This is a genomic window from Parvibaculum sp. (genome assembly GCF_030651915.1).
Classification (GTDB): domain Bacteria; phylum Pseudomonadota; class Alphaproteobacteria; order Parvibaculales; family Parvibaculaceae; genus Parvibaculum.
The window spans coordinates 230,687-345,711 of sequence record NZ_JAUSBV010000005.1; the positions used below are offsets into that span (position 1 = coordinate 230,687).

The 115,025-nt window shown below is 61.1% G+C and carries 99 protein-coding genes, 1 tRNA gene, 1 pseudogene and 1 riboswitch (2 of these 102 running past the window's edge); of the genes and pseudogenes, 28 read left to right on the forward strand and 73 right to left on the reverse strand.

Features of this window, described 5'->3' with window-relative positions:
• Positions 1–1,141: the 5' portion of an NAD-dependent succinate-semialdehyde dehydrogenase gene (locus Q7V31_RS05470; RefSeq protein ID WP_304732900.1), read on the reverse strand. 320 nt of this gene lie to the left of the window's left edge; 1,141 of the gene's 1,461 nt are visible here — the first part of the coding sequence; its start codon is at positions 1,139–1,141; its stop codon lies beyond the left edge, outside the window.
• Between the two features lie 96 nt (positions 1,142–1,237).
• Between Q7V31_RS05470 and Q7V31_RS05475 the strand changes: the two genes are divergently transcribed.
• Positions 1,238–2,380 (forward strand): M14 family metallopeptidase, encoded by a 1,143-nt coding sequence (locus Q7V31_RS05475; protein ID WP_304732902.1) that lies wholly within the window; start codon positions 1,238–1,240, stop codon positions 2,378–2,380.
• Between the two features lies 1 nt (position 2,381).
• On the opposite strand, the gene Q7V31_RS05480 is transcribed toward Q7V31_RS05475, so the two are convergent.
• Entirely contained in the window at positions 2,382–2,873 is a 492-nt protein-coding gene (locus Q7V31_RS05480) for a GNAT family N-acetyltransferase (protein WP_304732903.1), read from the reverse strand.
• A 105-nt stretch (positions 2,874–2,978) separates the two neighbouring features.
• Between Q7V31_RS05480 and Q7V31_RS05485 the strand changes: the two genes are divergently transcribed.
• From Q7V31_RS05485 to Q7V31_RS05500, 4 genes are all read left to right on the forward strand, one after another.
• Positions 2,979–3,572, forward strand: coding sequence for a GNAT family N-acetyltransferase (locus tag Q7V31_RS05485; RefSeq protein WP_304732905.1), 594 nt, complete (start codon positions 2,979–2,981; stop codon positions 3,570–3,572).
• Positions 3,573–3,615: 43 nt separating this feature from the next.
• The gene (locus tag Q7V31_RS05490) at positions 3,616–4,302 is read left to right on the forward strand and encodes an HAD-IA family hydrolase (protein ID WP_304732906.1); all 687 of its coding nucleotides are present in this window, start codon (positions 3,616–3,618) and stop codon (positions 4,300–4,302) included.
• A 37-nt stretch (positions 4,303–4,339) separates the two neighbouring features.
• Positions 4,340–4,415: transfer RNA gene (locus Q7V31_RS05495), tRNA-Val, on the forward strand.
• A 320-nt stretch (positions 4,416–4,735) separates the two neighbouring features.
• Positions 4,736–7,246 (forward strand): patatin-like protein, encoded by a 2,511-nt coding sequence (locus Q7V31_RS05500; protein ID WP_304732908.1) that lies wholly within the window; start codon positions 4,736–4,738, stop codon positions 7,244–7,246.
• Positions 7,247–7,249: 3 nt separating this feature from the next.
• On the opposite strand, the gene Q7V31_RS05505 is transcribed toward Q7V31_RS05500, so the two are convergent.
• The 6 genes from Q7V31_RS05505 to Q7V31_RS05530 form a co-directional block, all read right to left on the reverse strand.
• Entirely contained in the window at positions 7,250–7,474 is a 225-nt protein-coding gene (locus Q7V31_RS05505; RefSeq protein ID WP_370690644.1) for an Hsp20/alpha crystallin family protein, read from the reverse strand.
• Entirely contained in the window at positions 7,471–7,614 is a 144-nt protein-coding gene (locus Q7V31_RS05510) for a hypothetical protein (protein WP_304732909.1), read from the reverse strand. The genes Q7V31_RS05505 and Q7V31_RS05510 overlap by 4 nt, the downstream gene beginning before the upstream one ends.
• 132 nt (positions 7,615–7,746) lie before the next feature.
• Positions 7,747–8,742: an alpha/beta hydrolase gene (locus Q7V31_RS05515; RefSeq protein WP_304732911.1), complete on the reverse strand. Its 996-nt coding sequence runs from the start codon at positions 8,740–8,742 to the stop codon at positions 7,747–7,749.
• 82 nt (positions 8,743–8,824) lie between these two features.
• Positions 8,825–10,873: a TonB-dependent receptor domain-containing protein gene (locus tag Q7V31_RS05520; protein WP_304732912.1), complete on the reverse strand. Its 2,049-nt coding sequence runs from the start codon at positions 10,871–10,873 to the stop codon at positions 8,825–8,827.
• Positions 10,874–10,980: 107 nt separating this feature from the next.
• Positions 10,981–11,433 (reverse strand): hypothetical protein, encoded by a 453-nt coding sequence (locus Q7V31_RS05525; protein WP_304732914.1) that lies wholly within the window; start codon positions 11,431–11,433, stop codon positions 10,981–10,983.
• 100 nt (positions 11,434–11,533) lie between these two features.
• Entirely contained in the window at positions 11,534–12,262 is a 729-nt protein-coding gene (locus Q7V31_RS05530; RefSeq protein ID WP_304732915.1) for a CPBP family intramembrane glutamic endopeptidase, read from the reverse strand.
• Between the two features lie 117 nt (positions 12,263–12,379).
• Between Q7V31_RS05530 and Q7V31_RS05535 the strand changes: the two genes are divergently transcribed.
• Positions 12,380–13,027 (forward strand): TetR/AcrR family transcriptional regulator, encoded by a 648-nt coding sequence (locus Q7V31_RS05535; protein WP_304732917.1) that lies wholly within the window; start codon positions 12,380–12,382, stop codon positions 13,025–13,027.
• Here the strand turns inward: Q7V31_RS05535 and Q7V31_RS05540 are convergent.
• Both Q7V31_RS05540 and Q7V31_RS05545 read right to left on the reverse strand, forming a co-directional pair.
• Positions 12,993–14,144 (reverse strand): acyl-CoA dehydrogenase family protein, encoded by a 1,152-nt coding sequence (locus tag Q7V31_RS05540; RefSeq protein WP_304732919.1) that lies wholly within the window; start codon positions 14,142–14,144, stop codon positions 12,993–12,995. The two genes, Q7V31_RS05535 and Q7V31_RS05540, sit on opposite strands and share 35 nt — an antisense overlap.
• 75 nt (positions 14,145–14,219) lie before the next feature.
• Entirely contained in the window at positions 14,220–14,732 is a 513-nt protein-coding gene (locus Q7V31_RS05545; protein ID WP_304732921.1) for a PAS domain-containing protein, read from the reverse strand.
• 78 nt (positions 14,733–14,810) lie between these two features.
• Between Q7V31_RS05545 and Q7V31_RS05550 the strand changes: the two genes are divergently transcribed.
• Positions 14,811–15,362: a PaaI family thioesterase gene (locus Q7V31_RS05550; protein ID WP_304732923.1), complete on the forward strand. Its 552-nt coding sequence runs from the start codon at positions 14,811–14,813 to the stop codon at positions 15,360–15,362.
• Positions 15,363–15,369: 7 nt separating this feature from the next.
• Here Q7V31_RS05550 and Q7V31_RS05555 read toward each other — a convergent pair whose 3' ends face one another.
• On the reverse strand, positions 15,370–15,987 hold the full coding sequence (locus Q7V31_RS05555) for a PAS domain-containing protein (protein WP_304732925.1): 618 nt from the start codon (positions 15,985–15,987) through the stop codon (positions 15,370–15,372).
• A gap of 157 nt (positions 15,988–16,144) precedes the next feature.
• Here Q7V31_RS05555 and Q7V31_RS05560 point away from each other — a divergent pair, with 157 nt between their 5' ends.
• The gene (locus tag Q7V31_RS05560) at positions 16,145–17,176 is read left to right on the forward strand and encodes an LLM class flavin-dependent oxidoreductase (protein WP_304732928.1); all 1,032 of its coding nucleotides are present in this window, start codon (positions 16,145–16,147) and stop codon (positions 17,174–17,176) included.
• 46 nt (positions 17,177–17,222) lie between these two features.
• On the opposite strand, the gene Q7V31_RS05565 is transcribed toward Q7V31_RS05560, so the two are convergent.
• Positions 17,223–18,611, reverse strand: coding sequence for a dicarboxylate/amino acid:cation symporter (locus Q7V31_RS05565; protein WP_304732930.1), 1,389 nt, complete (start codon positions 18,609–18,611; stop codon positions 17,223–17,225).
• A gap of 141 nt (positions 18,612–18,752) precedes the next feature.
• On the opposite strand from Q7V31_RS05565, the gene Q7V31_RS05570 reads away from it, so the two are divergent.
• From Q7V31_RS05570 to Q7V31_RS05580, 3 genes are all read left to right on the forward strand, one after another.
• Positions 18,753–20,141, forward strand: a complete 1,389-nt coding sequence (locus Q7V31_RS05570) for a mechanosensitive ion channel family protein (protein ID WP_304732931.1) — start codon at positions 18,753–18,755, stop codon at positions 20,139–20,141.
• 102 nt (positions 20,142–20,243) lie between these two features.
• Entirely contained in the window at positions 20,244–22,472 is a 2,229-nt protein-coding gene (locus Q7V31_RS05575) for an acyl-CoA dehydrogenase (RefSeq protein ID WP_304732933.1), read from the forward strand.
• Between the two features lie 48 nt (positions 22,473–22,520).
• The gene (locus Q7V31_RS05580; protein WP_304732935.1) at positions 22,521–24,395 is read left to right on the forward strand and encodes an SLC13 family permease; all 1,875 of its coding nucleotides are present in this window, start codon (positions 22,521–22,523) and stop codon (positions 24,393–24,395) included.
• Between the two features lie 4 nt (positions 24,396–24,399).
• On the opposite strand, the gene Q7V31_RS05585 is transcribed toward Q7V31_RS05580, so the two are convergent.
• From Q7V31_RS05585 to Q7V31_RS05635, 11 genes are all read right to left on the reverse strand, one after another.
• Positions 24,400–25,161: an ABC transporter permease gene (locus Q7V31_RS05585; protein WP_304732936.1), complete on the reverse strand. Its 762-nt coding sequence runs from the start codon at positions 25,159–25,161 to the stop codon at positions 24,400–24,402.
• On the reverse strand, positions 25,158–26,084 hold the full coding sequence (locus Q7V31_RS05590; RefSeq protein ID WP_304732939.1) for an ABC transporter ATP-binding protein: 927 nt from the start codon (positions 26,082–26,084) through the stop codon (positions 25,158–25,160). Before Q7V31_RS05590 ends, Q7V31_RS05585 begins: the two co-directional genes overlap by 4 nt.
• Before the next feature lie 113 nt (positions 26,085–26,197).
• Entirely contained in the window at positions 26,198–26,692 is a 495-nt protein-coding gene (locus tag Q7V31_RS05595) for a VOC family protein (protein WP_304732941.1), read from the reverse strand.
• A 45-nt stretch (positions 26,693–26,737) separates the two neighbouring features.
• On the reverse strand, positions 26,738–27,469 hold the full coding sequence (locus tag Q7V31_RS05600; RefSeq protein WP_304732942.1) for a thioredoxin family protein: 732 nt from the start codon (positions 27,467–27,469) through the stop codon (positions 26,738–26,740).
• A gap of 25 nt (positions 27,470–27,494) precedes the next feature.
• Positions 27,495–27,845, reverse strand: coding sequence for a DUF1428 domain-containing protein (locus Q7V31_RS05605; RefSeq protein ID WP_304732944.1), 351 nt, complete (start codon positions 27,843–27,845; stop codon positions 27,495–27,497).
• Positions 27,846–27,892: 47 nt separating this feature from the next.
• Positions 27,893–28,234: an SRPBCC domain-containing protein gene (locus Q7V31_RS05610; RefSeq protein WP_370690630.1), complete on the reverse strand. Its 342-nt coding sequence runs from the start codon at positions 28,232–28,234 to the stop codon at positions 27,893–27,895.
• On the reverse strand, positions 28,231–28,686 hold the full coding sequence (locus Q7V31_RS05615; protein ID WP_305325832.1) for a helix-turn-helix transcriptional regulator: 456 nt from the start codon (positions 28,684–28,686) through the stop codon (positions 28,231–28,233). The genes Q7V31_RS05610 and Q7V31_RS05615 overlap by 4 nt, the downstream gene beginning before the upstream one ends.
• A gap of 121 nt (positions 28,687–28,807) precedes the next feature.
• Positions 28,808–30,295: an NAD(P)/FAD-dependent oxidoreductase gene (locus tag Q7V31_RS05620; protein ID WP_304732947.1), complete on the reverse strand. Its 1,488-nt coding sequence runs from the start codon at positions 30,293–30,295 to the stop codon at positions 28,808–28,810.
• Between the two features lie 92 nt (positions 30,296–30,387).
• Positions 30,388–31,815: an MFS transporter gene (locus Q7V31_RS05625; RefSeq protein ID WP_304732949.1), complete on the reverse strand. Its 1,428-nt coding sequence runs from the start codon at positions 31,813–31,815 to the stop codon at positions 30,388–30,390.
• A gap of 240 nt (positions 31,816–32,055) precedes the next feature.
• The gene (locus tag Q7V31_RS05630) at positions 32,056–32,667 is read right to left on the reverse strand and encodes a glutathione S-transferase family protein (protein ID WP_304732951.1); all 612 of its coding nucleotides are present in this window, start codon (positions 32,665–32,667) and stop codon (positions 32,056–32,058) included.
• Between the two features lie 35 nt (positions 32,668–32,702).
• Positions 32,703–33,971, reverse strand: coding sequence for a NupC/NupG family nucleoside CNT transporter (locus Q7V31_RS05635; RefSeq protein WP_304732953.1), 1,269 nt, complete (start codon positions 33,969–33,971; stop codon positions 32,703–32,705).
• Between the two features lie 245 nt (positions 33,972–34,216).
• On the opposite strand from Q7V31_RS05635, the gene Q7V31_RS05640 reads away from it, so the two are divergent.
• Positions 34,217–35,122 carry an SDR family oxidoreductase gene (locus Q7V31_RS05640; RefSeq protein WP_304732954.1) on the forward strand — a complete coding sequence of 302 codons (906 nt, stop codon included), beginning with the start codon at positions 34,217–34,219 and terminating at the stop codon, positions 35,120–35,122.
• A 58-nt stretch (positions 35,123–35,180) separates the two neighbouring features.
• On the opposite strand, the gene Q7V31_RS05645 is transcribed toward Q7V31_RS05640, so the two are convergent.
• The 4 genes from Q7V31_RS05645 to Q7V31_RS05660 form a co-directional block, all read right to left on the reverse strand.
• Complete coding sequence (locus tag Q7V31_RS05645; protein ID WP_304732957.1) at positions 35,181–35,645, reverse strand: GNAT family N-acetyltransferase; 465 nt, start codon at positions 35,643–35,645, stop codon at positions 35,181–35,183.
• A 20-nt stretch (positions 35,646–35,665) separates the two neighbouring features.
• Positions 35,666–36,874: an acyl-CoA dehydrogenase family protein gene (locus Q7V31_RS05650; protein WP_304732959.1), complete on the reverse strand. Its 1,209-nt coding sequence runs from the start codon at positions 36,872–36,874 to the stop codon at positions 35,666–35,668.
• Between the two features lie 12 nt (positions 36,875–36,886).
• A complete protein-coding gene (locus Q7V31_RS05655; protein ID WP_304732961.1) occupies positions 36,887–37,180 on the reverse strand; it encodes a putative quinol monooxygenase in 294 nt (97 codons plus the stop codon).
• Between the two features lie 130 nt (positions 37,181–37,310).
• Complete coding sequence (locus Q7V31_RS05660; RefSeq protein ID WP_304732963.1) at positions 37,311–38,111, reverse strand: crotonase/enoyl-CoA hydratase family protein; 801 nt, start codon at positions 38,109–38,111, stop codon at positions 37,311–37,313.
• Positions 38,112–38,380: 269 nt separating this feature from the next.
• Between Q7V31_RS05660 and Q7V31_RS05665 the strand changes: the two genes are divergently transcribed.
• On the forward strand, positions 38,381–39,898 hold the full coding sequence (locus tag Q7V31_RS05665) for a HAMP domain-containing sensor histidine kinase (RefSeq protein WP_304732965.1): 1,518 nt from the start codon (positions 38,381–38,383) through the stop codon (positions 39,896–39,898).
• Between the two features lie 65 nt (positions 39,899–39,963).
• Here Q7V31_RS05665 and Q7V31_RS05670 read toward each other — a convergent pair whose 3' ends face one another.
• From Q7V31_RS05670 to Q7V31_RS05680, 3 genes are all read right to left on the reverse strand, one after another.
• Entirely contained in the window at positions 39,964–41,094 is a 1,131-nt protein-coding gene (locus tag Q7V31_RS05670) for an acyl-CoA dehydrogenase family protein (protein ID WP_304732967.1), read from the reverse strand.
• A gap of 39 nt (positions 41,095–41,133) precedes the next feature.
• On the reverse strand, positions 41,134–42,327 hold the full coding sequence (locus Q7V31_RS05675; RefSeq protein WP_304732969.1) for an acyl-CoA dehydrogenase family protein: 1,194 nt from the start codon (positions 42,325–42,327) through the stop codon (positions 41,134–41,136).
• A 245-nt stretch (positions 42,328–42,572) separates the two neighbouring features.
• Positions 42,573–43,553 carry a nicotinate-nucleotide--dimethylbenzimidazole phosphoribosyltransferase gene (locus tag Q7V31_RS05680; RefSeq protein ID WP_304732971.1) on the reverse strand — a complete coding sequence of 327 codons (981 nt, stop codon included), beginning with the start codon at positions 43,551–43,553 and terminating at the stop codon, positions 42,573–42,575.
• A 77-nt stretch (positions 43,554–43,630) separates the two neighbouring features.
• Between Q7V31_RS05680 and Q7V31_RS05685 the strand changes: the two genes are divergently transcribed.
• The gene (locus Q7V31_RS05685; protein ID WP_304732973.1) at positions 43,631–43,870 is read left to right on the forward strand and encodes a DUF1289 domain-containing protein; all 240 of its coding nucleotides are present in this window, start codon (positions 43,631–43,633) and stop codon (positions 43,868–43,870) included.
• Positions 43,870–44,469, forward strand: coding sequence for a histidine phosphatase family protein (locus tag Q7V31_RS05690; protein ID WP_304732975.1), 600 nt, complete (start codon positions 43,870–43,872; stop codon positions 44,467–44,469). Before Q7V31_RS05685 ends, Q7V31_RS05690 begins: the two co-directional genes overlap by 1 nt.
• Here Q7V31_RS05690 and Q7V31_RS05695 read toward each other — a convergent pair.
• The 14 genes from Q7V31_RS05695 to Q7V31_RS05755 form a co-directional block, all read right to left on the reverse strand.
• A complete protein-coding gene (locus Q7V31_RS05695) occupies positions 44,441–44,656 on the reverse strand; it encodes an alkylphosphonate utilization protein (protein ID WP_304732977.1) in 216 nt (71 codons plus the stop codon). The genes Q7V31_RS05690 and Q7V31_RS05695 overlap by 29 nt on opposite strands.
• A 67-nt stretch (positions 44,657–44,723) precedes the next feature.
• On the reverse strand, positions 44,724–45,497 hold the full coding sequence (locus Q7V31_RS05700; RefSeq protein WP_304732979.1) for a DUF4239 domain-containing protein: 774 nt from the start codon (positions 45,495–45,497) through the stop codon (positions 44,724–44,726).
• A gap of 527 nt (positions 45,498–46,024) precedes the next feature.
• Positions 46,025–47,272: a hypothetical protein gene (locus Q7V31_RS05705; RefSeq protein ID WP_304732981.1), complete on the reverse strand. Its 1,248-nt coding sequence runs from the start codon at positions 47,270–47,272 to the stop codon at positions 46,025–46,027.
• A 60-nt stretch (positions 47,273–47,332) separates the two neighbouring features.
• The gene (gene cobA / locus Q7V31_RS05710; RefSeq protein ID WP_304733947.1) at positions 47,333–48,181 is read right to left on the reverse strand and encodes a uroporphyrinogen-III C-methyltransferase; all 849 of its coding nucleotides are present in this window, start codon (positions 48,179–48,181) and stop codon (positions 47,333–47,335) included.
• Between the two features lie 616 nt (positions 48,182–48,797).
• Positions 48,798–50,036: a hypothetical protein gene (locus tag Q7V31_RS05715; protein ID WP_304732983.1), complete on the reverse strand. Its 1,239-nt coding sequence runs from the start codon at positions 50,034–50,036 to the stop codon at positions 48,798–48,800.
• A gap of 411 nt (positions 50,037–50,447) precedes the next feature.
• Positions 50,448–51,086 carry a molybdenum cofactor guanylyltransferase gene (locus Q7V31_RS17335; protein WP_370690631.1) on the reverse strand — a complete coding sequence of 213 codons (639 nt, stop codon included), beginning with the start codon at positions 51,084–51,086 and terminating at the stop codon, positions 50,448–50,450.
• Positions 51,043–51,609 (reverse strand): carbonic anhydrase, encoded by a 567-nt coding sequence (locus Q7V31_RS05720; protein WP_304732985.1) that lies wholly within the window; start codon positions 51,607–51,609, stop codon positions 51,043–51,045. The genes Q7V31_RS17335 and Q7V31_RS05720 overlap by 44 nt, the downstream gene beginning before the upstream one ends.
• Positions 51,610–51,677: 68 nt before the next feature.
• On the reverse strand, positions 51,678–52,238 hold the full coding sequence (locus Q7V31_RS05725) for a hemerythrin domain-containing protein (RefSeq protein WP_304732987.1): 561 nt from the start codon (positions 52,236–52,238) through the stop codon (positions 51,678–51,680).
• Positions 52,239–52,255: 17 nt separating this feature from the next.
• Positions 52,256–53,389, reverse strand: coding sequence for a peptidylprolyl isomerase (locus Q7V31_RS05730; protein WP_304732989.1), 1,134 nt, complete (start codon positions 53,387–53,389; stop codon positions 52,256–52,258).
• On the reverse strand, positions 53,389–54,099 hold the full coding sequence (gene narI / locus Q7V31_RS05735; protein WP_304733948.1) for a respiratory nitrate reductase subunit gamma: 711 nt from the start codon (positions 54,097–54,099) through the stop codon (positions 53,389–53,391). The genes Q7V31_RS05730 and narI overlap by 1 nt, the downstream gene beginning before the upstream one ends.
• Before the next feature lie 128 nt (positions 54,100–54,227).
• A complete protein-coding gene (gene narJ / locus Q7V31_RS05740; RefSeq protein WP_304732991.1) occupies positions 54,228–54,905 on the reverse strand; it encodes a nitrate reductase molybdenum cofactor assembly chaperone in 678 nt (225 codons plus the stop codon).
• Between the two features lie 3 nt (positions 54,906–54,908).
• Positions 54,909–56,432: a nitrate reductase subunit beta gene (narH, locus tag Q7V31_RS05745; RefSeq protein WP_304732993.1), complete on the reverse strand. Its 1,524-nt coding sequence runs from the start codon at positions 56,430–56,432 to the stop codon at positions 54,909–54,911.
• Positions 56,429–60,163 carry a nitrate reductase subunit alpha gene (locus Q7V31_RS05750; RefSeq protein ID WP_304732995.1) on the reverse strand — a complete coding sequence of 1,245 codons (3,735 nt, stop codon included), beginning with the start codon at positions 60,161–60,163 and terminating at the stop codon, positions 56,429–56,431. Before Q7V31_RS05750 ends, narH begins: the two co-directional genes overlap by 4 nt.
• A gap of 13 nt (positions 60,164–60,176) precedes the next feature.
• Positions 60,177–62,915 carry an MFS transporter gene (locus Q7V31_RS05755; RefSeq protein WP_304732997.1) on the reverse strand — a complete coding sequence of 913 codons (2,739 nt, stop codon included), beginning with the start codon at positions 62,913–62,915 and terminating at the stop codon, positions 60,177–60,179.
• Between the two features lie 313 nt (positions 62,916–63,228).
• On the opposite strand from Q7V31_RS05755, the gene Q7V31_RS05760 reads away from it, so the two are divergent.
• On the forward strand, positions 63,229–64,005 hold the full coding sequence (locus Q7V31_RS05760; RefSeq protein ID WP_304732999.1) for a cyclic nucleotide-binding domain-containing protein: 777 nt from the start codon (positions 63,229–63,231) through the stop codon (positions 64,003–64,005).
• On the opposite strand, the gene moaA is transcribed toward Q7V31_RS05760, so the two are convergent.
• The 9 genes and pseudogenes from moaA to Q7V31_RS05795 all read right to left on the reverse strand — a co-directional run bounded on the left by moaA (position 64,002) and on the right by Q7V31_RS05795 (position 69,762).
• Complete coding sequence (gene moaA, locus Q7V31_RS05765) at positions 64,002–64,994, reverse strand: GTP 3',8-cyclase MoaA (protein WP_304733000.1); 993 nt, start codon at positions 64,992–64,994, stop codon at positions 64,002–64,004. The genes Q7V31_RS05760 and moaA overlap by 4 nt on opposite strands.
• Positions 64,986–65,113, reverse strand: a riboswitch (molybdenum cofactor riboswitch). Its footprint overlaps the gene before it by 9 nt.
• Before the next feature lie 81 nt (positions 65,114–65,194).
• Positions 65,195–66,436: an NnrS family protein gene (locus Q7V31_RS05770; RefSeq protein WP_304733949.1), complete on the reverse strand. Its 1,242-nt coding sequence runs from the start codon at positions 66,434–66,436 to the stop codon at positions 65,195–65,197.
• A 148-nt stretch (positions 66,437–66,584) separates the two neighbouring features.
• Positions 66,585–66,689, reverse strand: a pseudogene (locus Q7V31_RS17340) (limonene-1,2-epoxide hydrolase family protein); the annotation flags it as partial.
• Between the two features lie 127 nt (positions 66,690–66,816).
• Positions 66,817–68,001, reverse strand: a complete 1,185-nt coding sequence (locus Q7V31_RS05775; protein ID WP_304733002.1) for a molybdopterin molybdotransferase MoeA — start codon at positions 67,999–68,001, stop codon at positions 66,817–66,819.
• A complete protein-coding gene (locus tag Q7V31_RS05780) occupies positions 67,998–68,351 on the reverse strand; it encodes a cyclic pyranopterin monophosphate synthase MoaC (protein ID WP_304733004.1) in 354 nt (117 codons plus the stop codon). The genes Q7V31_RS05775 and Q7V31_RS05780 overlap by 4 nt, the downstream gene beginning before the upstream one ends.
• On the reverse strand, positions 68,348–68,893 hold the full coding sequence (gene moaB, locus Q7V31_RS05785; RefSeq protein ID WP_304733006.1) for a molybdenum cofactor biosynthesis protein B: 546 nt from the start codon (positions 68,891–68,893) through the stop codon (positions 68,348–68,350). Before moaB ends, Q7V31_RS05780 begins: the two co-directional genes overlap by 4 nt.
• Positions 68,890–69,165 (reverse strand): molybdenum cofactor biosynthesis protein MoaE, encoded by a 276-nt coding sequence (locus Q7V31_RS05790; protein WP_304733008.1) that lies wholly within the window; start codon positions 69,163–69,165, stop codon positions 68,890–68,892. Before Q7V31_RS05790 ends, moaB begins: the two co-directional genes overlap by 4 nt.
• A 245-nt stretch (positions 69,166–69,410) precedes the next feature.
• Complete coding sequence (locus tag Q7V31_RS17345; RefSeq protein WP_370690632.1) at positions 69,411–69,551, reverse strand: DDE-type integrase/transposase/recombinase; 141 nt, start codon at positions 69,549–69,551, stop codon at positions 69,411–69,413.
• Complete coding sequence (locus tag Q7V31_RS05795; protein ID WP_304733010.1) at positions 69,529–69,762, reverse strand: hypothetical protein; 234 nt, start codon at positions 69,760–69,762, stop codon at positions 69,529–69,531. Before Q7V31_RS05795 ends, Q7V31_RS17345 begins: the two co-directional genes overlap by 23 nt.
• Positions 69,763–69,922: 160 nt before the next feature.
• Here Q7V31_RS05795 and Q7V31_RS05800 point away from each other — a divergent pair, with 160 nt between their 5' ends.
• The 4 genes from Q7V31_RS05800 (at position 69,923) to Q7V31_RS05815 (ending at position 74,171) form a co-directional block, all read left to right on the forward strand.
• Positions 69,923–70,618 (forward strand): TIGR02281 family clan AA aspartic protease, encoded by a 696-nt coding sequence (locus Q7V31_RS05800; protein ID WP_304733012.1) that lies wholly within the window; start codon positions 69,923–69,925, stop codon positions 70,616–70,618.
• A 65-nt stretch (positions 70,619–70,683) separates the two neighbouring features.
• Positions 70,684–72,183, forward strand: coding sequence for a phosphomannomutase/phosphoglucomutase (locus Q7V31_RS05805; protein ID WP_304733014.1), 1,500 nt, complete (start codon positions 70,684–70,686; stop codon positions 72,181–72,183).
• 128 nt (positions 72,184–72,311) lie between these two features.
• Positions 72,312–72,947, forward strand: coding sequence for a hypothetical protein (locus tag Q7V31_RS05810; protein ID WP_304733015.1), 636 nt, complete (start codon positions 72,312–72,314; stop codon positions 72,945–72,947).
• Between the two features lie 126 nt (positions 72,948–73,073).
• Positions 73,074–74,171 (forward strand): phospholipase, encoded by a 1,098-nt coding sequence (locus tag Q7V31_RS05815; RefSeq protein WP_304733017.1) that lies wholly within the window; start codon positions 73,074–73,076, stop codon positions 74,169–74,171.
• Here the strand turns inward: Q7V31_RS05815 and Q7V31_RS05820 are convergent.
• Positions 74,168–75,001, reverse strand: coding sequence for a sulfite exporter TauE/SafE family protein (locus tag Q7V31_RS05820; RefSeq protein ID WP_304733019.1), 834 nt, complete (start codon positions 74,999–75,001; stop codon positions 74,168–74,170). The two genes, Q7V31_RS05815 and Q7V31_RS05820, sit on opposite strands and share 4 nt — an antisense overlap.
• Before the next feature lie 47 nt (positions 75,002–75,048).
• Positions 75,049–76,053 (reverse strand): tRNA dihydrouridine(20/20a) synthase DusA, encoded by a 1,005-nt coding sequence (gene dusA / locus Q7V31_RS05825; protein ID WP_304733021.1) that lies wholly within the window; start codon positions 76,051–76,053, stop codon positions 75,049–75,051.
• 455 nt (positions 76,054–76,508) lie between these two features.
• Between dusA and Q7V31_RS05830 the strand changes: the two genes are divergently transcribed.
• Both Q7V31_RS05830 and Q7V31_RS05835 read left to right on the forward strand, forming a co-directional pair.
• The gene (locus Q7V31_RS05830; RefSeq protein WP_304733023.1) at positions 76,509–83,945 is read left to right on the forward strand and encodes a type I polyketide synthase; all 7,437 of its coding nucleotides are present in this window, start codon (positions 76,509–76,511) and stop codon (positions 83,943–83,945) included.
• Positions 83,942–85,300, forward strand: coding sequence for an aminotransferase class I/II-fold pyridoxal phosphate-dependent enzyme (locus Q7V31_RS05835; protein WP_304733025.1), 1,359 nt, complete (start codon positions 83,942–83,944; stop codon positions 85,298–85,300). The genes Q7V31_RS05830 and Q7V31_RS05835 overlap by 4 nt, the downstream gene beginning before the upstream one ends.
• Before the next feature lie 3 nt (positions 85,301–85,303).
• On the opposite strand, the gene Q7V31_RS05840 is transcribed toward Q7V31_RS05835, so the two are convergent.
• The 11 genes from Q7V31_RS05840 to Q7V31_RS05890 all read right to left on the reverse strand — a co-directional run bounded on the left by Q7V31_RS05840 (position 85,304) and on the right by Q7V31_RS05890 (position 98,699).
• Positions 85,304–85,723, reverse strand: a complete 420-nt coding sequence (locus tag Q7V31_RS05840; protein ID WP_304733026.1) for a DVU3141 family protein — start codon at positions 85,721–85,723, stop codon at positions 85,304–85,306.
• The gene (locus Q7V31_RS05845) at positions 85,720–86,667 is read right to left on the reverse strand and encodes a hypothetical protein (protein ID WP_304733027.1); all 948 of its coding nucleotides are present in this window, start codon (positions 86,665–86,667) and stop codon (positions 85,720–85,722) included. The genes Q7V31_RS05840 and Q7V31_RS05845 overlap by 4 nt, the downstream gene beginning before the upstream one ends.
• Positions 86,668–86,804: 137 nt before the next feature.
• On the reverse strand, positions 86,805–88,541 hold the full coding sequence (locus Q7V31_RS05850) for a polysaccharide biosynthesis/export family protein (RefSeq protein WP_304733029.1): 1,737 nt from the start codon (positions 88,539–88,541) through the stop codon (positions 86,805–86,807).
• A 26-nt stretch (positions 88,542–88,567) separates the two neighbouring features.
• On the reverse strand, positions 88,568–89,797 hold the full coding sequence (locus Q7V31_RS05855; RefSeq protein ID WP_304733030.1) for a hypothetical protein: 1,230 nt from the start codon (positions 89,795–89,797) through the stop codon (positions 88,568–88,570).
• Positions 89,794–90,453, reverse strand: coding sequence for an ABC transporter ATP-binding protein (locus Q7V31_RS05860; protein WP_304733032.1), 660 nt, complete (start codon positions 90,451–90,453; stop codon positions 89,794–89,796). Before Q7V31_RS05860 ends, Q7V31_RS05855 begins: the two co-directional genes overlap by 4 nt.
• Positions 90,450–92,327, reverse strand: coding sequence for an ABC transporter permease (locus Q7V31_RS05865; RefSeq protein ID WP_304733034.1), 1,878 nt, complete (start codon positions 92,325–92,327; stop codon positions 90,450–90,452). Before Q7V31_RS05865 ends, Q7V31_RS05860 begins: the two co-directional genes overlap by 4 nt.
• A gap of 93 nt (positions 92,328–92,420) precedes the next feature.
• Complete coding sequence (locus Q7V31_RS05870) at positions 92,421–93,761, reverse strand: capsule biosynthesis protein (RefSeq protein ID WP_304733036.1); 1,341 nt, start codon at positions 93,759–93,761, stop codon at positions 92,421–92,423.
• Positions 93,758–95,119: an LTA synthase family protein gene (locus Q7V31_RS05875; RefSeq protein ID WP_304733037.1), complete on the reverse strand. Its 1,362-nt coding sequence runs from the start codon at positions 95,117–95,119 to the stop codon at positions 93,758–93,760. Before Q7V31_RS05875 ends, Q7V31_RS05870 begins: the two co-directional genes overlap by 4 nt.
• Before the next feature lie 306 nt (positions 95,120–95,425).
• Positions 95,426–96,223, reverse strand: coding sequence for an SDR family oxidoreductase (locus Q7V31_RS05880; protein ID WP_304733039.1), 798 nt, complete (start codon positions 96,221–96,223; stop codon positions 95,426–95,428).
• 21 nt (positions 96,224–96,244) lie between these two features.
• Positions 96,245–96,829 carry a GNAT family N-acetyltransferase gene (locus Q7V31_RS05885; RefSeq protein WP_304733040.1) on the reverse strand — a complete coding sequence of 195 codons (585 nt, stop codon included), beginning with the start codon at positions 96,827–96,829 and terminating at the stop codon, positions 96,245–96,247.
• A gap of 37 nt (positions 96,830–96,866) precedes the next feature.
• Positions 96,867–98,699 (reverse strand): glycosyltransferase family 2 protein, encoded by a 1,833-nt coding sequence (locus Q7V31_RS05890; RefSeq protein ID WP_304733042.1) that lies wholly within the window; start codon positions 98,697–98,699, stop codon positions 96,867–96,869.
• Positions 98,700–98,796: 97 nt separating this feature from the next.
• On the opposite strand from Q7V31_RS05890, the gene lpxC reads away from it, so the two are divergent.
• Complete coding sequence (lpxC, locus tag Q7V31_RS05895; RefSeq protein WP_304733044.1) at positions 98,797–99,687, forward strand: UDP-3-O-acyl-N-acetylglucosamine deacetylase; 891 nt, start codon at positions 98,797–98,799, stop codon at positions 99,685–99,687.
• On the opposite strand, the gene Q7V31_RS05900 is transcribed toward lpxC, so the two are convergent.
• The 6 genes from Q7V31_RS05900 to Q7V31_RS05925 all read right to left on the reverse strand — a co-directional run bounded on the left by Q7V31_RS05900 (position 99,684) and on the right by Q7V31_RS05925 (position 107,272).
• Positions 99,684–101,189 (reverse strand): NAD(P)/FAD-dependent oxidoreductase, encoded by a 1,506-nt coding sequence (locus Q7V31_RS05900; RefSeq protein WP_304733046.1) that lies wholly within the window; start codon positions 101,187–101,189, stop codon positions 99,684–99,686. The two genes, lpxC and Q7V31_RS05900, sit on opposite strands and share 4 nt — an antisense overlap.
• 197 nt (positions 101,190–101,386) lie before the next feature.
• The gene (locus Q7V31_RS05905) at positions 101,387–102,043 is read right to left on the reverse strand and encodes an OmpW family protein (protein WP_304733048.1); all 657 of its coding nucleotides are present in this window, start codon (positions 102,041–102,043) and stop codon (positions 101,387–101,389) included.
• Positions 102,044–102,194: 151 nt separating this feature from the next.
• Entirely contained in the window at positions 102,195–103,634 is a 1,440-nt protein-coding gene (gene mltF, locus Q7V31_RS05910) for a membrane-bound lytic murein transglycosylase MltF (RefSeq protein WP_304733050.1), read from the reverse strand.
• Between the two features lie 392 nt (positions 103,635–104,026).
• On the reverse strand, positions 104,027–104,419 hold the full coding sequence (locus Q7V31_RS05915; RefSeq protein ID WP_304733052.1) for a RidA family protein: 393 nt from the start codon (positions 104,417–104,419) through the stop codon (positions 104,027–104,029).
• A gap of 203 nt (positions 104,420–104,622) precedes the next feature.
• Positions 104,623–105,687, reverse strand: coding sequence for a UvrD-helicase domain-containing protein (locus tag Q7V31_RS05920; protein WP_304733054.1), 1,065 nt, complete (start codon positions 105,685–105,687; stop codon positions 104,623–104,625).
• Positions 105,680–107,272, reverse strand: a complete 1,593-nt coding sequence (locus Q7V31_RS05925) for an ATP-dependent endonuclease (protein ID WP_304733056.1) — start codon at positions 107,270–107,272, stop codon at positions 105,680–105,682. Before Q7V31_RS05925 ends, Q7V31_RS05920 begins: the two co-directional genes overlap by 8 nt.
• A 412-nt stretch (positions 107,273–107,684) precedes the next feature.
• Here Q7V31_RS05925 and Q7V31_RS05930 point away from each other — a divergent pair, with 412 nt between their 5' ends.
• From Q7V31_RS05930 to Q7V31_RS05950, 5 genes are all read left to right on the forward strand, one after another.
• Positions 107,685–109,169, forward strand: coding sequence for an AAA family ATPase (locus Q7V31_RS05930; protein WP_304733058.1), 1,485 nt, complete (start codon positions 107,685–107,687; stop codon positions 109,167–109,169).
• Positions 109,166–109,990, forward strand: a complete 825-nt coding sequence (locus Q7V31_RS05935; protein ID WP_304733060.1) for an HNH endonuclease — start codon at positions 109,166–109,168, stop codon at positions 109,988–109,990. Before Q7V31_RS05930 ends, Q7V31_RS05935 begins: the two co-directional genes overlap by 4 nt.
• Positions 109,991–110,295: 305 nt before the next feature.
• Complete coding sequence (locus tag Q7V31_RS05940) at positions 110,296–110,760, forward strand: Rrf2 family transcriptional regulator (protein WP_304733062.1); 465 nt, start codon at positions 110,296–110,298, stop codon at positions 110,758–110,760.
• 580 nt (positions 110,761–111,340) lie between these two features.
• On the forward strand, positions 111,341–112,351 hold the full coding sequence (locus tag Q7V31_RS05945; protein ID WP_304733063.1) for a carboxypeptidase-like regulatory domain-containing protein: 1,011 nt from the start codon (positions 111,341–111,343) through the stop codon (positions 112,349–112,351).
• Positions 112,352–112,502: 151 nt separating this feature from the next.
• On the forward strand, positions 112,503–113,648 hold the full coding sequence (locus Q7V31_RS05950; protein WP_304733065.1) for a YeiH family protein: 1,146 nt from the start codon (positions 112,503–112,505) through the stop codon (positions 113,646–113,648).
• A gap of 492 nt (positions 113,649–114,140) precedes the next feature.
• Here the strand turns inward: Q7V31_RS05950 and Q7V31_RS05955 are convergent, their stop codons facing one another.
• Positions 114,141–115,025 carry the 3' portion of an acyl-CoA dehydrogenase family protein gene (locus Q7V31_RS05955; RefSeq protein WP_304733066.1) on the reverse strand. The gene runs 345 nt beyond the window's last position, so 885 of the gene's 1,230 nt are visible here — the last part of the coding sequence; the start codon falls outside the window, past its right edge — the gene reads right to left on this strand; it ends in the stop codon at positions 114,141–114,143.

Consider the following 115,025-nt stretch of genomic DNA (forward strand, 5'->3'; position numbering starts at 1 on the left):
GCGTCATGCCGACAATGACTGTCGGCTCAAAAAAAGTGCCGCCCTTCGCATGACGATTGCCGCCGGTGACGATACGCCCGCCGCCCGCGACCGCGTCCGCCACATGCTCTTCGATCTTTTCGACCGCGGCCATGTCGATCAACGGGCCTTGCGCTACACCATCCTCGAAGCCCGAACCAACTTTCAAACCTGCGACCTTCGCGGCAAGCTTCTCGACAAAGGCATCATGCACCTTGTCCTGCACCAGAAAGCGGTTGGTGCAGATGCAGGTCTGGCCGGTGTTGCGGTATTTCGAAGCGACCGCCCCTTCGACCGCCGCGTCGATGTCGGCGTCGTCGAAAACGATGAAGGGTGCGTTGCCGCCAAGTTCCAGCGCGACCTTCTTGACCGTGGACGCTGCCTGTTTCATCAGCTCCTTGCCGATCTCGGTCGAACCGGTGAAAGTCAACTTGCGTACCAACGGGTTCGACGTCATCTCGCCGCCAATGGCGCCAGCCTTGCCGGTAACGACGCTGAGGAGACCCGCCGGCAGCCCTGCGCGATGTGCGAGTTCAGCCAATGCGAAGGCCGAGAGCGGCGTCGCGGTTGCCGGCTTCACGACCATGGCGCAGCCGGCGGCAAGCGCCGGTGCGGCCTTGCGCGTGATCATCGCGGCTGGAAAGTTCCACGGCGTGATGGCGGCGCAGACACCGATTGGCTGTTTCAGCACCACGATGCGACGATCGGATGTCGGCGCCGGCACGATGCTCCCGTAAACGCGCTTGGCTTCCTCGGCATAGAATTCGATAAAGGCGGCCGCATAGGCGATTTCGCCTTTTGCCTCGGCGAGCGGCTTGCCCTGCTCCGCCGTCAGGATTGCTCCCAAATCGTCCTGGTTTGCCATCATCAGATCAAACCAGCGCCGAAGGATCGCCGAACGTTCCTTGGCAGGCCGCGCGCCCCATTCCTTCTGCGCGCGCGCCGCCGCCCCAATTGCAGCGCGGGTCTCGGCCTGGCCCAGCGAAGGCACCGTCACGATCGTCTCGCCGGTCGCCGGATCTCTCACTTCGATCTGCGGCGCTTCGTCGCCCAGCCACCTGCCATCGATGTAGCAAAGGCTTTTCAGCAGGCTCTTGTCCTTGAGACGGGCTGCAAGCGTCATAAGAAGTCCTTTGGAATGATGAGCGCGACGATATATCCTTGTCCCTTGTTAGCACTCCGGATCCATGCCGGAAAGAGGCCGAAGAAAACCCCCAGCATGCAGGCCACCGCATTCTTTTCAGAAACCTATTTGCAGGCCCGCGCACGCTTTCTCGCGGCGGCGGATACGGCAGGCGCGCGTATCGCAAGCTACGAAAATTCACATGCCATGGGGCCCGGCGATACGCCACTTTTTACCGATACGGCGTGGTTCGGTCCGGCGGATGCCGGAACCGTGCTGCTCAATACATGCGGGACACATGGCGCGGAGGGCTATGGCGGGTCGGCGGCGCAGCTGGCCTGGATCAGCGAAGGCGGGCCCGCGCGACTGCCGCATGGCGTCGCCGTGCTGATGGTGCATGCGGTCAATCCGTTCGGTTTCGCATGGGGTCTGCGCGGCACTGAAAACAATGTCGATCTCAATCGCAACTTTCTCGATCACAGTGAGCCGCATCCCGACAATCCGCTTTACGATGAGCTTCATCCGCTGCTTTGTCCTGAACGGATTGACGATGCCGCGGTCCAGAAAATGCTGGCGGCGGGTGCTCGGTTCGTCGAACGCCATGGCCAATGGGCGCTCGAAGATGCGATTAGCCGCGGGCAGTACACGCATCCCGACGGTTATCATTTCGGCGGGCGGGCACCTGAATGGTCGAACCTCACAATACGGCGCATTGTGCGCGACGAGCTCGCCCTTGCCCATCGCGTCGGTTTCATCGACTGGCATTCCGGGCCGACGGGGAACGGCGAGCTGATCCATCTCTGTTTTTCCGATCCCAAGGCTCCAGGCTTTTCGCGGGCCGCCTCGTGGTGGGGGCGCGACACGCTCGACCCGAAAACGATCGATGCGATGTGGGGTTCCAAACGACCGACACGGTGCGGCATCATGTTCTGGGGACTTGAAGCGCAATTGGGCCCGCGGGCCGAACTGGCCGGTGCCGTTGTCGAATTTCGTTCGGCGCAGACGAAAGGCAATGCCGCGAAGGCGATGCGGGTACCGATGCTGGAGCGCTGGCTTCGATTCGTTGGCGGCTTCGATGCACCGGAGGCGCCCGGCTATTTCGAGGAAATCCGCGACGACTACGCGCCGCGCCGGCAATCGTGGCAGGAGAACGTCATCGCCAATGCGATGGGTTGTTACGAGGCGACGCTTGCGGGTCTTGGCCAGTGGGCGCGCGAAGGCCTGCGGGCGGCAGATTGAATCAATCCAGCGCGAAGTCGTAGCGAACTTCCATGATGTGCGGATAGCCGGTGAAGCCAACCGGCCGGCGGGCGACAAGACGGCCGCCCATGCGCTCATAAAAACGGCGGGCGTTTGTATTTTCCTCCAGTGCCCACAGAAAGGCCTCGCGGCGACCGAGACAGGTCACCTCGTCAAAGAGACGAAACAGGAGTTCGGCGCCGAGGCCCATACCCTGATCGGCGCGGCGCGCATAGAGTGTCGTCACCTCCGCGCCGTGGATGTGGCCAACGCCCACCGCCTCGCCCGATTGTTCCGCAATCCATGCAATTCCGTTCCGCAGGCTCTGGCGCCACTTCCCGGTTTCCCGATCGGCGTTGAGTCCATCGAGGAGGGGCTGGGGAAGAATGCCGGGATAGGCTTCGCGCCAACATGCAACGATCAACCGGCCAAGCTTGTGCTCGTCCCGTCCCGGCACTGCCATCCGCGTCTGGTATCGTGTCAGAACCGACATGCCCAGAGTATGACCTAGAACCGGACCCGCTCCGAAGGGTAAAATGGACCTATCCAAATTCCGGCCAGAGGCTTAACCCTCGCGGAAACGGACGGAGCCACAAAGATGACCGCCCCCGAAATCGTCGCCGTTCTGCTTACAGGCGCCGCCGTGCGGCTCGAACCGCTTGCCGAAACGCATCGGGCAGAGCTGGCGACCGCCGCCGACGCGGAGGAGATATGGCGCTATATGCCCTATGACGGGCGGGGGATGGGCTTCGACCAATGGTTCGACTGGTCGTTGAACCTCAACAGCGAAAACAAGGAAGCCGTCTGGGCCGTCCGGGACATGGCGGACGGAACCCTTGTCGGTTCGACGCGGTATCTCAACATCGCCGCGCGGGACCGGCGTGTCGAAATCGGCGGCACCTGGTATGCGCCCGTTGCGTGGGGCGGTCGCGTCAACCCGGCGTGCAAGTTCGCCCTGCTCTCGCACGGGTTCGAAACGCTCGGGCTCAACCGGATCGAGTTCAAGACCGACGCCCGCAATACCCGGTCGCAAGCCGCCATCGCCAAGCTCGGGGCGGCACGTGAAGGCGTGTTCCGCCGGCACATGGTGCTGCATGACGGGCATATTCGCGATACTGTCTATTTCTCGATCATCCGCGAGGAATGGCCGGGTGTGAAATCACGGCTCGAAGAGAGACTTGCCAGCGCCTGAAACGCATGCGAGACAAGCCGGATCACCCTTTGCCCGGATTATCATGTCCCGCCCCACCCTGCTCTTCGATCTCGACGGCACGCTGGCCGATACGGCGCTGGACCTGTGCGCGACGATGAACGTCATTCTCGAGATGCACGGACGCGACGGCGTACCCCAAGAACGGGTGCGACACCTGGTGGGTGGTGGCGCGCGGTTGTTGTTGGAGCGCGGTTTTCGCGAGACGGGCGCGCCCGCCGACGAGGCGCTTCTCGACCTGAGCTTCCGGCAGTTCATCGACTATTACAGCCGGCACATCGCCGACCACACGAAGCTGTGGCCGGGGGTGCGCAACCAGCTTGACCTCCTGGCGGAACGTAAGGCGCTGATGGCGGTCTGCACCAACAAGCCCGAGCGTCTTTCGCACCAGCTTCTCGCGATGCTGGGCATCGACCATTATTTTCCGGTGGTGATCGGCGGCGATACGCTACCGGTGAAGAAGCCCGATCCCGAACATCTCTTCGAGGCTATCCGGCGGCTCGGCGGCGATGCCGGTCATGCGGTGATGGTTGGCGACTCGGAGGCCGATATCGAGGCGGCAAAGAATGCACGTCTGCCGTCAATCTGTGTCAGCTTCGGCTATACGCGGGTGCCGGTGGCAGATCTCGGCGCCGATCTCGTGATCGACCATTTCGACGCGTTTCCGGAAGCGCTCAAGACGCTGATGCCGCTTCATTTCGGCCGGGCTTGACCGGAAAATGCTCCCGCCCTATAGACGGGCACCCTTGGGGCGGTTAGCTCAGTTGGTAGAGCACTGTGTTCACATCGCAGGGGTCACTGGTTCGAGTCCAGTACCGCCCACCATGATTTTCCCGGATTTCCAACGCATTTCGACCCCTCGGAGGATCACCCCGCTTCGGCCATGTCGTCGGCGGCTGTCGCATGTGTGCCCGGGAGATGGATCGCAGCGCCCTGCGCCAGGGGCGCTTGGCTGACGCCATTGCCGATGCCGCATGAACCGGCAACGGCGCGTCAATTCAACGATCCACAATTAATTTTTGTTAATAAGTGGACGGTATTGACCCGCAACAGCGTTAATTGGTCATGAGGACGTGTAACCCTAGACTGTCACTCAAGACCCCGCCGCCGTATTGGCGCCGGAATGTCCGACGGGCGGAAGGGCGATGAAGGAAAAGGAACTCAGGCTCGCGCTGGTTTGCTACGGCGGCGTTTCGCTGGCCGTCTACATGCATGGCGTGACCAAGGAAATCCTGAAGCTCGTGCGTGCTTCGCGCGTCTACCATCAGGACCTTGCCCGCTCGCACCGGCCTTCGGCGTCCTATAGCGACATCGATCACGGCGATGCGCGCGAAACCGACACCGAGGAACTCTATTTCGAACTGATCCAGGCGATCGGCGAGACGGTCGAGCTGCGCATTTTCGTCGATACGATCGCCGGCGCATCGGCCGGCGGCATCAACGGCGTGCTGCTGGCACGGGCGCTGGCGCACGACCTGCCGATGGACTCGCACCGCAAGATGTGGCTCGAACAGGCCGACATCGTGGCGCTGATGGACGAGGCGCATCTCGCCAAGCGCTGGGACAAGCTGTTCATGAAACCGCTCTTCTGGGGCTTCACCGACAGATGGCTCGCGCGCTTCGCGCCCGATGTCGAAATGCGCCAGAAGCTGCAACTCTTCACACGCTCGCGCTGGTTCCAGCCGCCTTTCTCCGGCGAAATCATGAGCGGCATGCTGCTCGACGCCTGCATGGCAATGGAGGAGAACACACCGTCGACAGGATCGCTGCTTCCGGGCGGGCACCGGCTCGACCTGATGACATCGGTCACGGATTTCCACGGTTACAGCCAGAACATCCCGTTGCACAGCCCCTCGTCGATCCGCGAACGCGAGCACCGGCACATACTGAAGTTCAGCTATTTCCGGCACCCGAGCGGGCTCGTCGAAAGCGACTTCGACCGCGACCACATTCCAGGGCTCGTTTTTGCGGCGCGCGCCACTTCGTCCTTCCCCGGAGCCTTCCCGCCCGTGCAGATCGGCGAAATCGACAAGGTGCTCGACTCCCGCGGCGCGGAATGGCCGACACGCGACCAGTTTCTGCGCGACAACTTCAAGCCGCTGATCGCTGCGGGCTCCGATCCGGCGAAGGCTTCGTTCATCGACGGCAGCGTGCTCAACAACAAGCCCTTTGCCGAAGCCATCGCCTCCATTCGCGGGCGCCCCGCCTATCGCGAGGTCGACAGGCGCGTGGTCTATATCGATCCCGATCCGAAAGGCGGCCATGTCGAGGCTGGCGGCGCCAAGCCGGGCTTTTTCCAGACCATTCGCGGCGCGCTGTCCGACATCCCGCGCAACCAGCCAGTGCGCGACGAACTTGAATCGCTGCACGACTTCTCCGAGCGGGTGCGGCGCTACCGGCAAATCGTTTCGGCGACGCGGCCGCATGTGACTGAACGTGTGCGGCAATTGTTCAACGGCGACGCCGAAGCGCCGCCGACACCGGCGCTGCTCGCCAAACTGCGCAACAAGGCCAATGCACAATCGGCGATCGAGGCCGGCTATGCTTATGACGCCTATATCCAGCTCAAGGTCAGCTCGGTGCTGGACCAGATCACCGATGTGATTGCCCGGCTTTCGGAAGCCGTGCACCATCCGAGCGACCGGCTGGCGCTGTCGCGCGCCGTCGAAGCATGGGCCAAGCAGCGCAATATCTTTCCGGTGCTGTGGTCGCAACATGCCGGTGAAGGCGCCGAGCCGAGCAAGCAGGATGCCTGGGTGCGGTTCCTGCGCGAATTCGACATCAATTTCCGAGTCCGGCGGCTGCGCTTCGTCATCCGCCGCCTCAACGAACTTTATGCCCGCAACGGCGAGCCCGATGGCGCGGAATGCGACCCCGACGCGCTCGACGATTTCAAGGCCAGCCTTTACATGAGCCTTGAACGCCTGCAATCGGAATCAGCAGCGCGGCTCCGCACACCGGATGTGCGCGCGATCTGCAAGGCGATTTACGAGGGGGGGCTGGCCGAGTCGCAGCAGATCGATCATTTCGCCAGCTATGTCGCCTCGCAACTCGATCTTGTCGGCCTCGACGGCGAGACCGACGAATCCTTTGCGCAGATGGCAAACGCCTGCCTGCCGCCCGCGGCGCGGACAGAGCTGGTGCAGGCCTATGTCGGATTTCCCTTCTTCGATGTGCTGACGCTGTCGCTCAACAAGTGGCAGGATCTCGACGATGTGGACACTGTACTGGTCGACCGCATCAGCCCTGAGGACGCCAAGGCACTGCGCGAAGGCGGCGCGCCGGCGACGCTGATGGGACGCGATCTCGGCTATTTTGCCGCGTTTTTCAGCCGCCGGGCGCGCGAGAACGACTATCTGTGGGGCCGGTTGCACGCCGCCGACCGGCTGGTCGATATTGTGGCAAGCTCCGCGCCTGCCGCCATCCATGCATCCGGTCTCGACCTCGACCAGCTCAAGGCGCGAATGTTCCGCTCGATCCTCAAGGCCGAACGGCCCTTTCTCGCGAACATTCCGGATCTCTTCGACGATCTCGAACGCGAGATCGGAATCCGCTTCGGCGAGACGACCAAAAAAACGGCGGCGCCGGACACCGAGGCGCGGGCGCCGGACGAAATCGACGACAATGGCCGTCCGGCCGTGCCGCAGCGCGCCTGAACATCAGCCCTTGCCGATCGAAATTCGGCGGCCGGGTGTTGCGGCGTCGGGATTTTTCGGCAGCGTCGCCTTCGACACGCCCTTGTCGAACTTCGCATCGATCCTTGCCACGTCGACTGCCGAGGGCAGGGTGAACGAGCGCTCCAAACGCCGGTAGTGGCGCTCAACCACCCGGGCATCCGCGTCGCCGCTTTCCTTTTCGTAACGCTTTTCGCCCTTCAGCGTCAGCGCACCATCATGGAGCTGAGGTCGATGTCCTTCTCGTCGATGCCCGGCAGGTCGGCCGCCAACGTCCAGGCCTTGTCAGTTTCGTGAAGATCGATCTGCCGGACGATTTGGTTGTCCCCGAGGAGGTCGAGCGCCGGCAAAAAGCAAGCTGCGGCCTCTGTCGTTCGATTTCGTGACTTGATTGGTCATTCTGTCCTCCCGGCTTCGACCAACAAAAAGAACGGACGGAACGGGCGGATATCAATCCCGCCCGCAACAGATTTGGGATGCTCTCAATCTTGTGCAAATGCGCCGCAGGGCCGCAGGTCGCGGCGGCTCGACGGAAGCTCCTCGCCCTCGATCCAGGCTGCGATATCGCCCCAGACCGTTTCGCGCTGCAGGTCGCGGAGAAGCATGTGCCAGCCGTCGGGATAGCAGAGCGCCGTGACAGGCACGCCACCACCGCGCATAGCGTCCAGGACTGCGGCTGTTGGCCCGGACGGCACCAACTCGTCGCGCACGCCATAGAGGAGCAGAACCGGCACCCCCAGATTGCCGGACGCCTCGTAGGCCCGGTCCATCAGGCCAACCAGCCCGTAGACCGCATCGATCCGCGTTTCCTTGATCACCTGCGGATCGTCGGCGAGCGCCCGGAGCATTTCGATGTTGTCCGACGGCCAGATGTCGAGCCCCCGTCCAGTGAGACGGCCGGATGGCACAGTGTGGGCCGCGACTCGGAGCACCGCCGCATAGAACGGGTTCATCGTCTGCCAGCCCCAGACCGCCGGTGCGGCCAGGATCAAGCCATCGACCGCCGGTGCTTCCGGCAGCGTCATGGCGCGCATTGCAACCGCGCCGCCCATGCTCTCGCCAAGCAGATAAACCGGCATACCCGAGTGCCGCTGGCGCACAAGCGATACGACCACGGCGAGGTCCTGTGCCATATGCTGGTCTCCAGCCCAGCGCCCGTGCCCCGGCGCGCGGCCAAAGCCGCGCTGGTCATAGGCATAAAATGCGACACCGCGCTCAGCAAACCAAGCGCCGGGGCCCGGCTCTGCAAAGGCATTGGCGTAATCGTTGAAGCCGTGCAGACCGATCATGACGGCGCGCGGATTCTCAGGCTCAAAAGACAGAACGGGAAGCCGCGCCCCATCGGTCATCACCGCTGCTGTCACAGACGAACCATGCTCCAGGCGCGGCGCGAACGCGGCGTCGCCCACCGTCATCTGGCGCGGGGCGCAGGCCGGGGCAGCAAGAATGAACAGGAATACCGCGAAGAACCGCAACATGCAGCGAGCCTATCGCAACAATGCGCCGCCATCGAGGCTGCGTAGCGGCGGGGAGACACTTCGCGCCTCCCCGCCCATCGCGTCAGAAGTCCAGACTTGCCTGGATGTAGAACGAACGACCAGGCTCGTTGACCTGAACCACAGCCGGGTCAAACCCGTTGGATCGGCTCAGATGGGACGCATAGGTTGCATCCAAGAGGTTGGCAACACCGCCGCGTAATTCCAAGGCCCCAAGAATCCTCCGGCTGGCAAACAGGTCGACGACCGCGTAGCCCGGCGTCTCGCGGACATCGAGCCCCGAACCCGCCAACGGATTCGTGTCGGCGCGTGTCTGCTTCACGGCCCAGCGTGTCCTTATGCCCGCACTCCATTCGGGCACTTCATAGGCGAGTTCAAAAGTACCCTCCAAAGGCGGTATCTGATAAAGCGGCCTTTCATCCGTCACGTTCCGCCCGTAGGTGTAGGTCGCGTCCCCGCCCAGCCGCCAGCCGGGCGCGAAGTTCCAGACGCTCTCCAGATCAAAGCCCGTCAGCTCCGCATCGACATTGCGGAAGATACTTGCACCATTTGCCAGGAGCACGCCTGGCTGACCGCGCGCCGTGTCGCGGCTGATGAAATCGGACACGTTATCGTGCCAGACACCTGCTGAAGCACTCCAGCGGGTGCGCCGCATCTCAATGCCGAGATCGATCTGATGATGCTTCTCAGGCTGCAATCCGGGATTGCCGACCCAGCTGTTCGCTCCCGAGGCGCGCGCGATGCCGCGTTCAGTTGCATCGGCGGTGCGTACCGCCCGACTAACGCCGAGCCAGCCGGCGAAGGATCCAAAGTCATGCGTTACGCGCAATAGGCCGCTGAGATTGGTCTCGTTTCGATCCGTATCGCTGACGCCATAATAGGCGGCATAGAGTTGTCGCGCCGTAAGCGCACCCATGCCGGCCGGCAAAAGGTCCGCTTTTCCCGCAGTGACTGCCACGAGGTCGACACGCGCACCGGCCGTCAATGCGATCCTCTCCGTGAGCGACGTCTCGCTTTCGGCAAAAATGCCGGTATCCCGAATTTCGACGTCCGGCCACGTATAGCCCGAAATCGATGTCGGCGGGATGACGCCCATCGACATGCGCGAGACAGCATCGCGATCGCTGGACCTGTGATCGACACCAAGTGTCAGCATCGTCGCAGAAAAGGAAAGCTCGCCGGCGAACCGGCCACCCATGGTATTCGACTCCGCATCTGTCCGCATGACCATAGCGGGTGGCGTGCGCAGCGAATAGTTGTCCATGACGTGATCGACGAACGAGCCATAGATGCTCGCCTTGATACGACGAAGCGCACCCTGCCCCTCGACGTTGTGATCTAGTGCCAGACGGTAGGTGTCGGTTGCCGTCCACGGCGAGTCCATGCCCGCACCTGCAAAAAGCGTATCCTCGATGCGATCCGTCTCTACGGAAGCGGACAACACCGACCCCGCGCCGTAGCGCCAGCCCGCCTCGGCTCCGCCACCATATTGTTCAAAGGCGGAACGCACTTCACGACCATCGCCGTCCTTGTAGTTCCCGGCCCGGCGTGCCGTCGCAAAGGCGCGCACATAGCCGTCTTCCGCCACGCCGCGCGCCTGCATGGTCGCGAAGCGCTGCGCACCGTTCGATTCGATTCCACTCTCGATTCGACCCGAGAACCCGGCGGCCATACTTGCCGGATCGGCGCGTTCCATACGGATGGTTCCCGCAGGCGCCGGCGGGCCGTCGAGCACCGACTGATAGCCGCGACGTATCGTTATACGATCGCCGGACATCAAGAGCATGGCCGAACTCGGCGGGTCCATGCGGTTCGGACACGCCCCAAACACATAGGCGCCGTCGCCGATGACGGCGATGCGGTCTTCGGATTGACCGCGAATGGAAATTTCCGAGCCGTGGCCGCCCATGCGTCCGGCAGAAACACCGCGCAACCGTGCAAGGAATTCACCTGCGTCGCGCGCCGGCGATGCGTTGATCATATCAGGCGTTACGACCTGTTGCGCGGGTTCGGGTTCGGCCGATGCCTCAACCAGAACTTCTGGCGCGTGAGGGATCGAATGCGTTTCGTTGTCAGCGCTGACCGGTGTCGAAATCGTGAAGGCGACGGCCAAGGCGGCCGATGCCGTGGTGGCACGCAGAAGAGCGCGCCGCCCCGCAAGGAAGCAATTGGGTGACATTGTATTTTCCTGTTTGACCTGAAAAGAGAGGGAAAGCAATTTCAGGAAAAGACAGGTGGCCCCCTTGGCGGCGACGGTGGGTGATCTGCGGTATACGACGAGAAAACTTCCACCGTCGGACAGGGCAGATCAGGCGCGCAGGGCCGCCGGAGCTGAACGAATAGATCGTCGCGAAACGCCGCCAGAGCCAGTGTTGCAAGGGGTGCGCAGAGACCCGGCGCAATATTGTAGGTGCCTTCATCGGAAGGATCGGCGGCGCCGTTCTCATCCAGTCGAATGACCTTCAGACCGCTGCCCGTACATATGACGATCCGGTCGCCGAATATGCCGGTCTCAAGTTGATGCGGCTGCTGAGCGACGAGGACACCGGACAGACCGGGCAGGAGAATTGAAACGGCGGCCAGCAGGATGATCAGACGGGCGGCGAGAGCGGGCCCGCCGGATTTCCGGAAAACCGTCGATCTTCGCTGCTGCGCCTGTTGCCGAGCTACCACCCGAAATCCCCTTTTCTCCGGTCAGTATCGGCACAGGGCTCGCCATGTCAAAGCAGGCGCCGCTTCCACATATGCGGCGCGGTGACGCATTGAGGCCGCGTCAGAGCATCGGCATGGATACAAGCAAGATCGCTGTACCATGCGTCAGCACCGCCGCCCAGATGCCGTAGCGCATGCGGACAAAACCACAGGCGATGCCCTCCACCACCGTGAAAGCGAGGATCGGCCAACCTGCATCGGTGACCGTGATCGCCAGATATGAGTGACAGGCGGCGAAAATGAGACCGCTCAGCAAAGCGGCGCGAACCGGCGTTACGTATGATTCGAGGCGGCCTTGCAGATAGCCGCGGAAGAGGACTTCCTCCAGCAGATTGCCGCCATAAACGAGGATGACGAGGCCGAGGATGAAGCCGGGCGGAAAATCCGGCAGCAGGGGCGAGAAGCCCGACAGCGAGATGGCGCCGAGACCGATGACGAGACCGGTACCGAGGCCGACGGCGGCGCCTTCGACGAGCGAGCCCTTTCGCCAGACGAGCAGCGGATGCATGTCGCGTTCGACAGCGACGATGCAGACAACGCCGAGGACCGAGCCTATGCCGAGCGTGGCGAGCAATGCCGGGCTGTTGAAGAATGAAATCCGGAGGTCGTCGAAACTCCACAGGCCGACGGGCGTCATCGCGTCTCGGACCAGAATGAAGATCGCGATATAGAGCGCAATGCGGATTCCGATGGCGGCGCGCGGCAGGAGCACCAGACAGAGCACGAAGGCGATGAGGCCCGGTGCCATGCGTAGGTTGTAGGTCCAGAGAATATCCATTCCTTCGAGCATGACTACCTTCCTCACGGATTCGGTGGCATTGACAGGCGAAAAGACCCACCGCCAAGATGACGAGAAGAATAGAAAAAGAACGCGGGTCGCCCTACTCGCGTTTAGCGGAGAAAGAACGTGGCGGCAGCTCCAGCGAAAAAACGCGTCAGAAAGCCCCTTCAACGCCGCTCCGAAGCGACCGTCGACACCATACTCGAAGCGGCAGCTCAGATTTTCCGGACGTATGGAGCGAAGGGCGCGACGACCAACCGGATCGCGGAGCGCGCGGGCGTCTCCATCGGTTCGATCTATCAATATTTTCCGAACAAGGAAGCGCTGCTCGTCGCGCTGATGGAGCGACATATCGGGAGTTCCATCGAACTGCTTGGCGCGGTGCTGCAGGCGAGCGAAGGTGCGGCGCCGAAAGAGCGCGTACGCGCCGCCGTCACTTGCGTGCTCGACATTCATATGGAAGATCCGGATCTCCACCGGGTGATCTTCGAGGAAGCACCGCGCCCGCCACATGTGAACCGGAAGCTCGAGGAAGGCGAAGTGCTGATGCGCACGGCGCTGGAGGAGCTACTCGAGGGCTTCCCGCGTGAGACCTGTATGGACCCGAAGCGCAGCGCCTATATGGCGCTGACGCTTGTCGAGAGCATGGTGCATCGCTACGTCGCGGCACGCAATCGGCCGATGGAGCCTCAAGCCTTCGCCGATCACCTGACGGAACTCGCGATGTGCGAGATGGCGCTCAGCTCACCGCCTTCAGCAGGTTCCGCGCGATGATGACCTGTTGCACCTGGCTGGTGCCTTCGTAGATGCGGAAGATGCGGACGTCGCGATAGAAACGCTCGATGCCGTAGTCGGCGACATAGCCGGCGCCGCCATGCACCTGCACCGCGCGGTCGGCGATGCGGCCGACAGCTTCGGAGCAGAAGAGCTTGCAGCAGGAGCTTTCGGTCGCGACATCCTCGCCGGCATCGCGGCGGCGGGCGGCGTCGATGACCATGCAGCGGCCGGCATAGGCTTCCATCTTCGAATCCGCCAACATCGCCTGCACAAGCTGCAGATTGCCGATCGGGGCGCCGAACTGCTTGCGTTCGGCGGCATATTTTACCGAATCCTCGACCAGCCGGTCGGCGACGCCGATGCAGACGGCCGAGATGTGCAGGCGTCCGCGCTCCAGCACCTGCATGGCGGTGACGAAGCCCTTGCCCTCCTCCTCGCCCAGCAGACAATCGGCCGGGATGCGCGCATCTTCGAAGACGACATCACAGATATGCGCGCCCTGCTGGCCCATCTTCTTTTCGGGCTTGCCGACATGGATGCCCGGAATGTCGCGCGGCACGACGAAGGCCGAGACGCCCTTCGCGCCCGGCATCTTCGGGTCGGTGCGCGCCATCAGGGTGAAGGCATGGGCCTTGTTGGCATTGGTGATGTAGCGCTTGGTACCGTTGACGATGTAGTGATCGCCGTCGCGGATCGCGGTCGCCCTCAGCGAGGCGGCATCGGAGCCCGCTTCCGGCTCCGTCAACGCAAAGCTGACGATGACCTCGCCGCTGGCGATCTTCGGCAGCCAGTATTCCTTCTGGTCCTGGCGGCCATGCATGACGATGCCCTGGCTGCCGATGCCGACATTGGTGCCGATGACCGAACGGAAGGCCGGCGAGGTGCGGCCGAGCTCGAACATCAGCAGGCACTCTTCCTCCATGGTGAGGCCGAGGCCGCCATATTCGACCGGCACCGAAATACCGAAGAGGCCGAGATCGCGCATTTCCTGCACGATCTCCTCCGGCACATGGTCGGTTTCCGATACCTTGTCCTCGATCGGACGCAGGCGCTCGTCGACAAAGCGGCGGACGGAGGAAATGAGCTGTTCGCGTGTTTCGGCGTCGAGGGCCATGGGATTCCCGCTGGTCAGTGAAAGGCTGCGGGAATTTAGGCCATTCGAGGCGGTGCGGTCAAAACCTGCGGTTGTTCAGGCTCCGGCAACGGGACGCGCGACCGACGCGCCGAGGATACGGTCCGTACGTTCGCCGTCGATGGAGAGCGGCATATAGACACCTTCGAAAGTCACCGCGCCCCGGCCCATATATTCCAAACTGCCCGCAGCGGCGTAAGGCCGACCGGCTTCGGCCACGAATTTGTAGAAGTCATGGAGGATCGAACCGAAGCCTTGCTTGTGTTCATCGACATCAAGCACACGGCGACCGCGGAAATTGGCGCCATGAGCGGCGACAATATCTTCGCCCAGCAGCCGATAGGTCAGATCGAAAGGATCCCAGTTGACCTGCAGCATCAGCAGATTTGGCATGAAGCGGGCAAATTTTATCGGGTCCATTTCATCAGGCCGCGGCATGGCGCGCGTGCCCCGTACGCTCTTCCAGTATTCGAGCATGTGAATGCAGAGCGGCTCTTTCATATCTTTCAGGCGGCGAAACGCCACCGTCTCCGCACCAGACAAATCGATGACACTCGGGTGATCGCTCATTAATTGTGCCATTTCGCCCGCGCTCTGCCTGCATGCCGCTTCCGCAGCGCCCGTGACCAGAATGCCTGCAAGCTACTAATGGAACATGAATGCCCATTCGGACGTTGTGGAAAAGATGCGTTTTTGCGATACACCGCCTTCCTGCTAGAAACACGCATCCGAAATTCACAGCATATGGTTTCATCCATGAATATCGAGGCAAGCAGCCGGCTGTCCGGTTATGAGACATGGGAAGGTCATGACCCGTTCGAGGACCATGCAGGACCATTTTACTTCCGACAGCACGAGGACGGGCGCATCACCAGCGCCTTCGAGGCCAAGCCGCATCACTGTAATGGCGGCGGTTTTCTGCATGGCGGGCTATTACTGACTTTTGCCGATTTCTCGCTCTTCGCCATTGGCCGTTCGGTCCTTCAGGGACCCTCGGTCACGCTTTCGCTCAATGGCGAATTCACGGCAGCGGCTGGCGCCGGCGAATTCGTCGAGGCGCGCGGCGATATCGTGCGCAATACGGGGAGCATGGTTTTTCTGCGCGGGCAGGTTTTCACCGGTCACGGCGCCGAGGAGCGAATTCTTCTGAATTTTTCTGGCATCGTAAAGCGCGTGAAGAAACGGCCACTCTCGAACTGATGTGAAGTCAGGACACGCTCGACGAAAAGCGCGGCAGCGTGGTCACAGTTCGTTGGTTCACGCTCTTTGCATTTTGATAGTAGACGGTCGCGGCAAGAATCCGGTCAACCCGTTCTCCGTCTTGCGACAAGGGCAGGTATATTGCCTCGTAATTGTTGTAACTCTTGTCGACTAGGTCCTGCGTTCCACCGGCTCCGACAGGCCTGCGCACCGACACCATCCACTTGTAAAATTCGTGCAAGAGCGTGCCGAGCCCCGGCAATTCCCGATCGAGCGAAAGTAGTGACCGGCCTTTCGGATTGAAGCCGAAGTTGGAAATCACCTCTTCGCCGACAAGCCGGAATGACAGGTCGAAGGGTTCATGGTCGACCTGGATCATGAAGATCTTAGATGCGTGGCGCGCGAAGTCACCGAGATTCATGTCCGTCGGTGCCGGCATCAGCCGATCGCCTTTCTTTGCCGTCCAGTAGTCCAACATAAACTTCGTCATCGGATCATCAAGCGCGGACAGCCGTATGAACCGCGTCGTCGTTGCGCGGGCGGCTTCGATCATTTCCTCCACGGTTGACATGAATGCGATTCCCTTCCACGGGTCGGCTTCGCGCTCAATTCCGTCCTCTTGCATGATGCGGCCCCGGCATTAACGCTGCTTTAACAAGAGGTGTTCACCAGGCAGCCGCGAATCAGCCGGTTTCCGTTTGGCAAGCGGGCGCGCCCTGTTACAAACTCGGGGACTAAAGCCGTATTCCCGATCGAATCCGCAGCGCAAGGATAATTCTCCCATGGTCACGTTGAGCGTTCTCGACCAATCGCCGATCCGCCAAGGGGGCACGGCGGCCGAGGCCATCGCCAACACGATCGACCTTGCACGCCACGTCGAACGGTTTGGCTACAGCCGCTACTGGCTGGCGGAACACCACAACACCTCGTCCTTCGCGGGCTCGGCGCCTGAGGTGCTGATCGGCGCGGTTGCGAGCGCGACATCGCACATCCGCGTCGGCTCGGGCGGCGTGATGCTGCCGCATTACAGTCCGCTCAAGGTGGCTGAATGTTTTCGAGTGCTTGAGACACTCTATCCGGACCGCATCGATCTTGGTCTCGGCCGCGCGCCGGGTGGGGACATGCGCACGGCGCGTGCGCTGCAACCGGGCCCGCAAGCCTATGATGTCGGTGTTTTCCCACAGCAAGTCGAACTGCTGACGCAGTTTCTGGAGGATTCGCAGGGCCTCGCCGGCGAAATGGGCGGATTCCCGGCCGACCATCCTTACACCGGCCTCCACGCCACACCTCGCGGACCGGGGATGCCCGACCTCTGGATGCTGGGCTCGGGCGGCGACGGCGCGGTTATCGCGGCGCAATTCGGCATGGCCTACTGCTTTGCCCATTTCATCAATCAGGACGCGGGCACTCAACCGCTGGCGCTCTACCGAAGCAACTTTCGCGCCTCACGGCATCTGGCAAGTCCGCGCGGTGCGCTCGCCGTTTCAGTGACGGTGGCGGAAACGGAGGAAGAGGCCAGGCGGATTTGCGCCTCACGCAATCTCTGGGTGATGCAACTTCTGCAGAACCGCGCCGGACCCTTCCCGTCCATCGAAGAGGCGCTCGCCTATCCCTATACCGACCAGGACCGAACCATGCTGCGCGCCATCGAGCAGCGCGGCATCACCGGCGCGCCGGAACAAGTTCGCGCGCGACTGCTTGCGATGGGGGAGGCTTATGGTGTCGACGACTTCGTCATCCTGACGATTACCTATGACCAGAAGGACCGGGTCCGTTCCTACGAACTTCTTGCGGAGATTATGCGGACGGAATGACGGCGAGACATGCAGGTCTCTTTTCGTTTCCTATGCGACAAGCCGTTCAACCCGGCTGCTCGGCAGCCAGCTGCACACCAGCCGAATTTCGCAAGACAACGCAAGCCACGAGGTCGCCGGAAACATTGACCGTCGTTCGCGACATATCGAGCAGCCGGTCGACCCCGAGCACAATTACCATGCCCTCGAGCGGAATGCCGTAGGTGGCGGCGACGCTCATCAGGATCGCAATACTGACGCCAGGCGTTCCGGGCGCACCGATCGATGCCGCCACCAGAGTTGCCACAAGCAGGATCGTCTGCGACATGCCGAGATCGATACCTGCCATTTGCGCCAAAAACAGAATCGCGACGCTCTGGTAGAGTGCTGTACCGGCCATGTTCATCGTCGCGCCGAGCGGAATGACGAGGTTTCTTACCGGTGCCGGGACGCCCAAACGCTGTGCCGTTGCCATGCTCATGGGCATGATCGCCGAGGAACTCGACGTCGAGAAAGCCAGAAGCAGGGTCCCGCCGGAGATTCTGAGAAAGTGAACCGGCGAAATTCGTCCGGCGACCGCGACGATGAGGAGATAGAGGAACATCAACACGGCAAGCCCAAGCAGGACGGTGCCCACATAGGCTGACAGACCGACAAGCGTCTCCAGACCGATGCGCATGACGAGTTGTGCCATCAGTCCAAAGACGGCGAAAGGCGCGAGGAACATCGCCCACTTGACGATCGTCATCGACACGGAGAGAAGCGCATCAAGAAGTTGCAGAAACGGTTCGACTTTTGACCGCTCTACCTGAGACGCGGCCAGACCGAGCAGTAGGGCAAGAACCACAACAGCCAGCATGTCGCCCTGCGCGATCGACGCCGTCGGGTTGACCGGCAAAAGACTGGCAATGATGTCCGGGCCTTTCATGCCGGAAAATGCATTGGCGACCGCCTCCTTCGCATCATCAGCGCCTCCACCGTCGGCCACCTCGTTGCCGCCCGAATGCGCGCCATCCATCCCGGCGGCTGCCGTCGATGCGATTTGCGCGCCCGGCTTCAGCCAGTTTGCGAGCACGACGCCGGTTGTAGCCGCCGCCACAGTGGTCAGGATGACGAAAATCGCGAAGCGCAAACCGATGGCCTTGAGATCGGCGCCAGAGCGCGCGCCTGTCAGGCCACCGACGATCGAAGCAAAAATCAGGGGGACAAGAACCATCGCGATCAAGCCAAGGAATATCTGGGCCGGCAAGGCAAGCCATCTGCCGAGATTCTCCGCGACGGACGGGGTCAGCAAACCCACATCGGGACTCAGCACGACGCCAACGCCAAGCCCGGCCAGCATGCCCGCCACGACCTGCGCCCAGAGGCGGCTCTTGACCCAGGCTCGCAGACGGAGCCGTTGCCGTTGAACGCGAATCGTTTGTGCGGGATCCGGCGTACCGGCAATGTCCGTCATTATGTCCGCGCTCTCTCGTTGATTATTCAAATACCGATGCAACGCCATACGGGATCGGCTGGCCGATATCCCGGCGCTGGCCTAGCATAGGCACTCTCAGTTTTTGAACAAAAAAAATGACGCGGGAAAGGCACCACTGACATGAGCGCAGACGAGGAACCAGTATCGCCATTGCCCAATCTCGAAGATATCATCGAACTCATCACGGATTCCGCTTCCCAATACCTGATTACCTGGCCGGTATTCGTGCAGCTTGCCGCGCTTCTCGTCCTCCTTGTTGTCGGCATGATGTCACGGCGCCACTTTGCTCCCTATGTCGAGAGATTGACAACGCGTGAACCGTCAGGCTCGGTCTTGTCTGCGCCACTGGCGCGCTTGCATCTCGTCATTCCAGCACTGGCTGCCGCCATCGTCGTCTGGCTGGCCTATGGCCTTGTTCAGTCGCTCGGCCTGCGGGGTGACATTTTCCAAGTCGTCGCCACACTGCTGACCGCGTGGGTCATCATACGTCTGGCGACAAGCCTCATCCGCCAGCCCGGATGGGCATCGCTTGTCGCGACGGTTGTCTGGGGCATTGCCGCGCTCGCTCTGCTCGGCCTGCTGGGTCCGTTCTATGTCCTTCTGGATTCGGTGGCATTCAGTGCCGGCGAATTCCGGATTTCGTTGCTTGGTATCGTCAACAGCATCATTGTTTTTGGTCTATTCATTCTAGCCGCCAACTTTCTGATCCGCCTTGCCGAAGATCGCATGGCGCGGCTCGAGGGCGTATCGGCGGCAGCACGGGTCCTTATCGTCAAAATACTGCGCATTGCACTAGTCATCGCGGCGACCATCGTCGCGCTGACGTCCCTCGGGGTCGACCTCACCGCCATCGCGATATTCTCCGGTGCGGTGGGCGTCGGCGTCGGCTTCGGGTTGCAGAAAGTCGTATCCAACCTGCTGAGCGGCATTCTGCTGCTGCTCGACCGCTCGCTCAAGCCGGGCGATGTGATCGAGGTGGGCGACGCCTATGGCTGGATTGAGAACATGGGTGCGCGCTACATCACTGTCGCTACGCGCGACGGCAAGGAATACCTGATACCCAATGAGGACATCATCACTCAGCAGGTTATCAACTGGTCGTACAGCAATCGCGCCATCCGGATCAGGATCGGCGTCGGAATTTCCTACCGGTCGGATGTGCGCAAGGCGATGGACCTGATGGCCGAGGCCGCCACCGCTCAACCCCGCGTGCTGAGCGACGAGGCGCACAAGCCGCAGGTGCGCCTCATCAAGTTCGGCGATTCTTCGGTCGACCTCGAGCTGCGCATCTGGGTCCTGGATCCTGAAAAGGGCATGATGAACGTCACGAGCGACATTCGCCTCGCCATATGGGACGCGTTTCATGCCAATGGCGTCGAATTCCCGTTTCCTCAGCGCGATCTGCATATTTCATCGGCCAAAGGTCTGGAGGACCTGGCGCAACGGCTGGAAAAAGCCGGGGACGCCGGCGGCCCCGACCCGACCGACTCGGGGCGTTCGAGAAACTGACCGTCTTGACACCGCGGCAGGCGGGGTGAACGCTCGCCACCGGCTCCCGGCGCTCTATCTGCCTTTGGAGAATACTCCGAGCGGTATGGAAGGAGATGCATCATGGCCAATGTTCTGATTTCGCTTCGCAAACGTCTCGCCGCCGCGCCACTTCTGTCTTTCGTGAAGCGGGTTCTCCCGGCCATATCCGAAACGGAACAGGCGGCGCTCGATGCCGGGACGGTCTGGTGGGACGCCGCACTTTTCTCCGGCAATCCCGACTGGCGGACAATCCTCGACACGCCGCCCACGGCGCTCAGCGACGAAGAGCAACGATTTCTCGACGACACGACCGACGAGCTCTGCGCGATGCTCGACGACTGGCGTATCTCGAGCGAATTCGAGCTGCCGGAAGACGCCTTCGACTTCATGAAGGCCAATGGCTTTTTCGGGATGATCATACCAAAAGAGTATGGCGGTCTCGGATTTTCGGCGGCGGCGCAATCGGCCATCGTCACCAAATTGTCGACGCGCAGCATCACAGCCGCCGTTACCGTGATGGTGCCCAATTCGCTCGGGCCCGGCGAGCTGCTGCTGATGTATGGAACGGATTCCCAGAAGAAACGCTATCTGGAGCCGCTGGCGCGTGGCGAGGAGATACCCTGCTTTGCGCTCACCAGTCCGGTGGCCGGATCGGATGCCGCCTCCATGGAAGACGAAGGTGTCGTCTGCCGCCGCGAGGTCGATGGCGAGCAAGTGCTCGGCATAAGTCTGACTTTTTCGAAGCGCTACATCACGCTCGCGCCCGTCGCGACCATGATGGGGCTCGCCTTCAAGCTGCGCGACCCGGACGGGCTGCTCGGCGGCGTGGAAGATCGCGGCATTACGGTTGCACTCATTCCCACCAAGACCAAGGGGGTGACAATCGGGCGGCGTCACCTGCCGAGCATGCTCGCTTTCGCGAACGGCCCGATCGAGGGCAAGGATGTTTTTGTCCCGCTGGACGCCGTGATCGGCGGGCGGGAACGTGTCGGCGACGGTTGGCGCATGCTGATGGGCGCACTAGCGGCGGGACGCGGGATATCGCTGCCCGCCCTTTCAACCGGCGGGGCGCAGTTCGCGGCGCATACGACAGGCGCCTATGCGCGCATCCGCGAGCAGTTCGGCCTTCCTGTCGGCAAGTTCGAGGGCGTGCAGGAAGCGCTGGCGCGGATCGCGCGGATCGCCTACGAACTCGAAGCGGCGCGGCGGCTGACCTGCCAGGCGATCGACGCTGGCGAGAAGCCGGCGGTGATCTCGGCGATCATGAAATATCATGCGACGGAGCGTATGCGCGACGCCGTCAACGACGCGATGGATGTTCACGGCGGGAAGGGCATTTGCGACGGGCCGAAGAATTATCTCGGATCGGCGTATCGCGCCATCCCCATCGGCATCACCGTCGAGGGCGCCAATATCCTGACGCGCAGCCTGATCGTGTTCGGACAAGGTGCAATCCGCTGTCATCCCTATCTGCTGGCCGAGATGGAAGCCGCGCAGGACGAGGATAAGGCGCGGGGCCTTGCGGCTTTCGATGAAGCGATATTCGGACATATCGGTCATGTGTTCGCGACATTCGGCAGGGCGATTCTACGGGCGCTGACAGCCGGCGGGTCGGCTACTGTGCCGGATGCCGGGCCGCTGAGCGCGGATGTGAAGCGTCTGTCGCGCTATGCGGCGGCGCTCGCGCTGGTGAGCGAGGTCACGCTCATATCGCTCGGCGGCGCACTGAAGCGCATGGAAAGCCTTTCCGCGCGGCTCGGCGATGTGCTGAGCGAACTCTATATTTCGTCAGCTGTTGTGGCGCGCTTCGAGTATGACGGGCGCCAGGCGGCCGATCTGCCGCTCGCGCGCCTGTCGCTGGAAAGCTCGTTTCATCGTATCGAACAAAGTCTCGACGGCTTTCTGGCAAACTTCCCGAACCGGTTTCTGGCAGCCTTTATGCGGGCGACGGTCTTTCCCTATGGCATGCGGCAGCGACCGGCACCGGATGCGCTTGCCCGCGAATGTGCCGAATTGTTGCTGGCGCCGTCGGCAACACGCGACCGCTTGACCCGCGGCGTCTACGAACCGCGCGGTGACGACGAGGTTGCGCTGCTGACCCAGGCCTTCGGCCGGGTTCACGAAACGGCTGAGACCCGAGCGCGGCAACGCAAGGGGGAGACCCTGACCGAGACGGAAACTCGGGCGCTGGCCGAAGCCGACCGGCTGGTGCGGATCGTCATCGGCGTCGACGATTTCGACCCGGACGAACTGGCAATCGCAGTGGGAGCGACGCAATTCAACGCGACGCCGCAGCGCAGGGTCGTGTAGGATTCGCGGGACGTTTTTCTCCAGGCATTTTCAGCGGATGTCCCGACCATGACTCAAGATCAGGCCGTCATTCTTGCCATTCTGGCGGGCACCGTGGCGATGTTTGTGTGGGGCCGCTGGCGCCATGACATGGTTGCTCTTGCATCGCTGCTCGCCTGTGTGCTGACTGGACTCGTGCCCAGCGTGAGTGCTTTTGCAGGATTTGGGCACCCTGCCGTGATCACGGTGGCCTGTGTCCTGATTCTCAGCAGCGGATTGCAGCAGTCGGGAGCAGTCGATGTCCTGACCCGGATCGCCCTGCCACAATCGGCAGGTGCGCTGACGACGATCGCGGCGTTGACCGGCCTCGCCGCCGTGCTCTCGGCCTTCATGAACAATGTCGGCGCATTGGCATTATTGATGCCGGTCGCGGTTCAGGTTGCTGCAAAACAGAATCTGCCGCCTGGCAAGGTGTTGATGCCGCTCGCCTTCGGTTCGATCCTCGGCGGCATGACCACACTGATCGGCACACCGCCCAATCTGATCGTGTCGGGATTTCGCAATCAGACAGACGCAGGCAGCTTCGCCATGTTCGACTTCGCTCCTGTCGGGCTGGCCGTTGCCGCGGTCGGCGTGATCTTTGTGGTGATTTTCAGCCGCTGGCTCGTTCCGGTGCGCGAGCGCGCCGGCACGGAAGGCTTCGAGACCGGCGCCTACCTGACCGAAGCGCGCGTCACCGAGAAAAGCAAGGCCAAGGGCATGACCTTGCGCGAGATCGACAAGGTGCTGGAAGAAGCCGACGCCCAGGTGATTGGCCTGGTACGCGATGAGGTGCGCATTCCGGCGCCAAGTCCCTTTCGTGAGATAGTACGCGGCGACATTCTGGTTATCGAAGCGGAACCTGAAGGGCTCGTTTCCGCGTTATCCGCACTCGGCCTCAAGCTGGAAGAGGATGTTCGCAACACCGGCAAGGAAGAGGCCGAAGAAGGTGATGAGGTCGGCGACGACACCGAGAGCAAGGATGTCGGAAATGATCCTGCGGACGACGAGGACCCCAAGGACAAGCGCCGCAAGGCGATTCAGTCCGACGACGTCATCCTGATGGAACTGGCGGTTCTGCCCGATTCCGCCTTTGTCGGCCGCTCGGCCACCGACGTCCGCCTGCGTACACGCTACGACATCAACCTTCTCGCTGTTTCACGGCAGGGCCAACGTTCGATGGCAAGGCTGCGCACCATGACCATCCAGCCCGGTGACGTTCTTCTGATGCAGGGCCGGCCGGAGACGCTGAACGAATTCGCCTCACAGTTCGGCTGTGTGCCGCTGGCGGAACGCGCGTTGCGTATTCCCGAACCCCGCCAGGCCCTGACCGCGAGCGGCATCATGGCGGCCGCTGTCGGCGGTGCCGCTTTCGGGCTCGTTCCTGCCGCTGTGTCCTTTGCCGGCGGCGTCCTGGCATCGATGGTGTTTCGTGTGATCTCACCACGCACGATCTACAATGCCGTCGACTGGCCCGTGATCGTTCTGCTCGGCGCCCTTATCCCGGTCGCAGGCGCTATGGCTACAACCGGGGCCGCCGACCTCATCGCACGCGTCATGCTGGAGACCCTGGCACAAGGCCATGCCGTCATTGCGCTGACCCTGATTCTCGTCGTCACCATGACATTGTCCGATTTCATGAACAATGCGGCGACGGCCGCCGTGATGTGTCCTGTTGCGATCGGCACCGCCGACCAGCTCGGCGCCAGCGCCGACCCCTTCCTGATGGCTGTCGCCGTCGGCGCCTCCTGCGCCTTCCTGACGCCCATCGGCCACCAGAACAACACCTTGATCCTCGGTCCCGGTGGCTTCGGATTTGGGGACTATTGGCGCCTTGGCTTGCCGCTGGAACTGATCGTCATCGCCGTCGGCGTGCCGATGCTGCTGCTGGTCTGGCCGCTCTGACGTCTCAGACCTTCAGCCGATAGCCTGTTTTGAAGATGTAGATCAGCGCCGCGATGCAGAGGATCAGAAATCCAAAGGTCATGCCAAGGCTGATCCCGAGACCGACATCGCCGCTGCCGTAGAACGCCCAGCGGAAACCGCTGATCAGGTAGACCACCGGATTGAAGAGCGTCACCGTCTGCCAGAAGGGTGGCAGCATCGTGATTGAATAAAAACTGCCGCCGAGAAAGGTCAGCGGCAGGACGATCAGCATGGGCACGAGTTGCAGCCGCTCGAAGCTGTCGGCCCAGACGCCGAGGATGAAGCCAAACAGGCTGAATGTAAGCGCGGTGAGGATGAGGAAGGACAGCATCCAGAATGGATGTGCGATCTCGTAATCGACAAATGCGCGCGCCGTGATCAGGATGATGACCCCGAGGATGATCGATTTCGACGCGGCGGCGCCGACATAACCGAGGACAATTTCGAGACCGGAGATCGGCGCTGAAAGCACCTCGTAGATGGTGCCCGAATATTTCGGCATGTAGATGCCGAACGAGGCATTGGAGATGCTTTCGGTCAGCATCGTCAGCATCAACAAACCGGGGATGATGAAGGCGCCGTAGGGAATGCCGTCGATCTCGGTGATGCGCGAGCCGATGGCGGCCCCGAAGACGACGAAATAGAGGGATGTCGAGACAACCGGCGAGACGATGCTTTGCAGCAGCGTGCGGAAGGTGCGCGACATTTCGAAGATATAGATCGCACGAACGGCATAAAAGTTCATGGCTGCGCCCTCACGAGACTGACGAAGATGTCCTCCAGCGAGCTCTGGCTCGTCTGCAAATCCCGGAAGTCAACGCCGAGATCGCCGAGGCGCTTCAGCAGCGCCGGGATGCCGGTGTCCTCGCTCTGCGCGTCGAAGGTGTAGACCAGCGCACGGCCGTCCTCCGCCAGATCAAGACGGTAGCCGTTGAGCCCTTCCGGCACGCGCTCGATCGCCGTCTGCAAGTGCAGGGTCAACTGCTTCTTGCCGAGCTTCGCCATCAGCGCGTTCTTTTCCTCTACCAGAACGATTTCGCCCTTGCTGATGACGCCGATGCGGTCGGCCATCTCTTCGGCTTCCTCGATGTAATGTGTCGTCAGGATGATCGTGGCACCGTTTTCGCGCAGGCGGCGGACCATTTCCCACATATCGCGTCTGAGCTCGACGTCGACGCCAGCGGTCGGCTCGTCGAGGAAGAGAATTTCCGGTTCGTGGCTCAGCGCCTTGGCGATCATCACGCGACGCTTCATACCGCCCGAAAGCGTCATGATGCGGTCGTCCTTCTTGCTCCACAACGACAGATCGCGCAGCAGCTTTTCGATGTATGCGGGGTTTGGCGGTTTACCAAAAAGCCCGCGGCTGAACGTCACCGTCGCAAGCACGCTTTCGAAGCCGTCGGTCGTAAGTTCTTGCGGCACAAGGCCGATCAGCGAGCGCGCGGCGCGGAAATCGCTGACGATGTCGTGACCGCCCGCGAGCACTCGTCCGCCGCCCGGATTGACGATCCCGCAAACAATGCTGATCAGCGTCGTCTTGCCGGCGCCGTTCGGGCCCAGCAGCGCGAAAATTTCGCCCTTGCGGATTTCCAGATCGACGTTCTTCAACGCCTGAAAGCCGCCGGCATAGGTTTTAGAAAGATTGGCGATGGAGATGATGGGCTGCATGGGGGCGCCGGTTCCGACTCACAAGACCGATTTCCGATGGGTCCAGAAAGATGGGCCCTCCGGATTCGATTTTCAACGAAGGTTTTCGCAGACGTTGTTGTGCGTGAAAGCCCTCACGCCGCATAGGCTTGTTTCAGCACTTCGATGTCGAACTTCTTCATCTGCATGAAGGCCTTGACGACGCGCTGCGACTTGGCGATGTCGGCGTCGAGCAGCATTTCGGGCAGAACGGCCGGCACCACCTGCCAGGACAGGCCGAATTTGTCCTTCAGCCAGCCGCAGACGCTCTCCTCGCCGCCTTCGGAGAGCTTCGACCAGAAATAGTCAATCTCGTCCTGCGTGTCGCAGTGGATCTGGAACGAGATCGCCTCGTCGAACTTGAAGACCGGACCGCCATTGATAGCGATGAATTTCCGGCCGGCAATCTCGAAATCGATCGACATGACGGAGCCGGCTTTGCGGCCGTGGATATCATGTCCTTCCTCGCCATAGCGCGTGATGTTGCCGATTTTCGCATCCTCAAAGACCGACACATAGAAGTTCGCAGCCTCTTCGGCCTCGGAATCATACCAAAGGCAGGAGGTGATCTCTCGGGCGGGCAGCTTCATCAAACTCTCCTTCGATACGCATGGACAAAGCGCAAGCGCGGGCGGCTATTCCGCCGCGCAGCAGGACCCGACGTTGCTGACATTTTCATATTCGTCGTGAAGCTTGACCCAGCTCATGATGCCGTTCTCGTTGCGGCCCTTCGGCACCATGTCGAGATAGTTGAAGGCGCCGACGATGGTTTCGGAGCCCCGCGCGTAGGTCGAGTACGTGTGGAAGACGTCGCCGGCGCCGCTGCGCGCGAAGACGCTCATGCCGTGCAGGTCCTCAAGCGCAAAGGGTGACGTACCATAGTTGTAACCGGCATTGCCGCTCGCCACCTGTTCCGGCGTGAAGGAGACGCCGAAGTCGTAGTTGAACGAGGTGCCGTGCGAGGAGACCCAATCGAAGCGCCAGCCCATGCGCTGCTTCGCCGCTTCGATCTCGGGCAGTGTGGCGCGGGAAATCGCGACGAATGAAAGATCGGCCTGCTCGAAATGCTGGCGCGCCGCATCGACGTGATCAGCGCCGAGCGCGCATCCCGGACAGATGTGATCGGAGCCCGGCGTCAGCATGAAATGCTGAACGACGAGCTGACTGCGCGGACCGAAGAGATCGATCAACCGGCGCTTGCCGGCCGGCGTCTCGAAGACATAGTCCTTTTCGACTTTCACCCAAGGCAGATCGCGGCGCAGTGCGGCCACGCGGTCACGCGCACGCGTCAGCGCTTTTTCCTCGGTAAGCAGCGCCTTGCGGGCCACCGTCCACTCGTCGCGTGAAACAATCTTGTGCGGTTCCATCTTCGTCCTCCTGCCAGTTTCAACGTCAGAGATCGACGATCGGTTTGAAACCGCCATACATCATGCGCGTGTGATCAAACGGCATCGGATGGGGCATCTTCGCCAACCGTGGATCGGCCATCACTTTCGCGTTGACCTTGTCGCGATGGGTGCGCGATTTGTAGGAGATCCACGAGAAGACGACGGTCTCCCCCTTCTTCACCTTGATGCCCTTGGGGAAAGTCAACACACCCTTGATGTCGAGGTCCTCGCCGACACATTCCTTGTATTCGAGCGCGCCATATTCCATCCATATCTTGCCGGCCTTGCGCGCGACGCGCCTGTAGGCCGCGATATTCTTCTTCGGTACGGCGAGAACAAATCCGTCCACATACATCGGGAATCTCCTTCGTCGGGATGACAATGCGGCGACCGGCCAACGCTTCAGCCGAAGAACGCCTCCAGCTTGTTGAGGGAGCCTGTCCAACCATGCTCGTGGCCGGCACGCGACGCCTCGTCGAACAATTGCTCGTGATAGAGCGTCAGGATCGTTTCATCGCCATCGGCCTTCAGCGTCACCGTGACCTGCGACTCGCGTTCCGGTGTCGTGATCCAGGCCCAGCTGAAGACGAGCTTCTCGTTCGGCACCACCTCGCGATAGACGCCGCTCACCTCGTGTCGGTCGCCGGTGTTCTCGATCATCACGGCACGGAAGCGGCCGCCGACGCGTGGATCGCACTCGGCTTCCTTCATGACCACGTTCTCCGGGCCGAACCATTGCATCATTTGCGCGGCGTCCGTCCAGGCGGCGTAGACGCGGGAAGGTGTCGCCCGGAGCCGCTTTTTGAGGGTGAGGCTCGGCCGCGCCGCGGGAGCGGAATGATCTTGGACGTTGGCGTTGGCGGACATTCGTCTTCCTCCAGAAATGCGGCGAGCCTGTCGAGCGCGCCGGACCAGAAGCGCTGATAGCGGATCAACCACTGCATCGCCTCCTCCATGGGCGCGGCGTTGAGTTCGCAGGTTACCGTGCGCCCTGTTTTGGTTTTCTCGATCAAACCGGCATCGGACAGCACGTCGAGATGCTTCATCACCGCCGGCAGCGACATCTTGAACGGTCTTGCGAGTTCGCTCACCGACAAGGCGTCCTCGCCTTCAAGCCGCGCCAGCAACGCGCGTCGCGTGGGGTCGGCAAGCGCCGCGAAAGTCCGGTCGAGAAGGGCTTCTTGATACTTAACCATATGGTAAAGTATCGGAGCGCGACACCGGTTTGTCAAGCGCCCCATTGCGCAGACTGCAAAAAAGGAAACAGGGAACGTTTCCGTCCCCTGCCCTTCGTCGTTCAAACGATTTGCGGCGCGATCAGCTCGCCAGTTTCAAAGGCTGCTCCGGCGCGGGATTCGTGAACTCCATGGCGCTGTCTTCAATGCTGCCGAATTTCAGCGACACGATGTCGAGTGCGTAGTTCTGATAGAGCTTCCACGGCGCCTTGGTGCCCTGTTTCGGAAATTCATTGATCGAACGCTGCACATAACCCGATGTGAAATCGAGCCACGGTTCTTCCTCGAGCGCCGGATCGGCGACACGTGGCGTCGCCTGCCGCAACCCGGTCTTTTTCATATGATTGAGCAGGCGGCAGAGATAGGCCGAGGTCAGGTCGGCTTTCAGGGTCCACGAGGCGTTGGTGTAACCGAAGGCGGAAGCGAGGTTCGGCACGTCGCTGTACATCATGCCCTTGTAGGCAAAGGTCTTCGACATATCCATTTTTTTGCCGTCGACCGTCACTTCGAGGCCGCTCAGAAGCTGCAGCTTCAGGCCGGTAGCCGTGACGATGACATCGGCTTCGAGTTCCTTACCCGATTTCAGCTTGATGCCGGTTTCGGTGAAGCTGTCGATATGGTCGGTGACGACCGATGCGTCGCCCTTCTTGATCGCCTCGAACAAGTCGCCATTCGGTACCAGGCACAGGCGCTGGTCCCATGGGTTGTATTTCGGCGTGAAATGCGTGTCGATGTCGTAATCTGGGCCGAGTTGCTCGCGCACGCCCTTCAGGATGAACTCCTTGGCGCGCTCCGGCTTCTTGCGGCACATGTTGAAGAAATACATGCCGAGCAACACGTTCTTCCAGCGGGTGATGCCGTAGGCGGTCATCGCCGGAAGGCGGCGGCGCAGCCAGTTGGCAATGCGGTCTTCCTCGGGCCGCGACACGACATAGGTCGGCGAACGCTGCAGCATCGTCACATGGGCGGCTTTTTTCGCCATCTCGGGAACCAGCGTCACGGCGGTGGCGCCGCTGCCGATAACGACGACGCGCTTGCCGCTGTAATCGAGTTTCTCCGGCCAGAACTGGGGGTGGACGACGTCACCCTTGAAGCGGTCGGCGCCGGCAAATTCGGGCGTGTAGCCCTCGGCATAGTTGTAGTAACCGCTGCACATGAAGAGGAAATTGCAGCTGTACTGCAGCAGCTCCTTTTCCGGTCCGCGCTCCACTTCGACCGTCCATGTTGCGGTGTCGGTCGACCAGGCAGCGCGCTTCACCTGATGGTGGTAGCGGATGTGCCGGTCAATGCCGTGATCGCGGGCGGTCTGTTCCAGGTAGTTGAGGATCGAGGGGCCGTCGGCGATGGCCTTGGCCTCTTTCCAGGGGCGGAAGGAATAGCCGAGCGTGTACATATCGCTGTCGGAACGGATGCCGGGATAGCGGAAAAGGTCCCATGTCCCGCCGAGGCGCTCACGGCCCTCGAGAATGGCGTAGCTCCGGTTCGGGCTATAGGTCTGCAGGTGATAGCCCGCACCGATGCCCGAAATGCCCGCACCGACGACCAGCACGTCGAAATGTTCCATGGTCATGTAGCCGCTTCCTCGTATTTTTTCTCTTGCTGACAATTTATCAGTCTTCTGGATCGCAATCCAGCGGGCATTTCCAGCCAGGTGGCCCTGCGTCAGTCGGCCGGTTGGGGCCGGGCTGCCCGCCGGCGGGCCAGACGCCGCTCCAGCCCCGCCCGCAAGCGCCGCTGGCGCTCATGGGTGATCGGGTAGCGCAGAATTATAGCGATCGAAATCAGCCAGAGGATAAGTGGCACCAGGCAGTACATCGCCAGCAGCGCGAACAGCGCCTCGGACGAATTGTCTTTGCTCTGGGCGTTGAACCCGGCCCAAGCGAGGAGCGGCAGCGCGAGGCCGACGCCCATCGCCTCGAAGGTCTTGCGGACCATACCGAGGAAGGCGAACAGGAAGGCCGCCCGGGGCTCGCCGCTCTTGATTGTGTCGAGATCGACGACGTCGGCCATGATGGACGGGCCGAGAATGGGCGCGGCGCCCAGCGCCAGGCCCTGCACCACATTGATCGCCAGCAGGCACCAGAAGACGGCTTCGGGCGCGACCGGCTTGACCAGATAGATGACGGCCGGCACCAGCGTGAAGGCGAACATCGAGGCAAGACCCGCGATTGCAATGGCGGTGTGCTTGCCGACGCGGCCGCCCATCCAGACCCAGAAAGGCGAACCGACAACGCCGGCCAGAAAAAGCACGAAAATCAGAATGGTACCGGCGGCGCCGATCCCGGCCACATGATCGAAGAAAAAGATGACAACGCCGATATTGATGGAACCGGCAAGCGCACCGAATATCGAGCTGAAGAGCACGATGCGGAAAGGCCCGTTCTTCATTGCGACGCGAAGCCCGCGCCGGAACGGAATGGTGTCGGTCACCGGCACCTTGGGCTCCGGCACCGAGGTGAACATGACGAGCGCGCAAAGCGGCAGCAGTCCGGCGGTGAGCCAACCCAGAACACCGACGGCGCTGCGGCTTGCGGCGCCGCTTTCGGTATCGCTCGCCTCGCCACTCATATAGGCGCCGACAATGGGTGCCGTGATGGCGATGAGGAGGCCGATCAGCAGGAATATCTCGCGGCTGCCGGTGATGCGATTGCGTTCCTGGTAGTCGCCGGAAAGCTCCGCTCCCCAGGCGCCGTAGGGAATGGTGATCAGCGTGTAGCCGAAATAGATGGCCGCTATCCAGATCAGCAAATAGAGGTTGGTCACCTCGCCTTGCGGCACGAAAAGCATCAGCGCCGAAACGACCATCAGCGGCACACCCGCCGCGACCCACGGCCGGCGGCGGCCCCAGCGTGTATGCGTATGGTCCGACAGGCGGCCGATCAGCGGATCGGTGATGACGTCGGTGATCCGCGCCAACATCAGGATGAAGCCGACTGCCGCAAGATCAAGCCCGAGCGTGCTCGAATAGAAGGGCGGGATATAGACGGCGACCGGCAGGCCGATAACCGCAAGCGGCATCACCAATTGCCCATAGGCGACGAGCTGCCAGCGCGTCAGCTTCGGTACCGTTTCGTCGTCTTTCGGACCCATGCACCCCTCGCCAGGCTCACCGCCACTAACTAGTAAACTGAGTTTACGAATTAAAGGCGCGGCGCATAGGCGCAATTTGCACTTTTCCCGGTTCAGCCTGCATTCAGGTTCAAAGCACCATTCTCAGTCTCAGCCGATGGGTCGAGAGGTCGTCGGTCACGTTTCCCACAAGCTTTGTTGCGTACGGGAAAACGTTGGGCGGCGTCCATTCCGTACCCCGTGGACGCCGCCTTTCTTTTATCAGGCCGCCGCGCTGGGCCGCGCCGAGACGCGCAAGTGCCAGGCCCGCAAGTGGCCTGCATCTTCCGGCATTTCGAGGCCTGCGAAGGCGGCAAAATCGACCGTGCAGAGCGCCGTAATGTCGGCGGCTGAGAAGTCATTCCCCGCGATGAACTCACGGCCCGCCAGTTCGCGGTCGAGCCAGCGAAAGGCGGCGGCCGCCTGATCGCGGTTCGATTCGCCGAAATCCTTGAACTGCGTCACCACCTTGGCGGTGAAGGGATGCGCGTGACGCCAGAAATTGCCAACGGGCCCCATCAGAACAAACTCGACACGACGCAGCCACATATCGATCTGCGCCCGTTCCAGCGCGTTGCGGCCGAAAAGCGGCGGCTCGGGATACAGCTCCTCCAGATAGCGGCAGATCGAGACACTTTCAGCGATGACCTCGCCGTCGTCGAGCTCAAGGATCGGCGTCTGGCCAAGCGAATTCTTTTGCCGGTATTCGTCGGATTTGTGCTCGCGCTTCATCAATGAAACCTCGACGAGCGGCAGGTCAACGCCCTTCTCGGCCGCGAAGATGCGCACGCGGCGCGGATTTGGCGCCGGCATGGCCGAATTATAGAGCTTCATGAGATTCCCTTCTGTTCTGCTTTCCGGATTTCGGTTCAGGTAATGAGGCCGATCACTGCGCCGGTCATCGAGGTCGCCAGCGTGCCCGAAATGAGCGCGCGCGGCGCCAGCTCGACAATTTCCGAACGGCGCGAGGGGACGATGGCGGCCAGACCGCCGATCATGATGCCGACGCTGGCCGGATTGGCGAAACCGCAAAGCGCATAGACCATGATGAGGCGCGAACGATCGCTCAGGCCCGCGCCCGCCTCGCCTGCCAGCGCAATATAGGCAAGGAGTTCGTTGAGGATCGTCTTTGTCCCCATGATCTGGCCGGCGGCGGCTGCTTCCGATGCCGGGACGCCCATCAACCAGACCAGCGGCGCGAAAACCCAGCCAAAAATGCGCTGCAGGCTCAACGGCGCGCCCTGGATTTCCGGCAGCAGCGCCAGCAGGATGTTGAGGAGTGCCACCAGCGCCACCATCACGATCAGCATGGCGATGATATTGAGCAGCAGGCTCAGGCCGTCCAGGGTGCCGCGCGTCAGGGCGTCCATGCTGTTTTCGTATTCGACCACTGGTACATCGTCGCCGACGCCGGTCGGTATCCGGCCGTGTGCTTCCGGAACCATCAGACGCGCAATCAGCAGCGCGGCGGGCAGTGAGATCAGGGAGGCTGTGATGATCTGGCCAAGCGAACCCGGCACGACAGAGGCAATGATGCCGGCATAGAGAAAGAGCACCGTGCCCGCGACCGTTGCCAGACCAACCGTCATCACCGCGAAGAGTTCGGAGCGCGAGAGTTTCTCCAGATAGGGTTTGATCAGCAGCGGCGCCTCGACCATGCCGACAAAGACATTGGCGGCCGACGACAATCCGACCGCCCCGCCGATGCCCATGCTCTTTCGCAACAGGAAGGCGAAACCCCGCGTGATGACCGGAAGTATGCGCCAGTACCAGAGGAGCGCCGACAAGGCCGACATGAACAGGACCAGCGGCAGCGCCTGAAAGGCCAGCACGAAACTGTTTTGCGGATGGGCAATGTCATAGGGCGCGTCGCCTCCGCCGAGATAGCCGAAGACGAAGCCCGTGCCAGCACCTGTGGCCGCCATCAGCGCCTCGACGACGCTGTTGAGGCCCAGCATTGCATCGCGCGCGAGCGCCACCTTCAGCAGCGCCAGTGCGAGGGCCAGCTGCAAGGCGATGGCGACGGCGGCGTCCTTCAGGAGGCTGCCGCGCGCGGCGCGGCGATTCTCGCTCAGCACCCAGGCAAGCCCCACGATCGCGGCAAGACCCAAGGCGCTTTGAAGGGACAAAAGTGGCATGAAACGGTCTCTTGGGAGGGGCCCGGCGGGTGTCTACATCATAGGGTCGGCGGGTCGGCGTGCAACGGGCCGGACCTCATTTTGGCGACGTTTCGCTCCCTTGACCCCCGCCCCCCTCTCATGCACAAAGTCCCCCCAGTTTCCGCAAGGACAGCCCATTTCCCTCTCCCAACACGTGGCGCGGGCAGCTGCGGCCCCTTTCCAATCGGCCCGTGATGGCTGGCAGTTCAACTGGAGAATTACCGATGAGCATTCGATTTGACGGCAAGGTCGCCATTGTCACCGGCGCGGGCGGCGGTCTCGGCCGTTCCCATGCACTGGAACTCGCGCGCCGCGGCGCCAAGGTGGTGGTGAACGATCTCGGCGGCGATCGCACCGGCGCAGGCGGTTCGTCGGAGGCCGCCAACAAGGTGGTCGAGGAAATCAAGGCGCTGGGCGGCGAAGCGATCGCCAACGGCTCGTCGGTCACCGACGATGCGGGTGTCGAAAACATGGTCAAGCAGACCATGGACAAGTTCGGCCGCATCGACATCCTGATCAACAATGCCGGCATCCTGCGCGACAAGTCGTTTTCGAAGATGACGATGGAAGACTTCCAGCTCGTCGTCGACGTGCATCTGATGGGCACCGTGAAGCCGACCAAGGCCGTCTGGGAAATCATGAAGGCCCAGAACTACGGTCGCATCATGGTCACGGCCTCATCGACGGGCCTCTATGGCAATTTCGGCCAGACCAACTACGGCGCCGCAAAGCTCGCCGTGGTCGGCTTCATCAACACGCTGAAACTCGAAGGCCAGAAGAACAACATTCACTGCAACGCGCTGGCGCCTGTCGCCTATACCCGCATGACGTCGGATTTGATGCCGCCGGAGACCGAACAGATGCTGACGCCGGACAGCGTGTCTCCGGGCGTCATGTTCCTCGTCTCGGAAGATGCGCCGACCGGCATGATCCTTTGTGCAGGAGCCGGCGTTTTCGCCGCTGCACGCATGGAAGAAGCCGAAGGCATCTTCCTCGGTCGCGAAGGGCTGACGGCCGAAAAGGTCGCCGAAAACTGGGCGAAGATTTCCGATTTCTCAAACGCGACACCCTTCCATATGGGTGGCGAGCAGACCGGCAAGTTCTTCAAGCTGGCGACGGGCGGGAAGTAAATCAGCCGCCACTGCTGAAATACGAAGGGGAGCCAAGCGGCTCCCCTTTTTCTTGCCGTTACGCCAGCGATTTCTCCATCCGCCAGACCCGTTGCGGCTTGCGCCCCTCCGTCGTGCCGATGGTGACGTCGAGTTCGGCCGCAACCTGCCAGCCGTGCTTCTCGTAGAAGCGCCGCGCTCGGGCATTGCCAAGCTGACATTGCAGCCAGATGCGGCTGTACCCCGCCCGCTTCAATTCCTCTTCGGCGGCGGCAAGCACGCGCGGTGCGACACTGCGGCCATGCCATGCGGGCAGCACGAAGACCTGGCCAATGCCATCGCCTTCCCAACCTGCGAAGCCGACAATATCGCCGTCGACGCACGCGACGACACAATTGGGCAAGGTTGTTGCCATGCGCGGCTCGAAGAAGGAGAGCGGTCGCAGCGCCGCGATGTCGGGCGACAGATGCGCGTGACCTGCGTGCCATCCATCGTGCCAAACGCGCGCGAGCGCCGGAATGTCTCCGGCGCTCGCGACTCTCAAGACGATGTCAGGCGTTGCGCTCAAAGGCCGAGAACGGCCTTCGCCATGATGTTGCGCTGAACTTCATTCGACCCGGCATAGATCGAAGCCTTGCGCAGTGAGAAATAATAGGGCGCGGTCGTCATCGCATAGTCGGGACCGACATTCGGCTCGTTGGTCTCGACCATGCCGTCCTCGACGAAGGGCATGGTGTAGTGCCCGACCGCCTCGACAGCCAGTTCGGAAATCGCCTGCTGCAAATCGGTGCCGCGGCACTTCAAGAGTGACGATTCAGGACCAACATTGCCGCCGGTCGAAAGCGCCGAGAAGATGCGCAATTCGGTGAATTCCATCGCCGTGATCTGGGTCTCGATGTCAGCAATCTTCGAACGGAAACCCGGGTCCTCGGCCAATGTCTTGCCCCCCACTTTCGTGTCGGCGGCGATCTTCTTGACCTTGCCGATGGCGCGGGTAAGGCCGGCCGAATAGGGGTTGCCGCGCTCGAATTCGAGCAGGTACTTCGCGTAGGTCCAGCCCTTGTTCTCTTCTCCGACGCGGTTTTCGATCGGCACCTTCACGTCGGTGAAGAAGACCTGGTTGACTTCCTGATGAGGCGCGGGCGTGCCGTCGAGCAGCACCAGCGGCTCAACCTTGACGCCCGGTGTCTTCATGTCGATCAGCAGGAAGGAAATGCCTTCCTGGGGCTTGCCTTCCTTCGAGGTGCGGACGAGACAGAAAATCCAGTCCGCCCATTGTGCGACCGAGGTCCAGATCTTCGAACCATTGACGAGATAGTGGTCGCCCTTGTTCTCGGCTTTCGTCTGCAGCGAGGCCAGATCGGAACCGGCACCCGGCTCCGAATAGCCCTGACACCAGAGCACGTTTGTTTCGAGAATGTCGGGCAGGAAGCGCTTCTTTTGTTCGGGCGTGCCGAATTTCATGATGACGGGCGCCACCATGGTCGGGCCGAACGGCACCGTGTGCGGTACGCCGGCACGGCCCATCTCGACGTCGAAGATGTATTTCTGCGCATGCGTGAATCCCGGCCCACCGAACTCGACCGGCCAGTTCGGCGCCAGCCAGCCCTTCTTCGCCAGCGCCTTCTGCCACTGCACATGGCTTTCCTTGTCGATATAGCCATGCTTGGACCGCGCATGTTTGGCGCGCATCGCGGGCGTGTAACTCTCCTCGATGAAGCTGCGGACTTCCTTGCGGAACGCTTCGTCTTCCTTGCTGAACGACAGATCCATGATATTTCCCGCTTACACCTTGTCGAGGAAGAGCAGTGTCGGCGCACCGCCCAGCACGGCGCCCAGCGACGGGCCGGCGGCACGGAAATATTCCGTCTTGCCATGCGCGTCGAGGTCGGCCTGCGACGCGTATTGCTCCATCACGACATAGGTCGCCGCTTCTGATTTCGACTTGAAGAAATCATATTGCAGGCAGCCCTTCTCGTTGGACTTCACCTTGTCGCGCAGGGCACCGAAAACTTTTTCGAACTCCGCTTCCTTGCCCGGCTGCACTTTCAGGGTCGCCACGACGCCGATCACACTCATGTTCCGCTCCCGTTTCCGATTGTCTGCTTTGTTGTTGCCGGGACTTTAGGCGTAAAGGCCCGTCGCTTCAATGTCCGGACCGCCCCCGCCTGTTCGCCGGGCGCGGCGGTGCTGTTCAATTTCGAACTCGCTACTCGCCTTGGTAGCTTGGCGGCCGCTTGTCGAAAAAGGCGTCCAGCGCCTCACGATGGTCCTTCGTGTGGTGGGCGAGCGCCTGCATGGAGGCAGAGAGCTCCATCACATTGTCGAAGGAGGTCAGCATGCCCTGACGCAGCAATTGCTTGGTCATGCGCAATACGTCCGGCGGCTGGTTGCAGATTTTCGCCGCAACCTCATTGGCCCGATCCATCAGGGTTGCGGCCGGAACCACTTCCGAAACGAGACCCCAGTCCTTCGCGGTCGCAGCATCGATGGTGTCGCCGGTGTAGAGAAGCTCCGAGGCGCGGGCCATGCCGATAATGCGCGGCAGCAGCCAGGCGCCGCCATCGCCGGGGATCAGGCCGATCTTCAGGAAGGTGGCGCCGAAGATGGCGTTGTCGGCGGCGATGCGCGTGTCGGCCAGGCAGGCGACATCGTTTCCGAGGCCGATGGCCGGGCCGTTGACGGCGGCGATCACCGGCACTTCGATGCCCCAGACCGATTTGACGATCCGGTGGATGCCGTTGCGGTAGCGTTCGCGGATATGGACGCCCGGACCGCCGAAACCGTCACCCCCCTCGCGCATGGCTTTCACATTGCCGCCGGCCGAGAAGGCCTTGCCGGCACCTGTCAGAATGACGCAGCGCACGCTCCTGTCGGCATTAATGCGGGCGGCGGCAGCGGTGAAATTGTCCGCGTCCTCCGGTGCCCCCAGCGGGTTGCGGCTTTCCGGCCGGTTGATCGTCAAGGTGACGATGGGGCCGCTTTTCTCGAAAATCAGGGGATCGCTCATCGCAGTTGTGCCTCTTTTCTGTGCATGGGCGGCATGGCCCGGCGGTTGTTTATCGGCTTTGGTCCGACACATCCAGATGCTCCGGCGATACCCGGCCGAGAGCGGGAGTTTTCCCCAGTACATCCGAGGAATTATGTCGTTTTAACCATGTCTCGGAAAACCTTGTTAAGACTTTTCGTCGAGGCTTGGCCAACGAAATCGGGGAGCTCGCGGGGACGATCTACAGCGAGCGAGCGGCCCATCGCGCTTCAGGCCAAAAGGGCAGTTACATGGCAGTGGACGACGCATCGCGGAATTCTGCGCCAGGCGCGAATGCGGGCGACGGTCTGTTCGGATCTTCATCCGGGCGGGGTCCATGGGCCTCGCTGCATGCCTATGCCGCCGCGATGTCCGGCGGCGGACACGAGCTGACGCCGAAGGCGAGGCTTGCCCAGTTGCGGACGCTGGCGGAATCGCAAGTCAGTATGCCCTTTGCCTTTCCGGTGCTGATGATCGGCTACGGGATCAGCCACGCTTATATCGTCGCCTGGCCCATTATCGCGATCTGGGGCGCCGCCATGGTCGTGCTGCATCTCGCGACGATGACCACGGCACGGCGTTTTCTCACCACAGAGGTCGATCCGGAGGATGTGGCGCGCTGGCGCTGGCGGTTCGAGGGGCTGACGGCCGCGTTCTCGTTCAGTTTCTCCTCGCTTCTGTTTCTTTTCTGGCAACCCGACGACATCTTCCACCAGACCTATCTGGTCTCGTCGGTCACCATTGCGCTGGTGCCGATGACACTGGTGACAATCTTCTATTTCCCCGTCTTCTACTGGACCATCCTGCCCGCCGTCGGCGCGCTCGCATTGCGCATGGCCCTCTATGGCGACCTGTTCCACTTCGCGATCGTCGGTGTGCTCGCCGCATTCACCGTGCTGCTGGTCAAGCTCGCTTCGCAGGTCAACAACGCCATGCAGCGCGCGATCACGCTGCGCGAGGACAAGAATGTGCTGATCGATCAGCTGTTCAAGGCCAAGCGCGACTCCGATGCCGCGCGGGCGCGCGCCGAAGAAGCCAATCGCGCCAAGTCGCATTTCCTCGCCAATATGAGCCATGAACTGCGGACGCCTCTCAACGCCATCATCGGTTTCTCGGAAGTCATGTCGTCGGAGATTTTCGGAAAGCATGTCGTGCCGACCTACCGGGAATATGCCGATGACATCAACCGTTCGGGTCAACATCTGCTCGGTCTCATCAACGACGTTCTCGACCTGTCGCGCATCGAAGCCGGCCGCTTCCAGATCACCGAAGAGGATGTCGACATCGCGCAATTGGCCGAGGACAGCCGCCGCATTCTCGAAATCCGGGCGCAGGGTCAGCGCGTAACGATCGCTACCGATTTCGAACCGGATCTGCCTATCTTTCATGGCGATGCCCGCGCCATGCGGCAGACCTGGATCAACCTGCTGACCAATGCCATCAAGTTTTCGCCGCCCGGTTCGGAAGTGCGCATGTTTGCCCGCATGGAAGCCAATGGCGAAATGCGCTTCGGCGTTCACGATCGGGGCCCCGGTATCGCCGAATCCGAGATCGACAAGGTGCTGCATGCCTTCACGCAGGGCGCCTCTGGCCTTGCCCAGCCCGGCAAGGGCTCGGGGCTCGGCCTTTCGATCGTCAAGGGCCTGCTCGCGGTCCATGGCGGACGCTTCGAATTGAAGAGCAAGCTCGGCGAGGGTACGCAGGCCGAATGCGTCCTGCCGCATCAGCGCCTGCAACCGTCCGTGTCGATGGCCAAGCGTGCTTCCTGATGCACCACCCGTCAACGAAAAGGGCCGCTTGCGCGGCCCTTTTGCTTATTCAGTCCCGGTCGGGCTCACGCCGCCTCGGAATAGCGCTTCAACTGGTAGTCGACATTGCCGAACTGGGTGTCGATCATGGTCAGGCGCTTGAAATAGTGGCCGACATTGAGTTCGTCGGTCATGCCCATGCCACCATGAAGCTGCACGGCCTGCTGGCCAACGTAACGCCCGGCCTTGCCGATCTGCACCTTGGCGCCGGCGGCGGCCTTGATGCGCTCCACATCGCTTTCGGCGAGCTTCAGGTTGACCATGTAGGTCATCGACACCGACTGCTCATGAGCCATGAACATGTCGACCATGCGGTGCTGCAGCACCTGGAACTTGCCGATGGGAACGCCGAACTGCTTGCGCGTCTTGCAATATTCGACGGTCGCCGTGTTGAGTTCCTTCATGCAGCCGATGGCTTCGGCTGAAAGTGCAGCAATCGCTTCGTCGGTGATCTTTTCGACCAGCGGCAGCCCCTTGCCTTCCGCACCGATCAGCGCGTCGGCGCCGACCTTGACGTTCTCGAAGGTGATTTCCGAGGCGCGGCGGCCATCGACCGTCGGGTAGTCGCGCGTGGAAACACCGGCCGCCGACTTGTCGACGATGAAGACCGAGACGCCGTCGCGGTCGCGCTGACCGCCGGAGGTGCGCGCGGTGACGATCAGCTTCTGCGCCCAGGGCGCGCCCAGCACCACGGCCTTGTAGCCGTTGATCGTGTAACCCGAACCGTCTTTCTTCGCCGTCGTCGTCAGGTCAGCGAGGTTGTAGCGGCCCTGCGGCTCGGCATAGGCGAAGGCCCAGACTGTCTCGCCGCCGATGATGCCGGGGATCAGCGCTTCCTGCTGTGCTGCCGTGCCGCCTTCGCGCAGGAAGCCGCCGGCAATCACCACGGTTTCGACATAGGGCTCGACCACAAGATGACGGCCGAACTCTTCCATGATGATCATGTTCTCGATGGCGCCGCCGCCAAGGCCGCCCAGCTCTTCGGAGAAGGGCGCGGCGAGAAGACCGAGCTCGGCAAACTGCGCCCACATCTCCGGACGCCAGCCTTCGGCCGTCTTCGTGACCTTGCGGCGCGTGTCGAAGTCGTATTTGTCGGCGAGCAGGCTCTGCACCGTGTTGCGCAGCAGCGTCTGTTCCTCAGTGAACGAAAAATCCATCTCGTGACCTTCCCCTTGATGTTCTTGCGTTCCGAAGCCTCAGAGGCCCAGAACCATTTTTGCGATGATGTTGTGCTGGATCTCGTTCGATCCGCCATAGATCGAGGTCTTGCGCACATTGAAATAATCCTGCGCGGTGCCGGCGCTGTAGTCGGGACCCGGCACGAATTCGTTGCCGGTCACTTCCATGCGCGGCGCCTGCACCAGCGCGTAGTTGCCGACGGCCTCGACGGCCAGCTCGGTGATGCGCTGCTGGATTTCGGTGCCCTTGATCTTCAGGATCGAGGCTTCGGGACCGGGACCCCTGCCCTTGCTCTCGGCGGCGAGCGTCCTGAGCTCCGTCACCTCGAGCGCCGAAAGGTCGATTTCGAGTTCGGCGACCTTGCGCGAGAACTCATCGGTCTTCATCAGCGGCGAACCGTCGACCAGTTCGGCATTGGCGATATTCTTCAGGCGCTCGATCGCCTTCTTGGAGCGGGCGACGCCGGCAATGCCGGAGCGTTCGTTGCCGAGCAGGAACTTCGCATAGGTCCAGCCCTTGTTCTCCTCGCCGATCAGGTTTTCGACCGGCACCTTGACGTCTTCAAGGAAGACCTCGTTGACTTCATGCGCGCCGTCCATGGTGATGATCGGACGCACGGTGATGCCCGGCGTCTTCATGTCGATCAGCAGGAAGGAAATGCCTTCCTGCGCCTTGGCGTTCGGATCGGTGCGGACGAGGCAGAACATCCAGTCGGCGAATTGCGCCAGCGTCGTCCAGGTCTTGCCGCCATTGACGATGTAGTGGTCGCCCTCACGCACCGCCTTGGTGCGCAGGCTGGCAAGATCGGAGCCCGAGCCCGGCTCGGAGTAACCCTGACACCACCAGTCATCGGCCGACAGGATGCCCGGAATGAAACGCTTCTTCTGTTCCTCGTTGCCGAAGGTGTAGATCACCGGGCCGACCATCGAGAGACCGAAGGGCAGCAGCGGCGAGGTTTCGGCGCGCGCATTTTCTTCGTTCCAGATGTAGCGCTGGGTGATCGTCCAGCCGGTGCCGCCATATTCGACCGGCCAATGCGGCACGACCCAACCCTTCTTGTAGAGGATGCGGTGCCACTTCAGGATGTCTTCCTTCGACATCTCGCCGCGTGTGCGGCGGCCGCCCTTCAGCTCCTGCGGGTAGTTGTCGGCGATGAACGTGCGAACCTCGTCGCGAAAGGCAAGCTCTTCGGGGGAGAAGCTCATATCCATAGGGTCGACCTCCATAGTGGCGGCGCACGGGCGGCCTTCGCCTCCCGCGCTTCACGCCGGCTTATTCGTTTTCATGGTCCGGTGCCGCCCGTCCGGAGGGTTCGGCCCCCCGTCGATCCCGCGTGCCGAGACGCTATTTTGGCGGTGATAATAGTCCCAAAGGCCCCTGTTGCAAGGGCGCGGCCTCCTATGCCGCGAACGGGGCCCTGTTCGGTTTTGAACGGTGGCGCAGCCGGCAGACGGCCTCAAAGCTGCGCCTGCGTCGCCATGCCGCCATGCACGGCCAGAGCGGATTTGACGAGGCCGATGGCCAGCGCGGCGCCGGCTCCCTCTTCAAGGCGAATGCCGGTTTCGAGAAGGGGATCGAGCCCCATGGCGGCCAGCAGCCGCGCATGGGCGGGGTCGCCGGAAGCGTGCGCTGCCCTGCAGTGATCGAGCGCCGACGGATCCATTTTCCAGAGCACCGCCGCTGCGGCACAGGAGACGAAGCCATCGAGCAGGACCGGAATGCGCTGATAGCGGGCGGCGAGGATGGCGCCGGCGATGGCGGCAAATTCGCGCCCGCCGACGCGGCGCAGCGCCTCCAGCGGGTCGCCGAGGTGGCCCTCATGTAGCGCGAGGGCAGCCGACACCGCCTCCCCGGCCCATGCCGATCCGTCCGTCCAGGCGCCCGGCGCGCCGCCGAGAAGCGCGCAAGCGAGCGCCGCCGCGACCGTACGGTTGCCGGCGCCTGCCGCACCGACGCAGAGAAGGTCGGCGCCGCCGGCAATCGCCTCCATGCCGAAGGCCATGGTGGCGGCGCAAGCGGCTTCGGAGAGCGCAGCATCGGCGCGGATATCGGGCGTCGGCAGATCGAGGGCGAGGTCGAACACCTTGAGGCCCGCTTCGGCCTGCAAGGCGACCTGGTTCACCGCCGCGCCGCCCGCTGCATAAAGCTCGACGAGACGATGGGTCGCCTGCGCGTCCGCGCCGGGATCGGCGGCGGCAAGGCCGTGCGTCGCGGCGAAGATCGCGACCAGAGGCCGCATGACGGCGGGTTTCGGACTGGCTTGCCAGGCGGCCATCCATTCGGCGATTTCGGCAAGGCGGCCGAGCGAACCCTCCGGCGCCGCAAGGTCGCGCGTTCGCGCCTGCGCGGCGGTGCGCGCGCCCTCATCCGCTTGCGGCAGGCCGGCCAGCAGGTTGCGGATGTCGTCGAAAGGAAGGCCTGTCGGTGCGCGTGTCATTCGTGAACTCGCCATGGGAAATCGGTTCGACCGCTCTATACTCCCTCGCGCCGCCACCCGGAACCGGAAAAGCCCACGTGACTTACTCGAAGCCGATCAAGAGCCCCTGCCTCAGCATCTGCGCCGTCGACGGCCGCGCCAATGCCTGTGTCGGTTGCGGGCGGACGCTGAAGGAGATCGCCGGCTGGAGCGCGATGAGCGACGCCGCGCGGGACGACGTGTTGCGCGCGCTGCCCGCCCGCATTGAGGCGCTGGGTCCGAAGGCGGCGGCACCCGAGGAAGCGTTGGCGAAGATCAGGGATGCGTTGGGGGCGTGATGCTGAAGGAAGTGCCGTTTTATTTTGTCCGCCATGGCGAGACGGACTGGAACCTCAATCGCAAGGCGCAAGGCCAGATCGATATTCCGCTCAATGCGACCGGGATCGAACAGGCCAGGGCGGCCGCCGAAATCGTGCGCGGGCTCGGCATCCGCAGCATCTGTTCCAGTCCGCTGTCGCGCGCCTACGAGACGGCGCGACATGCCTGCGACGCGGCCGGCTGCACGATCACCCTTGTCGACGAACTGATGGAATGCAATCTCGGCGCCGATGAGGGCCGCGATGGCGGCGACTGGTTCATGGACTGGCGCGAGGGCCGCTACCTGCCCGACGGCGCCGAAGTCTATGAGGATTTTCTTTCCCGCGCGCTCCGCGGCGTCAACAAGGCGCTGGAAGCGGAAGGCCCCGTGCTTGTCGTCGCACATGGCGGCGTCTTCTGGAGCGTACTCCGGCACGCGCGGATCGACAGTATCCCCTATGCGATGAACGGACAGGTGATGCGGCTCGACCCGCCGGGCGGCGAGAGAACGCACTGGCACGCCGAAGCGTTGACCGGTGCCGCGATCCCGCTCAGACCTTCTTCAGAAACTCGGTCTTGAGAACAAGGCCCTTCACCTTGTCGGCATTGCATTCGATCAGGCCCGGATCGTCCGTCAGGCGGATATTCTTGACCACCGTGCCGCGCTTCAGCGTGACCGAGGTGCCTTTCACCTTCAGGTCCTTGATGACCTGAACGGAATCGCCGTCGGCGAGCTTGTTGCCGTTGCTGTCTTTTACGTCGGTCATCGGGTCCCGGCCTCAATGCGGTGTGAGGTGCCTTCTTTAGGCCCGTCCAGCCACCTGCGCAACATGCTTACTCCGAACCGGACGCCGCCACCGCCTCGAACGCTGCCGGCGATATCCGCGCGGGACCGCGAAACGGGTTGTCCTGAATAGCGATCAGCCAGAGCGCGACCACGGCGGCGAGACTGAAGATCACGATAACGGAGCGATTGGAGGCCGGACGATCCAGAAAGCCCATGCCGAGAATGAATTGCGTGAGAAAGCCGAGCAGAAAGAGCGCCGACCACGAAAAACTCTGGAAATGAAATGTGACGGTTGCGATCCGGTCTGCCCTTGCATCCACAATCTTCTGCGAGAGTGCGAGCATGTGACCGTGAACAGTGGCGGAAATGTCGCTCCGGGCCGGCGCGTCATGCACGGCGCGCATCAGCTCCAGCAGTCTCTGCGCCGTCCTCTCGCTGTCGCTCTCGTCGATCATTCGCGTCCATTCGTCCGCGATGACGGACCCGGCATAGGCGCGAATGGCCGCGCGGATCGCATCGCCACCCTCGCCCGCCGTCTCGCTGCCGACGGCAAGACCGAGAAGCGCCGCCGCTTCGGTCTGCACCGCTTCGGCCGCGCGGTCCTTGCGCGCCATCGTGTCGGCGAGCAGGAAGGCGGCGAAAAGCGCAAAAAGCGTGGATACGGCCACATAGGTCGGAAGGCCGAGGCTGCCGTTGACGAGGCGGCCGCGGAGCGGCGAGCGGCATTGCAGCCAATGGATGATGCCGCCCGAAACGGCGAAGATGAAGATCAGCGCCGGCAGGATGAGCAGCGGATGAAACTGAAGCCAGAAACGAAACATGCCCTTTGCCCCCTCTTCCGCCGCCGCGAGCGCCTACCGGAATATTGGCACGCAGAATGTCAATGTAAAGCGGCAAGCGGCAAGCGGACGACACACCGAAGGCCCCGCGAAGCGAGGCTTCCGGGGTTTCGGCACGCAACAGAAAGAAGGATGCGCGGGGCGCATTGAACTCGACCGTACATGTCTTGCATGTGACATGTGGCACATGTAAGGGCGGTCTCGTTCCCGCCCCGCGCGCTGCGATTTTCGGTTCGACATCTGTCGCGTCGCGGGTAGTCCGGCGCATATCGGCCGCTACCCCGCCGGTCGTTAACCGGCCCACGTCCGTCGACCTCTTCGGCAGTGGGGTCTGGCGTCCCACACCGCAAGACTGCAGCATTCCCTCTCCACGCATTCGGCCAGTCCGGACGCGCCCTTCGGTGGAGCGAGATGAACCTAATATGGGGACGGTTTGGTGGGTGGGGATAAGTTTATTTTCACGCGCGGTGAGCGACGGCTCTCGCGCGCATTGCCTGGCAACGCGGCCATCAGAACAGCTGGGCGTATTCGACGACGTTCAACGTTTCGCGCGACTGGATTTCGTAGCCCCGTTCGCGCAACCCTTGTTCGATGCCCGGCATATGCGCCGCACCCCACGGAATGATGACAACCGGGTTCGATGGCGCCTCGTCGTCAAAAACCGCCAAAAGCTTCTTGTTTCGCTTGTCGATCACCTCGCTCCAGGCCAGAACGGCTTCTTCTTCCGAGAACTGCGTGTTCAAAACACTGAAGCGCTCGAGAGCGTCGCGTATCGACCTTGCGCCGTAGATATCGCCCACCTCCGAGAGGTAACGAATTGTACTGTCGGAGAATTCGCTGACATCGATATCTGCCCTGACGATATGCGTCCGCCGCTCCGGATCGGCGTCACCCTCGAGCATCCCGGTTCCGTTGCCATCGGACTCCGCCATCCACTCCATCTGAATGGCCACCTGGTCATCGAGACCCAGGACCTCGGCAAGGCGTCCCACCGGCCGGTCACCCCTCAAGCGCCCCTGCGCGTCGGTAACGCCCTCAACAAGCACGAGAGCGCCTGGCGGTATGTTTCCAAACACGTCGCGATAGAATTGCTGTTTGCCGAGATGCATCATGCCGACGAGATGCACAGTCCTGTCGTCCTTTACGAGAACCGCCTTCTGCACCTCGATGCCGGTCCATGAGAAATGGAGATAGCCGCCTGTCTGCTGCTCAATCAGTGTCAGAAATGACATTGCGACGACGACAGGCACGGCAATCACAATGGTGGCCACGATCGCGCCAATCGTTATCAGTGTCCGGCGCAACGACCGCGTCCTGACAGGCAAATCCGCGACAGAAATGTAGAGACGCCCCGTCCGGCGCCGGAGCAGAAAGACGGCAAGGACGAAGACGGCAATTTGCACAAGGGTAAGCGGCACATTTACCAGCGGTTCAGTGACAGAAACGCTCAGCGGCCAAACGATCAGATTTCCCCATATGGCGCACAGTGCCAGCAGCAGAAAGACGCGCTTCGGCAATTGCGGGATGAAAAGGAGTATCGCGATCAGCAGCGGCGACAGCAGAAGCACCGCAAGGGCGACGCCAAGACGGGTTGGCCAGAGTCCCTCGAAGCCCGCGAGGCCTTGCAGCAGGTCGTCGACAATCGACAAGACCGCGTCGAGCCCGAAGACAAGGAGGTAGAAATTGGCGAAGAAAACCACAGCCGCCAGAAACGGGCGGCGGCGCGGTGCCGGGCTGTCTGTGATGCTGACGTTCATGTCTCCCCCATCGCGCAATGAGGACAGGAGACCCGAACGACTGTCAAACTCAAATAGTTGTCAGCCCGCGTCCTTTTTCGCGCGTACGTTCAACGGATCGCGCTTCAGGATGCGGCCTTCCAGCGCCCCGAGCCAGTCGAGGCCTTCGCGCAGACGCACCACATCGCCGATGACAATGATGGCGGGGGCCTTGAAGTCCGTGCGGGCGACATCGGCGGCGGCGGTGCCGAGCGTTGTTTCGAGGACCTGCTGATCCTTCAGCGTTGCGTTGCGGACCAGTGCCACCGGCTCATCGGCGCGGCGGCCGTTTTCGATCAGCCGTTTCGCGATGGCGCCCAGATGCGAGAGCGCCATGTAGAGAACAATCACCGGCGAGCCTTTGGCAATCGACGGCCAGTCGAGATTTTCAGGGATCGCGCCGCCCGCCATGTGGCCAGTGACGAAGGTGACCGCGTGGTTGATGTCACGGTGGGTGACCGGGATGCCGGCATAACCGAGGCCGCCGACGCCGGCCGTCACGCCCGGCACGAGGCGGAAGGGAATGCCCGCATCGACCAGGGCGAGGGCTTCCTCGCCGCCGCGGCCGAAAACGAAGGGATCGCCGCCCTTCAGGCGCAGCACCCGTTTGCCCTGGCGGGCAAGTTCAATCAATCGCGCCGAAATATCGCGCTGTTTCGGGCTCGGCTTGCCGCCGCGCTTGCCGGAATATTCGAGCGTCGCGCGCGCGCTTGCGAATTGCAGAACGGTTTCGTCGACCAGCGCGTCGTAGACGACGATGTCGGCCTGTTTCAACGCATTGAGCGCATGGAGCGTCAGGAGGCCCGGATCGCCCGGCCCGGCCCCGACCAGCCAGACCCAGCCCGGCTCGAAAGCCGGCAGCGCAAGACGCGCCGCCGCGTCATCCGCCATCTGCGGTGCCCGCTTCGTCTTCCGTCCACCCGTCAGGGAGATGACTTTTCGCTCAGTCATTTCACTTCATTTATTAGTGCTTTTATCCACAACGCAACCATAGCATGTAAATAAGAGCCTGTCCCAGCCGCTCCAAGCCCTGACCTGGAGATTTCAACCCGCCCGCCTTAGATGAGCGACATGAGACAGAACAACCGCAATACCGCAGAGAAACTTCATAAAATAACAATATAATCAATATGTTATGGATCAATCTCGGGACGGTCCAACGTGCCGGCCCGCGGTAATGCGAGCGGTTTCAACGATACATCCCGCTATGTCCCGGATCGCCGCCTCAAGTCCCAGATTCCGCATAATCTTCTCGTGCTCGATGAATTCAGCAAGACGCTCAGAGCAGCCGCGAATGGTTGCCTTCTCGCCCACAAGTGCCGTGGGTTCACATTTGAAGTGCAACAGTTGGGTTGGGAAGAGGGGACTGACACGTTAAGTCGGGCCGGCCGCATGCTCCCTCCGCGGTTGATCGCACCCTATGGCCCCAGTCCGGCGACAAGTCAGCGTCAGCCTGCCAGCACCCGTTGGCGAGAGTGCATGTGCCGTTCTGTCCAGTGACAGACCATCAATAGGCGTATGTGACGGAAATCCAGGTCTTGTCGCGGTCGGCAAAGCCGTTCTCGCCGTCGAAGCTGGCGTATTTGACGTTGAACGACAGCCGACTGGTGAGAACGAAGTTTGCGACGACGTCGAATTCATTGCCGAATTCGACGCCGCCCTTGTCGGATGAGAATTCGTGATAGGCCACGCCGAGCACGAGCTTGGAAACCATCGGAATGCCGGTCAGCGCATATGATGCAGCGACATAAATGTCTTCGAGACCTGCCGCAGGCGTCGCGAGGAAAGCGTCGGCCCAGCCGTTGAAGGCGTGAAGCGTGGCAAGCGGCGTGGAAAACCCCGTGGTGCCGTCGCTTCCAAGCCGTTCATAGCCGCCCGTCAGGCTTGCGGCGCCATGGGCGACCGTCGCTTCGGCGAGGTAGTAGTCGAGATCGAGCGACAGCGGATTGCCCGCGTGGTCGTTCTGATGTGCGTATTCGCCGGTCAGCGTGAGCTTCGTGCCTTCGGCAATGTCGAAAGGTGCGGAGAGGCGAACGCCATAGGTCGCCGTCGACAGCGCCGGTGCTTCGTTAAGATCGAGGAGATAGGCGTAGCCGCCGACGGTCACGACGCTGAACCCGGCATAGTCAACATTGAAGAGATGCGTGTCGCCACGGAAGCGTCCGGCGGGGCTGTTTTCGCCGAAGATGCGATTGACGCGATTGACATAGGCGTAGCCGAGCGTCGTGTCGGGCAGGCTCGTGTTGACCACACGAAAGGCGTCGAAGGTCTGTTCGTTCTGACGCCAGCCGACATTGCCGACGAAGCGGGCATTGCCGAGAATGATGCGCTGGCGGCCGACCGTCACCGTTGTGGCAGGAAGTCCGGTGTAGGCAATCTGCAGCCGGTTCAGCTCCGCCGTGTCGGCGTCGGGCACGACGGGATAGGTGGCCCGGCCGTTGATGGTGTCGTTGTAGTCTTCCGGACCGACATGACCGATCAGGTCGAAATCGGCCAACGCCGAGAAGCCGTAGAACGATCCGGTCTCGTAACCGAGGCGCGCGCGACCCGTATAGGCGTTCGCGTTGTTCGGCAATCCGTCCTGTTCGACATGCTCGTAACGCAGGCGCAGATCTATGATCGGCTTGCCGCCGAGAAGCGCTTCGGTGAAATCCTCTTCGGCCTGGGCGGGGCCGCTGGCTGCGCCGGCCGCGGAAATGACAAGAGCAGCAACCAGGCAGGTGCGTTTCGACTTATACGATCGCATTCGCCGTCCATCCTTCACTTGGCGGCACCAGCCGCGAGCCATAAAAAAAAGCGCCTGCTCGACGAGCTCTCATCGAAACAGACGCCATTGTCTGAACCGACATTCACCGGATGACCGGTGTCGAAGCCAATTGGGCTATTGCGGCTTCCCCAGCAAGACTGACAGCCGGCCGCACAAGCTGAGGGGGGATGGTTCGAAGTCGAAGGCGGACCGCGCCTGGACCTTTGTCCCCAGCCAAATTTCTACCGCCGCGATTTGTTGACGAAATAGCCTCCGTCGCCGAACTCATCGCAACAGACCTAAACTCTCGACGCTCCGAAAACGCCGCGTGCTGACCTGTTGCTCAACCCGCCCGAGAGGGCATGCTCATACCGCAGCTCTAATCCCCGACGGGGAAACTTCAGTGGCAGGTCAAGCCCTGCAAGTCCCGGATTGGACAACGTGTTCTGCTGTCAACAGATCTTCCATTGTGTTGATGTTCATGAACTCTGCGGATAGGTCGGGACTCCATTCAACTTGAACAGCGCTGCAGCGCTCAAGCGCTCCGTGAAGGCTTCGCCGTCCCTCGAGGGCGTATTTCCTGAGGGTGCCCTGACAGGTGGAAGGCCAAGCCGCAGATGTGGGATATGATGCGCCTTGCTGCGCGGCGACGGCAGGACAGTCGGTTTCCCTGACAGCGGCCACAAGACGCAGGAACAGATCGCAAGGCAAGAAAGGGCTGTCACAAGGATATGTAACGAATCCAGCCAGGTTGTTCGCAAGTGCCCAATCCATGCCAGCCAGCAATCCGGCAAGTGGTCCCTCAGCAGCCGGATGGTCTGTGATCTCAGGCAGACACGTTTTTCCCACCTGGCCTCGCTGTCTGACATTTATTACCGCAGGCACTCGCAAGCCATTCACCAGCGCAGACACGTGATCGATAAGTCGCTTCCCGGCGAGAAAGCGCTCAGCCTTTCTGCCGCCGATGCGCGTGCCATCACCACCGGCCAGAATGATCACACCGAATTCAGCCATCTGGACACCAGGAGCGCCGCGCAAGCGTTTCGACATCCCGCGCTTTTTCTACGGTCAGATCGAGGTTCCGGATAAGACCGTCGCGAATTGGGTAGATCCAACCATGTATGGCAAGGGTCTGCCATCGGCACCACGCATCGAAGACGAAGCGGTTGCGCCCGACATATTCAACCTGGGCTCTCATATTCTGTTGGCAGGTATCGTTTACCTTTGTTGTGAAGTCCGTGATCGCATCAAGGCGCTCAGCGCACCGGTGCGCGAGGTCTGCAACGGGTTGTAACCAGTAATCAATCAGTCCGCGGCGGTCGCTATCGAGCGCAGCGCGAACACCGCCACACCCATAATGCCCGCAGACGATGCTGTGCCCGACCTTCAGCACCTTGAGGGGGCACTGAAGGACCGAAAGGAAATTGACATCTCTCGACGGCGCCAGATTTTCCATGTTCCGATGAACAAACAGCTCGCCGGGATCCAGTCCTACGACTTCGTTCGCCGGGACCTGGCTGGCACTGCAGCCGATCCATAGATATTCAGTCGCCTGTTGTTCGGAAAGGCGCATGAAGAACGGGGACTCTGCACGCATGCGAGCGCGGGCCCAAGCCATATTGTTTCTTATGAGCGTGTCTATCATGACGCCTCGGGAAATGGGTCCGGAAGTCCGCGTCTGGCGGCAAGCCGCCGCCCAAGGTTACGCAGGTCTGTCTCGGTAAGCCGCACCCGTGCAACGGGCAGGACGACGGCATTCTCGACGGCAATATGCCCCTTCAGACCCGTGCAGAACTGTTCGATCACCGATCGAGATTCCGAATAACAACCGAGTCCTCGTTTTTCGGAAATGGCCTTGGCGATGACGCACTTCACCGCCGATGCATCATGCATGTCCGTCGCGTGTTCGCCGGAAAGAAAACCAAGCACATTCTCGATATGATCATTGGGCTCACATCGTTTGCGCATCAGAGGGAAGAGATCGTCTTCCTCATCGAGGATGTGGATGGGCAGGTCACACTCAAGAAATTCCAGGATCGCGTTCAACGCGTTCCGGTCAAACTCAACCACATCAATGAGCTGAAGGAGCCGCTTGCACAAGTCGCGGTGGCGATAGTGCTCGGCAAAGAACCAGACCAGCGGCTCGCCCAGCAATTCCAGTGGCGCCGACTCGATCTCTCCGACCTTCTTTATGCTGACCATAGCCCAACTCCTTACCTTCAGGGTTTTGTCTCGACCCTGCCTCTCATCTCTATGAGGCGATGCGACGTGCGGACCGGAGGCAGCTGGTGTGCGACGACCACGTCAAGACTGTCTACAAGGGGAGAAGAACTGTCCCGCAGCCTGGAGATCAGCTGGGTCCATGCCTCGTCATTGGCAGACGCGAGAAATTTCCGGATTGTCCGGGCGAGCACCCCGCCGGGCGCCTCCCCCTCCCGATCAGCGGTCAACTCGACAGATTGGCGAATACGTGGCGGAAGCTGGTCATAAATGCTTTCGATTTCTGCCAGCGCGGAACCGAGCAGTCCGTCCAGGCGCGGGATGCTGTTCTCTTCATCAGATAACCGACCATCGGTATCGAGCCTCAACCGGGGCTCTGCCGCCGAGTTCCCGAGAAGTACATCCACATAGCGCGCCGCTGCCCTGGTCCAGAACCGTGCTTCGATCTTCATCGCGATATGGGGGCGAACATACTCAAAGGGTAAGCGCGCGGCGGGTGACAGTTGGTCAAGGCGGAGTACATGCCAGCCATGCTCAGTCAGCACGGGCTCGCTTGAAACCTCGCCAGCCTTCATCTCCATAAGCGCGTTCCAGATTTCCGGAAGGATGTCGCCGGGACGCAGCTGACCAAGCGACCCGCCTTCGCTCGCTGATGGACATGCGGAATGTTCCATCGCCAAACGTCCGAAAATTTCCGGCCGTGACCTTAGCTGAAAGATGAGTTCAGTCGCCTTTGCCCGCGCAGCGGCAGGGTCAATGGCATCCACACCAGAAACGGCCACCAGTATGTGCGCGGCCTCGATCAGAGGCGGCGACATAAATGCTTCTGGCTGGGCATCATAGACGGCTAGAAGATCGCTCTCGGAAGGTGCATCGACATCGATTTCTTCGCTGAGCACAGCGCGAATGAGTGCTTCTTCGCAGGTTTCCTCTTGCCCATCAGAATTGCGCTCCGCGTCGGCTTCCAGGCCGAGCTCTCTGGCGCGATCAAGCAGGACGGCCTTCACTGCCAGCGCGCGTCCAGCCTGGGCACGTGCTTCTGATAGCGTCGCCGCTTGATGGTTCTGGATTTCCGTTGCCAGTAGCGTTTCAGGCACTTCCACGCCATGGAAGACGGCCGTAGGACCAGACATCACACACCTCCTGCTGATGATTTGGCCCGCTTGCTGTCAGCCGCCAGATCCCGCCGGGTCCGAACGAGTTGCCACCCCCGCCTATTGAGGTACCAGACCGGCGCCGAGAGCATGTGAACGAGACGCGTGAAGGGGAATACCAGGAAGATAGTCAGCCCCAGGAAAAGATGCGCCTTGAAGATCCAGTGAACATCCGCGACGTAGTTTGCTGCGCCGGGCCTGAAGGTGAAAATACCCTGAGCCCAGGACATGAACTTCACCATCTCTGAACCATCAAGATGCTGCACCGATAGTGGGATCGTCGAAAGCCCAAGCGCGAGTTGAAGCGTAAGGACGACGAGTATTGCCGTGTCACCAAAGCTCGACGTCGCACGAATGCGCGGATCGAACAGGCGGCGATGAAGGAGGATCAGAGCGCCCAGGATTGCGAAGGCACCGGCAATCCCGCCCGCGACGATCGCAAGGACTTGCTTGGCGCCGTGACTGATTCCCAGCGCATCAAAGAGTTCAATCGGCGTCAGCAAGCCGATAAAGTGTCCACCGAAAATGACCAGCACTCCGACATGGAACAGCACCGATCCCAGCATGAGCTGCTTTCGTCGAAGCAGTTGGGATGATCCCGAGCGCCACGTATAGGGCTCCCGGTCAAACCGAATGACAGAGCCGATCACCAATACGGCAAGGGCGATATAGGGATAGTACCCGAACATGGCCTGATCGAGCCATCCCGCGCTGGCAAGTGACGTCGTGTATTCCTGAGCCATGGCCGGCCTCCTTCTCCTCAGTCAGCAAGAAGCTCGTATCGAGCGCCCGTCCAATTTCATTTCTGTCCGCAAAGTTAGCCTCCGCGCATTTGATTGAGCATGGACTGAGCCTTGGGGCAGCCATCCTGTGTCGTGTCGGGGCCGAAGGTTACGGGTTCTTCGGCCCACGCCTTGTCGAGCGCCTCGAAGTCGTTGGGGTCATCATCCTTGAGCGAAAGCAAACTTCGGACAGCTGCCTGGTCGGCAGGCTTGTCCGAGATGGACAGCAAAGCGCCGAAAGCGGATCGGTAAGGGCTCTGGCGTTTCTTCAGTCTTTCGGAGATCGCCTCCAGGACATGGGCCGCTTCTCCAATGAGCGATGCTGCCTGCTCATCCGGGAGTATTGACAGAAACTCCAGGAAAACCGGCAGGTAGTCGGGGAGATCGCTGACCTCCATTTCAAGGCCATGTTCGCGATAGAGTTCAATCAGTCCGACCATCGCCGGCCCTCTTTCCCGGCTTTCTCCGTGTACATGTTCGTAGAGGTGAAGAGAAAGACTACGCGTGCGGTCGAACAAATCGACGTATGCGGACTGCACGTCATAGAGGTCACTTCCAGAGAGATAGTCGGCCAGTCTGCGTAGCGACGCCAGGATGCGGTCCGGCACCAGCCCTTCACCGCGGATAGCCTCAACGCAAACTCCAGCTTCCTTCTGGAGCATCGCCTCCGGATATGACATCAGGCGCGACAGTGCACGATAAGTAACGGCCATGGCCTAAATCTCCATCGGTGTTTTTGCGCGCGAGCGCTTGTCCTTGCCGAACAGGCCGACTTCCGTACGCCCGCCGGAGCAACCATTACCGAATGTGAAACCACACCCTCCGCGAAGGCCATCCGCATCTTCACTGGTCTCGCGATGGTTCGTCGGAATGACGAAACGATCTTCGTAATTCGCGATCGCCATGTAGCGGTACATTTCATCGATCTGTTGCGCCGTCAGTCCGACGCGCTCCGCAGTCGGATGGTCGATTACCCCTTCAACAGTCTTGGCGCGCATATACCTCCGCATCGCCATCATCCGCTCGAGCGCTGCGACAACAGGCTCCTCCTTGCCGGCAGTCAGAAGGTTGGCCAGGTACCGAACCGGAATGCGCATGGATGCGACGTCCGGCATCTCCGCATCGGTCTCGAGCGCTACGGCCGCCGCAGCCGACTGGATCGGCGAAAGCGGCGGGACATACCAGACCATGGGCAGCGTCCGGTATTCGGGATGCAGCGGGAATGCGACCTTCCACTCTATCGCCATCTTGTAGACGGGGCTTTGCTGCGCCGCCTTCAACCAGGCATCAGGTATGCCATCCGCACGGGCCTGAGCGATGACCGCCGGATCGTTCGGATCAAGGAACATGTCGATCTGGGCCTGGTATAGATCCTGTTCATCCGGCGTGCTGGCAGCCGCTTCGATCCTATCGGCATCATACAGAAGCACGCCAAGATAGCGGATCCGTCCCACGCAAGTCTCGGAACAGACTGTCGGCTGGCCGACCTCTATGCGCGGATAGCAGAAGGTACATTTTTCCGATTTTCCGCTCTCCCAATTATAATAAACTTTCTTGTAGGGACAGGCCGACACACACATTCGCCAGCCGCGACACTTGTCCTGGTCGATGAGTACAATGCCGTCTTCTTCGCGCTTGTAGATGGCTCCCGATGGGCAGGCAGCTACGCAGGTCGGGTTGAGGCAATGCTCGCAGAGCCTCGGCAGGTACATCATGAAGGTCTGCTCGAAAGCGCCGTAGATGGCTTTCTCGACACCTTCGAAGTTGTAGTCCTTGCTGCGCCCTTCGAACTCGCCGCCGAGAATTTCCTCCCAGTTCGGACCCCATTCGATTTTTTCCATTCGCTCGCCGGTGATCTTCGATCTCGGGCGCGCGGTCGGAAAGGCCTTCATCTCCGGAGCCGTCTGCAGATGCGCATAGTCGAAATCAAACGGCTCATAATAGTCGTCAATTTCAGGCAAATCCGGATTGGCAAATATCTTTGCCAGGATCCGCCACTTTGCCCCCATGCGCGGTTCGATCCGGCCGTTCTTTTTGCGTCGCCAGCCGCCATTCCAGCGCTTCTGGTTTTCCCAATCCTTGGGAAATCCTATCCCGGGCTTGGTCTCAACATTGTTGAACCAGGCGTATTCAACACCTTCGCGGCTGGTCCAGACATTCTTGCAGGTCACCGAACAGGTATGACACCCGATACATTTGTCGAGGTTCAGGACCATTCCAATCTGTGCACGGATCTTCATTGTGCGCCCTCCGTTTGAGCCGCAGGTGTTTCGAGCCAGTCAACCTTCGACATCTTACGTAGGATGATGAACTCATCGCGGTTTGACCCGACGGTGCCGTAATAATTGAACCCGTAGGCGAGCTGAGCGTAACCGCCGATCATGTGCGTTGGCTTGAGAATTGCTCGCGTCACTGAATTGTGGATGCCGCCGCGCTTGCCGGTAATCTCGGATCCCGGCGTGTTAACGATCTTCTCCTGAGCGTGATACATGAACATCGTGCCTTCGCGGATTCTCTGAGAGACCACGGCCCGCGCTGTCAGCGCACCATTCGCATTGAAGACTTCGACCCAGTCATTGTCGACGAGGCCCGCCTTCTTGGCGTCCGTCTCTGAAACCCAAACGACGGGTCCGCCGCGATTGAGCGTCAGCATCAGGAGGTTGTCAGTGTAGGTAGAGTGGATGCCCCATTTCTGGTGCGGGGTAATGAAGTTGAGTGTGATCTCCGGGTTACCGTTGGGTTTGTCGCCTTTGACATGGAGGGTCTTCAGATCGACAGGCGGCTTGTAGACCACCAGCGTCTCGCCGAATGCCCTCATCCAGTCATGATCCTGATATAGTTGCTGACGCCCTGTCAGAGTGCGCCAGGGGATCAGCTCATGCACATTGGTATAACCGGCATTGTAGCTGACATGCTCACTCTCGATGCCGGACCAGATCGGCGACGAGATGATCTTGCGTGGCTGAGCCACGATGTCCCGGAACCGGATCTTTTCGTCTTCCTTGGGAATGGCGAGATGCGCATGTTCTCTGCCGGTTTGCTTTTCGAGCGATTTCCACGCCTTGACTGCCACTTCGCCGTTGGTCTCTGGCGCCAGCATGAGAATGATCTCGCAGGCATCTATATCGCTCTCTATCCGGGGTCTTCCCCTGGAGACCGTGTCATTGAGCACCTTGCCATTCAGCGAGGCGAGCTTTTCGACTTCATCCGCCGTGTTCCAGCCTATCCCCTTTCCACCATTACCGAGCTTGTCCAGGAGCGGTCCCAGCGCGGTGAATTTCGCATAGATCTGGCTGTAGTCTCGTTCAACAGCGACGACAGAAGGCATTGTTTTACCCGGGATCGGGTCGCACTCGCCCGCATACCAGTCCTTTACGCCGTGTGCCTGCGCCAGCTCTCCGGCACTATCATGCTGGATCGGTATCAGGACGACATCGGTTTCCACCCCGAGAACTTCAGGCGCGACTTCTGAAAAACTCTTTGCAAGACCCTTGAAGATTTCCCAATCCGACCGGCTTTCCCAGGCAGGATCCACGGCCGCGCCGAGCGGGTGAATGAAGGGGTGCATATCGGACGTGTTGAGATCGTTTTTCTCGTACCAGGTCGCCGTAGGCAGGACGATGTCGGAATAGACCGCAGTCGTCGACATACGAAAGTCGATACACACCAATAGGTCGAGCTTCCCGCGCGGCGCCTCATCGTGCCACTTCACCTGGCGCGGCTTGTCTCGACCCATTTCACCAAGGTCCTTGCCCTGAACGCCATGATCGGTGCCAAGCAGATGTTTCAGGAAATACTCATGACCTTTGCCGGACGACCCAAGAAGGTTGGAGCGCCAGACGAACATGTTGCGAGGCCAGTTGTGCGGATCGTCCGGGTCCATGCAGGACATTTCAAGTTCACCGGACTTCAGCGCCTGCGCGACATAGTCCTTCGCATCAGTGCCGGCCGCCTTCGCCCGATCCGCAATCTCCAACGGATTGACCTTCAGCGCTGGCGCTGAAGGCAGCCAGCCCATGCGCTCAGCCTTGGCATTGTAGTCGATGAAGCTCCCTGCCCAATCGCCGGCATCCGCAGTCGGCGACAGGATTTCTTCAACGGGAACCGTCTCATAACGCCACTGATCGGTATGCGCGTAAAAGAACGAAGTCGAGTTCTGCTGGCGCGGCGGACGGACCCAATCGGTCGCAAAGGCCAGAGGCGCCCAACCGGTCTGCGGGCGAAGTTTTTCCTGGCCCACATAGTGCGACCAGCCGCCGCCAGACTGACCGATGCAACCGCACAGGACGAGCATGTTGATCACGGCGCGGTAGTTCATGTCCATGTGATACCAGTGGTTCATGCCAGCGCCGATGATGACCATAGACTTGCCATTGGTCTTCTCGGCGTTGGTGGCAAAACCGCGGGCCGTTGCAATAATATTCTCGCGTGAAACAGAGGTGATCTCCTCCGCCCAGGCAGGCGTGTAGGGCTCCATATCATCATAGCCAGCGGCCAGATGCTCTCCGCCATAGCCTTGATCGACACCATAATTGGCCATCAGCAAGTCATAGACGCATGCCACCAGCGCCTGCGAGCCATCGGCGAGCTTGACCTTCTTGACCGGAATATTCCGTGTCAGGACACTCGGGTGGTCCGTCGAAGCGAACCCATTGGACGCCGTGTTTGCGAAATACGGAAACCGGACCTTCGCGATCTCATCCTCGATGCCCTTCAGGCCAAGGCGAAGTACCGTTTCCGCGCCACCAGCCTCACGTTCCTCAAGGTTCCACTTGCCATCCTCGCCCCAGCGGAAGCCAATCGATCCATTCGGCACAACGATTTTGCCGGTCTTTTCGTCAAGCGCGACGGTCTTCCAATCGGGATTGTTGCTCTCCCCAAGAGCGTCATCAAAATCAGCGGCGCGCAAAAGCTGTTGAGGTACAAACCCATCCTCCTGCGGGACAAGACGGACAAGAAGAGGTAAATCTGTGTACTGACGTACGTAGTCCCGGAAATAGGGCACCTGCCGGTCCCGGTGGTATTCGGTCAGGATAACGTGACCGAATGCCATGCCAAGCGCCGCATCGGTTCCCTGCTTTGCCGCCAGCCAGAGATCGGAGAATTTGGATGCTTCGGAATAGTCCGGGCAGATGACGACCGACTTCACCCCTTTGTAGCGCGCTTCCGTATAGAAGTGCGCGTCCGGGGTGCGGGTCTGAGGAACATTCGACCCCCACAAGATCAGGAAATTGGAATTGTACCAGTCTGCACTTTCGGCAACATCCGTCTGTTCGCCCCAGGTTTGCGGACTCGCCGGTGGCAGATCGCAGTACCAGTCATAGAACGAACCCGTTACGCCGCCGATCAGTTGGAGATAGCGAGCCCCGGCCGCGTAGGAGACCATCGACATGGCCGGGATCGGAGAGAAACCAAAGACGCGGTCCGGGCCCCACTTACGGATCGTATGTGCGTTCGCTGCCGCGATGATCTCATTCACTTCGTCCCAGTGGGCGCGCACAAAACCACCCATGCCGCGACGTGTGACATATTCCTCACGTTTGGCAGGATCATCCTGGATGGACTTCCATGCCGCGACCGGCGGCAAAGACTTCCGCGCTTCCCGCCACGCCCGGAGAAGACGGGCACGAACAAGTGGATATTTGACCCGGTTCGCGGAGTAGAGATACCAGCTATAGCTGGCGCCGCGCGCACATCCCCGCGGTTCATGATTGGGCAGGTCGTCGCGCGTACGCGGGTAGTCTGTCTGCTGTGTTTCCCAAGTGACAATACCGCCCTTGACGTAGATTTTCCACGAGCAGGATCCAGTGCAGTTCACGCCATGTGTAGACCGGACAATCTTGTCATGGCGCCAGCGGTTCCGGTAGGCCTCCTCCCAGGTGCGATCTTCGTCGCTGAGAACGCCGTGCCCTTCGGAAAAGATCTCTGTTGGCCTGCGAAAGAAGGTAAGGCGGTCAAGTGTATGGCTCATGATATTCTTCCCTTCATTCAGCTTGGGCGGGGGAAAGCTTTGGCGCGCGGCCGCTTTCAACGTCGAACAGGAGTCCGCCTGGCCGGACATAGACAAACCAGGTGATCAGCAGGCAGGAAACGTAGAAGGCGAGGAAAGCGTAGAGGGCTGTGGCGGCACTCCCGGTTGCCGCCAGAGACATGCCGAAACTCTTCGGAATGAAGAAGGCGCCATAGGCGGCAATCGCGCTTGTGAAGCCTGTGATCGCGGCGCTTTCCTTTTCAGACTGACGCAGCAGCACGTCACCTTTGAGGTGAGGCTCAAGACGTGCAATTTCCTTTCGCATGATCGCCGGGATCATCTGGAAGGTCGAAGCGTTGCCGACGCCGGTCGCGAAGAAGAGGACAATGAAGCAGGCAAAAAATCCCGCAAAGGCCCCCGGCTGGTCCTTGTTTCCGAGGAAATACAGCACACCCACCGTGCCCGCCATCATCATCAGGAACACAACCATCGTCACGCGCGCACCACCAAACCGGTCGGAGATCCATCCCGTGAGTGACCTCGAAAGAGCGCCGACAAGCGGTCCCAGAAAGGCGATCTGAAGTACGTTGACTTCCGGGAACTGCGTTTTTGTCAGAAGCGGGAACGCCGCCGAAAAACCGATGAAAGATCCGAAGGTACCGGTATAGAGCCAGCACATGATCCAGTTGTGGGAGCGGCTGAAAATGACCGCCTGGTCCGCGAAGGATGCCTTGGCCGTGGACAGATCATTCATGCCGAACCAGGCGGCGAAGGCGCTCAGGGCGATGAAGGGCACCCAGATGAACCCGGCATTCTGGAGAAACAGTTTCTCGCCGGTATCAGCAATCTGCGGATTGCCACCCAGCGCACCGAAGACGCCCACAGTGATGATGATCGGGATTAGGAACTGCATGGCGCTGACGCCTAGATTTCCAAGTCCGGCATTCATGGCGAGCGCATTGCCCTTTTCCTTTTTGGGAAAGAAGAAGCCGATGTTTGACATTGAGGATGCAAAGTTGCCGCCGCCAAAGCCGCACAGGAGCGCGAGCGCCAGCATGATCCAGTAAGGCGTTTCGGGGCTCTGCACCGCAAAGCCGATGCCGAACGCCGGGATCATGAGCGACCAGGTCGTCAGGGTCGTCCAGAGTCGGCCGCCAAATACGGGCACCATGAAGCTGTAGAATATCCGTAGCGTCGCTCCCGACAGACCTGGGAGGGCGGCAAGCCAGAACAGCTGGTCCGTGGTGTAGGAGAATCCGATCTGCGGCATCTTGGCGACGACGACTGACCAGACCATCCATACGGCGAAAGACAGGAACAGCGCCGGAACGGAGAGCCAGAGATTTCGAGATGCAATCTTCTTTCCTGTGGTCGCCCAGAATTCCGGATCTTCCGGCCGCCAGTCCTCGATCAGCTTGGGCGCCAGCGCGCGGGCTTCCTTCTCGCCATGGATCGGTTGCATCTCAGGGAGTTGGGGAAGCGCATCCAGCGTTGCGCCGGCCGCCTGACGCTCCATGTGCCGGATGGCGAAATGCATCCAGATGAGCGAAACCGACACAACCAGGAATAGAAGCATGAAACAGCTTGTCCATATTCCCGTCAGGTCATTGAGCAGCCCAAAGACGATTGGCATGATGAACCCGCCAAGCCCGCCCATCAGGCCGACCAAGCCCCCAACCGCACCCACATCCTTAGGGTAATAGACCGGTATGTGTTTGTAGACCGCCGCCTTGCCGAGGCTCATGAAGAAGCCGAGCACGAAGATCGCTACCACGAAAGTGATCGGTCCTGTTGCCAGCCGGAAGCTGATCGGCCCACTAATGCCGTCAACCACATAGGACGTCGGCGGATAGGACAGGAAGAAAGTGACCACCACCGAAACCAGAAAGGTCCAGTACATGACTGTCCGTGCACCAACCTTGTCCGACAGGTGGCCTCCATACACCCTGAAGACCGAGGCCGGGATCGAATAAGCCGCCGCCAGCATGCCTGCTGTCTTTATGTCAAATCCGTAGACACCGATCAGGTAGTGCGGCAGCCAGAGCGCGAGCGCCACAAACGCGCCAAACACAAAAAAGTAATAGAGTGAGAAGCGCCAAACCTGAACGTTGCGAAGAGGCTCGAACTGAGACGCAAAACTGCGGGGACGCGCCCCTGAACGCCGGCGGGCGGCAAGTTCGGGCTCATCCTTTGTAAACAAGAAGAAGATGATCGCGACGGCGACCAGCGCCAGTGCCCAGACATTGGCTACGCCTTCCCAGCCGATCGCAGCCATGACGAGCGGCGCTGCAAACTTGGTGACAGCCGCGCCGACATTCCCGGCACCGACGATGCCAAGGGCAGTGCCTTGCTTTTCAGGCGGAAAGAATTTCGAGACATAAGTGATCGAAACGGAGAAGGAGCCGCCGGCAATGCCAATGGCAAGAGCAGCCAGCAGGAACTGCGGATAGGTGGTGGCAAAGGTCAGGAGCCAGGTGGCGAGTGCGGAGAGGAGCATGACCAGGAGATTGACGACCCGTCCGCCATACTGGTCAGCCCAGATGCCGAGAAACAGGCGAGACAGCGAACCGGTCAGGATCGGCGTTCCGACAAGCAAGCCGAACTGCGTCTCCGTGAGGCCAAGATCTTTCTGTATCTGCACGCCCACAATTGCGAAGATTGTCCAGACCGCAAAACAGGCAGTAAAGGCGAATGTCGTCAGGCCGAGGGCGGTATTTGCACCTTTGACGGATGGTCCAGCGGCAGATGTCATGGATGCACTTCCCCTGAAAGCGCCCGAAATTTCCGAAGCGCCCCAAAGGTGTCACTCGCCGGAGGCGCGAACCTTGATATTTGTGTAGCCAACGCTTGGCGGATGTCCGTCCACCTGCGCAACTTGAGATCAATCTTGCTTGGCCTGATCAGAGGAGGGTTCGCTCATGATTTCATGCGCGCATCTTTGTGACCGTTGCAATTGATGTGATTGACTTTTATCAAGCGACGATTAGGGTGAATGAGGTCACGAACCAGTCTTACGCAGAATCGTCATGTGGACGACTCGCCTGCAGCGCGACCGGGGATCTCACATGCCTTTGAAGCCATCAGACGCCGCGCACGTCCGGAACCTTTCCCTCTTTCGGTCAGCCAGCGACCAGACCTTTGAAAGGGCAATTACAGGTGCCTTCCTGCAGAAGTTTCCAGCCGGGACAACCCTGCTGATGGAAGGCGACTCGGTCGATTTTCTTTACATCCTGTTGGAAGGATCGGTCGAACTGGGCGCTGGCTGGAAATCCCGGGATACGACGCTGGCTGTCCTCAGACCCGTATCTACTTTTATCCTCGCCGCCGTCGTGCTTGATGCCGACGCGCTCATGTCCGCCGTGACGCTTGAGCGATCCGAAATTCTCATGGTGCCAGGCGAGTCCCTTCGCCGCGCAATGAAGGAGGACGCAGAATTCTGCTTCGCCGTCTCCGAAGAGCTCGCCGGTTGCTATCGGGGGCTCGTCCGCTCGATCAAGAATCAGAAGTTGCGGGATTCGACAGAACGGCTCGCAAACTATCTGCTGACCCAACGCGCCCAGCAGGGAGGCAAGACTGAGATCGTGCTTCCGCATGAAAAACGTGTGCTGGCATCGCTTCTGGGGATGAGCCCGGAAAACCTGTCGCGCGCCTTCTCGAAACTACAGGCACAGGGCGTCACCGTAGTGGGTGCTCAAGTGCGACTGGACAAGACGGCGGCGCTTGAGAGATTCGCGCGTCCCAGCCTCCTCATAGACAATCATTACGCCCAGCCCAGAAATGAACTCGGCAAGGCATATACAGAGCGTCAGAAAGGGCTGCTCGACAGAGAACCCGGGGTTTAGCCGCCCGTCTGCGCAAGATTCAGAATATCGCCAGGATCGGCCGCGTGGAGCGCGTGCGAGGCCGGTTTGAACGCAAGCGCATCGGCAACGCGCTGTTGGAGAGCGCTCCTCTGCTCGTCAGACGCCAGAAGGTCCCTCAGATCGCGGCCACCTTGACCAAAGAGACAGAGCCGAAGTTGCCCACGCGCCGTCACCCTGAGCCGGTTGCACCCGTAACAGAAACCAGGCGCATAGGGCGCTATGACCCCGATACGGCCAGCATGACCGGGATGACAATACTCGATTGCCGGCCCGTCGTCTCTGCCGCGTGGTCGCGGTGTCCAGCCCCTGTCTTCGAGCCATCTGCCAAGAATCTGGCCACTCACATGCTGGTCTTCAAAGAATGCTCGGTTGTCGCCGGTTCGCATCAGCTCGATGAAACGAATCGCAATGGGGCGATACCTGACAAATTCGGTCCAAGCTGAAAAATCCGTATCCAGAGCATCTCGCAACAAAACGGCGTTGATCTTGACCGCCTTGAGCGGAAGCGTTTGGGCGCGCTCAAGGCCTGCGAGCACATCCTCGAGGCGGTCATGCCCGGTAATCTTCCTGAACGTTTCCCGTTCAAGGGCATCGACGCTGACATTGAGATGGGTGAGGCCCGACGCAACCCAATTGTCGATATGGCGCGACAGGTTCCAGCCATTGGTTGTGAGGGCAACCTTGTCGATGCCTGACTGCGCTGCGACCCGGGCGATCAGGCCCCCGATATCCTTTCGTACCGTCGGTTCACCGCCTGTCAGGCGGACCTTTCCGATCCCCAGCCCGGAAAAAGCGCTGACCAGGCGCCCGATCTCGTCCATGGACAGAAAATCCATAGACCCGGCTTTCTGGAAGCCATTGGGGAGACAATAGGTGCAACGGAAATTGCAGACTTCGGTCACTGATAGCCGCAGGTATCTGAACCTGCGTCCAAAGGCATCCGTCGCAGCTGCGCCGGGAACTGTCATCGCAAGGCTCCTTTCCAAGCACGGGAGGCGGCAGGGTTTCCCGCTGCTACCCACGGCCGGAGTGCCTTGACGCAGAAAGGAGGCGTTTTAGGCGGGCCGGCTCGGAGCAATTTTGTTTAGAGTAGGGTGCCGACCCTTTTCTGTCTTTGACCTACCGGACGCTGACAATTGATGTGCGTCAAGGCGCACGCTCTGGCGCATCAAGCCGACCTCGCAGGACGGGGCGCAAGAAGCCTTGGACCATAGAGCAGCGCAAATCCCACAAAGGCGGTGGACCATAGAACAGCTGCGGCGTAGTTGGCCTGCATCTGGGCAGGATATTCCATAAAGGCTGCCGCAACGCGCGTTCCCGCCGCGAGGTTGATCAGAACATAAATGAGGCAGGTCCCGGAGCCTGCTGTCAGGGCCCGGCCAGTATGCCCAAGGCTGGACCTTGTCATCACCGCAAGGGTCATCACACCGACAGCGCCCGCACCGGCTGCGTGGAGGCCGGCCACCGACGGCACATGGGACGGCAACAGGCCATTGAGCCCCATCAGGACGAGGGCCAGCGCGGCCCACGCATACCCCACATGCAGGATGAGCACGAGCGGTTCGGCCAATGTGCGCTCGCCGCGCCAACGGGACAGACGTACCCCGTTTAAGATCCCAGCAACCAGTAAAGCACCGCCACTCATGGACGACGGCCCCAAAGCCGACCATGCCGCGAGCGAAAGCAATGAGACTGCCAGCGCGACGGAATCAAAGCGTCCTTCAGGTTCGGGAAGCGGCCCGCCCTGCCGGGCGAGCCAGTTGCGTGTAAAGCTTGGCGTAATGCGTCCTCCGATCAGGAGGATCAAAAAGACCAGCACGGCGAGACCAGTCCGGATCGCTGTCTGCGGCAAACCGCCTGCATTCAGGGAAGCCCAATGAAAGGCGATATTCGCAAGCGCCATCACCGTCACAGCTGCTGCGACCTTGAGATTCCGCGTATTCTTTCCGGCAATCACTTCTCGCCACACGACAAGAGCGAAGAGGACCAGAAACGCAGGCTCAACAATCGCTGGCAGCCAGGCAGGGCCCGGCTGCAACAGCATCATGATCCGTCCGGCCAGCCATATAACGACCAGCAGAATCAGCGGCGCGCCACAGACGGGAAGGCGACCGGTCCAGTTTGGAATGGCGGTCAGGAGGAACCCTGCCACAATCGCCGATCCGTAACCGAACACCAGTTCATGGACATGGAAGGTGAGACCCGCTCTCACCGGAAGCGTATCCGGGCCGAGCGCATAGGTCAGGATCCAGAGCGGCACGGAAACCGCCGCCCATATCGCACCCAGAAGAAAGAATGGGCGGAAGCCGAAGCTGAACAGGGCCGGCCCCCTGTATGCGCGGATCTGCTCAGCTGATGTTGCCACGTGCAGGTTTCCTTCTTTGATTTTAGCCGCATTTGGAGTGGCCACATTCAAGGCAAGTGTCGCTGCCTTCCTTCCGGATCAGGGCTTTCTGTCCACATCCCGGATAACAAGAAGCATCGTTCGCTATGCCTGACGAGGCGGGCTCCTGCTGCCTTGACAAAAAATCAGGAGACCGGCTTGATCCGGATCGAGATCAGACTGCGACGCCTCGCGTATAAGTGGCCATGTCGAAATAGTCGCGCCAGACCTTGATCTTTCCGTCTTGCATTTCGAACACACCGCAACAGGGAAGATCAACAGACCGCTCGCCAAGTTACGAGCGGTCAAGCCGCAATGAAGTCCCTCACTTTAGACGGATTGTCATTCATGTTGCCGATCTCCTTTCAAACAAAGTCTGCGGCTAAAGCAGCCGCACGATAAACCGGTCAAAACCTTATTGCGGGAACGTAGTCTCCAGCCTGAAAGGCACTCCCTCCTGACCGGAGTCGCACCAGCAGGTCTGCGTCAAGCAGGCTTGCCTGGCTGGAAGAGTCCTGGCTTCCGAGAGGCAAGGCACCTTCAGGCGTAATCCGTGCCCGGACGTATGTCTCTCGATCACCTGCCGCCGGGACGTCGGCGGCAAGGCGCCAGTCTTCGAAGGTTACACTTCTGGCGGCATCTCGCCCACACAGCCCGGCAAGCAGAGGCGCGAGAAGGAGCCGCGCCGTCACGAGCGCGGAGGTCGGGTTACCTGGAAGTCCCATCACAAGCCGGCCACGAATTCTGGCAAGCCAGACCGGCTTTCCGGGTTTGATGGCAACCCTCGGAAAGATGTAGTCCGGCGCCTCACCGAACATCGTTCGTGAAAGGTCCCGGTCCCCAACCGACGCGCCGCCGATCACAATGACGAGGTCTGCCTCCTCCAGGGCCGCAGCTGCCAGTTCCGAAAGCAAGCGGGTATCATCTGCGCTGCGCCTCGACCATAGAACGGCGCCGCCTTCTCTCCTGACAAAGGCTGCAATTCCGTAAGAAACGCTTTCGGGAATCGTACCAGGTATGCCGGCTGCGTTTCCCGGAGTGGCAAGTTCGTCCCCCGTTGCGATGATTGCAACGTTCGGCCGGACAAACACCCGCAGGACAGGCTGGTCGGCCGCAGCGGCTGTCGTCAGGGCGCGCCAGTCAAGCGGGCGTCCAGCTGGAACGAGTAGATCTCCCTCGCAGAAATCAGACCCTGCTATCCGAATGTTACGGCCCGGACCGTAAGGCCGGACGATGGCCACGCAATCGCCTTCCCGCTCGACGCTTTCCTGCACAATAACCCGGTCAGCGCCAACCGGTACGGGCGCACCGGTGAAGATGCGGAATGCAGAACGCGGGGGAAGCACTTGCCCTGGCGGCGTGCCAGCGGCCGACTCGCCTTCAAGGGGCAAACGAACAGGAAGGTCCCCGAGGTCACAGTCTCGTACCGCGTAACCGTCCATAGCCGACACATCCTGTCTCGGCATGGACAGGCGTGCGACGACAGGTTCGGCAAGCACCCGGTCTGCCGCATCGGCGAATGCGATCGTTTCCAAAGCGATCGGGGCGGCGATTTCCAGTACGCGGTGCAGCGCCTCATCAAAGCTGATCATCGCGCTGGCTCGCCGGCCGTCCAGTCACCCGACTTTCCTCCGCTCGTGACGTCCAGCCGGAACCCTGGCAAGTCCTCATCGAGCATGATCGGCAAGGCCAGCCGGGTTAGAGAAAGAGGGTGGCAGAGCGGGATGAGTTCATGCGTCCGCTTGGCCGCCATGATACCGGCGATCCCTGCCGTCGTAATGACCGCGCCCTTTGGCGCGCGCCGTTCCTTGGGGAATTGCAAGGTCGCGGACTGGGATCGGACTTTTCCTGTGGCAACAGCGCAGCGCAGTGTTACGTCCTTGCTGCCAACATCCACCATGTTTACGCACCCGTCTTCATCAAGATGGGTCAGTTTTGTCATGGGCAGACCCCTCTGTACCGCTCGATCTGACCGACCAGCGAACAAGGACGATAGCGGCTGTCGAGTTCGAAGGCGAAAACATGGTCCCAGGCGTCGCGGCAGGCTCCGGTTGACCCCGGCACACAGAAGATAAAGGTGTCTCCTGCCTGCCCGGCAAACGCGCGGGACTGCAGGGTCGAGACGCCGACCGTGCCCAGGCTCACCTGGTGGAACACGACGGAAAATCCGTCCATTTCCCGGCTGAAGAGGGGCTTGATCGCCTCGGGGGTCACGTCACGCGGCGAAAACCCCGTCCCTCCGGTCGTCAGCACGACATCGACCCCGGGATCGGCGATCCATTGGCCGACCGCTGATCGGATCTCGTCCACATCGTCTCTGACAATCCTTCTTTCAACAACGACATGACCGGCGCCCCGTGTGCGGTCTGCGAGCAGGGCTCCCGATGTGTCTGTTGCCTCCGTGCGCGTGTCCGATACCGTCAGCACAGCAAGGTTAAGTGGATAAAAGGCAAGCCCCTTATCAATCCCCGGCACTTTCTTCATTCCATCATCTCCCGATCCTGAGTGTCTCTGTCTGTTGATTCAATCCAGCGCTCACCGAAAGTCCCCTGTTCCTGCTTCCAGAAGACAGCCTCGGTCTTCAGCCGGGCCATGAGATAATCTGCCGCAAGAAATGCCTCGCGGCGACGATCGCTGGCGACCGCAACGAGGACAATGACCTCGCCCGGTGTCATGGCCCCGGCTCGCTGGACAACTGTCAGAGTGTGCAGATCGAACCGATTGAACCCTTCTGTCAATTCGCGAACCGGCACCATAAAGCGCGCTGGCGCCGACAAATGGCACCCGTCAAAACTGCAACCGTCCCACCGATAGCCACAGCGGCGGGTACCACTCCCTCACACACCAATCAGATACTCCACCGGGTACTGACACGCTAAGTCGGGCCGGCCGCAACGGCCCCGCCCCTTGCTCTGGATCAGGCGGCGACGGTCGCGGCATCCCACGCCCGTCACCGCCTGGGCTCGCGGGATCGGGGGCTTGGTCGGGAGATCAGGTGCGGCTAGATGTTGAACGTGTTGTAGACGGGGCCATGGCTGGCCAGGAACCGTTTGGCTGAGCCCTGCGACTTGAACTTCTGCTGCTTTCGCTCTCGTCGCCGGATGGCCAAGTGGGAGTTTTCAGCCCGGTTGTTCTCCCGCATTCCGCCTGGCTGGTGCCGTCCGGTGAGGCCAAGAATCCTGGCCGCGGTCCGATTGGACCGCGTACCATTCGGCAACGACCTTGCCCTTGAGGGCCCGCACGTGAAGCGCCAGGCGCCCGGCACTCCGCTCGCCGCCATCCTTCAGTTCGACCGTTTTTCCCGTCACGGACCCTGAGCGCATGGCCGCCTTGATCTGGGATTCGGTGATCATTCCGGTCCTTCTGCTAGCGGTAGTGCCGCCGGTTTCGCCTTCGAAAGGTGTGCATTTTGTTCTGCCGATCATATACCGTAGTCTTATAGAAGAGGCGGATAACGATGGTATTCAAAGGGCTTTCCGTGAACCTCAGTGAACCAGCGTGAACACACTACACATGAGACAGAACAACTGGACATGGGCGGCACTGCTGCTTTTGGCTTTTGTGGCGCTGCTGCTCTTCCTCAACAACCGCTTCCCGGGCGCGTTGCAGGGCGAGGACGCGCAAATGCGGCTGGTGCACAGCCTATTGCTGCTGGCGCTGGTGGGCGGCAGCGTGGTGCTGGGCTGGCGCGAGCGGGCGGGACTGGCGCTCAAGCAGGCGCTGATCTGGATTGCCATCGCGCTCGCCCTTGTCGTCGGTTACAGCTACAGCGACGTCTTTTCCGACATGGGCGACCGCACGCGCACGGCGCTGGTACCTTCGGCACCGGTTTCGAGCGAGCCGGGGACCGCCTATCTGTCGCGCAACCTCTCGGGCCACTTCCATGCCGACGGCCTGGTCAACGGCACGCATGTCAGGTTCATGGTCGATACCGGCGCCAGCGACATTGCGCTCAGCGCCACCGATGCGCAGCGCCTCGGCCTCGATCTCGACAGCCTGCGCTACACGACGCCCTATCAAACCGCCAATGGCACCATCTATGCCGCGCGCCTGACGCTCGATGAGGTCAGCATTGGTGCGATCCGGCTCAATAACGTGACCGCCTCGGTCTCACGCGAGGGGCTCGGGCAATCGCTGCTCGGCATGAGCTTTCTCGGCCGGCTTTCTTCCTTCGAGATCCGCGGCGAGCGGCTGGTCCTGCGCGAATAGCAGGGCTGCATGCGCGGCGAAAGCCCGCTATAACCGCCGCCAGCACCCTGCCTGCCGGAGATATCATGCCCCTGAAGCCGCGCGCCGACCTGAAGCCCAATACGCTTGAATTCGAGAACCTGCCGCTGGTCTCGCCCAACGGCTTTCGCGAATATGACGCGCGCTGGCTGTTCGAAAAGGAAATCAATCTTGTCGGCATCCAGGCACTGGGCCTGGGGCTCGGTACGCTGATCCATGAATTCGGCGTGCGCCCGGCGATCGCGGTCGGTCACGACTACCGCTCCTATTCGGTGTCGATCAAGCAGGCGTTGATCATCGGGCTCATGAATGCCGGCTGCGAGGTGCATGATATTGGCCTGGCGCTGTCGCCGGTTGCCTATTTCTCGCAATTCGCACTCGACGTGCCCTGCGTCGCGATGGTGACGGCGAGCCACAACGAGAATGGCTGGACCGGCGTCAAGATGGGCGCGCATCGCCCGCTGACGTTCGGCCCCGACGAGATGACGCGGCTGAAGGAAATCGTGCTCGGAGGGCTTGGCCTCCCCCGCGATGGCGGGCGCTATATTCGTGTGTCCGACATGGCGGCGCGCTACATCGCCGACCTGACCGAACGGCCGAAAATCAAACGCAAGCTGAAGGTCGTCGCGGCCTGCGGCAACGGCACGGCCGGCGCCTTTGCGCCGCAGGTGCTTGCCGGCATCGGCGTTGACGTTATCCCGCTCGATTGCGATCTCGACTATACCTTCCCGCGCTACAACCCCAATCCCGAAGACATGGAAATGCTCCATGCGCTGCGCGACAAGGTTCTGGAAACGGGTGCCGATATCGGTCTCGGATTTGACGGCGACGGCGACCGCTGCGGCGTCGTCGACGATACGGGCGAGGAGATATTCGCCGACAAGGTGGGCGTGATGCTGGCGCGGGACTTGTCCGCGCGTCATCCCAACGCGCAATTCGTGGTCGATGTGAAATCGACCGGGCTCTTTCTCACCGATCCGGTCCTGATCGCCAATGGCGCGAAAACGGATTACTGGAAGACCGGACATTCCTATATCAAGCGCCGCGCGCATGAACTCAATGCGCTGGTGGGCTTCGAAAAGTCTGGCCATTATTTTTTCAACCCGCCGATCGGGCGCGGCTATGACGATGGACTGGTTTCCGCCATCGCCATTTGCGACATGCTGGACCGCAATCCGGGAATGAAGATGTCGGATTTGCGCGAAGCGCTGCCGAAGACCTGGGGCTCGCCGACGATGTCGCCTTATTGCCCCGACGAAAAGAAATATGAAGTCGTTGAGCGGATGGTGAAGCTCTTTTCCGGCATGGCCGAGAAAGGCGAGAAGCTTATCGGCCAGAAAATCCGCGATGCGGTGACGGTCAACGGCGTGCGCGTGACGGTGGAAGACGGGACGTGGGGGCTGGTGCGCGCCTCATCGAACAAGCCCGGCCTCGTCGTCGTGGTCGAAAGCCCGGCGTCGGAAGCCAATATGCGGGCGATGTTTGCCGAGATCGACAAGCACCTTTCGGCACAGCCGGAAGTGGGCGCTTACGACCAGAAGATATAGCGACGTTTGCCGATAGCCGGAAGCGCCCGCGGCGCATCTTCAATTGACGTGCAAGGATCATTTCTCTCCAATACCTGGCGGGGGTCGCCTTGGCCTGATGCCAGGGTGCCAAAAGGGGGGAACGATTCATGCTGAGAAAATTATTCGCGCTCGTCTTCGTGGCGGGCTTTGCGACGGGCTGCGCGGTCGGGCAGAAAATCGACTACAGCCAACAATATTCGAGCATTCCGACGATCGCGCAGGGAACGACGCTGTCACTCGGTGTGCAGGACCTCCGCCCCTATGTCATTTCCGGCAAGAAGGAAGCGAATTTTGTCGGCGTCCAAAGAGGCGGGTATGGCAATCCGTTCGACGTGACCACGACCTCCGGCCGCCCGCTGGCCGAAGACTTGCTGCAGACCTTTACGAATACGTTCAGGAGTGCGGGTACCGTCGTCACCGGCACAACACTCGCCTCGTCATTGTCACCTGAAATGGCGGTCACGACTCTTTCCGAGAAGGGGTCGGAACGAATTCTCTATATCTCCTTCAAGGAATGGAAGAGCGACTCCTTTGCGAATTCCTGGGTGATCTATGATGTCACCGCGCGGATATACGACAGGAACGGAAAGATGCTCGGACAAAATCACCTGCAGGGGAAGGATGCGATCTCGTCAAGCGCCGCCATGGCCAAAAGCGATGCCAATAATTCAATAACCCAGGCGTTTCAGCAGAAGATCAAAGACCTGCTGGGTGGGCCGGAAATCATCGCAGCGCTTCAATAATGTCTCGCCGCCTCGATGTTCGAAGCTGGCTAGGGCGGCCAAAAATTCTGAACAGGCTCCGCACTTGCCCTTCGCATCTCTGCCGGTCACTCTCGCTCAAACGAGAGCTGCCGGAGACGTGGAGCCATGGGCGAGACATCAAGCGATGATCTGATCGACGCCGTCGACGCACTGCTGCCGGCGCTGTTGCAAGCGCTTGAAGCGCTGGGCTTTATTGCGCGGCACCTGCATCCGCCGCTGATCGGCGAGCTTGTCGAACAGATGGGGCCGGTCGAGGCGCGGCTCGCGGAAACGCGGGCGGCTTTCGATGCGGCCGTGTGGCCGGAACATCTCGTGCCGTTCCGCGATCACGTGCAAGGCGCGGCGGAAGCGGCGCGTTCGGCTTTCGCGACATTGCGCGCCGCGGGCGAAGCGCCGGCGGAAGCGGGCGGGCCGGTCTTCGGCGCCTATCGCGCCTTACGCTATCTGCCGCGCGCGATGGAGAGCCTTTACCCCGTCAGTGCCATGCTGCCGCCTGTGAGCCGCTTCTTTCTCAACCAGGCGAAGCGCGACGACGATGCGCTTGTCGCCGCGCTTGCCGAGGGTGCGACGCGCGAGGGAACCGGCGTTCATCATTTCGGCAACGACAAGGGACAGCGCGGCGGCTTCTCGCTTTATGTGCCGGAGAACTACGATGCTGCCCGCCCTCACCCGCTGATCGTCGCCTGCCACGGCGGCAGCGGGCACGGGCGCGGTTTCCTGTGGAGCTGGCTCAGCGATGCGCGCTCTTCAGGTGCGATCCTTCAGTCGCCAACATCGCTCGATGCCACATGGTCGCTGATGGAGCCGGAGCAGGACCGGGCATCGCTGGCGCGAATGATGGCGCATGTGGGCGAACGCTGGAATATCGACACGGGCCGCATTCTGCTGACCGGCATGAGCGACGGCGGCACCTTCACCTATCTTGCGGGGCTGGCTGGCGGGCCGTTCACGCATCTGGCGCCGGTGTCGTCGGCCTGGCATCCGATGCTGATGGGCATGGCCGATCCGGCGCGCATCGCGGACCTGCCCGTCTATATCGTGCATGGCGCGCGCGACTGGATGTTTGCCGCCGACATGGCACGGCTCGCCCATGCCGAACTTTCGGCGGCGGGCGCGCACGTTACCTATCGCGAGATCGCCGACCTGTCGCACACCTATCCGGCGGAAGAGAACGCGCGGGTGATCGACTGGTTTCTCGGCTAGCCGAAGAGTCGGTAAAACATCTGCAACGACGTCAGCGCGAGGAAAAGCGCGAAGGCGCGGATCAGCGCCTTGTGGCTGATCGCATGGGCGATGGTTGCCCCCCAGGGCGCGGCGAGGATCGAGAGCGGCATGATGAGCGCCAGGCCGATCAGGTTGACATAGCCGATGCTGAAAGGCGGCAGGCGCGGGTCATTCCAGCCGGCCCAGACGAAACCAATCATCGCCGGCACCGCGATCAACACGCCGAGGCCGGCCGACGTCGCCACCGCCTCGCGCGGGTTCTTGCCGTAGAGCGTCATGAAGGTGACGCCGAAGGTGCCGCCACCGATGCCCATCAGCGCCGAGAGGCCGCCGATGGCCGATGCCACCGGATATTGCACCGCCTTCGAGGGGAGTTGCGATCCGAGGCGCCAGCTTTCCTTGCCAAAGGCGAGATTGGCGGCGACGACGAGCGCAATGGTGGCGAAGACACCGGTCAGCGCATCGCCGCTGACCCAGGCCGCGATCGCCGTGCCGAGCACAACGCCGACAAGCACCGGCAACGCCCAATCGCGCAGCATCTGCCAGTCGACGACACCTTTTTTTGCGTGCGCGCGAACGGAGCGTATCGAGGTGAGGATGATGGTGCCGAGCGAAGTGCCGACCGCGAGGTGCATCCGCACGCCCTCGTCGATCCCCAGCAGCGTGAACACATGATAGAGCACCGGCACGATGACGATGCCGCCACCGACACCGAGAAGCCCCGCTAGGATACCGGCGATCAGGCCGGTGAAGACGAGGCCCGCGGCGAAGGGCGCGAGTTCCATCAGCGACATGGCGGCAATGTTCATTCGTGCGTGTACTTTCAGATCGGCCCGGGATCGGGCGCAGAGAACCGCTATTCGGCGGCGGAGAGGGTTTCAGTGACGGGCCCGCGCACCAGCGCCGCCGCTTCGCGAATGACCGCGACACCGGCACCCGGCCGCGGGGCGTTTTCGGAGAGGTGGCGACGGAAGGCGCGTGCGCCGGGACAGCCCTGAAAGAGGCCCAGGATGTGGCGGGTCATCGCATGCAGATGGGTGCCGCGCGCAAGCTCGCGTTCGACATAGGGGATAAAGTTTTCGATTACCTCATGCCGGGTAGGCAAGGGATGGTCGTCGCCGTAGAAAATCCGGTCCAGCTCGACCAGAATCCACGGGTTTTGATAGGCTGCGCGGCCGAGCATGACACCATCGACATGAGCAACATGCTCAACCATGCCGGAAACATGCTCGATGCCGCCATTGATGATAATTTCCATGTCCGGCATGGCACGCTTCAGCGCATAGACCAGGCCGTAGTCGAGCGGCGGTACGTCGCGGTTTTCCTTTGGCGACAGGCCTTCGAGCCAAGCCTTGCGCGCATGAACGATCAGCGACTTGCAGCCGGCCTCGCGCACGGCGCGCGCCATGGCCGGCAGGGCCTCGCGCGGTTCCTGCTCGTCAACGCCGATGCGGCATTTGACGGTGACCGGCACAGCCACGCAGGCCCGCATCGCCTCGACACAGCGCGCCACAAGCTCCGGCTCGCGCATCAGGCAGGCGCCGAAGCGGCCGGACTGCACACGGTCCGACGGGCAGCCGACATTGAGATTGATCTCGTCATAGCCGACAGCCGCGCCGATGCGGGCGCTCTCGGCGAGGTCTGCGGGATCGGAACCGCCGAGCTGAAGCGCCACCGGATGTTCCGCCGGATCGAAGCCCAGCAGGCGCTCGCGATCCCCGTGCAGCACCGCACCAGTCGTCACCATTTCGGTATAGAGCAGCGCATGGCGCGTGATAAGGCGCAGGAAGTACCGGTCGTGCCGGTCCGTCCAGTCCATCATCGGTGCGATGGAGACCTTTTTTCCCTTGTATTTCAACATTTTGATCTAATCACGGATCCTGGAATGGCCGGTCGTTTCGAGCCGAAAATACGCCTGCTTTCCATATCCTGCCGTTACAGGCGGGTCGAGACCTCTTCCTTCTGTGGCCGGCACAACCGGATTGCATTGATGCGCGAACCAGCTGACAGCCAGCGCGTCGCCGGGTGACAGGCGGATGCCCCCCGCCATGCGCCAAGTCCTTGTCGCGAAACATAATACGGTGTGCCGGTACGCGATGCCGCGAACCGTTACCGAGACCTAGGTCAAGCGGTTAATAGGCCTACGGGCAATAGAGTTAGGTAGCCTTCAAATAGGCGATTCCACTATAGTTTGGGCTGTTCAACTTAATTCCGTTCTGAAGGGCCGTCATGCTGGGATGGCAGGCCCGACTACTGGATCGGGGTTTTTGGGGGCGGGGCGCTTTGTGGGGGCGCATGTAGATGAGAGTTGGTGACATGAAAAAGACCGACATGGCCATTATCGGCATGGCTTGTCGGTTCCCCGGCGGCTGCAATACGCCCGAGGCGTATTGGGATCTGCTTGCCGGGGGGCGCAACGTCGTCACCGAAGTTCCCACCGACCGCTGGAACCATTCGCTTTTCAAGCACCCGAACCGGAAGGCGCCAGGGCGAAGCTACACTTTCGCCGCCGGGACATTGGGCGACATCCGGGGCTTTGACGCCGCTTTCTTCGGGATATCGGCACGCGAAGCCAACATGATGGACCCGCAGCAACGGATGCTGCTGGAGATGGGGTGGGAAGCGCTCGAATCCGGCGGACAGATTCCCGGCCATCACGTCGGACAAAACTGCGCCGTTTATGTCGGCATCTCATCCACCGAATACGGATCGAGCCAGCAGAGCAACGCAGACGGCATCAACGCCTATACAATGCTCGGCTCGACGCTTTCGATTGCCGCCAACAGGCTCTCCTACCAGTTCGACCTGCGCGGCCCGAGCATGGCGATCGACACGGCCTGTTCGTCGTCGCTCGTCGCGCTCGACGAAGCGCTCAATGCACTTCGTGCCGGACGCTGCGACATGGCGCTGGTCGGCGGCATCAGCCTGCTTCTCAGCCCCCTGCCCTTTATCGGCTTTTCAAAAGCGACGATGCTTTCGACATACGGGTTGTGCCGGGCCTTCGGCGAGAACCCGGGCGGATATGTCCGCGGCGAAGGAGGCGGCGTCGTCGTCATCAAACCCTTGGCCGATGCGCTTCGCGACGGCGATCCGATACAGGCGATCATCGAAGGATCCGGTGTCAACACGGACGGGCATACAAACGGCATCGCCCTTCCCTCGCACGAGACGCAGCGCCTGCTCATCGAACAAACGATGGCCAAATTCGAAATCGATCCGGCCGAGATCGACTTCTTCGAAGCGCACGGCACCGGCACGATCGTCGGCGATCCCGCGGAAAGCCGGGCGATCGGCGAAGCGATCGGCCAGAAGCGCCGATCCGGCGACGGGCCCCTTCCGATCGGATCGGCGAAAACAAATATCGGTCACCTGGAGCCGGCATCGGGCATGGCCGGTCTCATCAAGACGATCATGGCGATCCGGCATTGTGCCATACCTCAGTCGCTGCATTCGCAGACGCTGAACCCCGATATCGATTTCGAGGGACTTCGCATCGCGCCGGTGCAGAAGCTGACGCCGATCGATGCGACCGGGCGCCCGATCCGCGCCGGCGTCAATTCGTTCGGATTTGGCGGTGCGAATGCGACGGTGTTGTTGCGCGAGCATGTCGCTCAGTTCCCGGCGGCACGCGATGTTTCGCCGACGCCGCCACCACTTGTGCTGTCCGCCAAATCGCCGGTGGCGCTGCGGGCGATGGCACGTAACTGGGCGGAATTCCTGCGGCCGCGCGACAAGGACGACTACTACGACGCCGCGTTCACCGCGGCTTTCCGGCGCACGCGCCATCCGAGCCGCGCCATCATTCGCGGCGATACAGTCGGCGAAATCGTCGAGCACCTTGCCGCGTTTGCCGACGAGGCCGACGGCGCTGTCATTTCAAACGAAGCGGCCGTTTCAGATGCAAAGGTCGGCTTCGTCTTCAACGGCAATGGTGCGCAATGGCCGGGCATGGGCCAGCGGCTCTATGCCGAGAGCGAGACTTTCCGCCGCGAGGTCGATGCCATCGACGCGTTGATCGTCAAAATCGCCGGATGGTCCCTTGTCGAAACCTTGCATGCCGAGGACGCCGAGCAACGCCTTGGACGAACTGAAGTGGCACAGCCTGCATTGCTTGCGATCCAGATCGGCCTTTGGCGCTGTCTGCAGGAAGCAGGGCTGATGCCCGACGCCGTTGCCGGGCACAGCGTCGGCGAGGTTGCCGCCGCATATGTTTCCGGCGCGCTGGATCTCGACCAGGCCGTTCGGCTGGTCGTTGCCCGATCCGAGGCGCAAGGCCACACGCGCGGTCAGGGCCGCATGGCAGCGGCCGGGATTTCGCCGGAACGGGCGCTGAAGATCGAGAAGGAATTCGGTGGCAAGATCGAACTTGCCGCAATCAACACGTCAACCTCCGTCACACTTGCAGGCGACGAGCAAGCGCTGATCGAACTCGGAGACAAGCTGACGGCGGAGAAGATTTTCTTCCGTCTCCTCGATCTCGACTATGCCTTTCACAGCCGCATGCTCGATCCCGTGCAAAGCCATTTCCTGAAACAGATCGGCTCGGTTGCGCCGGCTGCAACGAGCGTTCCCTACTATTCGACAGTGCTCGGCGCCGAAACGCCGGGCGCGGCGCTCGACACCGAGTATTGGTGGAGCAATATGCGCATGCCGGTGCGCTTTCTCGACGCAATCGGCGCCATGATTGCGAACGGCGTCGAAGTGCTGGTCGAAATCGGGCCGCATAGCGTTCTTCAACCTTATCTGCGCCAGATTCTGCGTGAAAAAGGCAAGGCCGGTGCTCCCATCGCCAGCATGACGCGCAGCGCGCACGGTGCGCCGATGCTTCATCAAGTCGTCGATGCGGCGTTCTGCGCCGGCGCCGAGCTCGCGTTTGGCCGGTCATTTCCCGCGCCGGGCCGTTGCGTCGAACTTCCGGGATACCCGTGGCAACACGAAAGCCACTGGGTGCCGATAACGCCCGACGCCGACGGGCGCATGTATACATCCAATGACGGGCCGTTTCTGGGCAACCGGCCGCAACGCGGCCACGCGTTCTGGGAAACACAGATCGACGCAGAGTTGTTCCCGTTCCTCGCCGATCACAATGTCGGCGGTTCGATCGTGTTTCCGGCGGCAGGGTATGTTGAGTGCGTTCTTGAAGCTTCGGTCGCGCTGTTCGGCGGCGAGCGCCACTGCGTCGAGATGCTGGAGATTCGTCGTCCGATCGTGCTCACGCGTGGACAAATACTCAGCTTCCGGTTCATTTATGACGCCGACGACAAGGCATTCCGTATCGAGACGCGGAAGCGCACAAGCGAAGACCCATGGGCGCTGAATGCGGTCGGCCGATTGACCGAACACCTGGCCGGCGATGACGACACACCGACCCTGCCTCGCGATTTGGCATCGTCCAGCCGGATTTCGCACAACGAACATTACCGGATTGCCGCTGCGCTGGGCCTCAATTACGGGCCTGCCTTCCAGACGGTCGAGTCGGTGCTTGTGGCAGGAGACAGCGCGGTTGCCGAATTGCGGTCGCCGGACGCCGTTGTCGGGATGCTCGATACGTTCGTCCTCCATCCGAGCCTCCTCGATGGCTGTCTGCAGACACTGTTTTCGATCCTCTTCGAGGCCGGCGTCAAGGAGACCAATGCCTACCTGCCCTATCAGTTCAACGGCATCAAGGTGTTTCGGCCACATGCTCTCGCCGTTCGCTGCCATACGAAGCTCCGATCGCGCAGCGAAAAGTCACTCGTTGCCGATTTCGCGTTATTCGACGCCGAGAATAACTGTGTCGCCGAGGTGACCGGGCTGCGTTTTCTGCGAGCCGAGCTCCAGAACGCCAGTGCCGGCACGCGGCGCTTCCGGTTCGAAACGCTTCCGCTCGATTATGTTTCCGCCGAATGCGAAACACCTGACGCAGCGACGCTCGCCGCCGCGCTGGGCTTTGTCGAACGGAACGCCGCCCTCTCCGACCACGGGCCCGATCTTGACGCTATTGCGCGCGACCTGCTGCCGCACAACGACGCCGAACAGCACGCTCTCAGCAACGGTGCAAACGGACATCCCAATCCGGTGACGCTACCGTCGCCGGTGAATGGCACCGCCTATCGCCAATTGCACCGCATCGAAGCGCTACCGGGTGAAAACGGTCTGCGAATGTGGCAGGAAGCCTTGGCGCGCCATCCGGCCTATCTGGCCGAACTCAACGCCCTGATGTGCTGCAATGGCGAACAGAAGCCGAGCGCGACCAGCCGCGATCATTTGTTTGAAGGCTCGCCAAGTTTCGCACCAGCGCGTGCCTTGCTGGCAGAAGCGCTGGTCAAGATTGCGTCGCTTTGGCCCGTCAACCGGCGTCTTCGTATTCTGGAAGTCGGAACGGCCATCGGACTGGTGCGTGACGCCGCATCGATCTCCGCTACAGGCGCTGTCGATTTCACGGTCATTTCGGGCGACGAAACAAAGCTTTCCACTCTTGAAATGGACATCGACGCCCCGAACGTTCGGTTTCTCCACGCCGATCCAGCAGGGCTTTTGTCCGAAAGCGACATCAAGAAGCTCGGCGAATTTGACGTTGTCGTCTGTCCACTGCCGTCAGCCTCCGGCGGTATGACGCCGGCGCTTCGAGGGAATGTCAGCGAGTTGGTCGCGGCGGGTGGATTGCTGCTTCTGTCCGAACCCAAGCCCTCGGCGTGGATCAATGCCGTTGTCACGGCAGCAGGCCCAGATGTCGGCGTCGACATGCAGGAAGGCCGTATGGACGTCGAGGGCCTTGTCCGCTTTTTCGCGGCCGATGGGTTCTGTAATATTCAAACCGCCAATGCAGGCAGCGCGACAGTCTTTATCGCCGATGCACCACGGCCCGGTGACTTCAGAACCGCCCCGGCCCGAGCCAACATTGACGTCGCGGGATCGGGGTGGCTGGTTGTCTATGATCCATCCAAGGCCGAGGCGAACAGCGCGCGTGCACTGTGCGACGAGCTGGAGCGGGCCGGCGCCGTCGCGATCCAGGCGCATGCTGGCCATAACCCCGGGCAGGACGACGACGCGCTGCCGCTCGATCCGGATGTGGAAATGCAGTGGCTCGAAACCTATCAAGCCATGGCCGGAACCGGCATCGATCTTGGGGGCGTCGTCCTTTTCGGTGATATGTCGGCCGACGCTCGGCCCGGATGGAGCGCCTTGCTTGCGGCTCGGGCGATGTCGCACGCCGAGTTCAAAACGATGCCGCGGCTGCATATCGTTACGCGCAATGCATCGAGCTTCCGGGCAACCGACAAGATGAACCTCACACAGGCGCCGCTCTGGGGCATCGGGCGCGTTATCGCCAACGAAGTGCCAAAGACACGCTTGCGCATGATCGATCTGCAGGGCGACGATCCGGCGCAGACGGAGCTTATTTCCGCGCTCTGTGCATCTCTTCTCGATGCCGATCCTGAGTCCGAACTCGTTCTCAGCCCGGATGGGTCATTTGCGCCACGTCTGCGTGTTGTCGCGAACGAACAGTCCGCAGAAGCGGGTTTGAATGCAAGGAAGTTGACATTCACAACGGGCCGTCTCGGGTCTCTTTCCTGGCGGCCGGCCGCCATGCCGAAGCCAAAGCCGCATGAGATTGTTGTCGCACCGCGCGCCGCCGGCCTCAACTTCCGCGACGTTATGTATGCTTTGGGCGTGCTGCCGGAAGAGGCGCTCGAAGCGGGATTTGCCGGGCCGAGCCTCGGCATGGAGGCTGCGGGTATCGTGACCGAAGTCGGCGAGGATGTTACGGGCTTCCGGCCGGGCGACGCGGTTCTGTGTTTCGCGCCGCATTGCTTCGACAGCCACATTGTGACGCCTGCAGCGGCGGTGGCGATGAAGCCATCGCGCTTGAGTTTCGAGGAAGCAGCTACAATCCCGGCAGCATTTTTTACGGTTCAGTACGCACTCAAATATCTGGCGCGCTTGAGAAAAGGCGAGCGGATCGTGATTCACGGTGCGGCCGGCGGTGTTGGTCTCGCTGCCATTCAGATCGCGCGCCACATTGGCGCGGAAATTTTTGTGACGGTCGGAACACCGGAAAAAAGACGACTGATGAGGATGCTCGATATTCCGGAAAGCCGTATATTCGACTCGCGCTCGCTACTGTTTGCCGACGAGATCATGAAAGTGACTGGCGGCGAAGGCGTGGATGTCGTCCTCAATTCGCTTGCCGGAGAAGCGATTCACAAAAATCTAGGTCTGCTCCGTCCGTTCGGCCGTTTCATCGAACTCGGCAAACGCGATTTTTATGAGAACAATCGGATCGGGCTCAAATTCTTTCGGAACAATCTCAGCTATTTCGGCGTCGACGCCGACCAACTCATGGTTGAGCGACCGGAGCTCGCGCGCGAAATATTCGACGAGCTGATCCGCCTCTTCGACGCTGACATCTATACGCCCCTGCCTTACCGCGTCTTCGATTCAGACCGGGTGTCAGACGCCTTCCGGCTGATGCAGAAATCCGGGCATACCGGCAAGATCGTCCTGCGGCCGCCCGTCACCGGCGTTGAAGTGCCGAAGCGCGAGACTGCCGCCTTTCCGGTGCGGCGCGACGCGGCTTGCCTTGTGACCGGCGGGCTTTCAGGCTTTGGACTTGCCACAGCACGTTGGCTTGCCGGAAAAGGTGCCGGCGGGCTGGTTCTTATCGGGCGCTCCGGCGCAACCAGCGATGAAGCGCGTGCGGCCATCGCCGAGTTTGAAAAGCTTGGCTGCCACGTCATCGCTCGCGCCTGCGATGTGACCGACGTCAAGGCGATCGGTGCTCTTTTCGACGAAGCCGAAGCCGCCGGGTTCCCGATACGCGGTATCGTCCACGCGGCTGCGGTGTTCGACGATGCTACGATGGAAACACTCGATCAACGCCAGTACCAGCGCGTCATTGAGCCGAAAATCCGTGGCGCCCTTGTGCTGCACGAGGTCAGCCTCGGACGGGATATCGACTTCTTCGTGCTCTATTCGTCGATCACCACCGCATTCGGCAATCCCGGGCAGGCCAATTACGTTGCTGCGAATGCCTTCCTTGAGGCCTTGGCACAGCATCGTCGGGCCGCCGGGCTGCCGGCGCAAGCCATCGGCTGGGGCGCCATCGGGGATGCCGGTTATCTCGCCCGCAACGCCGACATGCGCGACCAGCTCGCATCGAAACTCGGCGCCGCTCCACTCAGCACCAGCGATGCAATGGCGCTTCTCGAAGGAGTTGTGGCGCGCGACGAATCCAATTTCTATGCGGCCGGTATAAACTGGCAACGTCTGCGCGCCGGGCTGCCCGTTTTGCAGGCGCGCGTATTCAGCGAGTTGGCACCCAGGGCTGAGCGAAATGCCGATGGCGCCAGCGCCGATGACATTCTGTCGAAATTGGCGGACGCCCCCCTGGAAGAGGCCGTCGGCCTGGTGTCAGAAATTCTCGCGGAGGAGATCGGCCAGGTTCTGCGCTTGACGCCGGACAAAATAGATCTCGGAAAGTCGGTGTTCGACCTGGGCATGGACTCTCTGATGGCGCTGGAGCTGAAACTCGGGATCGAGGATCGCTTCGGGATCGAAATTCCGGTCATGGCCCTATCCGAAGGTGGCAATGTCCTGTCGCTCTCGCTCCAGATCGTCGACCAGTTTCGCGGCAACAAATCGGGAGATCAATTCGCCGGCGATGTGCAATCGATAATCTCTCGCCATATCAATGACGACGATGTTGATAATGTCCGCAGAACAGACGACACTCGCGAAGTCTCAACAAGCGAAGATCAATTCGGCACGTGACAACATCAGATCCCAATGAGCCGCGCAAACTCTCCAAGGAATCCAAGGAGGAGGCGCTAAGGCGTATCCTCAAAAAGCGTAACGAGCTCTCGGGGGAGATGAATGGCGTCGCCGTTCGCGATTCCTCCAGTATCCCGGAGTCGCACTACAAAATCGAGAAGTTCGCCGACTACCAAACGCTGGTGTTGCAGCAGAGCCTGGCAAAGAAAGTCAATCTGGAAAGTCCGTACTTTCAAGAGCACGATGTTCTGGCGCGCGATACGACAGTTATCGGCGGTCGAGAATTCATAAATTTTGGAACATATAATTATCTCGATCTGAACGGGCATCCACGTGTCAACGAGGCAGCCCATCGGGCCATGATCGAGTATGGCACTTCGGCCTCCGCGAGCCGCCTTGTTTCCGGAGAACGACGACCACACCGGGAGCTCGAGGCAAAGATCGCCGAACTTCACGGCACCGCCGCCGCTCTGACATTCGTGTCGGGTCATGCGACAAACGTAACGACGATCGGCACGCTGCTTGGGAAGCGCGATCTTATTCTTCATGACCGGTTGATTCACAATTCGGTCCTGCAGGGGGCGCTTCTGTCCGGTGCGCAACGGCAGCCGTTCGATCACAATGACTGGCGCGGTTTGGACGATTTGCTGACGCGCTCGCGTCGCAAGTTCGAAAAGGTATTGATTTGCGTTGAGGGCGTTTACTCGATGGACGGCGACATACCGCCGATGCCCGAGATCATCGACGTCGCACGCAAACACAAGGCATTGACGATGGTCGATGAGGCGCATTCATTCGGCGCTCTCGGCACGCGGGGGCGCGGCATCGGCGAGCATTTCGGCCTGAGGGCAAACGATGTCGACATCTGGATGGGAACGCTCTCCAAAACGCTTGCGGGCTGCGGTGGCTATGTGACCGGCTCGGAAGCGCTGATCATGCTGCTCAAGCACACTGCGTCAGGGTTTCTCTATTCAGTCGGCATGCCGCCTCCGATGGCGGCGGCCTCGCTTGAGGCGTTGCGGATCATGGACGAAGAACCGGAGCGTGTGCGGAAGCTTCAGGCAAACGGCAAATTAATGCTCGATCGCGCCCGTGAAGCGGGCCTCAACACAGGCTACGCAATCGGCTCCACGGTTCTGCCCGTTATCACCGGCAGTTCGCTGTTAGCTGTACGTTTGTCACGCGCGCTTTTTGAGCAAGGTATCAACGCACCGCCGATCATTTATCCGGCCGTCGAAGAACGAATCGCGCGCTTGCGGTTTTTCCTCTCCAGCGCTCATTCCGCAGATCAAATTCGCTACACAGTGGCGGAAGTGGCCAAGCAGAAGAAGCGCCTCGAATCCTCGCCGCTATAGTCTTCAGAGACCGACAACTGTTTTCCATGACCGTTCGGTAAGGCAGACGGCGCTTACCTGTGACCGGCCATTGTCATCAGCCAGAATAACCCGACGACAGCGATCTCCCGTCGCGGAGACATAGTCGGCACCCACATGTACCAGCATGTTGTTGCCAGAAGGGGTGACGACAGGTCCGGTCGAGCCCGGCGCTGCGTTGACCGCATAAAGCGCAATCGAATCGCCGGTCGGGTTACTGCCGGCAGCCGCATCCGCGGAGGCAAGTTCGCTGGACGTCGGCATGGTTTCACAGGCTGCCAACCCGACCGAGAGAATCAAAGCAGCCAAAAATCCCCGCATAGCCTTACCTTTTCCAACACCCGCCACAGCACTGCTATCAGCGGTGCTGCTGTTTGATCTTACCATAGAAAATTTTCTTGTCATGCCGTGCCTTCCTTCGCATCGTCGGGCGCCAAACGCCGGAGCATCGGCGGCGTTTTTATCTCGGTCGGCCAGCCGATTGCCGCGGTAAGCCGACGCCGCAACGTCGAATCTCGCAGAAGGTCGATCAAGGCTTCCGACCATGCCAACTTGCTGTCTGGCGGCCGCAGAAGTCCATTGTAACCGTCCTGAACAACGCTTTCGTAAGGCTCCCCTGCCGCAAAAATTCCGACAGCGCCGAAGCGGGCAATGTCGAGATATTTTATCCAGGATCGCGCAGTGTTGAAGGGTGTCGACACAAGCGGTGCAAGACCTATGTCGAGGCGCGTCGTCTGGCTTCGCCGCCGGTATTCCGGCCACTGCATGGGCGGCAGCACCGTCACCCTCCGCAATCCGGCGTAATATCGCCCTGCCTGGCTGTCACCGACAATCTCGAAGCTGCAGGATGAACATTCGTCGAGCACAGGAGCCATCACGTCCCTGAGCCACTGCCGGTCAGCGCGATGTGTCTTCTGGCCGTGATAGAACACGCTCACACCGGCCTTCTCATTTGGCAGACGCGCGTTTGGTAGCGCAAACCGTTCCGGCGCCGGGTCGATGCGGTGTACGTTGCCCGCCGCGGCATAGCGGCGCGCCAACACATCAGACGAAACCCACAATTCGCTCGCAAGGACTCCTATGCGTCGCGCATAGCGAGCCCAGAAATGCATCATATAGAGCCGATAATGCAAAGGGAGATATCGATCCCCGATTGCCGCAGCCAGATCATCGTCGAGTAGATAGGCGACGCCAGCAAGACTGCTCTTCGCCTTCTCGAGGGCTCCCAACGATGCTGCATCCACATACCGCACGATAATCACGAAAGCATCGTCCAGCGGGACCGGCGGCCGCTCCCCCAAACCCCAGAAATGCACCGGCAAAGTCGAGCGCCGAAGCCGCTCACGCAAATAGATGTCGCATGTTGGCGACGGTACCGGTGTAAGAACGACTATGTGACCCGGTGTCCGCGCATACTCGCCGCAACAGCGAAACGATGCTGCGGAAAGAAGCGAACGTTGGCCCAAAGCCGGTTTCACCGTCGCGATCAGTTGGCGTTGATAACAACGGCAGCGGCCAGCGCCACACGAAAGATAACCTCGACGATGTCCCTGAACACGGCGAACGTCTTCTGGTTTGCAGCCGGAAGGACCATGATGTGATCGCCACTGCGGATCGGCTTATCGCCGTCATGCACCGATCCATCGTTCCGCATGACCAAGATGCGCCCTGCGTCACCCCGGTTGCTCACGCCGCCGGCATCGCCGATATAGGCACGTATTGATTTTCGTTCCTGCCAGAGCACGGTTTGCGGCAACTTCACCTCGCCGGAAATCACGACGACATCGCTCTTCTTGGGGATCACTATTTCATCGCCATCCTCAAGAATCATTTCACGCCAGTTGCTTCCGGCAAGCACAACACGTCCTTCCGGCCGGACCGCCCGGACTTGGGACACAAAACGCTCGACCAGCGCCGCTTCCTGCACGCGCATTGCCGATTCAGTTGCGCTAATGGAACTGTCCGTCAACACGGACCGCTGCAGCTCGTAAAGAGCGCGATCAATTGCCTGCTGTTGCCGCAATGCCACCGATTGACGGCGAAGATAGATGGAATTGATGTCGGCAAGAGATGGGTCGATTTCGATCAACTGCGCCACGGCACCCAATCTTGTCGCTCGCGGAACCGCAAATGCAGACGGCCCCATATCGTTGCCGTCAACCTTGACCACGATCGTTTCGGCCTCCCGATCCGCCTCGATCGCGATCGAATCGCCATCTGTCGGTTTGTAGGACGCCATCTGGCTCAGCGGGACGTAGGTGTTGAACTGCTTGCCTTCGCGCACGCCACGGATGAGCGCATGACTGGCTGACGGCCGGGGCTGCGCCAGCGTGATCAATTCAGCGCCGGTTGAACGGGCGGGATCGTATTCATAGCGATACTCGCTTCTCACATCGCCCGAGATTGTGATGGTTGGCATCTGCGCGCCCACTACAATCGAATCGTTGTCGGAGAAACGCACCGACGGCATGTCGCCGTCCTTCAGAAACCGGTAAAGGTCGATTGTCGCAACCGTTGCACCACGCCGGACCACCCGGATGTCCCGGAAACTGCCGCCGTCGAGATCAATGCCGCCAGCACGCGCCAGATAATAAAGGACGCTGTCATCCTTTGAACCCGGATAACGGCCGGGATACGGGACAGAGCCTGTGACGAAAACGCCGAGCGGCTGCGTACCGAGCAGATTCGTGTAAACCTTCACGTTGTCGGTAAAGACACTCGCAACGCTGCTCCGAACCCGCTGCGCAAGTTGTGCATTTGTGACCCCCTCAACCGTTACCGGTCCGATTTCGGGGAGGAAGATGTTTCCCTGGATGTCGACCACAAGAACCCCATCGAATGTTCTAGCGCCCCACATTCTGACCGCAATGCGGTCGCCTTGGGCGATCCGGTAGTCCGGATTAACACCGACGCTGCGGTCAACCAGACTGGAATTGGCAAAAATCTGCGAACCGAAAGGCAACAGTGCGCCAGTTGCAACCGGCGGAACAGCATTGGGAATGTCGGTACGCTTGCCACTCTGTTCACGCAAAAGCAGATCGCCGACAACAGGGCTTGTCTGCATTGCTTGCGGCTGCTCGCTGCCGCCCGGATCACCAAAGATTTCGCCCAGCGGTTCCGGCTCGAACGAGGTCGACGGCGCGCGCAAGGGCGCGTTCCCTCCCGGCCCGCCCATCGTCCCCTGGGCATGAAGCGCCCCGGCGCCAAGCGTGGTCAGCAGCATAGCTGTAAAGAAAGTCCCCCAGATTCTCATATACGCGCATGCTCCCTGACAGCGGCCCCGATCAACATAAGCAGCCCATATGCTAACAGGCCACAGGCCAGAAACGACAGGATAATCAGCAACCGTTCCGGCTTGGATGGATCATCCGGCAAGGACGGTTCAACGAACGCCACCAAGTAGGCCTGCTTGCGACCCGCGTCGGCGCGCGCCAATTCCAGTGCGGAAACGGTGGAGGTGTAGGCCGATCGCGCGAACTCCTCTTCGATGAGCAGACGTTCATAGCCGGCCAGCAGATCCGAATAGGTCGTTCCCGGCAGGTCCTCGTTTCGTGTCAACCGGCCGCGCTCCGCCTGCATTTGCTGTTCGATGGCGGCAATGCGAGCCTTGACGCCTGCGATCTGTGCACTGTCCTCGCGCATATAGCTCCTGAGCGATGCCAACTCGGTCTTGTACCGCGACAACTCTCCTTCGAGGCTTGCAACGATGCCGCCGATGGCTTCGGCGGAACGCACCGGATCGAGATCACTGTGCTCCTCGCGGAATCTGTAGAGGGCCATGCGATTGTCTCTCAATCTGTTTTCCGCCAGCTTCACTTCGTCGAGTGCGAATTGCAGCGCATCGGACCGCGACTCCTGAGAGATGCGATTGACCATGTCGTCGCTTATTTCGATGATCGCCGCCGCAATCCGCTTGGCATCCTCAGGGCGATAGGCCTGGACGTCGAGGTGTACAACATTGGCGGTACTGTCGAAGTAGACGTCAATCCGGCTCAGATAATATTGGAAAAACTCCTCGAAGCTGGCATCGGCGCTCAGCCGCGACCATATGTCTGCCTCCGGCGCCATATAGATCGATCGCAGATCGATGGCTTCATCGATCTTCCGGGCGATTTCACGCGACTGGATGTATGCTTCAACGACATAGCCGTCGACGAGTCCCGTATTCGTGCCGCCGATCGACCCCAGCAGTCCGCCGACCGCCGTGGCAATTTGCGAATCAGCGGTCCGCACCGTCATTAACGACTGCGACACATAGCGATCCGATGCCCAGAACCCGTAATAGATGAAAGCCAGGGCCGTCGGCACAATCACCATGCATGCGAAAAGAATCTTCGAAACGCCGAGCTTTACAACGGCCGCAAGCTCGCGTTCGACGAATGGCCGTGCCCTCTGCCGGGTGAACTCGTTGAAGCGGTCCAACGGACCTCCGGGACGGACCAGCCGCTCGAATTGATCTTTGCCGAACGGAGAATTCATGGTGCGCACCTTCTCATATAAAAATCGATCGCATCTTCGATGTCGGCAAATGGCACCAGAACGCCGTCAAAGAGAACGAGGGCAATTTCGCAATACTCACGAATGGTGGCCTCACTATGCGAAACCAGCAACATGCCCGCACCCTTCGATTGTTCGAGAAACACCTGGCGCGATTTGGCCCGGAAAAAGCGATCACCGGCGCCGATCGTTTCGTCGATCAGGTAACAATCGAACTTGATAGCGAGACTGAGACCAAACGCCAAACGAGATTTCATGCCGCCGCTATAGGTCCGCACCGGCATATCGACATAGCTGCCGATTTCTGCAAAATCTTCGGTGAGGTCGAAGGTTTTCTCGTAGTCGACGCCATAAAGCCGCGCGACAAAAGAGATGTTTTCCCGTGCCGTCAGGTCGCCGTGAAAGCCGCCGGCATAGCCAAGAGGCCATGACAGGCGGGCGTTCTCGCGTACGATCATGCCCGACGACGGTTGATCCACACCCGCCACCATGTTGAGCAGAGTCGATTTTCCTGCACCATTCCGACCGAGCACACCGACACGCTTGTCGGTCGGAATCGAAAGTCGAGTTTCGCGCAGCACCTGGCGAACGCCGACATCGGTGTTGAAATGTTTTTCGACGTCGATCAGGTGAATCATCGATCCAGAACCCGGCTTCGAAGTGCGCGATCCGCAAGCAACCCAAGCGCGAGGATGGCCACAGCCCAACTGAATGCATAAACGATGTCCACGCGGGTGCCGCCCATCAGAGGATTGAAATTACCTCTCACGCCATCGACAAAATGCAAAAGGGGATTATAGGCCATGTACTGCGCGACCGACGCCGGCATCATGTCGAGCGTAAAGAAAACGCCCGAGGTGATGTAGAGCAGACGGTTCAGCCCATCCATGATGTTCTTTATCGATTCGACAAACACAGCCAGAGATCCGAGCGCGAGCCCCGCTCCAATGCCGAATATCCAGAGGCCGAACAGATTGACCAGTACCGACAATGCACTACCGAACGTGTATTTGTCCACGAACACATAGATGAAGGTGACGAACAGGATCAGAACGAAGATGTGCGTAAAGAGCTCAAGAATGCTCCTGGCAAAGAATATATCCATCGGCTGCACGCGCGAATGGTTCAAGAGCGGCCGGTTCTGCTTCAGCGCATTCGTCAACTGATTGTAGGTCTTGAGATAGACGAACAAAGGGACCACGCCGGTCGTCACAAACAGGACCATATTCATGCCCAGAGAATCGCGGGCGCGGATGAAGTAGAAAATGAGGGAGATGACGAGCACGTGCATCATCGGCTCCAGGACTGCCCACAGATAGCCGAGTTCGTGTCGCCCGAACCTGGCCATCATCTCGCGGAGCATCAGGGTTCGCACCGAATGCGATAGCCGCTTGATGGCCGTTAACGGGTTTCCGCGCGCTGCCAGCGTTTCGGGCGTCCAGCGCGGCACAAATTCGGCCGGCATGTTCGACATGATCTTCTTGACTTCAGGATCCTGAAGAACGTCCTGTCTTTTCCCGCGCTTCTTTCTGGGTGTCCCGGGCGGCACCGCCTCCGGCATGTCGTCGGCGCCAGCATTGCGCAGCCGTGCAAGCAATTCGCGCCGCTCGTTCTCATACTCGGAGGCAGCGCCTATTTCCTTCAGAATTCGACGCGCTTCCTTGTCACGGCCGCCTTTGACAAGGCAACGAGACAGGAGGATCTTGCCCTCGACCCATGCATCATCAAGGGCGAGCTGCGCTTCAAGCCGCGTAATTGCCGGCGCGATACGACCTTCGCGGTAGGCACATCGAGCGGCGATCCGCCCGAGCACTATATCATTCGGGTCAAGACGGATGCCGCCTTCGGCCGTCGCTCGTGCCTTTTGCCACTCGCCATCTTCGAAATACGCTTCCGCAAGGAGGCGTGTTCGCGCGGCCGTTGCCCCCAACATACGGTTGGCCTGCTCGGCCCACTGAATGACCAGATCTTTCCGGCCCTCTCGATGTGAAATGCGCAACGCCGCCGCCACTTCGCGTTCGCTCACCTGATCGAATTTGAGATGCTCATCAAATAGCGCCAACGCAATGGCGGTCTGCCCGGCCATCGCCCGCAATCGGGCTTCGATCAACGCAATCCCATGTCTTTGGCCCGCAGGCGCTTCCCGGCGAGCAGCGTCGAGAATTTCAGCGGCCGGCTCAATTTCGCGACACAGAGCCAGAAAGACGCCGCGCAAATAGAGTGCGCGCCAGCCGCGATATCCCTGTTTCCAAACCTGTTCCGTCAGTTCGAGGCCGAGACGGTAACGCCGTCGCGCAACCAGTTCGCCGCAGAGCCACCACAAACTCTCGAACGGCGGAATAAATGGTGTCTCGCCTTCAAGTGCCGTCACGGCAATCGCGATGGCAGCATCTTCCTCGCCAGCCGCATAGGCCCGCGAGAACTCTTCCGCCTGAACGGAACGCGACGATTGGTCGACAACGCTCAAACTCACCGGATAGATCCGCCTGTCTCTCGTGAGCATGGCCGGCATACCGCCGGCTGCTCACACTTCCCATTGGCCATCAGCATACGATGCACCCTCGTCCCGGCGCGAATACGGCGGATCGGCCCGCGGCAAGCGCCGTCAAAGGCGGCCAGCCGTAACAATCGACTGCGGCGCGTTGTCCGGCGCCGGCACCTGATCGGCCACGACCACCCTGCTTCGATGGCCGTGTATCACCACATCGGACGCCACGTTCGCGACTGTATCGACGCGATCCTGTCCGACCGCCTCGAATCTAGCGATCGCATTTGCGACGGCAAGCCGAATTCCCATCGGCGTGTAATAGTCGCCATTGATCATGCTCCGCGTCAAAAGCTGCCGCCGAAAATCCGCAAACAACCCCTTGTCGGGCGTCGTCGCCGATGACCAGAACTGGTCCAGTCCTCCCTGGAACGTCAGCCCCGGCCTGTCGAAAATGGCCGTGCCAAGGCAAATCAAGGGGCATCCAAGACCAAGCGCAGTCAGACCGACCGTGCTGTTCAACGTCACAACGCCCCGCGCGCTGCCGATCAGCGCCTGCAGGTCGCCCCCGTCGACGTAGTCAACCCTGTCCGATATGCCGTACCGACCAGCGAGCATGCGAACCCGCCGACGAAAATTGGTCCAACCATTGTCGAGTGGATGGGCCTTGACGACGAGCCGACACGGCGCAGGCATGTGAGACGCGAAGCTGCTTATTACATATTCCAGCGCCGACGTCATATCGGGGTGGGAAGAATGCAGCCGCACCTGCGAATCGCTGTCGAGCTGCATTGGAAAGACAAAATAGGGATCACGTCCCTTTGCAAGACAATCGACCGTCCGCCTGGCTTGCCGACCGCGGAACGGCAGGGTGACCAGCCGACGCACCCATGTCGCATACTCCGCCCAAATCGGAAATGGGCGGTGCGTTCGGTATTTGGGATAGCGCAGCCATCCCAGATAATTCCATATCTGCCATTGGAAATCATAGATGACGCGGCGACGCATGGCCGACTCGAGAGAGACGAAGCCCGGTTCGTCCGGCACGTCACCATCGCCATGACCGGAAAGCAAAGACGGATCGCGCAGCAATGGCGAATAACCGTTGATCCCGCCCTCTTCCAAAGTGAGCCAGTGCGGGCGAATATAACCCTCTTCGAACACCCAGGTACGGCACACCATCCCATCGATCGCATCTATGATTGCGCGATGAAGCGGACGGCAGTCATTGTGCATGATGATGTCGGAGACACCCTCCGCGACAATCAGGTCGCGTGCAAAAGCTGCAAAGTCGTCCGGCGCGCCGCGATAGTCGACGGCATTCCAGTCACCCCAGAAGAAACGGTCGCCGCCGCATAGGTTGATGCGCCTGACATGGTAACCGCGATCGACCAATGCATGTCCGAGCGCCAGAAAGAAATGGCTACTGTTTCCCTGAAGAAAGAGGAAGACACGGCTCATCGAGACTCTCCCGCGCGCCTTTCATCTCTCCTGTCGTCGCTACCTTGCTCCGGCACATCGCGTTCATTCTTTGCCAAAGCTCTTGCATCGGCATCGGTCAACGCCACAGCTACGGTTTCGAGCAAGAGACGGTTCAGCGCATCGGCGCTGACATTCACGGCGCGCGTGTCGCTCCGCGCCCTCTTGCGCCAGACAAAATAGTCGGTCCGGGGATCATCGTAACCGATCGTCCGGAACGCGTTGGGCAAGCTTGGCAGATGATCTCCGTAGAAACAAAAAACCGCGTCTCCTTTCATCTCCTGCAAAACTTTCCTTAGCCGTCCAATCATCTTGTCGGCGTTCTGGAGATGACTGAGATACTGCAAAACAGCTTTTGACCGGACGGGCGCCGCCGCACGAATTTCCTCCGGCACTTCAATGCGCGGTTTCGCCCATGGACCGTGATTTTCCATCGTTATCGCGAATACGAAGAGAGGCTGCGTTGTTTCCTTGAGAAGCGTTTCGATTTTCGTCGCTACGGCGGCATCCGACGTATAGGGCCCTATGCGGTCTGCCTCTTCAAACGCGGCTATGTCGATGAATTCGTCAAACCCGAGATGCGGATAAGCTTTATCACGCCGGAAGAAAGACTTGTGGAAGGGATGAATACAAACAGTGCGGTATCCGATGCTCTGCAGGTAGGATGCAATCGTCCATACCGGTTTAGCGCAATAGCCGAGATATGGGTTGAAGCGATCGACACCCATCGCCTCGTCCGGAATGCCGGAAAGGAAAGCGAACTCGGTTCTGAGCGTATTTGCACCCCAGGCCGGGACGCGTAGCTGCCCACAGTATCGCGCCTCTGCAGCCATGCGGTCGAAGTGCTTCAGAAATCCGGTTGGTGCCTGCGCCATGATGCGGCGTGCATCGAAGAACGACTCGCTCTGCACCACGACCACAGAAGGTCGCGAATTGGATCGCCCGAAAGGCCGCGCGCGATCCTCGTCCTCATTCTTCTGCGAACGCGCGGTCGCCTCTTCGCTTTCACCGGCTATCAAGAAATAGAAGATCAGCGTCGTTACGAGGCTCAGCTTGTCAACGTCTTCCTTGACGTCGGTCGACGGCCCGAATTCCTTCAGAATTTGCCTGAATTCGTTTCTGAGCGGCCCTCGTGTGATGGCATAGATTGCGCCGAAGAAGACCAGACTATAGGCAAGTGTCGGCATCCATTCGGTGGCCTCGTCTCTCCTGAGAATCGGCGCCTCGAAGATCAAGCCCGCTGCGATCGCCAATGCGCCGGCGAAAATCACAGCCGCCACTTTCAATGGGCCGATATAGGTCACATACAGGCGCGGATGGGCGATCGCCTGACGCAGCAAGGCAAAATCGGAATAGACGAGCGGCTCGCGAAGTTCGCGGACCTTGGCGTTGTTGACGACGACAATGCCGAGAAAGACGATGATGACAAAAGCCGCCGAGAAAACCGGCCGGTAGGTCACCATGAGAATTGAAACATAAAACAGAATCAGCGGCATCGCCGCGAGCAGGCCGACCCTGTGCAGGATCGGCGTTCGACGCCGCTGCGGTCTGACAAAACGCTCAAGGATCAACACTGCGGCAAGGGCCGTGAAAAGCCCGGCAAGACCGGCGATCATCGAACGTCCCCCGTGGAAGCCAAAAAACACCTAACCCAGACGATCAGTATTGGCCCCCTGGCGGGAAATCGTAAAAGCAAAGGCGGGCAGGATCAAGCGCACAAGCCACTCTGGCAAGATGTTGAGACAACGAATTCCGATAGCAAAAACAACGGGGTAGGCAATTCTGGCCTTGTTCCGCGCCAGACCGGCCTTGATCTTGAGGGCGGCCTCGGCCGGCGAGATCTGGAATGGCTTCGGGCCGCTCAACCGCCCGCTCATATCGGTTTCGACATAGCCCAGTGTCGCAATACTCAGCCTGACCCCTTTCGGGGCAAGCAGATGCCGGAGCGCCAAAACATAAGTCTCCAAGCCGGCCTTGGAGGCGCTGTAGGCGGGGCTGAAGGGCAAGGGTGCAAGCGCCGCAAGCGAGCCGATACCGGCGATCTGACCCCGCCCCCGAGCGACCATCAGCTCGGCGACCGGCGCAATTGTCCGCAGCGCACCCATGAAATTGGTTTCGGCGGCACGCCGCGCCGTATCCCAGGGTTCAAGGCCGTCGACGTCCGAAATGCCGGATGTGACGCCGGCATTCGCGATCAGCAGATCGATCGGGTGTGCCGCGTCGAAGGTCCGCAAAACCTCTTCGATTTCCGGCGTGGTGACGTCGGCCAGGAGGATTGCGGCTTCTGCGCCTTTTGCCCGGCAGGCGTCGGCGACCCGGCGGAGCTTGTCTTCATCGCGCCCGACCAGCCCGAGCGTAACCCCTTGCGCGGCATAGGCATTCGCCAAAGCGGCACCGATCCCGCCGCCGGCGCCCGTGATGACCACAACATCTGGCTTGTCCAATGGGCGCCTCCAGATCGCCACTCAGGCAACCGGACACTGAAGCAGCAGCATCGGCGCGTCATGCCGCAATTTGGCGGTTCGCGGTATCTCGACCTTGTCGACGCATTCGAAGCCGCGCGCGTTGTAGAGGCTCAGCGCCGTCTCGTTGTCGCCCCAGGCATGCAGCGTCATGCTGGTGCAGCCGGCGCCTTGGGCGAGTTCGGCGGCAAAATCCAGCAAAAGGCCGCCGACACCCTGGCCGCGCACGGATTCATCGACCGCCAGCGTATTGATATAGAGGCTTCCCGGAACATGCTCTTCGAACAAGGGCCGCACGGGATCGAGACGATCGGGCGTCAAAACGCTGTAGGCGAGTTCGGGCAGCCCGACCTGTTCGGCGGGAAATGCGATCAGACAACCGACGACACGGTTGTCGGATTCGACAAGATAGGCGTTCTCGAAATGATAAGGGCTTTCGGCATCGCCGACGCCAAGGGCCAGCGCATCGCGCGCCGTCAGCCCGGGATAGGCGTCGTCGAACAGATATTCGAACAACCCCTCCCCCGCCATCAGTAGAAACCGGACGAGATCGTCGAGATCCGTCGCGGTTCCAAGTCTCACATCCATGCCCAATGTCTTCACCCCGTTGCAGAAAATGCGGTTGTCACGACAGGCCGATCAAATACGCCGTCGGATCGTGGCGGGCCCGCCACACAGAGGCCGACGCGGCATCATCCGTGCCGCTCAAATCCTCAAGCGGCAGATCGACTGGCCCGGCCATGCGCCGTTCATGACAATCCGCTATCTGCGACATCAGCCGATCAAACCATGCCGGGAAATCCGCGCCAAGGGATTCCACCCGGATATCGCCGGAAAAGCCGGCGCCGGGCGCCTTGCCGAAAGCGGCGACATGGATCGTGTCGGCCGGAAGCGCCGACATGCCGGGCAGCGCGAGCCAGATCGCCACATCGTCGCGCATCGACACCGGCTGCCGGCGCGCCTGCGCCTTGGCCACGCGAACCGCGTGACCGGCAGAAATCAAGGCGTTGCAGAGGTTGGTTGCGACGGCGGATCCGCTTTCCGGCACAAGCACGACAACCCGCAACCGCTCGCGCAGGAAACCGGCCACGATGTCGCGCAAGGCGTCGCCGAGGCGGCGTGTGCCGATCGCGGCAACCGGCCGGCCGAGCTTCGCGGCCCATCGGGCGGCGGCGCCTTCATCATCGGCGATCAAGATGTCGTAGGCCGCCGCGTTATCGGCCCAATCGCTGTCATCGGCGCCGAGCCAGCCCAGCTTGAGCGCCATCGGACCGAGATTGCGCGCATGCGCGAAGGAAAAACGCGGAAGGCGCGACAGGACCAGATCGTAGCCAAACAGGTCGTATTGGCCGAAACCCGGTTGCTTGAGCGTTGCGAATTCGCCGAACCTTTCCGCCAGCGACGCTGCCGCCCGGGATGCCGCCTCGTCGGCCTTGTCCGCCAGAACGGCAATGGCGGGCCTGCGCCCCCAATCGAAGCCGTCGGCGGCGCCAAAGAGCCCGAGCCAGGCCAGCCGGCGGTTGCGATAACCGTAGCGGGCGCGGAGGACGGCGCGACTGTGGCGATGCCAGCGGATACGCCGGCGCAAATTGGCGCGTTTGATCCGCGTCGCGCCCATCAGATGTACGGCCGCGACGTTGTTGAGCGCGATCGACGGCCGGTCGAAGCGCGCCGCAGCTTTCAGGCAGAGATCGACATCCTCATAGGCATAGAGGTAATCCTCGCAGAAGCCGCCCATTGCGAGGAATTCGGCGCGGTTGCAGGCGAGGACCGCTCCGGTTTCGGCGGGCATCCGGCATGGCTGCGCCGCTCGCAGCGCATCGCGCGGGCCAGGCATGGCGTCATAGGGCGCCGTCCAGCCCTGCCGCAGATTCCAGCGGAAACGCACGCCGATATGCGGCCGGGGCATCGTCCGGCCGCCGGGCTGTTTGCGGACCAGCCTGATGCCGACAAGGCCGCCCGTCGCCTGAACGCCGGCGACGACCGGCGGGATGGCATCTTCGGTCAACTCGATGTCGTTGTTGAGAAACAGCACGATCTCTCCCCGGGCAATCTGGGCGCCGCGATTGCAGGAGAAAGCGAAGCTGTAGTTTCGTCCGGGTTTGACGTGGCGGATGTGAAATTGCGTGGATGCCGCGGCAATGACGTCCTTTGTCTCATTATCCGTACCGTGATCGATGACGATGATTTCGATGTCGGGCCAGGTGTTGAATCGCTCAAGCGAGGCAAACAGCGCCCGCAGCATTTCGCCGCCGTTCAAAGTCAGGATGACGATGGAAACGAGCGCGGGCTGCGCTGGCGGCAGGGGTTCGGCCCAGAGGCCTGCCTCGTCCGCCGGCAGGCTTTCCGGGCGATGGGCCGCGAGGAACCGTTCCAGCGCCCGCACAGGGCGCGCACGCGCGAAAGCCATGCGCGCGACGGTTTCCAAGGCTTCGACGGCGCGGTCAAACAATGGCATGATGAAGGGCAAGTCGTTGAAAGTGCTGTAGATTGAGCGGCGCCGAGAATGCGACAAAGCGACCGGCGGACAAAGGCTTTAATTCGGAATCTCCTGCATGACTGCCCCTCCTTTTTTCAGCAGCCGGCAAGGCACCCTGCAAGGGCCCGCCACCTTCGAAGGTATCGGCCTGCATACGGGCCGCCGCACGCAGGTGACGGTGATGCCGGCACCGGCCGGTCAGGGCATTCGCTTCCGCCGCAGCGACCGGGCGGGCAAGGGCGCGGAATTGCAGGCGGATTGGCGGAACTGCGTCGATTTTCCCCGCTGCACCATGATGCAGGCGCCGGGCGGCGCCAAGTTCCAGACCATCGAACATCTGATGGCGGCGCTGTTTGCGCTCGAGATCGACAATGCGACCGTGCTGATGGACGGACAGGAAGTGCCGATCATGGATGGCAGCGCGGCGCCGCTGATCGAGGCGATTGCGGCGGCCGGCCGCGAGGAACAGGAGGCGCCGCGGCAATTCCGGAAAATCGAACAATCCCTGACAGTTACCGACGACCGGATTTCGCTGCGTATCGAGCCAAGCGAGCGGTTCGAGATCGACTACACGCTGGAGCTGCCCTATTGGGGGACGCAGCACTGGGCTGGCGAGGTGACGCCGGAAAGTTTCCGCCGCGAGATCTGCTATGCGCGAACCTACGGCATTCTTTCGGTTATCTGGCCGGCGCTCATTCTGGGCAAGCTGCGGCTGATCCCGCTGGTGCGCGGGGCGTCGCTCGGCAATGCGTTGCTGATGTACAAGGACCGCGTGCTCAACAAGGGCGGCCTGAAAAGCCCCGACGAGTTTTTGCGCCACCGCATCATCGATCTGGTCGGCGACCTGACGCTGGGCGGCGGGCCGATCATCGGCAAGGTGACGGCGTTCTGTTCCAACCACAAGCACAACCGGGCGCTGCTGCGCGCGATCGAGGCCGAAAAAACGGCGGAACTGAAGGCTTCCTAGTTTCCGACCAGCGCGTATTCGGCGAAATCGGGATGGCGCATCTGCCACCAGTATCTGGCGGTGAAGCTCGACCAGTTGTTGGTGACCTTGCCATCGGCGGTCTTGTACCAGCTTGAGCAACCGGCGGCCCAGACGGTCTTCTGCATGTCCTTCTGTAGCGCGGCGTTGAACTCCGCCATCGCTTCCTTGCGGACGTCGATATAGCGCAGCTTGCCGTTTTGCAGCGCCTGCACGCATTGCGTGATGTAGTTGGCCTGGCACTCGATCATGAAGATGATCGAGTTGTGGCCGAGATTGGTGTTGGGGCCGTAGAGCATGAAAAAATTGGGGAATCCGGCCACCGCGACGCCGCGATGGGCCTCGGCGCCGCGCGACCAGACCTCGTTGAGATCGGCATTGCCACGGCCGACGACCTTCATCGGGGCCAGGAAATCGGTCGATTCAAAGCCGGTCGCATAGATGATGACGTCGGCGGGATGCGAGACGCCGTCTTCGGTGACGACGGCGTTTTCGCTTACGCGCGCGATATGGCTGGTTTCGACATCGACATTGGGGCGGGCGAGCGCCGGGAACCAGTCATTGGTCAAGAGGATGCGCTTGCAGCCGGCCGGATAGTCCGGGGTCAGCTTGCGGCGCAGCTCGGGATCCTTGATGTGGGCTTCGAGTTCCTTTTTCGAGGCCTTTTCAAAGAGTTTGCCGAACCAGCTGCCTTGCGTGAAAGCCAGGAAGTTGCGTTCGAGCATGATCCAGGTCAGCCAGCGCTGGGCGCGGACGAGCAGCGGAAAGGCGCGGAAAAGCTTCTTCTCGCGCTCGGTGAAGGGGCGATCCGCCTTGGGCACACACCAGTTGGGCGTGCGCTGGAAGATGGTGAGCTTGCCGGTTTTCGGCGCGATCTCGGGCACGAACTGGATGGCGCTGGCGCCATTGCCGATGACGGCGACGTTTTTGCCTGCAAGATCAACGGCATGGTCCCAGCGCGCCGAATGGAAGGCCGCGCCCTTGAAACTGTCGAGGCCGTCGATCTTCGGGAAGGCCGGGCGGTTGAGCTGGCCGACGCCGGAAACCAGCACATTGGCGGCGAATTCCTCGCCGGTGGCGGTGCGGATCCGCCAGAGGCCGGCTTCCTCGTCGAAGCGGGCTTCGGTGACTTCGGTGTTGAAACGGATATGCGGCATCAGGCCGTATTTGCGGGCAACGCCTTCGAAATAATCGACAATTTCGGCCTGCCCGGCGAATTTGCGGCTCCAGTCCGCCTTCGGTTCGAAGGAGTAGGAATAGAGCATCGAAGGCACGTCGCAGCCCGAACCCGGATAGGTGTTGTCGCGCCAGGTGCCGCCGACGCTGGGACCTTTTTCGAGAATGGTGATGTTGTCGATGCCGGCGTTGCGCAGCTTGATCGCCATGCAGAGACCGGCCGCGCCGGCACCGAGAATGGCGACGCTGAGCGGCCGCTGCTTCACCTGCGGGCCGGAAAGGATGGTGTTGACCGACTGCTGCGACACGCGCTTCTCCCTTGTTTTCAAACGGCTTTCACCGCCCGCCCGGACGCTGTGCACGTCCTAGGGTACGTGCCCTAACGTCTATATCAGGGTGCAAGGGAGTTCAACACGGAGAACGGCGCGACGCCCGCGCCTTTTCCAGATGAGGACCGCCGGTGGGGTGACCGGGCAGACCGGAAAAGGGCGCGGGCGCCTGCCCCTCAGAACTTGTAACCGACGCCGAAGCCGACGATCCAGGGATCGAGATCGACATCGGCCATGATGGCGCCGCCATTGATCGACACATCGGTGCTGAGGAAGATCTTCTTGATGTCGGCGTTGACGTACCAGTTGTCGGTCACCGCGTAGTCGACACCGGCCTGGAGGGCCCAGCCGAAGCTGTCATCGTAGTCGATCGAGGTGACGGCGCCGCCGGGCGCGTCCTCGTTGTAGAAGAAGGTGTAATTGACGCCGGCGCCGACATAGGGGCTCAGACGCTCCTTGGGCATGAAGTGGTATTGGAGCGTAAGTGTCGGTGGCAGAAGGCTTACTTTGCCGAGGCTGCCGGCGATATTGTGCGAGACGTCGTGGCGCGTGGTGGCCGCGATCAGCTCCAGCGCGATGTTGTCGGTGACGAAATAGGTGAAGTCGATTTCCGGCACCCATTCGTTGGAGGCGTCGACCGAGCCGCCCAGGATCGTGACCGAGGCATCCTCATCCGGAATGACGCCGATGACGCGGGCGCGGACCATGATGTCGCCGGCCGACTTGCCGCTAAAGCCTTGCTGCGCTTGAGCTTCCGGTGCCGCCAGACCGGCGGCGGCCATGCCGAGGGCCAGTGCCGCAACAGCTGTGCGGGATTTCGTCGTGAGTTTCATGTGAGCTTCTCCGTGAGGCGGCATCGGACCCCCCGATGCGTGATGAATTCGTCCCCTTCACATTCGCTCAGTATCCATATTTTTTGAGTGGTCATTTCGCCGCAGCGGCCCGCCGCGATGTCGCACCCCCCGGGGATTCAGGCGCGACCTGCTAAGTGCCTGTATCGCCTTGCAAAATATGAAGATAGGTGCGGACCTGCTGGACGAAATGCACCGCCTGCCCGCCCCGCGCCGGGCCGTGGCGGAGGCGGCCGGCATGGGCCGGATCGGCCAGCAGCGGCAGGGTGCGGCGCAGATCGGCCCAGCTGTTCTTGTCGCGGCCGAGGCTTTCGGCCAGGGCGCGGGCGTCGTAGACATGGCCGAGGCCGAGATTCCAGGCTGCCAGCGCCATCCAGGTGCGGTCGGGCTCGGCCACTTCCACCGGCAATCTCTTTTTCAGATCAACGAGATAGCGCGCGCCGGCGGCGATGCTGGCGGTCGCGTCGCGGCGGTCTTCGAGGCCCAGATGCGTGGCCGTCTGCTGCGTCAGCATCATGAAGCCGCGCACGCCGGTGGGGCTGACGGCCTCCGGGTCCCAATGCGATTCCTGGTACGAAATCGCCGCAAGTAGTTGCCAGGAAAGGTTATTTTCGCGCGCGGCGCGGCGCAGCGCCTTTTCCCAGTTGGGCAGGCGGTCGCGCGTGGCGCGCTGGAAGGCGCTGAGATCGACATAGTCGAAACGCGGCAGGAAACCGAAAAAACGGCGCTCCAGCGCCGAAAATTGACCGGACTTGATGGCGCCGGCATGCCAGCGGCGGAGCTGTTCGGCGAGGTCTTCCGAACCCGGCGCCGCCAGCCATGCGACCGGAAAATCCCCTGTTAATTCAAAGGCTTGCATCAGCTCCGGGTAATAGGGATTGACGATGCGGAAGATGCGGGCATCGCTGAGCGCGCAGTCGAGGCTGCCGGCGGCGACGCGGGCCAGCAAAGCCTCTGTGTTTTCAGTGACATAGGTCTTTTCGAGGCCGGCGCCGGCCAGCAGCGCGGCGCCCGGCGTGCCCGCGGCGGCGGCAAAGCGCAGGCCGGCCAGATCGTCGATTTTGCGTGGCCTTTCAACGAGTTGGCGGTTGCAGGCGACGATGAGGCGCGTCGTCGCATAGGTGGGGCCGCTGACGAAGGCCTTGCTGCGCGCCTCATCGACCGCCAGCCCTGCCGCCGCGACATGCCCCTTGCCGGCCGCCAGCGCCCGCACAAGCCTTTGTTCCGTCGGGTAAATCCGGAACTCGACCGCGACGCCGAGCGAGCGGCCGAAGGCCCGCATCGCCTCATATTCAAAGCCGGTGAGGCCGTCGACGCCTTCATACCAGGTGGTGGGGCCGAGCCGGGTGAGCACCACCAGCTTTCCATTTTCGCGAATGGATTCAAGGCCTTGATCGACAGGCGGCACATAGAGGCGGAGGAAAATCAGGTGGTTGGCGCCGAACAGCACCGTGAGCGCCAGCAGGAGCCAGGGAAAGCGCGAGCTGGCGCGCGCCGCCCAGGGGCCGGGCGTGCGCAGCCAGGCCAGCAGAGCAGCGGCCCAAGCCCTTGATTTCGCAACGATTTCCGACAAGCGCCGCGCCCCGGTTGCCTCTTCCGGGGGCAGAATAGCATGGGCGCGGGGGACGGCGCGGCGGCGATTGTGACAGTTGCGTGACAGCGGAAATCACGGCGGACCCCCCCTCTGTCACAAAACTGTCAAAAAACTGTCACAAACGGGGTTCGGGGTGTTCCGTGTACGGATGATCGGCGCGCGGACGGGCGGGGATAAACGGGGTTATCCCCGGGGGGTGCGGGCGGCGCGGGGGGATTCGGACGTGTGCGGATGAGGGCTCGGGAGTGGGCGGCGTTTGGGGACGAGATGAGGGACGAGATGGGGGACGAATTGAGAGACAAAACGGGAGGCGAGATGGGAGATTAAATGGGAGACGAGATGAGAGACGAATTCGGCTCCGGTTTTGGGGGTCAGGCGGGAATGCGGGCGATCACCTTGATCTCGAAGTCGAAGCCCGCGAGCCAGTTGACGCCGACCGCCGTCCATGCGGGATAAGGCGGCGCGCTGAAGATTTCCTGCTTCACCGCCATCAGGGTGGCGAACTGGTTTTCGGGATCGGTGTGAAAGCTGGTCACGTCGATAATGTCGTCGAAGCCGCAGCCCGCCGCCTTGAGCGTCGCCTCGAGATTGGCGAAGGCCAGGCGGACCTGGCTTTCGTAACCCGGCTCGGGCGTGCCGTCGGGGCGGCTGCCCACCTGCCCGGAAACGAAGAGAAGATCGCCGGAGCGGATGGCCGCCGAATAGCCGTGCGCCTCGTAGAGCGCATGCCGGCCGTCCGGAAATACCGGGTCGCGTTTCGCCATGGGGGATTCCTTTTTGCGGTGGCGGGGTATCGCGGCGGCGGCGGGCGCCGCCCGCTTCGCGGGCGCCTCGCCCCGGGGGGTTTGCAGGCATCCTCATATCGGGAGGCGGTGGCGGGAGCGCAAGGTGCGATGGGGGATCACAAGGTGTTATGGGGGATCAGATGTGTGGCGTACGCGAAGCGCGGAGAAATGTTGATTGCCACTTACGAATACCGCACAACACCAGAAAGTGGGCTCGGTCCATCAAAGACGATGGCGACACTGTGACGCGCTCGGGTCACGCCCACATACATTTTCTCAACAGAGCCCTTTACGTAATCGTAGTTCCCTGACTTCAACCATTCTTTCCCCTTACCATGGGGAAAGATAAGCACTCGGCCAAAGGTCATCCCTTTGGATTCGCCAAAGTTCATCGCGTCGTAGCCACCACAAGGTGTCCTACGATCTAGACGCAAGACCTGAGGATTGTACTTCGCGATGTAGGTGGGTACGGACTGAGTTGATACGAGGAACACCCCATCGTGCCCTGTGACACATTTATTCTTGGAGAGTGTCTTAGGCTCGGCAGGATAGAATGAATCCGCAAAATCTGCGATCAACTGATGACAGCGATGCGTCTCCTGCTCGTAAGAGATTGTCACCAACCCATGCCTCTCCCAATCACGAAACTTGGAGACGATACCACCTCGCGAGAAAGAACTGTTTTTGGCGGCGTTGTTGGTTCTGTATGTTGCTTGTCGATGGTCACCGACCATCACTAGGTTGATCTTCGACCGTAAAATGAGCTCTAGCACCTCTAAATCGTAGCCCGCCATATCTTGAATTTCGTCGATAAAGATCGTGTGAAATCGATCCTCAAGCCGAGCGGCTACAGCGCCGCCTGTCTGCTCATTACAATCGACGATGAAGCGGGCGATTTTATCAGAATAAATGTCATTCCCTTTTGATAGGAAGAAGGGGATGGCTTTGTCGCGCGCAACGCGAGGCGAACGCCCCTTGACCCAAGCAAGCCCATCAATACGACGATCTAGAATTGCACTCTGATATGGCCTCGCCATCTCATGCAGCAAGAAGCGATACCACGACCAAACTTCAGTATGCGCAGGTGGGGCGGCATGTATCTCATAGAGTTTATTTTTGATCTCCTGCACATTGGTCGTCGTGTAGGTAACGAGCGCCACCTTGCCGGCCTCATGCGCATGTGCTCGAGCGGTCAAGCGTGTCGTCTTTCCCCCACCCGCAGCAGCGATGATAACCTCACTAGCCAATTGCTTCCTCAATATAGGCGGGGGCTGTCCAAGGCATTTCCGTCTTGAAGAACTTTAGCGCGACATCCGTCTTCCGATTTTCCATGTAGGCGAGAAGTTCGGCATCTGTTTGATACTGTGTTCCGAGTATGGCGTTGATCACCGAGATGCCGTTGGCCTTGAGAAGCTGAGGCTCAAGGGTTCTACAGCCCACATCATTGTCGTAGTGAATCTTGATACGCTCCTTTTCAAGATAACCTTTGTACTTTTCCCTAAGCGCATCGATATCGCCGTCGTTGTCTGTAACCACATCTGTCTTCAGATTTAGCAAGTTCGCGATTTCCAGAAAGCGCTTAAACGCCAGAGCGCGGACAGCGATGACATCAACACCGGCTTGCAGCGGCATCTTCCCGTGTCTTCTGTTGAAGGCGGCCTGAACTATCAATTCATCGGAAGGGCCTTCTACTAATATCGTACGTTCCGCGAGGATCAGCCTTAGTGTGTCATGGCCGGGAAGTTTCAGGAAATAGTCCTTTGTCTCAGGAGTAAGTTGCTTGAGCGTCATACTCCCTGCTTTGCCGAATAGAAGCACACTTTCGATACCGAGCTTGTTGAGCACATAACTGCTGTGCGTCGTGATAAGAAGCTGGCGGTTCCCCCGATTTTTTGAGATATGCTCGATCAGCGCATTGAGGTTTGAATGAGATAGATGGTTTTCTGCTTCCTCGACCATAACCAAATGCGAGTCAGCAGATGTTTCAAGCGATAGCTTTACTTTGACGCTGCTCTGTTCCCCCTTGCCGACGAGCGTAATCGGTATATCGTCGAGTTGCGGCATGACACCTGTCTCCCAACTCGTCCTCGACGATGTATCGAGAGAAATGGTGAGCGATTTATTCGACACGCTCCCCCTTTTCTTAGCCAGTTCTGCGTTTATTGCCGCAACCTTCTTCTCATCAAGAAATCGGTCCCGCATGAGCCGATAGGAGAGTGCAAGATCGACCTGATCCTTGTTGCTCAAACTGCTTTTCACTATGTCCACCACATAACGATTAGCAGCAACACCATTTCGGATTGTACTTGCATCGATCAGACTTGATTTGATTGGAATAGCCCGCGGCGTGGTGTCGTTATCCGTGAAGGCACGAAGCTTATAAGAATAGAATTCCACTGGAATGGTGCGGACTAAACTGGGATCCGCGATGTAAGACGCGTACGAATCCTTGTTCGCCTCGTCGAACTCGATGCTGAGCTTAACGCCTGGAACATCTTCTCTAAGCGAGTTGTTGATACCCTTGAACTTTGCAAGCTCTGGAACGTCGGCGAAATACAGTTCTATCAAGATGTCTGGCAGGGGAGGTTTCTTCCCAGCCCGAAGAGCACTTATGTATTGGAGCACCACTTCCTGATTGAAGAGGTATGGATGCAGCTCCACGATAAGCGGCCTACCGTTCAGCTGACCGCTTAGCGCCAGATGTATGGCCTCCAAGAGAGTGGTTTTGCCGCATTCGTTGTTCCCTACGATCACGCTCAGCGTGTCATTGAGAACCGTTGTCGAGTCACGCAGGCAACGATAATTCTTAACAACTACCTTTGTGATGTGCACGGAATTTTCCCTCCCTAGACAACCGTTCGAGCAGCCTAATCTCACTCGTCCAATGCGTCCACGCATCCTAGAATACGGTGACAGGAGCAACGTTCCCTTCTGAGCATGGGAATCATTGCTCCTGTCACTGTATTCCTTGGCCTCTCCTCTCGCGGTGAGGTGGATTGGGTCCCGGGGACAAGCCCCGGGATGACACTTTTATTTTTGGCGGCTCGGAATTTTCGCGGGCGCGTTTGAAGAGTCCTTGCGAAGAGAGACGCCGCCAAAGGCGGCTTCTGGATTGCCGGGCCAAATTGATAGCGACAACACGGCTTGAACGACATTTGAATGTAATCTCGAACGGGACCATAATATAAGGGCAATCTAGCGGGGGCGGGGCTTGCAGATACTAGTTTACAATCGGCGACGGACGGTGCCGCAACGCGCTGAACTCCGGCATCCTTACATCAGCCTCTTTCAGGACAACTGGGATGATTTCGGATGGAAGTGCCGCTTCGAAGCGACCCTGCATCTATCCGAAGACGAGGAGGTCGATCTCGGTCCGCTGAGAATCGCTGCAGACGATAACGCCTTCCGTGTTCACGACCTGCCAACTGTGCTCGACCAGCTTCCGGCACGAAGCGCTTCTCTCGGCGAATCCGTCGCCTACTATCGGAAAATTCGCGGCTTGCTCCCGAGGACGCGAAGGCTCTACCTGAATACCGTTCGCGATATCGTCGCGAGGCCTACTCGGCGCAAGCGCATCCGAAACGAAAAGCTGTGGAACGACTGTTTTATGCGAGTGTCTTCCTCGCGTCACGCCCTTGATCGTGGTGGCTACTACATCGGAACACCGTTCGTCCAAGCTGAGCCTCCGAGCTTTCAGTTTAGGATGCGCCTACCCGGCGCAACTGGTGATCATCGATTCAACCTCGACTTTTCGAGCCACAACGACCTACCCAACCGGACCATTCTCCTGGTCGGTCGAAACGGTACAGGAAAAACACGCGCCTTGGCGGGGCTGGCGGCCAGCGTAATGCCGCAAAAGGTCTTCAGCAGCGAAAGCGTGGATCGACTTCCCGATGCTGATGTGACTCCGCCCCTCACAATCAGCCGCTTGATCGCCGTCTCCTATAATGCGTTCGACGAATTTCCTTTACCTCGACGCGTGAGTCTAAAGTCACCTCGGATCGGTGGTGTCGCTTACAAGTCCCGCGGCTCCTATAAATACTGCGGGCTACGGGGTCAGGATGGCGCGCTCACTACCAATGAGATAGGCCAAATGCTGAATGAGGCATTGGAACCTGTTATTCGGAGCGACCGCGTTGAGAGTCTCCAACGCGTCCTATCGACCCTGATAGACCCGGAGCACGCCCAAGCTCTAACCGCCGATGACAAAGAAGATCGTGAAATGACCGCTCGCGCATTGAGCGCCGGGCAACGCTTGGTAGTTTCCATTTTTAGCAACATCATCGGATTTATTGAGGAAGGGTCCTTGTTACTGATCGACGAGCCCGAGACTAACCTCCACCCGGGTCTCCTGAGCACCTTTGTGGCAGCCCTCAACGAAACGCTCAAAGAGTTCGACTCCTATGCGGTCGTGGCCAGCCACTCGCCGATCCTGCTGCAGCAAGTTCCGAGCCGCTATGTTCGCCATTTCAAACGCAACAACATGGACCATCCGCAGGTTCGCATACCTAATTACGAAACCTTCGGCGAAGACCTCGGGGAGTTAACCCGCCATGCGCTGGGGCTAGACGATCCGGAAATCGACTTCACCAACGTGCTTGATCGGCTCTTCAACCTGCATGGCAGCGCCAAGGCGGTTGCGGACCTCTTCGACCACCCACTGGGCATTCCGGCAACGGCCCACCTATATGGCTTGGAGAGCGATGCGCAGGAGCCCTCCGATCAATGAGACGCCAAGGTCCCTACGACGCTCAACGCGTTCCAAGCTTTGCTGTGCTGGTCGAAGCATCCACTAAGGAGCGGGCGGATTTGATGAGGCCACTTGTCGGCCGAGTTGATCGCGCCGGCCGGCAATACGTTAGGAGCCTGCCCGACGTTCACGGCATGCGTTCGACCGTTGCGGGCAAGGCTGACCGAAATGCCCTAGTTGATGGCTATGACGGACGCACCGTGGCGATCAAACGCTTGCTCTCGGCGATGGTGGACAGCTTGCCGGAGGAGAACGCCGACCTCTGTCCTTATTGCAGCCTCGATCAAAATCCGGACCTCGACCATTTCCTGCCAAAGGCCAAGTTTGCCGAGTTCTCGCTTTTCGCGCGAAACCTGATCCCAATCTGTACGCCCTGCAATCGCAAGAAGCTAAGCGCCGTGAAGACAGGAAATGGCGACCGGATGTTCCTCAATCCGGCTTTTGAACCATCGATCGACCAGCCCATCCTGGAAGCGTCAATCAGTTATGCGGCTGAAAAGGTGTTTGTTACCTATGCGATCAACAATGCTGGACCGTTGCCCGCCCCCGAACTAGCGGTTGCCAAACGACACTTTAAGCGGCTTGACCTCGCGGATCGCTACCGCAAACGAGCGCACGCCTTTCTGTCGGCGCTTAAGAATTCCACAAAGAAAATGTCGCCGGCGGTAAAGGCTGAGGCCCTTCGGAACAAAATTGAGGGCGCGCATTTGGGGTGTCCGGCAAATAGCTGGGAACCGGCTTTGGCGCGAGCGATAGAAGAGGATCTGCCCGCCATGCTCGCTTGGCTGGCCGAACCCTGAACTAGCTTCGGCAACGAGAATGAGTCGTTGTGAAGAGAGACGCCGCCTTGCGGCGGCTTCTGGATTGCCGGATCAAGTCCGGCAATGACGATGTTGGGGGTGCTTGCGGGCCGAAGGCGGGCGCGCGTTTTTCCCTGTACGGATCGTTTTTCCGGCCCTTCGCTTGCGCTGCGGGCGTTCGAACTCGAAAACGTCCCTCGCCCCCCGCCCCAAATTCGCTGCGCGAATTTGACCCTCCCCGAGGGGAGGGTGGGAAAGAACGGCGAGGCTTGACTCCCGCCGCGACTCGTAACATATGTTGTTACATGAAACGGAACAGCCAGCTTTCAGGTGTGCTGCATGTGCTGCTGCACATGGCCGGCGAGGACCGCCCGGTGACCTCCGAACGGCTGGCGCAGGCGATGATGACCCATCCGGTGGTGATCCGGCGGATCATGGCGGGCTTGCGCGAGGCGGGCTATGTGCGCTCCGAAAAGGGGCATGGCGGCGGCTGGCGGCTGACCTGCGACCTCAAGCGCGTGACGCTGCGCGATGTCTATGACGCGCTGGGGCGCCCTTCCCTGCTGGCGATGGGGAACCGGACGGAGGCGCCGGGCTGCCTGGTCGAGCAGGCGGTCAACGCGGCGCTGGCGCCGGCCTTTCGCGACGCCGAGACGCTGCTGCTCGAGCGGCTCGGCGAAGTGACGCTGGCGGCGCTCAGCGCGGATTTCCACAAACGCTTCGCCGCGCGCGGCGGCGCCCACAGTCTGGAGAAGGCCCATGCGTCCTGACGCCCTCAACGACATGCTGGCGCATTTCAACGACCCGGCGGCGGTCGCTCAGTATGCGGAGGGACCGCTGCGCTTCGTGCCTCGACGCGCGCCCCTTCGCCCGGGTTACGGCGGGCGGCGACGCGGGAGGAATTGAAAGGAAGGAAGACGTGGATGGCCCGCCTGCGCGGGCCATGACGTTTTGGGGTTGGGGCACGCGAAGGCGCGAAGACGCGAAGAAAGTTTGTTGGCGCTTCGCGCCGAAGGGCGATGTGGGGGGACGTGTGGGGGGGCACGCGGAGGCGCGGAGAGGATTTTCTGGCGCTTTCGCGCCGTCGGGCACGAGCGCCCGCCGTTGGCGGCGCCGCACCCAAACCAGTCATGGCGCCCATGGTCGATAAGGCCTAACAATGAAACCGGGTCGCCGCTTGAGGGCCGACCCGCCTCGGTTCAATCGTCAGAGAGGGAGACGCCGGCACTCAAGCCTTCGGCGGCCGGTCCGGCGCGCCGGCGGAAGGGCCCGGCGAATTGCGAAAGAACTGAAAGGCCTTCCGGCGAGGCCCGTCAGTGCGTTGACGTCAACTCAACGAGGAGCGGGACCATGAACCAGCGAACCGACCGCAGCGCAGGCACTGCAAAAAAGGGAAGCGTATCGGGATCCGCCGCGGCGTTTGCCGTCGCTGTGGGGCTGGCCCTGGCGCTGATGGCGCCGGCCGCGATGGCCGCCAGCAACCCCATACCCGGCGTCGACATCATCGTGAGGAAGAAACCCCCGAAAACCGCCATCGTCGTCCCCGTCGACACATCGGGCAAGTTCTCCCTGCGGCTGAAGGAGCCCGGCACCTACGCGATCTCGACCGCCTGCCGCACAGACGGCTGCCCCGCCGGCGCGCTCTCGCTCAACGTTGCCGGCAAGGCGCAGAAACCCGATGCCGATGGCAATGCCAGCTACGAATTCGACGTCGGCCAAGGCGGCCTCGACCTCGGCGGCCAGATCTTCGTGCGCGGCGCGCAGCCGATCATCGTCAACGGCAAGAGCGTTACCCCGAGCGGCGTTTGGGACGATACCGACATTGTGCATGGCATCAAAATTGTCGAGATCATCGGCAATCAATCTCCGGAGGCCGGCACTGCCCCGCCAAGAGTTGAAAATGACGATGCACTTCCGGGCATCAGGGGCGATCCTATCCCGGGCACAGACGTTGGGCTTGAACACGACCCTGAAGGCGTAATGATCGATCCCACGACGACGGACGCGAACGGGGCTTTCCAATTCAACAAGCTGCCGCCCGGAAAATACAAACTGACGATCGACGATCAGCCGCCGCGATCGGTCAGCGTCGACGCCGAGGGAACCCTCGGCGGCAGCGTGAGGCGCGGCAGCGACGGCGACGTCGAGATCTTCGATCGGTGGGGCAAGCTTCTCACCGCCTCGGCGCCCGCGGGCGACGAGAGCCCTTCGAATGATGAAGCGCTTGCGGGCATAGCGGGTGATCCCATCCCGGGCGTCGATTACAGGAAACACAATATGGGCCCCGGTCCCGGCATGCGCCCACCTCCGAGTCCCCGCCCCGGCACAGCCCCGGCAGGGCCCGGCGCCGGGCGCCCTTGATCGATTCCGCCATTGGCGGGGCGGCGGCGGCGACGGGCGCGGCGATTTTGGCGTTGCCGCGGGGGGCGGCGGGGTTCGATGATGGGCGCGGGATCAGCGCCCGCCGGCGGCAGGGGCCAGAGCGGGGGCCAGAGCGGGGAACAGCCGGGCGATGAACGAAGAGGAACTCGAAAAGGCACGGCGCCGGCTCGCCGCGCCGGCCGGCGCGGCCGGGCAGCCGACGACGCTCGATCAGCTGGCCTCGCTCGACAGCATGGAAGGGATCGCGCAGGCCGAGAAATCGCCGGTGCCGGCGCTGCTGCGCCGGCTGCCCGGGGGCGCGCTGCTGCATGCGGTCTATCCCGGGCTGCTGGTGGCGCTGACCATCGGCATCGCCTCGGCCTGGCTGTCGACGCGCTATGGCGCGCCGGTGATGCTGTTCGCGCTGCTGCTGGGCATGGCGTTCCACTTCCTGCATGAGGAAGGGCGCTGCGTGGCCGGGATCGAATTCGCCGCACGCAATGTGCTGCGGCTCGGCGTGGCGCTGCTGGGGGTCCGGATCACGATCGAGCAGATTGCCGGGCTCGGGCCGGGGCCGGTGCTGATGGTGGTGGCCGGCGTCGCAAGCACGATCCTGGCCGGCTGGGGCCTGGCGCGGCTCATGGGGCTGCGGCCGACGCTCGGCATCGTGTCGGGCGGATCGGTCGCGATCTGCGGCGCCTCGGCGGCGCTGGCGATTTCCTCGGTGCTGCCGCGCAACCCGGCGCTGGAGCGCGACACCATCCTGACCGTGGTGGCGGTGACGACGCTGTCGACCGTGGCGATGGTGCTCTATCCGCCGGTTGCCGCGATGCTGGGGTTCAGCGACACGCAAGCCGGCATCTTTCTCGGCGGCACGATCCACGACGTGGCGCAGGTGGTGGGCGCCGGCTACATGATTTCGGCCGAGGCCGGCGAGGTGTCGACCTATGTCAAGCTGCTGCGGGTGGCGATGCTGCTGCCGGTCGTCTTCATCATCGCGCTGATCGTGGCGCGCGGCGCCGGCGGGACGGCGGGCGCGCGGCTGCCGCTGCCGCTGTTCCTGTTCGGCTTCGCCTTTCTGGTCGGCCTCAACAGCACGGGCCTGCTGCCTGCCGCGCTGGCCAGCGGCGGGGCCGATCTGTCGCGCTGGTGCCTCGTCACCGCGATCGCGGCGCTCGGCATGAAGACCTCGTTCCGGGAACTGGCCGCTGTCGGCTGGCGGCCGGTGGCGCTGATCGTGGCGGAAACGGGCTGGCTGTTCGTGCTGGTGCTGGCGGCGCTGTTCCTGGTGCTGTGAGGCGGCGGCTTGAAGGAAGAGAAGGTTTTGCACGCGGAGACGCGGAGACGCGGAGAAGAGAAGGAAGAAGGGGTTCACGCAGAGGCGCAGAGACGCAGAGAAGAGAAGGATTTGCACGCGAAGGCGCGAAGACGCGAAGGAAGAGAAAGGATTGCGCCTTCGGCGCGAAGAGTCTTCCAGCGCGAAGCGCTAACAAACCTTTTCTTCTCTGCGTCTCTGCGCCTCTGCGTGCACATTCTTCTTCGCGTCTTCGCGCCTTCGCGTGCAAATCCTTCTCTTCTCCGCGCCTCCGCGTCTCCGCGTGCATAAAACAGCGGTTGCGGCGGATTTCCGGACCCGCGGGTGACAGCGGCGGAAAGAAAAAGCCCGGGTCTTTCGACCCGGGCTTTTTGTCGATGGGTGGCGCGCCCCCTCACCCTTCCACGGCCGCCTTGCGGCCGTTCCCTCCCTCTCCCCGACGGGGAGAGGGAAAGGAGGCGATTGCGCAGAAGATTATTTTCCCTTGGGGGCCTGGTTGAAGGGGAGGTCCTTGTCGACGCGGATGTCCTGGGGCAGGCCCAGCACGCGTTCGGCGACGATGTTGCGCAGGATTTCATCCGTGCCGCCGGCGATGCGGTAGCCGGCCGCGCCGATCCATTGTTCGGTATAGGCGCCCTCTTCCGGCGAGATCTTGCGGTCGCGGATGACGCCGCCCATGTCCTGCAGGTCCATGCCGAAGGAGCCGAGATCCTGCATCTTCTTGGCGGCCACGATCTTCGAGATCGAGGATTCCGGTCCGGGGGTTTCGCCCTTCGACAGAGCCGTCAGTGTACGGAACCTTGTGAACTTCAGCCCTTGCGCCTGGACATACCAGTCGGCGATGCGCTCGCGGACGCCGCCGTGACGGATCGCCGGTTCGCCGGCGATGTCGGTGTCGCGGGCAAGCCGGATCAGCTCGTCGGTGTCGGCATTGCCCTGGCTGCCGCCCACGGCGAGGCGTTCGTTCATCAGCGTGGTCAGCGCCACCTTCCAGCCGTCACCGACACCGCCCAGACGCTGGCTGTCCTTGACGCGCAGATTGGTGAAGAAGACCTCGTTGAATTCGGCGCCGCCCGACATCTGCTTGATGGGCCTGACTTCGACGGCCGGGTCCTTCATGTCGATCCAGAACATGGTCAGGCCCTTGTGCTTCGGGACGTTCGGATCGGTGCGGGTCAAGAGGATGCCGTAGTCGCAGAAATGGGCGCCCGAGGTCCAGACCTTCTGGCCATTGATGACCCAGTCGTCGCCGTCTTTCTCAGCCTTGGTGCGCAGGCCGGCAACGTCGGAGCCGCCGGCGGGTTCGGAGAAGAGCTGGCACCAGATTTCGTCGCCGCGCACGGCCGGCTTGACGAAGCG

What these genes read in the sequence shown, in the direction of transcription:
- Q7V31_RS05475 (WP_304732902.1), top strand. Translation starts at nt 1,238, where the DNA reads ATGCAGGCCACCGCATTCTTTTCAGAAACCTATTTGCAGGCCCGCGCA.
- Q7V31_RS05480 (WP_304732903.1), bottom strand. Translation starts at nt 2,873, where the DNA reads ATGTCGGTTCTGACACGATACCAGACGCGGATGGCAGTGCCGGGACGG.
- Q7V31_RS05485 (WP_304732905.1), top strand. Translation starts at nt 2,979, where the DNA reads ATGACCGCCCCCGAAATCGTCGCCGTTCTGCTTACAGGCGCCGCCGTG.
- Q7V31_RS05490 (WP_304732906.1), top strand. Translation starts at nt 3,616, where the DNA reads ATGTCCCGCCCCACCCTGCTCTTCGATCTCGACGGCACGCTGGCCGAT.
- Q7V31_RS05500 (WP_304732908.1), top strand. Translation starts at nt 4,736, where the DNA reads ATGAAGGAAAAGGAACTCAGGCTCGCGCTGGTTTGCTACGGCGGCGTT.
- Q7V31_RS05515 (WP_304732911.1), bottom strand. Translation starts at nt 8,742, where the DNA reads ATGTTGCGGTTCTTCGCGGTATTCCTGTTCATTCTTGCTGCCCCGGCC.
- Q7V31_RS05530 (WP_304732915.1), bottom strand. Translation starts at nt 12,262, where the DNA reads ATGCTCGAAGGAATGGATATTCTCTGGACCTACAACCTACGCATGGCA.
- Q7V31_RS05540 (WP_304732919.1), bottom strand. Translation starts at nt 14,144, where the DNA reads ATGGCCCTCGACGCCGAAACACGCGAACAGCTCATTTCCTCCGTCCGC.
- Q7V31_RS05545 (WP_304732921.1), bottom strand. Translation starts at nt 14,732, where the DNA reads ATGAGCGATCACCCGAGTGTCATCGATTTGTCTGGTGCGGAGACGGTG.
- Q7V31_RS05550 (WP_304732923.1), top strand. Translation starts at nt 14,811, where the DNA reads ATGGAACATGAATGCCCATTCGGACGTTGTGGAAAAGATGCGTTTTTG.
- Q7V31_RS05555 (WP_304732925.1), bottom strand. Translation starts at nt 15,987, where the DNA reads ATGCAAGAGGACGGAATTGAGCGCGAAGCCGACCCGTGGAAGGGAATC.
- Q7V31_RS05560 (WP_304732928.1), top strand. Translation starts at nt 16,145, where the DNA reads ATGGTCACGTTGAGCGTTCTCGACCAATCGCCGATCCGCCAAGGGGGC.
- Q7V31_RS05565 (WP_304732930.1), bottom strand. Translation starts at nt 18,611, where the DNA reads ATGACGGACATTGCCGGTACGCCGGATCCCGCACAAACGATTCGCGTT.
- Q7V31_RS05570 (WP_304732931.1), top strand. Translation starts at nt 18,753, where the DNA reads ATGAGCGCAGACGAGGAACCAGTATCGCCATTGCCCAATCTCGAAGAT.
- Q7V31_RS05575 (WP_304732933.1), top strand. Translation starts at nt 20,244, where the DNA reads ATGGCCAATGTTCTGATTTCGCTTCGCAAACGTCTCGCCGCCGCGCCA.
- Q7V31_RS05580 (WP_304732935.1), top strand. Translation starts at nt 22,521, where the DNA reads ATGACTCAAGATCAGGCCGTCATTCTTGCCATTCTGGCGGGCACCGTG.
- Q7V31_RS05585 (WP_304732936.1), bottom strand. Translation starts at nt 25,161, where the DNA reads ATGAACTTTTATGCCGTTCGTGCGATCTATATCTTCGAAATGTCGCGC.
- Q7V31_RS05590 (WP_304732939.1), bottom strand. Translation starts at nt 26,084, where the DNA reads ATGCAGCCCATCATCTCCATCGCCAATCTTTCTAAAACCTATGCCGGC.
- Q7V31_RS05595 (WP_304732941.1), bottom strand. Translation starts at nt 26,692, where the DNA reads ATGAAGCTGCCCGCCCGAGAGATCACCTCCTGCCTTTGGTATGATTCC.
- Q7V31_RS05600 (WP_304732942.1), bottom strand. Translation starts at nt 27,469, where the DNA reads ATGGAACCGCACAAGATTGTTTCACGCGACGAGTGGACGGTGGCCCGC.
- Q7V31_RS05605 (WP_304732944.1), bottom strand. Translation starts at nt 27,845, where the DNA reads ATGTATGTGGACGGATTTGTTCTCGCCGTACCGAAGAAGAATATCGCG.
- Q7V31_RS05610 (WP_370690630.1), bottom strand. Translation starts at nt 28,234, where the DNA reads ATGATGCAATGGTTCGGCCCGGAGAACGTGGTCATGAAGGAAGCCGAG.
- Q7V31_RS05615 (WP_305325832.1), bottom strand. Translation starts at nt 28,686, where the DNA reads ATGGTTAAGTATCAAGAAGCCCTTCTCGACCGGACTTTCGCGGCGCTT.
- Q7V31_RS05620 (WP_304732947.1), bottom strand. Translation starts at nt 30,295, where the DNA reads ATGACCATGGAACATTTCGACGTGCTGGTCGTCGGTGCGGGCATTTCG.
- Q7V31_RS05625 (WP_304732949.1), bottom strand. Translation starts at nt 31,815, where the DNA reads ATGGGTCCGAAAGACGACGAAACGGTACCGAAGCTGACGCGCTGGCAG.
- Q7V31_RS05630 (WP_304732951.1), bottom strand. Translation starts at nt 32,667, where the DNA reads ATGAAGCTCTATAATTCGGCCATGCCGGCGCCAAATCCGCGCCGCGTG.
- Q7V31_RS05635 (WP_304732953.1), bottom strand. Translation starts at nt 33,971, where the DNA reads ATGCCACTTTTGTCCCTTCAAAGCGCCTTGGGTCTTGCCGCGATCGTG.
- Q7V31_RS05640 (WP_304732954.1), top strand. Translation starts at nt 34,217, where the DNA reads ATGAGCATTCGATTTGACGGCAAGGTCGCCATTGTCACCGGCGCGGGC.
- Q7V31_RS05650 (WP_304732959.1), bottom strand. Translation starts at nt 36,874, where the DNA reads ATGGATCTGTCGTTCAGCAAGGAAGACGAAGCGTTCCGCAAGGAAGTC.
- Q7V31_RS05655 (WP_304732961.1), bottom strand. Translation starts at nt 37,180, where the DNA reads ATGAGTGTGATCGGCGTCGTGGCGACCCTGAAAGTGCAGCCGGGCAAG.
- Q7V31_RS05660 (WP_304732963.1), bottom strand. Translation starts at nt 38,111, where the DNA reads ATGAGCGATCCCCTGATTTTCGAGAAAAGCGGCCCCATCGTCACCTTG.
- Q7V31_RS05665 (WP_304732965.1), top strand. Translation starts at nt 38,381, where the DNA reads ATGGCAGTGGACGACGCATCGCGGAATTCTGCGCCAGGCGCGAATGCG.
- Q7V31_RS05670 (WP_304732967.1), bottom strand. Translation starts at nt 41,094, where the DNA reads ATGGATTTTTCGTTCACTGAGGAACAGACGCTGCTGCGCAACACGGTG.
- Q7V31_RS05675 (WP_304732969.1), bottom strand. Translation starts at nt 42,327, where the DNA reads ATGGATATGAGCTTCTCCCCCGAAGAGCTTGCCTTTCGCGACGAGGTT.
- Q7V31_RS05680 (WP_304732971.1), bottom strand. Translation starts at nt 43,553, where the DNA reads ATGACACGCGCACCGACAGGCCTTCCTTTCGACGACATCCGCAACCTG.
- Q7V31_RS05690 (WP_304732975.1), top strand. Translation starts at nt 43,870, where the DNA reads ATGCTGAAGGAAGTGCCGTTTTATTTTGTCCGCCATGGCGAGACGGAC.
- Q7V31_RS05695 (WP_304732977.1), bottom strand. Translation starts at nt 44,656, where the DNA reads ATGACCGACGTAAAAGACAGCAACGGCAACAAGCTCGCCGACGGCGAT.
- Q7V31_RS05700 (WP_304732979.1), bottom strand. Translation starts at nt 45,497, where the DNA reads ATGTTTCGTTTCTGGCTTCAGTTTCATCCGCTGCTCATCCTGCCGGCG.
- Q7V31_RS05705 (WP_304732981.1), bottom strand. Translation starts at nt 47,272, where the DNA reads ATGAACGTCAGCATCACAGACAGCCCGGCACCGCGCCGCCGCCCGTTT.
- cobA (WP_304733947.1), bottom strand. Translation starts at nt 48,181, where the DNA reads ATGGCGGATGACGCGGCGGCGCGTCTTGCGCTGCCGGCTTTCGAGCCG.
- Q7V31_RS05715 (WP_304732983.1), bottom strand. Translation starts at nt 50,036, where the DNA reads ATGCGATCGTATAAGTCGAAACGCACCTGCCTGGTTGCTGCTCTTGTC.
- Q7V31_RS17335 (WP_370690631.1), bottom strand. Translation starts at nt 51,086, where the DNA reads ATGTCGAAACGCTTGCGCGGCGCTCCTGGTGTCCAGATGGCTGAATTC.
- Q7V31_RS05720 (WP_304732985.1), bottom strand. Translation starts at nt 51,609, where the DNA reads ATGCGCCTTTCCGAACAACAGGCGACTGAATATCTATGGATCGGCTGC.
- Q7V31_RS05725 (WP_304732987.1), bottom strand. Translation starts at nt 52,238, where the DNA reads ATGGTCAGCATAAAGAAGGTCGGAGAGATCGAGTCGGCGCCACTGGAA.
- Q7V31_RS05730 (WP_304732989.1), bottom strand. Translation starts at nt 53,389, where the DNA reads ATGTCTGGTCCTACGGCCGTCTTCCATGGCGTGGAAGTGCCTGAAACG.
- narI (WP_304733948.1), bottom strand. Translation starts at nt 54,099, where the DNA reads ATGTTCGGGTACTATCCCTATATCGCCCTTGCCGTATTGGTGATCGGC.
- narJ (WP_304732991.1), bottom strand. Translation starts at nt 54,905, where the DNA reads ATGGCCGTTACTTATCGTGCACTGTCGCGCCTGATGTCATATCCGGAG.
- narH (WP_304732993.1), bottom strand. Translation starts at nt 56,432, where the DNA reads ATGAAGATCCGTGCACAGATTGGAATGGTCCTGAACCTCGACAAATGT.
- Q7V31_RS05750 (WP_304732995.1), bottom strand. Translation starts at nt 60,163, where the DNA reads ATGAGCCATACACTTGACCGCCTTACCTTCTTTCGCAGGCCAACAGAG.
- Q7V31_RS05755 (WP_304732997.1), bottom strand. Translation starts at nt 62,915, where the DNA reads ATGACATCTGCCGCTGGACCATCCGTCAAAGGTGCAAATACCGCCCTC.
- Q7V31_RS05760 (WP_304732999.1), top strand. Translation starts at nt 63,229, where the DNA reads ATGCCTTTGAAGCCATCAGACGCCGCGCACGTCCGGAACCTTTCCCTC.
- moaA (WP_304733000.1), bottom strand. Translation starts at nt 64,994, where the DNA reads ATGACAGTTCCCGGCGCAGCTGCGACGGATGCCTTTGGACGCAGGTTC.
- Q7V31_RS05775 (WP_304733002.1), bottom strand. Translation starts at nt 68,001, where the DNA reads ATGATCAGCTTTGATGAGGCGCTGCACCGCGTACTGGAAATCGCCGCC.
- Q7V31_RS05780 (WP_304733004.1), bottom strand. Translation starts at nt 68,351, where the DNA reads ATGACAAAACTGACCCATCTTGATGAAGACGGGTGCGTAAACATGGTG.
- moaB (WP_304733006.1), bottom strand. Translation starts at nt 68,893, where the DNA reads ATGAAGAAAGTGCCGGGGATTGATAAGGGGCTTGCCTTTTATCCACTT.
- Q7V31_RS05790 (WP_304733008.1), bottom strand. Translation starts at nt 69,165, where the DNA reads ATGGTGCCGGTTCGCGAATTGACAGAAGGGTTCAATCGGTTCGATCTG.
- Q7V31_RS17345 (WP_370690632.1), bottom strand. Translation starts at nt 69,551, where the DNA reads ATGCGGGAGAACAACCGGGCTGAAAACTCCCACTTGGCCATCCGGCGA.
- Q7V31_RS05795 (WP_304733010.1), bottom strand. Translation starts at nt 69,762, where the DNA reads ATGATCACCGAATCCCAGATCAAGGCGGCCATGCGCTCAGGGTCCGTG.
- Q7V31_RS05800 (WP_304733012.1), top strand. Translation starts at nt 69,923, where the DNA reads ATGAGACAGAACAACTGGACATGGGCGGCACTGCTGCTTTTGGCTTTT.
- Q7V31_RS05805 (WP_304733014.1), top strand. Translation starts at nt 70,684, where the DNA reads ATGCCCCTGAAGCCGCGCGCCGACCTGAAGCCCAATACGCTTGAATTC.
- Q7V31_RS05810 (WP_304733015.1), top strand. Translation starts at nt 72,312, where the DNA reads ATGCTGAGAAAATTATTCGCGCTCGTCTTCGTGGCGGGCTTTGCGACG.
- Q7V31_RS05815 (WP_304733017.1), top strand. Translation starts at nt 73,074, where the DNA reads ATGGGCGAGACATCAAGCGATGATCTGATCGACGCCGTCGACGCACTG.
- Q7V31_RS05820 (WP_304733019.1), bottom strand. Translation starts at nt 75,001, where the DNA reads ATGAACATTGCCGCCATGTCGCTGATGGAACTCGCGCCCTTCGCCGCG.
- dusA (WP_304733021.1), bottom strand. Translation starts at nt 76,053, where the DNA reads ATGTTGAAATACAAGGGAAAAAAGGTCTCCATCGCACCGATGATGGAC.
- Q7V31_RS05830 (WP_304733023.1), top strand. Translation starts at nt 76,509, where the DNA reads ATGAAAAAGACCGACATGGCCATTATCGGCATGGCTTGTCGGTTCCCC.
- Q7V31_RS05840 (WP_304733026.1), bottom strand. Translation starts at nt 85,723, where the DNA reads ATGACAAGAAAATTTTCTATGGTAAGATCAAACAGCAGCACCGCTGAT.
- Q7V31_RS05850 (WP_304733029.1), bottom strand. Translation starts at nt 88,541, where the DNA reads ATGCTGCTGACCACGCTTGGCGCCGGGGCGCTTCATGCCCAGGGGACG.
- Q7V31_RS05855 (WP_304733030.1), bottom strand. Translation starts at nt 89,797, where the DNA reads ATGAATTCTCCGTTCGGCAAAGATCAATTCGAGCGGCTGGTCCGTCCC.
- Q7V31_RS05860 (WP_304733032.1), bottom strand. Translation starts at nt 90,453, where the DNA reads ATGATTCACCTGATCGACGTCGAAAAACATTTCAACACCGATGTCGGC.
- Q7V31_RS05865 (WP_304733034.1), bottom strand. Translation starts at nt 92,327, where the DNA reads ATGCCGGCCATGCTCACGAGAGACAGGCGGATCTATCCGGTGAGTTTG.
- Q7V31_RS05870 (WP_304733036.1), bottom strand. Translation starts at nt 93,761, where the DNA reads ATGAGCCGTGTCTTCCTCTTTCTTCAGGGAAACAGTAGCCATTTCTTT.
- Q7V31_RS05885 (WP_304733040.1), bottom strand. Translation starts at nt 96,829, where the DNA reads ATGGATGTGAGACTTGGAACCGCGACGGATCTCGACGATCTCGTCCGG.
- Q7V31_RS05890 (WP_304733042.1), bottom strand. Translation starts at nt 98,699, where the DNA reads ATGCCATTGTTTGACCGCGCCGTCGAAGCCTTGGAAACCGTCGCGCGC.
- lpxC (WP_304733044.1), top strand. Translation starts at nt 98,797, where the DNA reads ATGACTGCCCCTCCTTTTTTCAGCAGCCGGCAAGGCACCCTGCAAGGG.
- Q7V31_RS05905 (WP_304733048.1), bottom strand. Translation starts at nt 102,043, where the DNA reads ATGAAACTCACGACGAAATCCCGCACAGCTGTTGCGGCACTGGCCCTC.
- Q7V31_RS05915 (WP_304733052.1), bottom strand. Translation starts at nt 104,419, where the DNA reads ATGGCGAAACGCGACCCGGTATTTCCGGACGGCCGGCATGCGCTCTAC.
- Q7V31_RS05935 (WP_304733060.1), top strand. Translation starts at nt 109,166, where the DNA reads ATGAGACGCCAAGGTCCCTACGACGCTCAACGCGTTCCAAGCTTTGCT.
- Q7V31_RS05940 (WP_304733062.1), top strand. Translation starts at nt 110,296, where the DNA reads ATGAAACGGAACAGCCAGCTTTCAGGTGTGCTGCATGTGCTGCTGCAC.
- Q7V31_RS05945 (WP_304733063.1), top strand. Translation starts at nt 111,341, where the DNA reads ATGAACCAGCGAACCGACCGCAGCGCAGGCACTGCAAAAAAGGGAAGC.
- Q7V31_RS05950 (WP_304733065.1), top strand. Translation starts at nt 112,503, where the DNA reads ATGAACGAAGAGGAACTCGAAAAGGCACGGCGCCGGCTCGCCGCGCCG.